General features: G+C 69.2%; 106 protein-coding genes (2 of these 106 running past the window's edge). 45 read left to right on the top strand and 61 right to left on the bottom strand.

Annotated features, from left to right (window positions below):
• On the bottom strand, positions 1–736 hold the 5' portion of the coding sequence (locus ACFVJ5_RS03365) for an SDR family NAD(P)-dependent oxidoreductase (RefSeq protein WP_379218282.1). 125 nt of this gene lie to the left of the window's left edge; the window shows 736 of its 861 coding nt (coding positions 1–736); it begins with the start codon at positions 734–736; the stop codon falls past the left edge of the window.
• A gap of 117 nt (positions 737–853) precedes the next feature.
• On the opposite strand from ACFVJ5_RS03365, the gene ACFVJ5_RS03360 reads away from it, so the two are divergent.
• Positions 854–1,465 carry a TetR/AcrR family transcriptional regulator gene (locus ACFVJ5_RS03360; RefSeq protein WP_379218281.1) on the top strand — a complete coding sequence of 204 codons (612 nt, stop codon included), beginning with the start codon at positions 854–856 and terminating at the stop codon, positions 1,463–1,465.
• A gap of 82 nt (positions 1,466–1,547) precedes the next feature.
• Here the strand turns inward: ACFVJ5_RS03360 and ACFVJ5_RS03355 are convergent, their stop codons facing one another.
• On the bottom strand, positions 1,548–2,030 hold the full coding sequence (locus tag ACFVJ5_RS03355; RefSeq protein WP_379218280.1) for a winged helix-turn-helix transcriptional regulator: 483 nt from the start codon (positions 2,028–2,030) through the stop codon (positions 1,548–1,550).
• 53 nt (positions 2,031–2,083) lie between these two features.
• Between ACFVJ5_RS03355 and ACFVJ5_RS03350 the strand changes: the two genes are divergently transcribed.
• Entirely contained in the window at positions 2,084–2,887 is an 804-nt protein-coding gene (locus tag ACFVJ5_RS03350) for a thioesterase family protein (RefSeq protein WP_379218279.1), read from the top strand.
• A gap of 14 nt (positions 2,888–2,901) precedes the next feature.
• The gene (locus ACFVJ5_RS03345) at positions 2,902–4,353 is read left to right on the top strand and encodes an MFS transporter (RefSeq protein WP_379218278.1); all 1,452 of its coding nucleotides are present in this window, start codon (positions 2,902–2,904) and stop codon (positions 4,351–4,353) included.
• Between the two features lie 50 nt (positions 4,354–4,403).
• Here the strand turns inward: ACFVJ5_RS03345 and ACFVJ5_RS03340 are convergent, their stop codons facing one another.
• Positions 4,404–4,748, bottom strand: coding sequence for a hypothetical protein (locus tag ACFVJ5_RS03340; protein ID WP_379218277.1), 345 nt, complete (start codon positions 4,746–4,748; stop codon positions 4,404–4,406).
• Between the two features lie 162 nt (positions 4,749–4,910).
• Between ACFVJ5_RS03340 and ACFVJ5_RS03335 the strand changes: the two genes are divergently transcribed.
• Positions 4,911–7,106 (top strand): molybdopterin oxidoreductase family protein, encoded by a 2,196-nt coding sequence (locus ACFVJ5_RS03335; protein WP_379218276.1) that lies wholly within the window; start codon positions 4,911–4,913, stop codon positions 7,104–7,106.
• Between the two features lie 34 nt (positions 7,107–7,140).
• Here ACFVJ5_RS03335 and ACFVJ5_RS03330 read toward each other — a convergent pair whose 3' ends face one another.
• Complete coding sequence (locus ACFVJ5_RS03330) at positions 7,141–8,187, bottom strand: fused (3R)-hydroxyacyl-ACP dehydratase subunits HadA/HadB (RefSeq protein ID WP_379218275.1); 1,047 nt, start codon at positions 8,185–8,187, stop codon at positions 7,141–7,143.
• 107 nt (positions 8,188–8,294) lie between these two features.
• Complete coding sequence (locus ACFVJ5_RS03325) at positions 8,295–8,813, bottom strand: hypothetical protein (RefSeq protein ID WP_379218274.1); 519 nt, start codon at positions 8,811–8,813, stop codon at positions 8,295–8,297.
• A 140-nt stretch (positions 8,814–8,953) separates the two neighbouring features.
• Between ACFVJ5_RS03325 and ACFVJ5_RS03320 the strand changes: the two genes are divergently transcribed.
• Positions 8,954–9,388, top strand: coding sequence for a Fur family transcriptional regulator (locus tag ACFVJ5_RS03320; RefSeq protein ID WP_379218273.1), 435 nt, complete (start codon positions 8,954–8,956; stop codon positions 9,386–9,388).
• An 11-nt stretch (positions 9,389–9,399) separates the two neighbouring features.
• Positions 9,400–11,628, top strand: a complete 2,229-nt coding sequence (gene katG / locus ACFVJ5_RS03315; protein WP_379218272.1) for a catalase/peroxidase HPI — start codon at positions 9,400–9,402, stop codon at positions 11,626–11,628.
• Positions 11,629–11,684: 56 nt separating this feature from the next.
• Here katG and ACFVJ5_RS03310 read toward each other — a convergent pair whose 3' ends face one another.
• Positions 11,685–12,140, bottom strand: a complete 456-nt coding sequence (locus ACFVJ5_RS03310; RefSeq protein WP_379218271.1) for an SRPBCC family protein — start codon at positions 12,138–12,140, stop codon at positions 11,685–11,687.
• A gap of 57 nt (positions 12,141–12,197) precedes the next feature.
• The gene (locus ACFVJ5_RS03305) at positions 12,198–12,611 is read right to left on the bottom strand and encodes a nitroreductase family deazaflavin-dependent oxidoreductase (RefSeq protein ID WP_379218270.1); all 414 of its coding nucleotides are present in this window, start codon (positions 12,609–12,611) and stop codon (positions 12,198–12,200) included.
• A gap of 110 nt (positions 12,612–12,721) precedes the next feature.
• Here ACFVJ5_RS03305 and ACFVJ5_RS03300 point away from each other — a divergent pair, with 110 nt between their 5' ends.
• The 3 genes from ACFVJ5_RS03300 (at position 12,722) to ACFVJ5_RS03290 (ending at position 15,707) form a co-directional block, all read left to right on the top strand.
• Entirely contained in the window at positions 12,722–13,438 is a 717-nt protein-coding gene (locus ACFVJ5_RS03300; RefSeq protein ID WP_379218269.1) for a metal-dependent hydrolase, read from the top strand.
• Positions 13,439–13,653: 215 nt separating this feature from the next.
• Positions 13,654–14,910 (top strand): lipase family alpha/beta hydrolase, encoded by a 1,257-nt coding sequence (locus ACFVJ5_RS03295; protein ID WP_379218268.1) that lies wholly within the window; start codon positions 13,654–13,656, stop codon positions 14,908–14,910.
• On the top strand, positions 14,907–15,707 hold the full coding sequence (locus ACFVJ5_RS03290; protein ID WP_379218267.1) for a HugZ family protein: 801 nt from the start codon (positions 14,907–14,909) through the stop codon (positions 15,705–15,707). Before ACFVJ5_RS03295 ends, ACFVJ5_RS03290 begins: the two co-directional genes overlap by 4 nt.
• On the opposite strand, the gene ACFVJ5_RS03285 is transcribed toward ACFVJ5_RS03290, so the two are convergent.
• From ACFVJ5_RS03285 to ACFVJ5_RS03275, 3 genes are all read right to left on the bottom strand, one after another.
• Positions 15,708–16,094 (bottom strand): VOC family protein, encoded by a 387-nt coding sequence (locus ACFVJ5_RS03285; RefSeq protein ID WP_379218266.1) that lies wholly within the window; start codon positions 16,092–16,094, stop codon positions 15,708–15,710. It abuts the gene before it with no gap.
• A gap of 126 nt (positions 16,095–16,220) precedes the next feature.
• Positions 16,221–16,571 (bottom strand): hypothetical protein, encoded by a 351-nt coding sequence (locus tag ACFVJ5_RS03280; RefSeq protein ID WP_379218265.1) that lies wholly within the window; start codon positions 16,569–16,571, stop codon positions 16,221–16,223.
• Between the two features lie 81 nt (positions 16,572–16,652).
• Positions 16,653–17,237: an HdeD family acid-resistance protein gene (locus tag ACFVJ5_RS03275; protein ID WP_379218264.1), complete on the bottom strand. Its 585-nt coding sequence runs from the start codon at positions 17,235–17,237 to the stop codon at positions 16,653–16,655.
• A 161-nt stretch (positions 17,238–17,398) separates the two neighbouring features.
• On the opposite strand from ACFVJ5_RS03275, the gene ACFVJ5_RS03270 reads away from it, so the two are divergent.
• Complete coding sequence (locus ACFVJ5_RS03270) at positions 17,399–18,373, top strand: glycosyltransferase family 9 protein (protein ID WP_379219757.1); 975 nt, start codon at positions 17,399–17,401, stop codon at positions 18,371–18,373.
• On the opposite strand, the gene ACFVJ5_RS03265 is transcribed toward ACFVJ5_RS03270, so the two are convergent.
• Positions 18,355–18,693, bottom strand: a complete 339-nt coding sequence (locus ACFVJ5_RS03265) for an ArsR/SmtB family transcription factor (RefSeq protein ID WP_378987898.1) — start codon at positions 18,691–18,693, stop codon at positions 18,355–18,357. The two genes, ACFVJ5_RS03270 and ACFVJ5_RS03265, sit on opposite strands and share 19 nt — an antisense overlap.
• 184 nt (positions 18,694–18,877) lie before the next feature.
• Between ACFVJ5_RS03265 and ACFVJ5_RS03260 the strand changes: the two genes are divergently transcribed.
• Complete coding sequence (locus tag ACFVJ5_RS03260; RefSeq protein WP_379218263.1) at positions 18,878–19,639, top strand: M23 family metallopeptidase; 762 nt, start codon at positions 18,878–18,880, stop codon at positions 19,637–19,639.
• A 6-nt stretch (positions 19,640–19,645) separates the two neighbouring features.
• On the opposite strand, the gene ACFVJ5_RS03255 is transcribed toward ACFVJ5_RS03260, so the two are convergent.
• Entirely contained in the window at positions 19,646–20,548 is a 903-nt protein-coding gene (locus tag ACFVJ5_RS03255; protein WP_379218262.1) for a LysR family transcriptional regulator, read from the bottom strand.
• A gap of 90 nt (positions 20,549–20,638) precedes the next feature.
• Here ACFVJ5_RS03255 and mqo point away from each other — a divergent pair, with 90 nt between their 5' ends.
• A complete protein-coding gene (gene mqo / locus ACFVJ5_RS03250; RefSeq protein ID WP_379218261.1) occupies positions 20,639–22,081 on the top strand; it encodes a malate dehydrogenase (quinone) in 1,443 nt (480 codons plus the stop codon).
• Between the two features lie 51 nt (positions 22,082–22,132).
• Here the strand turns inward: mqo and ACFVJ5_RS03245 are convergent, their stop codons facing one another.
• Positions 22,133–22,735: a TetR/AcrR family transcriptional regulator gene (locus ACFVJ5_RS03245; RefSeq protein ID WP_379218260.1), complete on the bottom strand. Its 603-nt coding sequence runs from the start codon at positions 22,733–22,735 to the stop codon at positions 22,133–22,135.
• Between the two features lie 114 nt (positions 22,736–22,849).
• Between ACFVJ5_RS03245 and ACFVJ5_RS03240 the strand changes: the two genes are divergently transcribed.
• The gene (locus tag ACFVJ5_RS03240; protein ID WP_379218259.1) at positions 22,850–23,701 is read left to right on the top strand and encodes an SDR family oxidoreductase; all 852 of its coding nucleotides are present in this window, start codon (positions 22,850–22,852) and stop codon (positions 23,699–23,701) included.
• A 104-nt stretch (positions 23,702–23,805) separates the two neighbouring features.
• Entirely contained in the window at positions 23,806–24,816 is a 1,011-nt protein-coding gene (locus ACFVJ5_RS03235; protein ID WP_379218258.1) for a hypothetical protein, read from the top strand.
• Positions 24,817–24,889: 73 nt separating this feature from the next.
• Here ACFVJ5_RS03235 and ACFVJ5_RS03230 read toward each other — a convergent pair whose 3' ends face one another.
• Positions 24,890–25,216: a hypothetical protein gene (locus ACFVJ5_RS03230; protein WP_378627566.1), complete on the bottom strand. Its 327-nt coding sequence runs from the start codon at positions 25,214–25,216 to the stop codon at positions 24,890–24,892.
• A gap of 206 nt (positions 25,217–25,422) precedes the next feature.
• Between ACFVJ5_RS03230 and ACFVJ5_RS03225 the strand changes: the two genes are divergently transcribed.
• Positions 25,423–25,758 (top strand): RNA polymerase-binding protein RbpA, encoded by a 336-nt coding sequence (locus ACFVJ5_RS03225; protein ID WP_067453486.1) that lies wholly within the window; start codon positions 25,423–25,425, stop codon positions 25,756–25,758.
• A 66-nt stretch (positions 25,759–25,824) separates the two neighbouring features.
• Here ACFVJ5_RS03225 and ACFVJ5_RS03220 read toward each other — a convergent pair whose 3' ends face one another.
• The 9 genes from ACFVJ5_RS03220 to ACFVJ5_RS03180 form a co-directional block, all read right to left on the bottom strand.
• Positions 25,825–26,625 carry an ABC transporter permease gene (locus ACFVJ5_RS03220; RefSeq protein WP_358110415.1) on the bottom strand — a complete coding sequence of 267 codons (801 nt, stop codon included), beginning with the start codon at positions 26,623–26,625 and terminating at the stop codon, positions 25,825–25,827.
• Between the two features lie 86 nt (positions 26,626–26,711).
• Positions 26,712–27,701, bottom strand: a complete 990-nt coding sequence (locus tag ACFVJ5_RS03215) for an ATP-binding cassette domain-containing protein (RefSeq protein ID WP_379218257.1) — start codon at positions 27,699–27,701, stop codon at positions 26,712–26,714.
• Positions 27,698–41,365 (bottom strand): amino acid adenylation domain-containing protein, encoded by a 13,668-nt coding sequence (locus ACFVJ5_RS03210; RefSeq protein ID WP_379218256.1) that lies wholly within the window; start codon positions 41,363–41,365, stop codon positions 27,698–27,700. The genes ACFVJ5_RS03215 and ACFVJ5_RS03210 overlap by 4 nt, the downstream gene beginning before the upstream one ends.
• Before the next feature lie 203 nt (positions 41,366–41,568).
• Positions 41,569–43,248 carry an apolipoprotein N-acyltransferase gene (gene lnt / locus ACFVJ5_RS03205; protein ID WP_379218255.1) on the bottom strand — a complete coding sequence of 560 codons (1,680 nt, stop codon included), beginning with the start codon at positions 43,246–43,248 and terminating at the stop codon, positions 41,569–41,571.
• Between the two features lie 35 nt (positions 43,249–43,283).
• Positions 43,284–44,876, bottom strand: a complete 1,593-nt coding sequence (locus tag ACFVJ5_RS03200) for an amidohydrolase (RefSeq protein ID WP_379218254.1) — start codon at positions 44,874–44,876, stop codon at positions 43,284–43,286.
• A 70-nt stretch (positions 44,877–44,946) separates the two neighbouring features.
• A complete protein-coding gene (locus ACFVJ5_RS03195; RefSeq protein WP_056809780.1) occupies positions 44,947–45,150 on the bottom strand; it encodes a hypothetical protein in 204 nt (67 codons plus the stop codon).
• Between the two features lie 59 nt (positions 45,151–45,209).
• Positions 45,210–45,701 (bottom strand): FxsA family protein, encoded by a 492-nt coding sequence (locus ACFVJ5_RS03190; RefSeq protein ID WP_379218253.1) that lies wholly within the window; start codon positions 45,699–45,701, stop codon positions 45,210–45,212.
• A gap of 68 nt (positions 45,702–45,769) precedes the next feature.
• Complete coding sequence (locus ACFVJ5_RS03185; RefSeq protein WP_379218252.1) at positions 45,770–46,429, bottom strand: response regulator; 660 nt, start codon at positions 46,427–46,429, stop codon at positions 45,770–45,772.
• Between the two features lie 74 nt (positions 46,430–46,503).
• Positions 46,504–47,679 (bottom strand): sensor histidine kinase, encoded by a 1,176-nt coding sequence (locus tag ACFVJ5_RS03180; protein ID WP_379218251.1) that lies wholly within the window; start codon positions 47,677–47,679, stop codon positions 46,504–46,506.
• Between the two features lie 55 nt (positions 47,680–47,734).
• Between ACFVJ5_RS03180 and ACFVJ5_RS03175 the strand changes: the two genes are divergently transcribed.
• Positions 47,735–48,502: a sulfite exporter TauE/SafE family protein gene (locus tag ACFVJ5_RS03175; RefSeq protein ID WP_379218250.1), complete on the top strand. Its 768-nt coding sequence runs from the start codon at positions 47,735–47,737 to the stop codon at positions 48,500–48,502.
• Positions 48,503–48,515: 13 nt separating this feature from the next.
• Here the strand turns inward: ACFVJ5_RS03175 and ACFVJ5_RS03170 are convergent, their stop codons facing one another.
• Entirely contained in the window at positions 48,516–49,109 is a 594-nt protein-coding gene (locus ACFVJ5_RS03170; protein ID WP_379218249.1) for a helix-turn-helix domain-containing protein, read from the bottom strand.
• A gap of 194 nt (positions 49,110–49,303) precedes the next feature.
• Between ACFVJ5_RS03170 and ACFVJ5_RS03165 the strand changes: the two genes are divergently transcribed.
• The 3 genes from ACFVJ5_RS03165 to ACFVJ5_RS03155 all read left to right on the top strand — a co-directional run bounded on the left by ACFVJ5_RS03165 (position 49,304) and on the right by ACFVJ5_RS03155 (position 53,124).
• Positions 49,304–50,836, top strand: coding sequence for a TldD/PmbA family protein (locus ACFVJ5_RS03165; protein WP_379218248.1), 1,533 nt, complete (start codon positions 49,304–49,306; stop codon positions 50,834–50,836).
• 8 nt (positions 50,837–50,844) lie between these two features.
• Positions 50,845–52,224 carry a metallopeptidase TldD-related protein gene (locus ACFVJ5_RS03160; protein WP_379219756.1) on the top strand — a complete coding sequence of 460 codons (1,380 nt, stop codon included), beginning with the start codon at positions 50,845–50,847 and terminating at the stop codon, positions 52,222–52,224.
• A gap of 63 nt (positions 52,225–52,287) precedes the next feature.
• Positions 52,288–53,124, top strand: a complete 837-nt coding sequence (locus ACFVJ5_RS03155) for an HAD family hydrolase (RefSeq protein ID WP_379218247.1) — start codon at positions 52,288–52,290, stop codon at positions 53,122–53,124.
• On the opposite strand, the gene ACFVJ5_RS03150 is transcribed toward ACFVJ5_RS03155, so the two are convergent.
• Positions 53,117–54,268 carry an erythromycin esterase family protein gene (locus ACFVJ5_RS03150; RefSeq protein WP_379218246.1) on the bottom strand — a complete coding sequence of 384 codons (1,152 nt, stop codon included), beginning with the start codon at positions 54,266–54,268 and terminating at the stop codon, positions 53,117–53,119. The two genes, ACFVJ5_RS03155 and ACFVJ5_RS03150, sit on opposite strands and share 8 nt — an antisense overlap.
• A gap of 81 nt (positions 54,269–54,349) precedes the next feature.
• Between ACFVJ5_RS03150 and ACFVJ5_RS03145 the strand changes: the two genes are divergently transcribed.
• Complete coding sequence (locus tag ACFVJ5_RS03145) at positions 54,350–55,057, top strand: TioE family transcriptional regulator (RefSeq protein WP_379218245.1); 708 nt, start codon at positions 54,350–54,352, stop codon at positions 55,055–55,057.
• Positions 55,058–55,069: 12 nt separating this feature from the next.
• Complete coding sequence (locus tag ACFVJ5_RS03140; protein ID WP_379218244.1) at positions 55,070–55,480, top strand: VOC family protein; 411 nt, start codon at positions 55,070–55,072, stop codon at positions 55,478–55,480.
• A 5-nt stretch (positions 55,481–55,485) separates the two neighbouring features.
• Here the strand turns inward: ACFVJ5_RS03140 and ACFVJ5_RS03135 are convergent, their stop codons facing one another.
• Positions 55,486–56,775, bottom strand: a complete 1,290-nt coding sequence (locus tag ACFVJ5_RS03135; protein ID WP_379218243.1) for an acetyl-CoA C-acyltransferase — start codon at positions 56,773–56,775, stop codon at positions 55,486–55,488.
• A 76-nt stretch (positions 56,776–56,851) separates the two neighbouring features.
• Positions 56,852–57,232 (bottom strand): PPOX class F420-dependent oxidoreductase, encoded by a 381-nt coding sequence (locus ACFVJ5_RS03130; protein WP_378627531.1) that lies wholly within the window; start codon positions 57,230–57,232, stop codon positions 56,852–56,854.
• Positions 57,233–57,349: 117 nt separating this feature from the next.
• On the opposite strand from ACFVJ5_RS03130, the gene ACFVJ5_RS03125 reads away from it, so the two are divergent.
• A complete protein-coding gene (locus ACFVJ5_RS03125; protein WP_379218242.1) occupies positions 57,350–58,063 on the top strand; it encodes a glyoxalase in 714 nt (237 codons plus the stop codon).
• 38 nt (positions 58,064–58,101) lie between these two features.
• Positions 58,102–59,100, top strand: a complete 999-nt coding sequence (locus tag ACFVJ5_RS03120) for a hypothetical protein (RefSeq protein ID WP_379218241.1) — start codon at positions 58,102–58,104, stop codon at positions 59,098–59,100.
• A gap of 30 nt (positions 59,101–59,130) precedes the next feature.
• Here the strand turns inward: ACFVJ5_RS03120 and ACFVJ5_RS03115 are convergent, their stop codons facing one another.
• Positions 59,131–59,700 (bottom strand): class I SAM-dependent methyltransferase, encoded by a 570-nt coding sequence (locus ACFVJ5_RS03115; protein ID WP_379218240.1) that lies wholly within the window; start codon positions 59,698–59,700, stop codon positions 59,131–59,133.
• A gap of 55 nt (positions 59,701–59,755) precedes the next feature.
• Here ACFVJ5_RS03115 and ACFVJ5_RS03110 point away from each other — a divergent pair, with 55 nt between their 5' ends.
• The gene (locus tag ACFVJ5_RS03110; protein WP_379218239.1) at positions 59,756–60,544 is read left to right on the top strand and encodes an AraC family transcriptional regulator; all 789 of its coding nucleotides are present in this window, start codon (positions 59,756–59,758) and stop codon (positions 60,542–60,544) included.
• A gap of 89 nt (positions 60,545–60,633) precedes the next feature.
• The gene (locus ACFVJ5_RS03105; protein ID WP_379218238.1) at positions 60,634–61,398 is read left to right on the top strand and encodes a 2-phosphosulfolactate phosphatase; all 765 of its coding nucleotides are present in this window, start codon (positions 60,634–60,636) and stop codon (positions 61,396–61,398) included.
• Between the two features lie 47 nt (positions 61,399–61,445).
• Here the strand turns inward: ACFVJ5_RS03105 and map are convergent, their stop codons facing one another.
• Together map and ACFVJ5_RS03095 are read right to left on the bottom strand one after the other, a co-directional pair.
• Positions 61,446–62,213, bottom strand: coding sequence for a type I methionyl aminopeptidase (gene map / locus ACFVJ5_RS03100; RefSeq protein WP_379218237.1), 768 nt, complete (start codon positions 62,211–62,213; stop codon positions 61,446–61,448).
• A 60-nt stretch (positions 62,214–62,273) separates the two neighbouring features.
• Positions 62,274–63,089, bottom strand: a complete 816-nt coding sequence (locus ACFVJ5_RS03095) for a mycofactocin-coupled SDR family oxidoreductase (RefSeq protein WP_379218236.1) — start codon at positions 63,087–63,089, stop codon at positions 62,274–62,276.
• 120 nt (positions 63,090–63,209) lie between these two features.
• Here ACFVJ5_RS03095 and ACFVJ5_RS03090 point away from each other — a divergent pair, with 120 nt between their 5' ends.
• Entirely contained in the window at positions 63,210–63,473 is a 264-nt protein-coding gene (locus tag ACFVJ5_RS03090) for a helix-turn-helix transcriptional regulator (protein WP_358109673.1), read from the top strand.
• Positions 63,474–63,525: 52 nt separating this feature from the next.
• On the opposite strand, the gene ACFVJ5_RS03085 is transcribed toward ACFVJ5_RS03090, so the two are convergent.
• Both ACFVJ5_RS03085 and ACFVJ5_RS03080 read right to left on the bottom strand, forming a co-directional pair.
• Positions 63,526–65,934, bottom strand: coding sequence for an MFS transporter (locus tag ACFVJ5_RS03085; protein WP_379218235.1), 2,409 nt, complete (start codon positions 65,932–65,934; stop codon positions 63,526–63,528).
• A 237-nt stretch (positions 65,935–66,171) separates the two neighbouring features.
• Positions 66,172–67,014 carry an NAD-dependent protein deacetylase gene (locus ACFVJ5_RS03080; protein ID WP_379218234.1) on the bottom strand — a complete coding sequence of 281 codons (843 nt, stop codon included), beginning with the start codon at positions 67,012–67,014 and terminating at the stop codon, positions 66,172–66,174.
• A 132-nt stretch (positions 67,015–67,146) separates the two neighbouring features.
• On the opposite strand from ACFVJ5_RS03080, the gene ACFVJ5_RS03075 reads away from it, so the two are divergent.
• The gene (locus tag ACFVJ5_RS03075; protein WP_379218233.1) at positions 67,147–67,602 is read left to right on the top strand and encodes a hypothetical protein; all 456 of its coding nucleotides are present in this window, start codon (positions 67,147–67,149) and stop codon (positions 67,600–67,602) included.
• Between the two features lie 29 nt (positions 67,603–67,631).
• On the opposite strand, the gene ACFVJ5_RS03070 is transcribed toward ACFVJ5_RS03075, so the two are convergent.
• The 5 genes from ACFVJ5_RS03070 to ACFVJ5_RS03050 all read right to left on the bottom strand — a co-directional run bounded on the left by ACFVJ5_RS03070 (position 67,632) and on the right by ACFVJ5_RS03050 (position 75,040).
• Positions 67,632–68,486, bottom strand: a complete 855-nt coding sequence (locus ACFVJ5_RS03070) for an acyl-CoA thioesterase domain-containing protein (RefSeq protein WP_379218232.1) — start codon at positions 68,484–68,486, stop codon at positions 67,632–67,634.
• A gap of 91 nt (positions 68,487–68,577) precedes the next feature.
• The gene (cobN, locus tag ACFVJ5_RS03065) at positions 68,578–72,240 is read right to left on the bottom strand and encodes a cobaltochelatase subunit CobN (RefSeq protein ID WP_379218231.1); all 3,663 of its coding nucleotides are present in this window, start codon (positions 72,238–72,240) and stop codon (positions 68,578–68,580) included.
• Between the two features lie 284 nt (positions 72,241–72,524).
• Positions 72,525–73,007 carry a hypothetical protein gene (locus ACFVJ5_RS03060; protein ID WP_379218230.1) on the bottom strand — a complete coding sequence of 161 codons (483 nt, stop codon included), beginning with the start codon at positions 73,005–73,007 and terminating at the stop codon, positions 72,525–72,527.
• Entirely contained in the window at positions 73,004–74,332 is a 1,329-nt protein-coding gene (locus tag ACFVJ5_RS03055) for a MerR family transcriptional regulator (RefSeq protein ID WP_379218229.1), read from the bottom strand. Before ACFVJ5_RS03055 ends, ACFVJ5_RS03060 begins: the two co-directional genes overlap by 4 nt.
• A 33-nt stretch (positions 74,333–74,365) precedes the next feature.
• Positions 74,366–75,040 carry a hypothetical protein gene (locus tag ACFVJ5_RS03050; protein WP_379218228.1) on the bottom strand — a complete coding sequence of 225 codons (675 nt, stop codon included), beginning with the start codon at positions 75,038–75,040 and terminating at the stop codon, positions 74,366–74,368.
• Between the two features lie 205 nt (positions 75,041–75,245).
• On the opposite strand from ACFVJ5_RS03050, the gene cobG reads away from it, so the two are divergent.
• Both cobG and ACFVJ5_RS03040 read left to right on the top strand, forming a co-directional pair.
• Positions 75,246–76,529 carry a precorrin-3B synthase gene (gene cobG, locus ACFVJ5_RS03045; RefSeq protein WP_379218227.1) on the top strand — a complete coding sequence of 428 codons (1,284 nt, stop codon included), beginning with the start codon at positions 75,246–75,248 and terminating at the stop codon, positions 76,527–76,529.
• 81 nt (positions 76,530–76,610) lie between these two features.
• Positions 76,611–77,702 (top strand): RNA ligase (ATP), encoded by a 1,092-nt coding sequence (locus ACFVJ5_RS03040; RefSeq protein WP_379218226.1) that lies wholly within the window; start codon positions 76,611–76,613, stop codon positions 77,700–77,702.
• A 246-nt stretch (positions 77,703–77,948) separates the two neighbouring features.
• Here the strand turns inward: ACFVJ5_RS03040 and ddaH are convergent, their stop codons facing one another.
• Positions 77,949–78,812: a dimethylargininase gene (ddaH, locus tag ACFVJ5_RS03035; RefSeq protein WP_379218225.1), complete on the bottom strand. Its 864-nt coding sequence runs from the start codon at positions 78,810–78,812 to the stop codon at positions 77,949–77,951.
• A 95-nt stretch (positions 78,813–78,907) separates the two neighbouring features.
• Between ddaH and ACFVJ5_RS03030 the strand changes: the two genes are divergently transcribed.
• From ACFVJ5_RS03030 to ACFVJ5_RS03010, 5 genes are all read left to right on the top strand, one after another.
• A complete protein-coding gene (locus ACFVJ5_RS03030; protein ID WP_378627501.1) occupies positions 78,908–79,381 on the top strand; it encodes an Lrp/AsnC family transcriptional regulator in 474 nt (157 codons plus the stop codon).
• Between the two features lie 43 nt (positions 79,382–79,424).
• Positions 79,425–80,060, top strand: a complete 636-nt coding sequence (locus ACFVJ5_RS03025) for a precorrin-8X methylmutase (protein ID WP_379218224.1) — start codon at positions 79,425–79,427, stop codon at positions 80,058–80,060.
• 5 nt (positions 80,061–80,065) lie between these two features.
• Positions 80,066–81,658, top strand: coding sequence for a precorrin-3B C(17)-methyltransferase (gene cobJ / locus ACFVJ5_RS03020; protein WP_379219755.1), 1,593 nt, complete (start codon positions 80,066–80,068; stop codon positions 81,656–81,658).
• 278 nt (positions 81,659–81,936) lie between these two features.
• Complete coding sequence (locus ACFVJ5_RS03015) at positions 81,937–82,416, top strand: ubiquitin-like domain-containing protein (RefSeq protein WP_379218223.1); 480 nt, start codon at positions 81,937–81,939, stop codon at positions 82,414–82,416.
• Positions 82,417–82,573: 157 nt separating this feature from the next.
• Positions 82,574–83,116, top strand: a complete 543-nt coding sequence (locus tag ACFVJ5_RS03010; RefSeq protein ID WP_379218222.1) for a PadR family transcriptional regulator — start codon at positions 82,574–82,576, stop codon at positions 83,114–83,116.
• A 21-nt stretch (positions 83,117–83,137) separates the two neighbouring features.
• On the opposite strand, the gene ACFVJ5_RS03005 is transcribed toward ACFVJ5_RS03010, so the two are convergent.
• From ACFVJ5_RS03005 to ACFVJ5_RS02995, 3 genes are all read right to left on the bottom strand, one after another.
• Positions 83,138–83,890, bottom strand: coding sequence for a cobalt-precorrin-6A reductase (locus ACFVJ5_RS03005; RefSeq protein ID WP_379219754.1), 753 nt, complete (start codon positions 83,888–83,890; stop codon positions 83,138–83,140).
• Between the two features lie 215 nt (positions 83,891–84,105).
• On the bottom strand, positions 84,106–85,374 hold the full coding sequence (gene cbiE / locus ACFVJ5_RS03000) for a precorrin-6y C5,15-methyltransferase (decarboxylating) subunit CbiE (RefSeq protein WP_379218221.1): 1,269 nt from the start codon (positions 85,372–85,374) through the stop codon (positions 84,106–84,108).
• Positions 85,371–86,123 (bottom strand): SDR family NAD(P)-dependent oxidoreductase, encoded by a 753-nt coding sequence (locus ACFVJ5_RS02995; protein WP_379218220.1) that lies wholly within the window; start codon positions 86,121–86,123, stop codon positions 85,371–85,373. The genes cbiE and ACFVJ5_RS02995 overlap by 4 nt, the downstream gene beginning before the upstream one ends.
• Before the next feature lie 110 nt (positions 86,124–86,233).
• On the opposite strand from ACFVJ5_RS02995, the gene ACFVJ5_RS02990 reads away from it, so the two are divergent.
• Complete coding sequence (locus ACFVJ5_RS02990; RefSeq protein WP_379218219.1) at positions 86,234–86,632, top strand: TIGR03618 family F420-dependent PPOX class oxidoreductase; 399 nt, start codon at positions 86,234–86,236, stop codon at positions 86,630–86,632.
• A gap of 70 nt (positions 86,633–86,702) precedes the next feature.
• Here ACFVJ5_RS02990 and ACFVJ5_RS02985 read toward each other — a convergent pair whose 3' ends face one another.
• A complete protein-coding gene (locus ACFVJ5_RS02985) occupies positions 86,703–87,830 on the bottom strand; it encodes a M24 family metallopeptidase (RefSeq protein WP_379218218.1) in 1,128 nt (375 codons plus the stop codon).
• Positions 87,831–87,927: 97 nt separating this feature from the next.
• On the opposite strand from ACFVJ5_RS02985, the gene ACFVJ5_RS02980 reads away from it, so the two are divergent.
• Positions 87,928–88,902, top strand: a complete 975-nt coding sequence (locus ACFVJ5_RS02980) for a 5'-3' exonuclease H3TH domain-containing protein (RefSeq protein WP_379218217.1) — start codon at positions 87,928–87,930, stop codon at positions 88,900–88,902.
• Positions 88,903–88,968: 66 nt separating this feature from the next.
• Here the strand turns inward: ACFVJ5_RS02980 and ACFVJ5_RS02975 are convergent, their stop codons facing one another.
• The 7 genes from ACFVJ5_RS02975 to ACFVJ5_RS02945 all read right to left on the bottom strand — a co-directional run bounded on the left by ACFVJ5_RS02975 (position 88,969) and on the right by ACFVJ5_RS02945 (position 96,962).
• Positions 88,969–89,709 carry a DUF4333 domain-containing protein gene (locus ACFVJ5_RS02975; RefSeq protein ID WP_379218216.1) on the bottom strand — a complete coding sequence of 247 codons (741 nt, stop codon included), beginning with the start codon at positions 89,707–89,709 and terminating at the stop codon, positions 88,969–88,971.
• A gap of 120 nt (positions 89,710–89,829) precedes the next feature.
• Positions 89,830–92,529 (bottom strand): DEAD/DEAH box helicase, encoded by a 2,700-nt coding sequence (locus ACFVJ5_RS02970; RefSeq protein ID WP_379218215.1) that lies wholly within the window; start codon positions 92,527–92,529, stop codon positions 89,830–89,832.
• A gap of 3 nt (positions 92,530–92,532) precedes the next feature.
• Complete coding sequence (gene tatC / locus ACFVJ5_RS02965) at positions 92,533–93,486, bottom strand: twin-arginine translocase subunit TatC (RefSeq protein ID WP_379218214.1); 954 nt, start codon at positions 93,484–93,486, stop codon at positions 92,533–92,535.
• Between the two features lie 110 nt (positions 93,487–93,596).
• A complete protein-coding gene (gene tatA, locus ACFVJ5_RS02960; protein ID WP_379218213.1) occupies positions 93,597–93,869 on the bottom strand; it encodes a Sec-independent protein translocase subunit TatA in 273 nt (90 codons plus the stop codon).
• A 92-nt stretch (positions 93,870–93,961) separates the two neighbouring features.
• Positions 93,962–94,990, bottom strand: coding sequence for a 2-dehydropantoate 2-reductase (locus ACFVJ5_RS02955; RefSeq protein ID WP_379218212.1), 1,029 nt, complete (start codon positions 94,988–94,990; stop codon positions 93,962–93,964).
• Positions 94,987–95,970, bottom strand: a complete 984-nt coding sequence (locus ACFVJ5_RS02950; RefSeq protein ID WP_379218211.1) for a helix-turn-helix transcriptional regulator — start codon at positions 95,968–95,970, stop codon at positions 94,987–94,989. The genes ACFVJ5_RS02955 and ACFVJ5_RS02950 overlap by 4 nt, the downstream gene beginning before the upstream one ends.
• Positions 95,967–96,962, bottom strand: coding sequence for a helix-turn-helix transcriptional regulator (locus tag ACFVJ5_RS02945; protein ID WP_379218210.1), 996 nt, complete (start codon positions 96,960–96,962; stop codon positions 95,967–95,969). The genes ACFVJ5_RS02950 and ACFVJ5_RS02945 overlap by 4 nt, the downstream gene beginning before the upstream one ends.
• A 98-nt stretch (positions 96,963–97,060) precedes the next feature.
• Here ACFVJ5_RS02945 and ACFVJ5_RS02940 point away from each other — a divergent pair, with 98 nt between their 5' ends.
• The 3 genes from ACFVJ5_RS02940 to ACFVJ5_RS02930 are packed head-to-tail and all read left to right on the top strand — an operon-like array spanning position 97,061 to position 98,590.
• Positions 97,061–97,366 (top strand): MTH1187 family thiamine-binding protein, encoded by a 306-nt coding sequence (locus ACFVJ5_RS02940; RefSeq protein ID WP_379218209.1) that lies wholly within the window; start codon positions 97,061–97,063, stop codon positions 97,364–97,366.
• A gap of 29 nt (positions 97,367–97,395) precedes the next feature.
• Positions 97,396–98,202: a helix-turn-helix domain-containing protein gene (locus tag ACFVJ5_RS02935; protein WP_379218208.1), complete on the top strand. Its 807-nt coding sequence runs from the start codon at positions 97,396–97,398 to the stop codon at positions 98,200–98,202.
• 4 nt (positions 98,203–98,206) lie between these two features.
• Positions 98,207–98,590, top strand: coding sequence for a VOC family protein (locus ACFVJ5_RS02930; protein WP_379218207.1), 384 nt, complete (start codon positions 98,207–98,209; stop codon positions 98,588–98,590).
• 51 nt (positions 98,591–98,641) lie between these two features.
• Here the strand turns inward: ACFVJ5_RS02930 and ACFVJ5_RS02925 are convergent, their stop codons facing one another.
• From ACFVJ5_RS02925 to ACFVJ5_RS02900, 6 genes are all read right to left on the bottom strand, one after another.
• Positions 98,642–99,097 (bottom strand): MaoC family dehydratase, encoded by a 456-nt coding sequence (locus tag ACFVJ5_RS02925; RefSeq protein ID WP_379218206.1) that lies wholly within the window; start codon positions 99,095–99,097, stop codon positions 98,642–98,644.
• Entirely contained in the window at positions 99,094–100,587 is a 1,494-nt protein-coding gene (locus tag ACFVJ5_RS02920) for a long-chain fatty acid--CoA ligase (RefSeq protein WP_379218205.1), read from the bottom strand. The genes ACFVJ5_RS02925 and ACFVJ5_RS02920 overlap by 4 nt, the downstream gene beginning before the upstream one ends.
• A gap of 94 nt (positions 100,588–100,681) precedes the next feature.
• Positions 100,682–101,881: a 3-oxoadipyl-CoA thiolase gene (gene pcaF, locus ACFVJ5_RS02915; protein ID WP_379218204.1), complete on the bottom strand. Its 1,200-nt coding sequence runs from the start codon at positions 101,879–101,881 to the stop codon at positions 100,682–100,684.
• Complete coding sequence (locus ACFVJ5_RS02910; RefSeq protein WP_379218203.1) at positions 101,878–103,035, bottom strand: acyl-CoA dehydrogenase family protein; 1,158 nt, start codon at positions 103,033–103,035, stop codon at positions 101,878–101,880. Before ACFVJ5_RS02910 ends, pcaF begins: the two co-directional genes overlap by 4 nt.
• A 16-nt stretch (positions 103,036–103,051) precedes the next feature.
• A complete protein-coding gene (gene fabG / locus ACFVJ5_RS02905) occupies positions 103,052–103,804 on the bottom strand; it encodes a 3-oxoacyl-ACP reductase FabG (protein WP_379218202.1) in 753 nt (250 codons plus the stop codon).
• Between the two features lie 16 nt (positions 103,805–103,820).
• Positions 103,821–104,972: an acyl-CoA dehydrogenase family protein gene (locus tag ACFVJ5_RS02900; RefSeq protein ID WP_379218201.1), complete on the bottom strand. Its 1,152-nt coding sequence runs from the start codon at positions 104,970–104,972 to the stop codon at positions 103,821–103,823.
• 128 nt (positions 104,973–105,100) lie between these two features.
• Between ACFVJ5_RS02900 and ACFVJ5_RS02895 the strand changes: the two genes are divergently transcribed.
• Positions 105,101–105,736, top strand: coding sequence for a TetR/AcrR family transcriptional regulator (locus tag ACFVJ5_RS02895; protein WP_379218200.1), 636 nt, complete (start codon positions 105,101–105,103; stop codon positions 105,734–105,736).
• A gap of 93 nt (positions 105,737–105,829) precedes the next feature.
• Here ACFVJ5_RS02895 and pafA read toward each other — a convergent pair whose 3' ends face one another.
• The 5 genes from pafA to dop form a co-directional block, all read right to left on the bottom strand.
• Positions 105,830–107,188 (bottom strand): Pup--protein ligase, encoded by a 1,359-nt coding sequence (gene pafA, locus ACFVJ5_RS02890; protein ID WP_194824832.1) that lies wholly within the window; start codon positions 107,186–107,188, stop codon positions 105,830–105,832.
• A gap of 165 nt (positions 107,189–107,353) precedes the next feature.
• Positions 107,354–108,121, bottom strand: a complete 768-nt coding sequence (gene prcA / locus ACFVJ5_RS02885; protein ID WP_379218199.1) for a proteasome subunit alpha — start codon at positions 108,119–108,121, stop codon at positions 107,354–107,356.
• The gene (gene prcB / locus ACFVJ5_RS02880; protein WP_378627456.1) at positions 108,118–108,963 is read right to left on the bottom strand and encodes a proteasome subunit beta; all 846 of its coding nucleotides are present in this window, start codon (positions 108,961–108,963) and stop codon (positions 108,118–108,120) included. Before prcB ends, prcA begins: the two co-directional genes overlap by 4 nt.
• A complete protein-coding gene (locus ACFVJ5_RS02875; RefSeq protein WP_019047503.1) occupies positions 108,960–109,154 on the bottom strand; it encodes a ubiquitin-like protein Pup in 195 nt (64 codons plus the stop codon). Before ACFVJ5_RS02875 ends, prcB begins: the two co-directional genes overlap by 4 nt.
• Before the next feature lie 120 nt (positions 109,155–109,274).
• Positions 109,275–110,774, bottom strand: a complete 1,500-nt coding sequence (dop, locus tag ACFVJ5_RS02870; RefSeq protein WP_378988087.1) for a depupylase/deamidase Dop — start codon at positions 110,772–110,774, stop codon at positions 109,275–109,277.
• A gap of 147 nt (positions 110,775–110,921) precedes the next feature.
• Here dop and ACFVJ5_RS02865 point away from each other — a divergent pair, with 147 nt between their 5' ends.
• Positions 110,922–112,103, top strand: coding sequence for a DUF418 domain-containing protein (locus ACFVJ5_RS02865; RefSeq protein WP_379218198.1), 1,182 nt, complete (start codon positions 110,922–110,924; stop codon positions 112,101–112,103).
• Between the two features lies 1 nt (position 112,104).
• Here ACFVJ5_RS02865 and ACFVJ5_RS02860 read toward each other — a convergent pair whose 3' ends face one another.
• Positions 112,105–112,830, bottom strand: a complete 726-nt coding sequence (locus ACFVJ5_RS02860; RefSeq protein ID WP_378627451.1) for a TetR/AcrR family transcriptional regulator — start codon at positions 112,828–112,830, stop codon at positions 112,105–112,107.
• A 110-nt stretch (positions 112,831–112,940) separates the two neighbouring features.
• On the opposite strand from ACFVJ5_RS02860, the gene ACFVJ5_RS02855 reads away from it, so the two are divergent.
• The 4 genes from ACFVJ5_RS02855 to yidC all read left to right on the top strand — a co-directional run.
• On the top strand, positions 112,941–113,834 hold the full coding sequence (locus ACFVJ5_RS02855) for a diiron oxygenase (protein ID WP_379218197.1): 894 nt from the start codon (positions 112,941–112,943) through the stop codon (positions 113,832–113,834).
• A complete protein-coding gene (locus tag ACFVJ5_RS02850) occupies positions 113,831–114,835 on the top strand; it encodes a DUF4873 domain-containing protein (protein WP_379218196.1) in 1,005 nt (334 codons plus the stop codon). Before ACFVJ5_RS02855 ends, ACFVJ5_RS02850 begins: the two co-directional genes overlap by 4 nt.
• A 54-nt stretch (positions 114,836–114,889) precedes the next feature.
• Positions 114,890–115,189 (top strand): DUF6412 domain-containing protein, encoded by a 300-nt coding sequence (locus ACFVJ5_RS02845; protein WP_379218195.1) that lies wholly within the window; start codon positions 114,890–114,892, stop codon positions 115,187–115,189.
• Between the two features lie 94 nt (positions 115,190–115,283).
• A protein-coding gene (yidC, locus tag ACFVJ5_RS02840) for a membrane protein insertase YidC (protein ID WP_379218194.1) crosses the window boundary here: on the top strand, positions 115,284–115,343 show its 5' end (the start). The gene runs 825 nt beyond the window's last position; 60 of the gene's 885 nt are visible here — the first part of the coding sequence; it begins with the start codon at positions 115,284–115,286; its stop codon lies off the right edge, out of view.

Genomic DNA, 115,343 nt, shown 5'->3' with positions numbered 1-115,343 from the left:
GCAGGCGCAGCGGCGGTTCCTCGGCACCGACAAGCGCGAGCAGCGCCTCGGCGGCGAGGGCGGGCTCGCTGTCGACCGATCCCTCGGCCCACTGGGCCTCGAGCTGGGCGCGCAGCGGGGCGTAGGCCTCGATCGGGGTGGTGTTCACCATCGCCGAATACAGGTCGGTCCAGTATCCGCCCGGCTGCAGAATACTCACGCGCACACCGAATTCCGCGGCTTCCATCGCCAGGGCCTCGCTCATGCCCTCGAGCGCGAACTTGCTCGCGGCGTACATTCCCGACAGCGGGAACCCGGCGAGTCCGCCGATGCTCGACACCTGCACGATGTGCCCGCCGCGCTGTGCGCGCAGGTGCCCGAGCACGGCCTGGCTCACCCAGAGCGCGCCGAAGAAGTTCACCTCCATCTGCGCGCGGGCCTCGGCTTCGGTGAACTCCTCGATCATGCCCATCGACAGGGTGCCCGCGTTGTTGACCACGAGGTCGAGGCGACCGAAGTGGGCGACGGCGGCATCCACCGCCGCGTGCACCGCGGCGCGGTCGGTGACATCGAGAGTCAACGGCAGCACCCGGCCCGGATGGGCGGCGGCGAGTTCGTCCAGGGCGGATCCGGTGCGCGCGGCGGCGGCGACCCGGTCCCCCGCCGCCAGCGCCGCTTCGGCGAAGGCACGGCCGAGGCCGCGGCTCGCTCCGGTGATGAACCAGACGCGGGATGCGGTGGTGCCGGCGGTGGTCATGGCATTCCTCCTTGACTAGACAAGACGTTGCGTCTCGTCTGATGATTCGAGGATGCCAGTGCCGCACCACCCTGTCAAGACGCAACGTCTCGTCTCCTCGCTTGCTAGGATGGCGGCATGAGCCAGCAGGTGAACCCCCGGCCGTCGGCCGACGCGACCCGGCGCAACGAAGGATCCCGGCGCGCGATCCTGTCGGCCGCCTTCGAGCTGGCGGGCGAGATCGGCTACGACAAGCTGACCATCGAGGCGATCGCCGCCAGGGCAGGCGTCGGCAAGCAGACGATCTACCGGTGGTGGCCGTCCAAGGGCGCCGTCCTGCTCGACGCCTTCCTGATGCTCAGCGAGACCGGCGACGACGCGACACCGGGCCTGCCCGACACCGGCGACCTGGAAGCCGACCTGAAACTGGTCCTGCGCGCCACCGTCGCCGAACTCGCCGACCCCCGCTTCGACCTGCCCCTGCGCGGCCTGACCAGCGCCATCATGCACGACACCGCCCTGGCCGCCACCTACGTCGAACGCCTACAGGGCCCCGTGGACGACCTGAAACGCCGCAGACTCGCCGCCGCGCGAACCGCGGGCCAGATCGCCCCCGATATCGACCTCGACGTGGCCATCGCGATGATCTGGGGCCCATTGATGGACCGCTGGCTCCTGCGCACCGGCACCCTCACCACCGAATTCGCCGATCGCGTGGTCGAGACCGCGCTGCGCGGACTACGCGGCTGACCCGACCGAAAGCACGTCATACCAACGGTATTCGGCCTGCGAGGTGCCGCCGCCCGCATGACCGACGCATGGTGTGGCGACTTCACCGGCGTAGCGACTCCGGCAGTGGGGAACGGTCGCCCGCGCCGGGGCCGTCCATCAGTTTCAGGTCGCGGCCGTGGACTCGCTCGCCGCAGTGCGAGCAGGTGGGCTCGATGGTGGCGAGGTGGGCGCAGGTGCGGTGCAGGACCTCCACCGGTGGTCCGTTCGGGGCGGCCCATTCGTCGCCCCACTGACGCATCGCGGTGATCACCTGCCACAGGGAGCGACCCTTGGCGGTCAGGCGGTAGTCGTAGCGGACGGGGTTGTCCTGGTAGGGCTCTCTCGTCATGATCTCGTGCTCGACCAGGCCTTCGAGGCGTTGGGTGAGGACGTTGCGGGCGATGCCCAGGCGGTCGCGGAAGTCGTCGAAGCGGGTGACGCCGAAGAGGGCGTCGCGCACGATCAGCAACGTCCACCACTCCCCGACCACTTCCAGGCACTGGGCCAGGGAGCAGTTCATGTCTTCGAAGCTGGTGCGCCGCATGCCCCGAGTCTAGTCGGTTGCATGAAAGAACTCACCCATCTACGGTGAGTTGCATGATGAAACTCACTGGGCGGTTCGGCGCGCGATTCGCCCTCGCCGCCACGGACTCCGGGCGGTGGCAAGCCGTGGTCGACGACTCCTGGCGCGGCTGGACCGGCCCACACGGCGGCACGCTCGCCGGGCTCCTGATCGACGTCGCACAGCGGGCGAGCTCGCGCGAGCACCCCGTGCGCGCCGCCGATGTCCGATTCCTCGGCCGACCGGCGACCGGCGCGTTCACCCTGCACGCCACCGAACACACCGTCGGGCGCAGCACGACGATGCTGGACGTGGTCGCCGAACAGGACGGTGCGCCGGTCGCCGCGGCCACTGTCACCCTGGGCGCACCCGGTGCGACCGCGATCCCCGCCCACAGCGCCCGGCCCGCACCCGTCGTCGCGGCCGCACCGGACTGCGCGCTGTTCCGGCTGCCCCCGGAGATCGTCCCCGTCGGCGCGCATTTCGTCATCCGTCCCGCCGCGGGCCCGTTGCCCCTCAGCGGCGCGGACGAGGCGATGATGTGCGCCTGGATCGCACTCGACCCCGCGCTGCCCCTCGACGCGCCGAGCCTGGCCATCCTCGCCGACGCACTCCCACCGGGACTGTTCCCGCTGCTCACCGCGCCGGTCGCCGTCCCCACCGTCACCCTGTCGCTGCAACTGCACGCCGATCTCACCCACCTCGGCGACACACCGCTGCTGGTCCGCGCCGCGAACGTCAGTTCCGGTGACGGCTGGTCGGTCGACGACACCGATATCTGGGACGGCGACGGCGTGCTGCTCGCCACCGCCCGGCAAACCCGCCGCGTCCTCGGCTGAACGAGAGCTGGAACATGCAATCCACTACCCCGCCCCGGGAAACGAATCCCCGGTTGGTGCTCGCCATCGTCTCCATCGGCGTGCTGTTGTCGAGCCTGGACCTGTTCATCGTCAATGTCGCCATGCCCGCCATGGCAGACGACTTCGGCGCCGGACTGACCGAACTGTCCTGGGTGCTCAACCTCTATGCCATCGTCTTCGCCGCCCTGCTCGTTCCGGCCGGCCGGCTCGGCGACCGCGGCGGCAACCGCGCCACCTTCCTCACCGGCCTGGCGATCTTCGTGATCGGGTCGGCACTGTGCTCGGCGGCCTGGAACGTGGAGTCGCTCATCGCTTTCCGTGTTCTGCAGGCGGTGGGATGCGCACTCCTCACCCCGTCCTCACTCGCACTGGTGCTCGCCGCGACACCGCCGCAGCGGCGCGCGGGTGCGGTGCGGCTGTGGGTCGCGTTCGGTGGTCTCGGCGCCGCGCTGGGCCCGGTGCTCGGCGGCTTGCTGGTCGAAATCGATTGGCGCTGGGTGTTTCTCGTGAACGTGCCGATCGGGTTGGCGGCGTTCGCGATCGGTGTCCGTAAACTGCCGTGCCCGCCCGCCGCGGGCGGCCCGCTGCCCGATCTGCTGGGTGCAGGCGCGCTGATCGGGGCGGTCGGGTCACTGATCCTGGCCGTCGTCCAGGGTCCCGACTGGGGCTGGACCTCCACCGGAGTCCTCGCCGCGTTCGGTATCGCGATCGTGCTCGGGGTCGTCTTCGCCGTGAGCTCGGCTCGTCATCACAGCCCGATCGTCGACCCAGCCCTGCTCCGGGTCCCGAATTTCGTGCTCGCGGGGGCGAATTCGCTCGTGTTCCAGATCGCGTTCGCGGGCATGCTGCTCTCGGTCACGCTCTGGGCCCAGAACGTGTGGGGATGGTCGGCCTTGCAGACCGGACTCGCGATCGCGCCCGGCCCACTGGTGGTGCCGTTCGTCGCCATCGCCGCGGGCAAACTCATCGCCCGAATCGGTGCGGGACCGGTGATCGCGGCAGGCGGACTCGCCTTCGGCGGCGGACTCCTGTGGTGGGCGCGCGCAGCCGAACTGTCACCGGACTATGTGGGTGGTCTGCTCGGCGGCATGCTGCTGACCGGTCTCGGCGTCGGGCTCACCCTGCCGACCGCGTTCGCCGTCGGCGCGGGAACCCTGCCCCCACAGCGTTTCGCGACCGGATCGGGCGTCCTGAGCATGGCCCGCCAACTCGGCCTCGCCCTCGGCGTCGCACTTCTCGTCGCGCTGCTCGGTACGCCCGACACCCCCGCTGCCACGCTCGACGCCTTCCAGCGCGCCTGGTACGTGACCGCCGCGATCGCGGTCCTCGCCGGACTCATCGGCTTCGCCGTGCGGACCCGATCGCAAGCCGGACCACCGATCGAATCGCCCGGCCACACGCCGGAGGCGACCGAAAGATCCGGGGGCGCAGCAGTATCCGCGTGACCCCGAGCGGTCGGCGACGACGATGTCGCCGGCCGCGTCCTCCGGTCCACTCAGCCCCAGGTCGCCTGATCGGGGACCGAGGAATCGAAGATCACGTAGAAGAAGTGACCGGGAGTCAGTTCGTTCATGTCGTGCCAGCGACCCCAGGGGTCTCGCTGGTAGTAGTTCTCCATCCCGGTGCCGTCGTCGTAGCAGACGATGTTCGACGTGCCGAACGGACTCCAGTACACCTGCGTGCCGGAGCGTGGCATCTCGAGCGGGGTGCGGAACAGGTGACCGCACGGCGTGATGACCGGGTCGTAATAGCTGGGCTGGGCGGCCACGGTGGCCTGCCCGGCGATCCCGGCGACCGTCACAGCGGCGGCCGCGAGGCCGAGACGAACGGTGGAACGCATCGAATCTGCTCCTGACCTGAGCGGACATGAAGGCTCTTCGTATCGCGAACGATATTACGCCCGGTCCTCGATCGGCACCGAAATCCGACCACAGACGGATCTGCCGAGCCGGTCGGTCGCGCTACCGTGGCAGGAGCCGGTCGGCGGAGGGTAGGAACAGCTGTGGACAGCACGACAATCGCACGGCAGTGCACACTGTGTGAAGCGCACTGCGGGATTCTGGTCACGGTCGAGGATTCGCGGGTCACCCGTGTCGAAGGCAACCCCGACGACGTGCTGTCGAAGGGCTACATCTGCCCGAAGGCGACAGCCATGGGCGGTCTGCACCACGACCCCGACCGGCTGCGCACACCGATGCGCCGTGTCGGCGACAGCTTCGAACCCGTCGGCTGGGACGTGGCATTGCGCGAGATCGGACAGCGTTTGCGCGCGGTGCGGTCCGCGCACGGTCCCAGCGCGATCGGGATGTACATCGGCAACCCGGCCGCGCACAGCTCCTCGGTGATGTACGGAGCCCTGCTGCGGGCCGTCCTGCTGACCCGCAACTTCTTCTCCGCGTCCTCGATCGATCAGTTCCCACAGGAGTTCGTCGCGTGGCGGATGTTCGGCTCGAACGTTCTCATGCCGATCACCGATATCGACCGCACCGACCGGCTGGTGGTGCTCGGCGCCAATCCGGCGGTGTCCAACGGATCGATCACCACCATGCCCGGCGCCAAATCACGCATCAAGGCGGTCCGCGCCCGGGGCGGCACCGTGGTGGTGATCGACCCGCGCCGCACCGAAACCGCCCGGCTGGCAGACGAACACGTGGCGGTCCGTCCCGGCGGCGACGTGTACCTGCTGCTCGCGATGCTGCATGTGCTGGTCACCGAGCACCTGTGCGACGAACGGGCGGTCCGCGCGCTGTGCACCGGCTGGGACGAGCTCGCCGAACTGGTCGCCGACACCACCGCCGAACGCATGGCGCCACTGGCGGGCGTCGACGCCGACACCATCAGACGGCTGGCCCGTGACCACGCGGCGGCGCCGTCGGCGGTGCTGTACGCGCGAATCGGGGTGTGCCAGCAGGTGACGGGCACGCTCACCCACTGGCTGGTCAACACGATCAACGCGGTCACCGGCAATCTCGATCGCGCGGGCGGTCAGATGTTCGCGACTCCCGTCGTCGACGCCGCCCGCTACGCGAAGTACCTGCCCATGGGACACGGCGCGTGGACCGACCGCTCCGGCGCGCACAAGTCGTTCCGCAGCGAACTGCCTGTCGCGGTCCTCGCCGAGGAGATCCGCGCCGAAGGACCGGGCCAGATCAAAGCGATGATCACCTACGCGGGCAATCCGGTGCTCTCGACCCCCCAGGCCGACAAGCTCGACACGGCGCTGGAATCCCTGGATTTCTACGTGGCCGTCGACATGTACGTCACCGAGACGACGCGGCACGCCGACTTCATCCTGCCGCCGGTCTCGGCGCTGGAACGCGAGGAACTGAGCCTGCTGTTCCCGATCTTCAGCGTTCGCAACAACGCCCGCTACGACGCCAAGGTGTTCGATCCGCCGTCCGATGGTCTGGAGGACTGGCAGATCCTGGCCCGGTTGGTGACCGAGATGGTCCCGCTGCCGGTACGACGGTTCACCGGACGCGCGCTCAACGCCGCGTTCGAACAGTTCAGCCCCTTGCGACTGACAGCGGCCGCCGTCGCGACAGGTCCCTACGGAGTCCTACGTCGTGGACGAAACGGGTTGACGCTGAAAAAGATTCGGGACGCGGCGGGCGGTGTCGACCTCGGCCCGTTGCAGCCACGGCTGCCCGAACTGATCGGCACCAGCGACGGCAAGACACACTTGGCGCCCGCGGATTTCCTGGCGGCGGTGCGCACAGTCCTCGACGACGCGACCGCGGCGGCCGAACCCGGCTACGACCTCCAGCTCATCGGACGACGTCACCTGCGCAGCAACAACTCCTGGCTGCACAACATGCCGTCGCTGGTGAAGGGCCGTGACCGCTGCACCGTGCTCATCCACCCCGACGACGCCGCCGCCCGCGGTCTCGCCGACGGTGATCCGGCGACGATCGAATCCCCCGTCGGTTCGATCGTGGTTCCGGTGGAGATCAGTGCCGACATTCGCGCCGGGGTGGTGGCGATCCCGCACGGATGGGGGCATGGCGAACCCGGGGTCGGCTGGTCCGTCGCGGCGGCGCTGCCGGGCGCCAATGTCAACCTGCTGCACGACCCGGCCCGCACCGACCCGCTCTCCGGCACGTCGGCGGTCAACAGCACCTGGGTGCGGGTGAACCCCGTGGCGGCCGAAACCCCGGACGCCACACCGCGATCCGAGGTCGCCGCCGCGCCGCGGTGAACCCGGCTACGAGGTCGGGTCCACCGCGCCGGGGTCAGCGAAAGCGCAGGTTCGCGGTGGCGAGGCCGAAGATCTTGCGGCCGCCGGACTTGGCGACGATGGCGATCACCGCGCTGCGGGTCTCCGGGTCGAGGGACTTCACACGGCCGGTGTACTCGACCTGGCCGCCCTCCCTGCCGACGATGGTGTAGGTCGACAGCCGGACGCCGTAGCGGGTGACGGCGCCGGGGTCGCCGGACCACGTGGAGAGGAAGCCCGCGCCCAGCCCCATGGTGAGCATGCCGTGGGCGATGATGTCGGGCAGGCCCGCCAGCTCGGCGATCTTCTCGTCCCAGTGGATGGGGTTACCGTCGCCGGAGACACCGGCGTAGTTGACGAGATCACCGCGCGAGACGCGGGCGTCGCGCAGCGGGAGTTCGTCGCCGACGGTGAGCTCGTCGAACGACATCGTGGTGTTGGGAACGCGCGCGGCCCCCTCGACGGACAGCGGAACCTCGCCCTCGGGACGCAGGGTGGTCTCCACCACGGCGCTCTTGTCGGCGCTGTAGATGCTCACGCCGTGGAGCATGATGTTCTCCACCGCGGCGGTGATCGCGGGATCGACCCCGTCGTCCCCGGTGATGCCGACGACCGTGGTGTGCATGATGTGCACGGTCTCGCCGAGCTCGTCGACGAAGGTGTTGGTGACGGTGATCAGGTCCTTGCCCGCGATCGTGCGCACCGAGGTCAGCTCCACGTCGACCACGAGACGGTCACCGGCCACGATCGGCTTGTGCTGTTCGAAGACCTGCTCGGTCTGCACGAACATGTCGTAGCCGACGACCACCGTCTCGAACAACAGTTTGTTCGCCGCCATAGCCGGGATGGAGACGAACGTCAGCGGCGCGACCAGACCCGGGTAGCCGAGCGCGGCGGCGGCCTCGTCCTCCCAGTGGGCGGGGTGGAAGTCCTGGACGGCGCGCGCGTATTCGCGGATCTTCTCGCGACCGACCTCGTAGACGCCCTCGACCCGGTAGTAGTGCCCTACCTTCGACGCGGTGTCAGGGCCATCGACGGGCGGGGCATCGACTACGGAAGTCACTATGAATCACCTTCGTTCGGGGAACGGACACCCGGCAGGCTAGTCGACGCGCAGGCGGACCGGGCATTCCTTGGCACAGTTCACAGATCCGTGCCCTTCCACCGCGGTCAGAAGGAGGGTACGTCGCTGGTGCTGGCGTTGCCACCGATCGACGGCTGCAGCGTGATCTCCCAATCGGAGTCACCGTCGAACGGGTCGTCGAACTTCTGGAATTCGCGCTCGCGGGTGAAGGCGAGCGTCGCCTCGTCCCAATCCTTGCCGGTCTTCAGATAGACGTAGTACGTGCCGTCGATACCGGTGAGGGTGGCGTTGGAATTGCCCTGCACGTAGATGGTGGCCTGTGGCTTCTTGGGATCGCCGTTGGTGACCACGACCGCGAAGTCGTCGCTGTTGCCGTTGACGATGTCGAGCTTGCCCGCACCGACCAGCCCGTCCTGCTGGACCACCGCGCCGTTCTCGCCCCGACGATTCAGCACCGGCGCCGCGGGAGTGGTCGTCGGCACGGTGGTGGTCGCCTTCGACGAGTTGCTCGCCGGTCCGGCGTCGACGGACCGCCCCGACTCGCATCCACCTACCAGAAGAGCCACCGCGATCGCGGACACCGCATACCACTGACGATTCGACATCGTTCCCACCCCATGCTCGTGAACCGGACTCCCCGATCCGGCCTTCCCCGCCAGTATTGCGTGAATTGCCCGATATGTCATCACGACACATCCCCGAAAACCCTTCCCCTCATCATCTGGAATGAGTCATAATCTGGAATGTGTCCACCACATCGGACTTCGAACAGATGCTGCGCGCAGCCTCACTGCGCGTCACCGCGCCACGCCTGGCGGTGCTCACCGCAGTGCACCAGCATCCGCATGCCGACACGGACACCATTCTGAGCCGAGTCAGAGCCACCCTCGGGACCGTCAGCCAGCAGGCCGTTTACGACGTACTGCGGGCACTCACCAGCGCCGGATTGCTCCGGCGGATCCAGCCGATGGGCACCGTCGCACGCTACGAGACGCGCGTCGGTGACAACCATCATCACCTGGTGTGCCGATCCTGTGGGGTGATCGTCGATGTCGAGTGCGCTGTCGGCGACGCGCCCTGTCTGACTCCCCTCGATGACCGCGGTTTCGTCGTCGACGAGGCCGAGGTCATCTACTGGGGCCGGTGCCCCGACTGCACGACATCACCATCACTCTCCTGAAAGGATTCACCGTGCCCGAGGAACACCCACCTATCGCGGAAGCCAACACGGAACCCGGTGACAGTGGTTGCCCCGTCATGCATCGTCCGTTCGCCTCCACCGACGCGCGCGGAGCGAACGCCGAGTGGTGGCCGAACCAGCTCAATCTCACACTGCTGCAGAAGAATCCGCCCTCGGTGAACCCGATGGGCGAAGACTTCGACTACGCGGCCGAATTCGCCACTCTCGACCTGGCCGCGGTGAAGGCCGATATCGAGCAGGTCATGACGACCTCGCAGTCCTGGTGGCCCGCCGACTTCGGCCACTACGGCCCGTTCTTCATCCGGATGGCCTGGCACTCCGCCGGCACCTACCGGGTCGGCGACGGCCGCGGCGGCGCGGGCGCGGGCCTGCAGCGCTTCGCCCCGCTCAACAGCTGGCCCGACAACGCCAGCCTCGACAAGGCGCGCCGGCTGCTGTGGCCGGTGAAGAAGAAGTACGGCCGCAAGCTGTCGTGGGCCGACCTCATCGTCTACACCGGCAATGTCGCGCTCGAGTCGATGGGCTTCGAGACCTTCGGTTTCGGTGGCGGCCGCGTCGACGCGTGGGAGCCCGAGGAGGACGTGTTCTGGGGCCCCGAGCGCACCTGGCTCGGCGACGAACGCTACACCGGTGACCGCAACCTCGAGCGTCCGCTCGCCGCGGTCCAGATGGGCCTGATCTACGTCAATCCCGAAGGCCCCAACGGCAATCCGGATCCCATCGCGGCCGCCGTGGACATCCGCGAGACCTTCGCGCGGATGGCGATGAACGACGAGGAGACCGCCGCGTTGATCGCCGGCGGCCACACCTTCGGCAAGACCCACGGTGCGGGCGACGCCGATCTGGTCGGCGTCGAACCGGAAGCCGCACCGCTGGAACAGCAAGGGCTGGGCTGGAAGAGCAGCTTCGGCAGCGGAGTCGGTGAGGATGCCATCACCAGCGGCCTGGAAGGCATCTGGAACAGCACCCCCATCACCTGGGACAACAACTTCCTCGAAACCCTCTACGGGTACGAATGGGAGCTGACCAAGAGTCCGGCGGGCGCGCATCAGTGGACCCCGAAGGACGGCGCGGGCGCCGACACTGTGCCCGACCCGTTCGTCCCCGGCAAGAAGCGCGCACCGGTCATGCTGACCACCGACCTGTCGCTGCGGCTCGACCCCATCTACGGGCCGATCACCCGCCGCTGGCTGGACAACCCCGCGGAGTTCGCCGACGCGTTCGCCCGCGCCTGGTACAAGCTCACCCACCGCGATATGGGACCGATCGCCCGCTACCTCGGCCCGCTGGTTCCGTCCGAGGAACTGCTGTGGCAGGACCCGGTGCCGGCCCAGAACGGCCCGGTCATCGGCGACTCCGAGATCGCCACGCTCAAGGGCCAGATCCAGGCCTCCGGCCTGTCCATCGCCCAGCTGGTGACGACGGCGTGGGCGGCGGCCTCGTCGTTCCGCGGCAGCGACAAGCGTGGCGGCGCCAACGGCGGCCGGATCCGGCTGCAGCCGCAGGCGGGCTGGGCGGTCAACCAGCCCGACGAGCTCGCCCAGGTGGTGCGCGTCTACGAGGGCATCCAGGACACGTTCAACACCGCCGGCGGTACGCAGGTGTCGTTCGCCGATCTGGTCGTCCTCGGCGGCGCGGTCGGCGTCGAGCAGGCCGCCCAGAGTGCCGGTTTCCCGGTGACGGTGCCGTTCACTCCGGGCCGCACCGACGCCACGCAGGCCCAGACCGACGTCGAGTCGTTCGACGCGCTCGAGACCCCGGCCGACGGGTTCCGCAACTACGTGTCCAAGGACGCGCAGATCCCCGCGGAGTTCCTGCTGATCGACAAGGCGAACCTGCTCACGCTCAGCGCACCGGAGATGACCGTGCTGATCGGTGGTCTGCGTGTACTCGGCGCGAACTACCAGTCCTCGTCGCTGGGCGTGTTCACCGATACCCCGGGTGCGCTGACGAACGATTTCTTCGTCAACCTCCTGGACATGGGTACCGAGTGGGCGCCCTCGGCCGCCGACGAGAACATCTACGAAGGCCGTGACCGCTCCTCCGGTGCGGTCACGTGGACCGGCAGCCGCGTCGACCTGGTGTTCGGCTCCAACTCGCAGCTGCGGGCCGTGGCCGAGGCCTACGCGACCGACGACGCGAAGGAGAAGTTCGTGCACGACTTCGTCGCCGCGTGGACCAAGGTGAGCAACCTGGACCGGTTCGACGTCACAGCCTGATCCGAACAACGAAACACCCTGCGGCTCAGTCTGAGTCGCAGGGTGTTTCGCTGTGGCTAGGACTCGGCGAGGGTGGCCAGCCGGTCCACCGATGCCTGCAGCTTATCGCCGGTGGTGGCCTTGGCCCGCACCTGACGCAGCTCGTCGTGCAGTTCGGTCCAGTCGTAGGTGTGGGTCACCCGGGTGTGGGTGTCGTCGATCGGCTCGAGCTCCCAGCGCCACAGGTGTCCCGGCGGGGTCTTGTCCCGCTCCGACGGGTTCCACGCGATGCGGCGACCCTCCTCGAACTCGACGATGTGGTTGTCGCGGTCGGCGCCGTTGGTCAGCGTCGTGGTGAACACGTCACCGACCGCGCGGACCCGCTGGCCCTCGACGGCCTGCGCGAGGTTGTCGTTGCCGTCCCAGCGCGGCTGCTGCGCGGGATCGGCGATCAGGTCGAAGATCACGGCGGGGGTCGCCGCGATGTCGCGGGAGGCGTGGACGATGCGTGGCACGTCGATGGTTTCGGTCACCGGGCGATAGAACCAGCAGCTCACCCACCCCGGCAACCATTCCGCTCGAGCGCGCGACTAACTCGTTCGATACACCGCGAACACCGGGATCTCCCGATCGGTCTTGTCGCGGTACTCGGCGAAGCCGGGCAGCCGCTCGACCATCCGGTCGTAGAGGGCGGTGCGCTCGGGGTCGGCGACCAGTTCTGCCTTGCCCCGGTAGGTTTCGGTCCCCACCTCCACGGTGAGTTCGGGGTCGGCAAGCAGATTGTGGTACCAGGCCGGGTGTTTGTCGGCGCCGCCGTTGGAGGCGATCAGCACGATCCGGTCGCCGTCGGGCAGGAACACCAGCGGATTGGTGATCGCACGCCCGGACTTCGCGCCGGTGGTGGTGATGATCACCATGGCGTCGTTGCCTTCGAACATGCCACCGACGCGGCCGCCGTTGGCACGGAACTCGGCGATCACCTGGTCGTTGAAAGCGTTCATCATGGTCCTCTCGTCGGGTAGCTCCCCATGCCCCAACGATCCAGGCGCGCCCCGCATTCCGGCGCCGTCCACGGCATGTGCGCCGAAGTAGTGACTTACTCTAACGTTGCGGGGTGCTAGGACATTCTCATGCGACGAGTGGGGCGCTGGCCTGGGCCGGTACGGCCGCCGCGCTACCGCTCACCGTCGCCGCTTTCCCTCTGTTCGACAGCGACACAACGCGATTCGGCATCGCCGAACTCATCATGGGCACGCTGCTCACCGCGGGTGCGGCGCTGCTGCCGGACGCGGATCATCCCAGCGGCACCATCTCCCACGTACTCGGGCCGGTGTCACATCACCTGTGCCGGTTGATCTCCTGGGCATCGGGCGGACATCGTCACGGCACGCACTCGCTGCTGTTCGTCGTCGCCGCGGTCGCGGCCACCTGGGCCGGGGAGCACTACCTCGGCAGGCCGTTCACCCTCGGCCTCGCGTTCTTCCTGCTCGCCCTCGCGGTGCGCTCGCTGCACCTGTGCCCGCCGGGTAAGAGTGTCCGGACCTACGGAACGGTGATCGTGCTGGCGACGGCGGGGACATTCGCGGTCGACCACTGGATCGTCGACCGACCGGCGTGGCTGCCGATCTGCGTGGGCCTGGGATGCCTGGCCCACCTGCTCGGCGACTGCCTCACCGATCGGGGCTGCCGGTTGCTGTGGCCGTTTCCGTTGCGCACCCGGGTGCCGTTGATCGAGCGGACCGGGAATCGGGTCGAGACCTGGGTCATCTCTCCCCTGTTCGTGCTCGGCACGATGGGCGCGCTCTGGTACGCGATCATGCACCGGCCGTGATCGCTGGGACGGCGGGGCTCCCGCCGTCCTGAGCCGGCCGGCGTAGCCGGTCCCTTTCCTTGTCACACTGTGCCCAATACATCTATTAATGCGCATATCGCAGTATCGGTATGTGAATTGTGAGGCGTCCCAACCTGGACGGGGGGGCATCGTCGCAGGTCTCGAAGCCGCCCCAACTCCAGCATCTTTCAGTGCACAGTTGTACTCTCAACTCTGTGACGGAGCAGCTCCCCCAATCCCAGGCCGAAGTACAGGCGCTCACACGGCTCGCCGGTGACGAGTTCGTCGGCGCAGTCGATGGGATCGCGGCCATCCACCGAGCCATTTCCGACCGGGTGTTCGCGGCGATACGGCTGGGTGTCGGCCCCGCGGCGGCGCCGGTGAAGATCGTGCACGACGCCATCACCGATGGCGTGTACGCCGCCGTCAGCGGCACCGGCTTCGTCGTCGGCGAGGTCGCGAGCGCGGTCCAGCTGCCCGGCGTCACCGCCCCCTCGCGCACCGTGTGGGGTGCGGGCATCCTCGCCGCGATCCAGGGGCTGATCGGTGACACGCTCGAGGACGAGACCCCGATCCTCGCCTCCCCCATGACCTTTCGCATCGACGGCGTCCCCGTCCCACCCGAAGAGTTCGCCGCCCACGTCCCGGTGCCGACAACCCGGCTGGTCGTGCTCCTGCACGGACTCGTGGAGACCGAACACTCCTGGCGGCTCGGCAACCGCCCCACCTACGGCGCGCGCCTCGAAGACGATCTCGGCTACACCCCGATCTTCGTCCGCTTCAATACCGGGCTGCACATCTCCGAGAACGCCGCCCAGCTCAGCGCCCTGCTGACCCGCCTGGTCGACAGCTGGCCGATGCCGGTGCACGAGATCTGCCTGATCGGGCACTCGATGGGCGGACTGGTCATGCGCAGCGCCTGCCATCAGGCCGAGGAGTCGGGCCAGGAGTGGGTGCGGTCGGTGCGACAGGTGGTGTGCCTGGGCTCACCACACCTCGGGGCGCCGCTCGAACAGTTCGTGCACTACGCGTCGGCCGCGCTCGATCTGCTGCCCGAGACCCGGCCGCTGAGCACCCTGCTGCGCAGGCGCAGCGCGGGCATCCGCGATCTGCGGCAGGGTTCACTGGTCGACGAGGACTGGCGCGACCTCGACGTGGACACCCTGCGCGCGCGAGCGGTGAGGGAAGTGCCGCTGCTGCGCGGCGTCGATCACTACTTCGTCACCACCACCATCACCCACAGCCCGAAGCATCCGCTCGGCGTGATCATCGGCGACGGCATGGTTCTCACCGGCAGCGGGACGGGGCGCGGGCGGACCCGGCGCCTGGATTTCGACGCGGTCAACAGCCTGCACATCCCCGCGGCAAACCATTTCAGCCTGCTCAATCACGACGCTGTCTACGAAGCGCTGCACGGCTGGTTGACGAGCGCACCCCGCCGCGCCCGTCAGGTGGATACGCTGTGGCCATGACTCTCGACCACGGCGACCCGGGCGACGCACCTGCCATTCCGCTGCCGACCGCTCCCCTGGCCAACGAGGCCCGCCCCTCGCCGGCCGAAGAAGCCAGAACGATCGCGGCGGGCACCAATACCGGCACGCTGGCCAGCCTCACCGCCGACGGCGCGCCGTGGGCGTCGTTCATCACCTACGGATTGCTCGACGGCGCACCGGTACTCAGCGTGTCGCGCCTGGCCGAACACGGCCGCAACCTGGCCGCCGACCCGCGCGCCAGCATCGCGATCGTCACCCCCGACATCCCGGCCGACCCGCTCGCGGGCACCCGGATCACCCTCGCCGGTTTCGTGGAACGCCCGACCGGCGCCGAGGCCGAAGCGGCCCACGCGGCCCATCTGGCGGCGATCCCGGCGGCCAAGTACTACATCGACTACAGCGACTTCACGCTGTGGGTGCTGCGCATCGAGCGGGTGCGCTGGGTCGGCGGATACGGCCGGATGGATTCGGCCTCGGCCGCGGAATACCTTGCCGCACAGCCGGACCCGATCGTCGCGCACGCCGCGCCCGGTGTCGCGCACCTCAACGCCGACCATGCCGAAGCGCTGCTGGCGATGGCCCAGCAGCTCGGCGGCTTTCCCGACGCCATTGCCGCCACCTGCGAGAAGGCCGACCGCTACGGCCTCGACCTGCGGGTGGAATCACCACGCGGCGTGGCGCTCACCCGAGTCGGCTACGCCACACCCCTGTCCGAGATCAGCGAATTGCGCGCGGCGACAGTCGAACTCGCGCGTCGGGCCCGCGCGACCCCCTGATCACGCCTCGTACAGCTCGAGCGGCAGGTCGTCCGGATCGAAGAAGAAGGCCATCTGCTTACCGGTGTGCTCATCGGTGCGCAGTTCCTCGGTCCGGACACCGCGTGCCCGCAGCTCATCGAGAGCAGCGGGCACGCTCGCGACCGCCAGAGCCAGGTGCCGCAACCCCGCCGCTTCCGGCCTGCTCGGACGTGCGGGCGGGTCGGGGAACGAGAACAGTTCGATGCGAACCCCGCCGGACAGCTCCACGTCGAGCTTCCACGAATCGCGATCGGCCCGGTAGTTCTCGTCGAGGACGGTGCCGCCGAGGGTTTCGGTATAGAAACGCTTGGAGCGGGCGTAGTCCGTCGCGATGATCGCGATGTGGTGGATGCCGAGAAATTGCACGTCGCCACGCTAGCGGATTCCGTATCGAACCGGCGCTCGCCGCCGCAGTCCTCGCCGCGCGCGGAACAACCCGGGCTCACGTCGCGGCCTACTGCTCGCGCGCACCCCTGATCCTCCCCCGTCGACTCAGGTCCAGAGCACCGCGACCAGCACGTTCACGATCGCGAGCCCACCGGCGGCGTCGGTCATCCAATCGATCTGCTTACCCCGCTTCGCGTCACCGCGACCCATTTCGGCGAACGCGGCCACCGCGACCGAGACGACCAGCTTCACAGCCAGCTTCGACGTATCCGGATCCTTGTCGAGGGAGTCGATCCCCGAAGCCAGCCCGGCCAGGATCACCCCGGTGATCAGCTGGGCGCGCGCGCCCCACACCATCAGCTCGGACACCGCCGGACGCGATGCGACATACCCGCCGACCACCGCGGCCATGCCGAGCAGGTGGGTGACAACCACCAGGTTGAAAACGAATTCCATGGGTGCGAAGCGTAGTTCACACGAAAACGGCCGGTGCCCGAAGGCACCGGCCGGTTCAGACGAACTTTTCCGTGGGGAGGCTCAGCCCAGCTGCTCGTCCAGCAGATGCGAGTCCTTGCGGATACCGAAGGCGGTGATGACTTCCATGACACCGATGACGATCAGGAAGATGCCGACGACCCAGACCAGCGTGGTGAGGGAGCTGATCGGCCACACGATCAGGACGACACCGGCCAGCGCGCTGATGATGCCGTAGAAGATCTGCCAGCCCCGGCCGGGCACGCCCGACTCCGAGATGGCGGCGAACAGGACGGCGACGCCACGGAACAGCCAGCTGATGCCGATGAACAAGCCGAGCAACACAATCGAGGTGAGGTCGTCGCGGAAGCAGAACACACCGATGATCAGCGACAGCACACCACTGATGAACGACAGCACCCGAAAGCTGGTGCTCGGCAGGTGGGTGAAGGCGGCGATCAGCTGGAAGATGCCGCTGACAACCATGTAGATACCGAACAGAATGCCCGCCACGAGCAGCGACGGACCGGGCCACACGAGCACGATGATGCCGAGGACCACCGCGAGGAGGCCGGTGACCAGAACTGTTTGCCAGGTTTTCTTGGCAAGAGCCGTGAACGGGCTCCCAATCACGGTATTTGTCGTCATGACGAGATGTTATGCCCGCGTGGTCTGGTTTTCCGGAAATTAGCTGGAGCTGTGATCGTGTCGCGATCGGGCGCGACGCTGTGAGCGGGCGCGCACGCGAGCCGTCACATCGTTGCCCTCGCGAAAGTTTGGTCGGCGACAGTCTCGGGTAGATGAAGAATGTGTCGGTTGTACTCGTGCTGCAAGCTCGGGGCCTCGGTGAGCTTCTCTCCGCGGTCCCGGCTCTGCGTGCCCTGCGCCGGGCCGAACCACAGAGCCGGATCGTCCTCGCGGCGCCGCATCGGTTGGAGCAGATCGTCGACCTGATCTCCTCGGTCGATGAACTCGTCGCCACCGCCGACCCGGCCGCCTTGATCTGGGATGGTCCCGCGCCCGAATTAGCGGTGAACCTGCACGGCCCCGACGGCGCCAGCGCACGAGCACTGGCCGATACCGGGGCCGCGCGGATCATCGGTCATCGCACCCCCGCCCTGCCCAAGCTCGCCGGTCCACGCTGGGATCCCGAAGCCCATGTGGTCGATCGGTGGTGCCGCCTGCTCGAGGGCGAGGGCATCGACGCGGATCGGCGCAACCTCGGATTGGTGCCGCCGGTGGCCTCGATCAGCCGCCGCGACAGCATTGTCGTCCACATCGGCGCGGGTGCGCCCGCGCGCCGGTGGCCGCCGGAGCGGTTCGCCGCGGTGGTGCGCCACCTGCTGGTACTCGGCCGCGACGTGGTGCTCACCGGCGATCCGTTCGAGCACGATATCGCTCGACAGGTGGCCGCGCAGGCAGGCTTGCCCGACGACCGGGTCCTCGCCGGGAGGCAGAACCTCACCGATCTCGCGGCGACCGTGGCCGAGGCCGCCCTCGTGATCAGCGGCGATACCGGTGTCGCGCACCTGGCAACGGCGTTCGGTACCCGCACGGTGCTGCTGTTCGGTCCGAGGCCACCGCGCCGCGGCGGCCCGCCGGCGCACCTGCTGGGCAGGCACGCGGTGCTGTGGGCCGGACAGATCGGCGATCCGGACGGCCTGTCCCCCGACCCCGGTCTGCTGCGGATCGGCGTGCCGGAAGTGATCGCGGCGGTCGATATGCAGCTGGACAAGCAGGCATGGGCCGAATCCGGCAGGTCGCGTTACCGCCGGGTGGGCTGAGCCGGGTCGGCGTCGGCGGCTTCCCGCAGCGCGGCGGCATGAGCCGCCAGGGCGCTGGGCCAGTACTTGTCGAGGTAGTCGCGGGCGTCGTTGAGGCCGCGGGGGTCGAGGGAGTAGAGGTGCCGGTTCCCGTCGCGGCGCATGCGGACCAGATGGGCCTCACGCAGCACGCGCAGGTGTTGCGACGCGGCTGAACTGGTGATTCCGGTGGCGGCGGCGAGGTCGGCCACCGAGCGGGGACCCTGCGGCAACAACTCGAAGATCGCGCGCCGGGTCGGATCGGATAACGCCGTGATCGCACGGACTCCGTTAGCGTCCACTGAATCAGTGTCCCCGGGATGCGGAATTTCGGCAACGATCTTGACCAGGGACATTTCACCCGGTGAGTAACAGGATGTTGGCTATTCGTTAGAGTATCGTTATAGATCAACTGGGGTTATAGCGCTTCGTGATCGCAGCCACATGATTCGCCGCGAAGGTTACGGTTTAGCTACGTTCATAACCATGTTCGTGACCAACCCGTTATCTGCTCGAGTTTCCGACGCCTTCGCAGGTCGTTGGGGAGGCGTGGTCGCGGGTGCGGTGGCTTTGTCCGCACTCGTGGGTACCTCCGTCGCCACTTTCAGTGAGCCCGAGAGCCCTGTCCCCACTACCACGATCGCCGCGGAAGCCACCGAGGCCATCAACTCCGGCCAGTCGCCGTACCGCTTCACCGCGTACACCCCCGCCGAGGCCCAGGGCCCGCAGGGCGAGACCCCCGCGTCCGCCCCGATCCCGTGGGAGGAGCACCGCGAAGCAGTCGGCCTGGAGCTGCCGCCGCTGCCGTTCATCGCTCCCCCGCCGCCGCCGCGCCCGCAGACCGTTCGCCCGGTCTCCGGCAGGCTGACCTCCTACTACGGCGCCCGCTGGGGCACCGCGCACAACGGCATCGACTTCGGTGACCCGATCGGCGCACCGATCTTCGCCGTCACCGACGGTACCGTGATCGAGGCCGGGCCGGCTTCGGGCTTCGGCCTGTGGGTCCGCGTCCAGCAGGATGACGGCACCATCGGTGTGTTCGGCCACGTGAACGACATCCTGGTTCAGGTCGGTCAGCACGTCAACGCCGGTGACACCATCGCCACCGTCGGTAACCGTGGCAACTCCACCGGCCCCCACCTGCACTACGAGGTGCACGTGCCGGACGGCTCGCTGTACGGCGCCCCGATCGACCCGCACCCGTGGCTCGCCGCGCGTGGCGTCGATGCCGGCGTCGCCCAGGACTGATCCCGCTCACCCACTGATCGCCGCCCGGCGCGCGATCAGGAATTCCCGAAGCCGCGCGACCGCGAGCGTCGAGTCATGGTCTCCCGAGACCAGGCCGACCTCGCGGTCGCGTTCGCCATCGATGGGTATCACCGCCAGGTCGGGGTTCGCGACCTCGGCGGCGGGCAGTAGCGCCACGCCCTGCCCGAGTGCGACCAGTGCGCGCAAGGTTTCGAACTCGGTGATCTCGAATACCACTCTCGGCGTGAAACCCGCTGCGGCACACCAACTGTCGAGCAGGGTGCGCAATTGGTAGCTGGGCGGGTTCGCGATGAACGCCTCGTCGGCCAGTTCGGCTAGGTCGATGCGGGCGCGCCGGGCCAGTGGATGCGTGCGCGACACGTGCAGGTCGATGCGCTGACGTCCGAGATCGACGGTCGGCAGGTCGGGCGGGGGCGGGATCATCACCGCGAGGTCGAGCCTGCCGTCGCGCACCTGCTCGGCCAGCGCCTCGCCGTGCGCCTGCACCAGGTGCAACCGGATCCGCGGCGCGCGGGTGTGGAACTGCGCGAGCAGCGACGGAACACTCACCGGGCCGAGCGTGAGCGGGAACCCGAAACGCACCAGACCGCTCTCGGGGTCGGCGTCGGCGCGCACCCGCCGCACCGCGTCGTCGAGTGCGCGCACCAGTCCCCGGGTGTTCTCGTAGAGGTCGCGGCCCTGCGGAGTGAGGGCGACCCCGCGCCCGACCGGCTGGAACAAGGCCACGCCCAGGAGCTGCTCCATCGCTTTGACGCGACGGCTGAGGGAGGACTGCGGTACACCGAGTCGTTGCGCCGCCCGCGTGAAGTGCCCTTCTTCGGCCGCCGCGTCGAAGGCGGCCAGTAGCGGCGCCAGCGCCTGCGCTCCCGTCTCCACTGAATCATCCATATTCGGATCATATCTTCGGCGATTCCGTGTTGGACGGATCGCTGCTCCCGGCGCGACGATGGCGGTACACAGCTCACGGGAGGTTCGACCATGAACGACACCACACCCACACGGCCCCGCACCGGCAGCGGCGACGACATCCTCGACGCGGTACTGATCGGCGGCGGCATCATGTCGGCCACGCTCGGCGCACTGTTGAGCACCCTCGCGCCCGACTGGTCGATCGCGCTGTTCGAGCGGCTCGGCGAACCGGCGGCCGAGAGCAGCCATCCGTGGAACAACGCGGGCACCGGGCACTCCGGGATGTGCGAGCTCAACTACATGCCCGACGCGGGCGACGGCACCAAGGCGGCGGGTATCGCCGATCAGTTCGCGCTCTCGCGCCGGTTCTGGTCGGCGCTGGCCCACCGTGGCGAGCTGGAGCCCGACACGTTCCTCACCCCGACACCGCACGTCACGGTGGTCTTCGGCGAGCGTGACATCGCCTACCTGCGCCGGCGCTACGCGACGCTGCGCGAACTGCCCGCGTTCGCGGAACTCGAGTACACCGAGGACCGTGCGGTGATCGCCGACTGGGCGCCGCTGCTCGTGCGCGGCCGGGCCGACGGCGAGGCGATGGCGGCCACCCGGCACACCGCGGGTACCGATGTCGACTTCGGGGCGCTGACCAGGTCGTTGTTGTCGACGATGAGCGCGGCGGGCAACGCGGTCCGGATGCATCGCGAGATCACCGGGCTCACCCGCGGCGCGGACGGGCTGTGGACCGTGCGCGGCCGCGATCTCGACAGTGGGCGGCGGTTCCGGGTGCGTTCCCGGTTCGTGTTCGTCGGCGCGGGCGGGTACGCGCTGCGGCTGTTGCAGCGGGCCGGACTGCCCGAGGTGCGTGGCTACGGGGTGTTCCCGCTGGGCGCGCAGTTCCTGCGCACCGACAACCCCGAGGTCGTCGCCGAGCATCACGCCAAGGTCTACAGCCAGGCCGCGCTGGGCGCGCCGCCGATGTCGGTACCGCACCTGGATCGTCGCGAGGTCGACGGCGCGGGCGCGCTGCTGTTCGGCCCCTATGCCACTTTCAGCACCCGCCTGCTGCGCCACGGCAAGCTCACCGATCTGTTCACCACGCTGCGCCCGCACAATATCGTTCCGCTGGTCGCGGTCGGTCTGCGCAACTTCGATCTGGTCCGCTACCTCGTCACCGAACTGCTGGCCTCACCCCGTCGCAAGTTCGCCCAGCTGCAACGCTTCTACCCCACCGCCGACCCCGCCGATTGGACCTTGGTCCAGGCCGGGCAACGCGCCCAATTGGTCAAACCCGATCGCGAGCGCGGTGGCGTCCTCGAATTCGGCACCGAGCTGGTCACCGGCGCGGACGGCACCATCGCCGGGCTTCTCGGCGCCTCGCCCGGCGCCTCCATCGCACCGTCGATCATGGGCGACCTGCTCGAGCGCTGCTTCCCCGAACGCCGATACGAGTGGGCCTCGCTGCTCGCCGCGTTGCTGCCGCCTGCCCGATCAACCACCGAAGTCACCTCGTAGAACACCTGTCGGACGAGCAGATCCGCACCCCGGCCGGGGTGCGGATCGTGTTCACCGCGGGGCGGCGAGGAGTGCGCCGATGAGGCGGTGGCTGCGAGCCGACATCTGGGCGGCGGTCTCGTCGGGGTGGCGCAACCACCACAGGACCAGCGAGGTCACCGCGCCCATCCAGACGTCGGTCAGCGCCGACAGGTCGCTGGGGTCGGTGAGCTCGACGGCGCCGATGGCGTCGGCGACACCGCGCGCGGCTTGGGCGGCGATCCGGCGTCGGGCGGCGCGGACGGCGTCGGCGGCGGGGCCGTCGTCGGGGTGGGAGCGGTCGAACAGCACGGTCCAGTCGTGCGGACGCGGTTCCAGCGCGACGAAGATCGCGTCGAGGGTCCGTTCCGCTTTGCTGAGACCACCCGCCCCGGCGATGGCGGATTCGATCGCGTCGAACAGGACGGTGGCCGCCCGGTCCACGCAGGTGATGTAGAGCCCGTCCTTGGACTGGAAGTAGGTGTAGACCAGCGGCTTGGACACGCCGGCGCGCTGGGCGACGTCGGCGAGGGACAGACCCGCGTACCCCACGCGGCCGATCTCGGCGACGGCGGCGTCGAGGATCTGCTGTTCGCGCTCGGGACGCGGGACACCTTTGGTACCGGCTGTGCTCACCGTTCCATCCAACCATCGACCTCCGTGCCGGTTGACACCCAATTGCTCCCTTTGTAATTTACTATTCAGTAAATTACCTGTTCGCCCCCGCCGTACGCCACGACAGGAGTTCCCGTGTTCGCCGAAGTCGCACAATCGGTACTGCTCAACCCACCCGCACTCCCCCGCGTGCTCGCGCGGCTGGTCCGTGGTGCGCAGCAGGAGATCGCGGGGAAGACCGTGGTGCTGACCGGCGCCTCGTCGGGCGTCGGCAAAGCCGCGGCACACGCGCTCGGCCGGGAAGGGGCGCGGGTGGTGCTCGTCGCCAGGAATGCCGAGCCGCTGGCCGAGGTGCGCGACGCGGTCCGCGCCGAGGGCGGGGATGCCGAGATGATCACCTGCGACCTCGCCGACGCCGAGCAGACCGACGCGCTGGCGAAGACCCTGCTCGAGCAGTTCGGCACCGTCGACGTGCTGGTGAACAACGCGGGCCGTTCGATCCGCCGCGGCGCCGCCGACACCACCGACCGGTTCCACGACTACGAACGCACCATGGCGCTGAACTACTTCGGGGCGACCCGGCTCACGATGGGGCTGCTGCCGTCGATGCTCGACGCGGGCACCGGGCACGTCGTCAATGTCGCGACGTGGGGTGTGGCCGCCGGGTCGATGCCGCTGTTCACCGCCTACCACGCGTCCAAGGCGGCGCTCGGCGCGTTCGGGCGCAGTCTGGGCGCGGAGACCCGGCGCCGTGGCGTGCACGTCACCACGATCGGCTATCCGCTGGTGCGCACCGAGATGATCGCGCCCACCGGCAAGTACGCCGACGCGGCGGCGCTGTCGGCCGAGGACGCCGCCGACTGGATCACCACCGCGATCCGGACCCGCCCGGTCGAGCTGTACCCGACCTACACCCGGGTCCTGCAGGCCCTCGCGCTCGTCTCACCCCGCGCGGTCGACGCCGTGATCTGGCGCTCGGGAATCTGAGACAACCCCTAGAACTCGAGTAGGCCGACCCGTACCCCGGTATCGGAGTCGAACCGTTCCGCAGCGGGACGTGGTGTGGCGCACCGGATTTCTACCTTCGGTACATGGCGACGATCGACCTCACCCACACGCTGTCCCGCATCACGTCCCCCACCGCGCGCGACGGCACCGACCGCGCTCCCTGGCACGGCCCGCTGCTGGTGAATTCCGCGCTCATGGCCATGCTGGTCGTGGTGTCGATGGTCGGGATGGTGGTCGATGATCGGCTGCTACTCGGCGAGTCGGTGTGGCTCAAACCGGCCAAGTTCGGCCTCGCCTTCGCCCTCTACGGCGTGACCCTGGCCTGGATTCTGCGACTGCCGCATCGCGGACGGCGTGCCACCTGGTGGCTGGGCACCGTCTTCGCGATCACCGGGGTCGCCGATGTGGGATTCATCGCGGTGCAGGCGGCACGCGGGACGTTCAGTCACTTCAACAACGCCACCGACCCGGTCAACGAGATCGGGCAGCAGGTCTTCGCTTCCGGTGTGCCCGGGTTGTTCGTCGCGAATCTCGTCCTGGCGGTGATCATCTCCTGGCAGAAGCTGGCCGACCGGCCGACCAGGATCGCGTTGAAGGCCGGGCTGTGGCTGGCGGTGACCGGGATGGCGCTCGGGTACCTGATGGGGTTCACCGGGCCGCAGCTCGTGCGCAAGGCCGACGGCACCGTCGTGGGGTTGATGGCCGGGCACACGGTGCGGCCCGGCGATACAGCACGTGACGCTGCCGCGGGCATGCCGATCACCCACTGGAGCACCATCGGCGGCGACCTGCGCATCCCGCACTTCGTCGGGCTGCACGGTATCCAGGCGCTGCTGCTGCTGGCCGTCGCACTGGTGGCCCTCGCGCCTCGTTACCGCTGGTTGCGCACCGAAACGACCCGCGCGGCCCTGCTCGTGGTCGCGGTCCTCGGCTACTTCGGACTGCTCACGCTGGTGGCCTGGCAGGCGCTGCGCGGACAGTCGCTCACGAGTCCCGATCTCGCGACCGCCGGTGCCGCCGCGGCCCTTGCGCTGTTCGTCGCGGGGGGCGTCACCGCGGTGTACCTGCGCGCCCGGGAGTCACTGTCGAGCTAGCGCGGTAGTCGCCCACCGGTGCCGCTCCGTGTGCCCCATCGACGTACGGTGGGGCACACGGGGTTTCGCACATTCAGCGGAGTCGTTCCGCCTCCCGGGCCAGCTGCAGCAACGTCGCGCTCAGCTCCGCCAACTCCGCCGGGGAGGCTCCCTCACCCACCGCCGTCGCCACGTCCTCGGCCGCACACCGCGCCGCGAACCACCGATCGGCGAGATCGGCGGCCTCCTGTGCGGTCAGCACCACCGCGTCCTCGGGAATCCCGGTCCCCTTGAGGCTGCTGCGGTGCTCATAGGCACGTTGGCGACACGACTGGCGGCAATAGCGGCGACGCCGACCCGACTCCGAATCCACGATCTCCCGCCCGCACCACAGGCAGGACAGCAGGCGACTGCGCGACATGATCGGAAACCCTATCGGCCCGCGAAACAATTCGCCGGTTCAGGTCTCGCTGAGCGGGCACCCTCCCGATACCGACCTACCGCCGACGCCGATTCGGGGGTCGCTCGGCTGATGTGGCCGGGCGACTACAATGGAACAGTTCAGACTTCCCGTGCGTTGAGGTAGTACGAGTTGCGGCACCAGCCGCCGAAATTACAGGAGCACACATGGCAGATCGCGTACTCCGGGGCAGCCGGCTCGGAGCGGTGAGCTACGAGACCGATCGCGACCACGACCTGGCCCCGCGCCGGATCGCCCGCTACCGCACCGACAACGGTGAGGAATTCGACGTCCCGTTCGCCGACGACGCGGAGATCCCGCCCACCTGGCTGTGCCGGAACGGCCAGGAGGGTCAGCTCATGGAGGGCACCTCCGTGGAGACCAAGAAGGTCAAGCCGCCGCGCACCCACTGGGACATGCTGCTGGAACGTCGCAGCAAGGAGGAGCTCGAGGAGCTGCTCAAGGAGCGCCTCGACCTCCTGAAGACCCGTCGCCGCGGGTAAAGACAGAAGGTGTGAACGCCGAAGGCCGCCTCCCCTCGGGGAAGGCGGCCTTCGGCGTTCGGTGACTCAGTGGCTGGCGACCTTGCGGTACTGCAGTAGTGCCGCCGGCATCGCGATGGCGAGGATGACCAGCGAGCAGATGATCGCGTAGAGGATGCAGTTCTCCGCGGCCCAGCCTGTCGCGGGGACGAAGGTCGGGGGCGAGTCGTTCTCGAAGAGCTTGCGACCCGCCGCCGACACCGCCGTGATCGGATTCCATTCGGCGATCGCGCGCAGGGGCCCGGGCAGGGTTTCGGCGGAGATGAACGCCGAGGAGATGAACGTCAGCGGGAACAGCCAGATCAGACCCGCGCTCTGCGCCACCTCCACCGTCGGGGAGACCAGACCGGTCAGGGCGCCGACCCACGACATCGCGAACGCGAACAACAAGATGATGGCGAAGGCGATCACGGCGTCACCGAAGCTGCCGTGGATGCGCCAGCCCACGATGTACCCGCAGATCGACATCACACCCAGGCTCACGATGTTGACGACCAGGTCGGACAGGGTGCGCCCCATCAGGACCGCCAGGCGCGACATCGGCAGCGTCCGCATCCGGTCGATGATGCCCTTCTGCAGGTCACCGGCCAGGCCGACGGTGGTGAACGCGGCGTTGAACGCCACGGTCTGGGTGAAGATGCCGGCCAGGAGGAACTCCCGGTACTGGTCGCCGCCGAGCGAGGCGCCGAAAATGTAGGCGAACAGGAACACGAACATCAGCGGCTGGATGGTGGCGGTGACCAGCAGCGTCGGCACCCGCAGGATGGTCAGCAGGTTGCGGTAGGCCACGATCGCGCTGTCGCGCACGAACCGCGCCTTCGGTTCCATCTCCTCGGCAGCGGGCGGCCGCGGGCTGGCCGGCTGGATGGGCAGATCGCGGGTCTCGTACTCGTCCACCGTGACGTCGGGGGCACTCACGACAGGACCTCCTCTTGCACGTCGTCGGTTTCGGGTTCGGGGATGGGCTCGGCAGGGGTGCCGGTGAGGGAAAGGAACACGTCGTCGAGAGTGGGGCGCACGACGTTCGCGTCGAGCACGCAGACGCCGGCGTCGTCGAGGCGGCGCAGCGCTTCGACCATCGTGCGTGACCCGTTGCCGACCACCACCGACACCTCGTCGCTGCCGGGTTCGTGAATGGGTTCGCCGACTCCGACCTGCTGCAGGACCTGCACCGCGGGCCACGGGCTCTGCCCCGCGGCGAGGGTGACCGTGAGCCGGTCGCCGCCGATGGAGGTCTTGAGTTCGTCGGCCGAACCACGGGCGATGACCGTGCCCTTGTCGATGACGGTGATCCGGTCGGCGAGCAGGTCGGCCTCTTCGAGGTACTGGGTGGTGAGCAGGACGGTGGTGCCGTCGTCGACGAGATCACCGATCACTCGCCACATGTCCAGGCGCCCGCGCGGGTCGAGGCCGGTGGTCGGTTCGTCGAGCACCACCACCGGCGGCCGCGCCACCAGCGCACCGGCCAGGTCGAGGCGACGGGCCATGCCACCGGAGTAGGTGCCTGCGCGCCTGCCCGCCGCGTGGTCGAGTCCGAACGCGGTGAGCAGTTCCTCCACGCGGGCGACGGACTGCTTGCGCCCCATGCCGTACAGGCGCGCCACCATGCGCAGGTTCTCGTAGCCGGTCAGGTTCGCGTCGACGGCCGCGTACTGCCCGGACAACCCGATCCTGGTGCGCGCGGTGGCCGGGTCGCCCAGCACGTCGATACCAGCGACCCGCACCGAACCGGCATCGGGTCGCAACAGCGTGGTGACGATCCGCACGGTGGTGGTCTTGCCCGCGCCGTTGGGGCCGAGCAGGCCGAGTACGGTCCCCGCCGGGATCTCCAGGTCGATCTCTTTCAGTACGCGCACCTTGCCGTAACTCTTGGCCAAGCCGTGCACTTCTACCGCGAGGCTCACGGTCGCATCTCCTTCTGGCCGCTGCCGCACACAGTGATGTCCGGGACGGCGTCGAGGTGGCGATGCAGCACGGGGCCGATCGCCGCCAGCGATTCCGGTGTGGTCATCGCCGCGTGCCTGCAGGGCAGGTCGTGGTTGTGGATGTTGCCGGTGACGAACGGCTGCCAGGCGTCGGCACAGCGGCTCGGATCGGCGGCGTTGATCTCGTCCGCCGCAGCGGTGAAGAACACGAGATCGCCGTCGAAGGTGCGCGGCCGGAACCGGTTGGCCATGACGGTGCCGTCGGCGTACCCGGTGTAGAGGCGTTGCAGGTGGTCCACCGAGAGCGCGGCGAACGGGCCCGCGTGGGCCCGTAGCAGATCCGCCGCGTCGTTCAGGTCGAGGTCGGCGGGCAACGGTGCGCCGTCGACCAGGTCGGCCCCGAACTCGCCGAGGATGTCGGCGACGCTGGGCATCGAGGTGTCGAGCCAGCGGTCGCCGAGCTGGTAGCTGTCCATCATCGCCAGCAACGCGACGTCTTCGCCCGCGTCCTGCAGCTGCACGGCGACCTCCTGCGCGATCAGGCCGCCGAGCGACCAGCCGAGTAGGTGATAGGGGCCGTGCGGCTGGATCGACTTGATATGGGCGACATAGTGTCCGGCGGCTTCGGGGATCGAGGTGAAGCTGTCGTCGCCGGACACGTGCGGGGCCTGCAGGCCGTACACCGGGCGCTGCGGGGCGAGATGAGCAAGCAGTCCCGCGTAGCACCAGGCCAGACCGATCGCCGGGTGCACGCAGAACAGCGGGGTGTCGTGCGGGCTGGTGGACGGGCGGATGGCCAGCACCGGGCTGGTGGCCGCCTCGATCACCGCGTCCGGGTCGACGTCGTCGAGCTTGGCCGCGATTCCCGCGGGGGTGGCGTCGCCGAACATCATCTGGACGGGCATGTCGTAGCCCTGCTCACGCAGTGCCGCGACAACTTTGGTGGCCAGCAGGGAGTTGCCGCCGAGTTCGAAGAACCCGTCGTCCGCGCCGACCCGCTCGACCCCGAGCACCTCGGTGAACACCGCGCACAGCGCCATCTCGGCGGCGGTCACCGGCGCGCGGTACCCACCGGAGGCGGTGAACACCGGCTCGGGCAGCCGGGACCGATCGAGCTTGCCGACCGGACTCAGCGGCACCTCGTCGAGCAGCATGATCGCCTGCGGGACCATGTAGTTCGGCACGTGGCCCGCGACGTGCTCGAGCAGTTCGGGCACGCTCGGCGCACTCCCGTTGCGCGCCTTCACATACGAGACCAGCGCGGTGACGCCGGCCTGCGTGGTGTGACCGATGGTGAGCGCGAGCTCGACATCGGCGTGCCGGGCGAACGCGACGTCGATCTCGCCGAGTTCGATCCGGAATCCGCGGACCTTCACCTGATGGTCGGTGCGGCCGACGTACTCCACATCCAGCGCCGACTTGGCGCCGTCACGCCAGCGCACCAGGTCGCCCGTGCGGTACATCCGTTCGCCCGGCGCGCCGTAGGGATCGGCCACGAACCGTTGGGCGGTGAGACCCGGCCGGTTGAGGTAACCGCGCGCCAGGGCCGAGCCCGCCAGCTGCAGTTCGCCGGTGACACCGACGGGGGTCGGGTGCAGTCGCCGGTCGAGCACGCTGGCCGCGACGCCACGAATCGGCCCGCCGATGGTGATCGGGCCCCGCGGACTCATCGGCTGCGGCATCAACGTGACGATGGTCGTCTCGGTGGGGCCGTACACGTTGTAGAAGTTGCGCCCCGGCGCCCAGCGGGCCAGCAGTTCCGGCGGGAGCGCCTCACCACCGGTGAGCACGTGGGCGAGGGAGTTCACGCCGGCCGGGTCGACGGTGCCCAGCGCGGCGGTGGTGATGAACGCGTGGGTGATCCGTTCCCGGATGAACACCTGCCGCAGGTCCTCGCCGCCGACCACCCCGGCCGGGGAGATCACCAGCGTCGCCGCACCACCGAGCGCGAACAGGATGTCGAGCATGGCGGCGTCGAAGCTCGGAGTCGCGAAGTGCAGCACCCGGCTGCCGGGCCGCACATCGAACCGGTCGGCGGTCTCGGCGGCGAAGTTCGACAGACCGCCGTGAGTGACCACCACGCCCTTCGGGGTCCCGGTGGAGCCCGACGTGTAGATCACGTACGCCGGATTGTGCAGGCGCAGTGGACGAATCCGTTCGGCGTCGGTGACCGGCGAGTCATCGGCGCCCAGCACGGTGGCCCGGGTCTGCGGGTCGTCCAGGATCAGCCAGCGGGTGTCGGTGGGCAGCCGATCGCGGTGCTCGAGCAGCGTCAGACCCAGTGCCGCATCGGAATCGGTGAGCATGTGACTGATCCGCTGCGGCGGGTAGTTCGGGTCGACCGGCACGAACGCGGCGCCCGCCTTGGCGACGGCCAACATGGTCGCCACCGATTCCACCGAACGCGGAATACCCAGGGCCACCAGGGTTTCCGGCCCCACACCCTGCGCGATCAGCACACGTGCGAGCCGGTTGGTCCACCGGTCGAGCGCGTCGTAGGTGACCACTGTGTCCCCGGCACACAGCGCGACACCGTCACGGGAACGAGCCACGGCGGCACCGAAGACCGCGGGCAGCGTGACGGCCTGCTCGGCACGGGTGCCGTGCACCGGTGCCAGCGCGGTCCACTCGACCGCGTCGAGCAGCGCCAGATCGCCCACCGCGGTGTTCGGGTCGGCGGCCACGGCGGTGAGCAGCCGGACCAGGCGGTCGCCGAGCCTGCGCGCGGTGACCTCGTCGAACAGGTCCGCCGCGTAGTTCACCGACAGGCTGATGCCGTCGCCCACCCGGTCGGCCGTCTGGGTCTCGGTGAAGGTGAACTGCAGGTCGAACTTGGCGATACCGGCGTCGGCGTCGACGGCTTCGATCCGCAGGCCGGGCAGTTCCAGCATCCGCACCGGGGTGTTGCGCACCGACAGCATCACCTGGAACAGCGGGTGATGTGCCTGGGAGCGCGCCGGATTGACGACCTCGACGAGCCGTTCGAAGGGCAGGTCGGCATGGGCGAACGCGTCGAGATCGCCGTCGCGGACGGTCCGCAGCAGGTCGACGAACGCGCGCTCGTCGGACACCTCGGTGCGCAGCACCAGGGTGTTGACGAACATGCCGATCATCGCGTCGAGCGCCGGATGCCCACGGCCGGCGCTGGCGGTGCCGACGGCGATGTCCTCGGTGCCGGTGACCCGGTGCAGCAGGACCGCCAGCGCCGCGTGCAACACCATGAACATGCTGACGTTGTTCGCCGTGGCGATGCCGCGCAGCGCCCGGTGGATCGCCGCGTCGACCGCGCAGTCGACGGTGCCGCCCTGGTAGGAGGGCACCGGCGGGCGCGACCGGTCGGCGGGCACGGTGAGCAGTTCGGGCAGGCCGTCGAGCACACCGCGCCAGTGGTCGAGCTGCTTGCTGATCAGCGAGTCCGGATCGTCCTCGGTGCCGAGGAGTTCCTGCTGCCACAGGGTGTAGTCGGCGTACTGGACCTGCGGGATCAGTTCACCGAACGGTTCACCGGTCTGGATGCCACGGTAGGCGGCGGCCACTTCGGCAGCGAGCGGTTCCAGCGACCAGCCGTCCATGGCGATGTGGTGCACGACCAGCACCAGCACATGTTCGGTCGAGCGCGCGACAGCGAACTTGGCCTTGGCCGGTGCCGCCTGCCCGGTGTGGTCGACGCTGATCAGCGCCGCCCGCATCGGCACCGAGGCCGACAGGTCGAATCCCGGGGTGACGAAACGGGTCACGGCGGTGTCGACCTCGCGCGCGGTGGCCGTCGCGTGGAACAGCGTGACGGCGGCGATCGCCGGGTCGAGTACCAGCTGCTCGGGCTCCCCCGCGGTCTCCGGGAACACCGTGCGCAGCGTCTCGTGCCGGCGTTGCACCGTGTGCAAAGCGGCAATGAGCGCATCGAGGTCGACCGTGCCGTGCAGGCGCAGCACGACCGGGATGTTGTAGGCGCCCGACGACTGACTGTCACCGTCGGCGCCCGCGTTGAAGCGGTTGAGGAACCACAGCCTGCGCTGCGCCGCCGACAGCGGAATCCGCTCCGGGCGGGGCCGGGGCACCAGGGACGGCCGGTGTTCGTCGCCGGACGGTCCGGATTCGATGAGCGCGGCGAGTTCGGCGACGGTCGGCGCCGCGAACACGGTGCGCACTTCCAGCCGCACATTGCTGGCCGCGGCCAGCCGGGCCACCAGCTGGGTGGCCAGCAGCGAGTTGCCGCCGATGTCGAAGAAGCTGTCGGTGGCGCGGACCTCGCCCGCCCCGACCAGCTCTTCGAACACCCGCGCGACGGTCCGCTCGGCCTCGGTCTGTGGTGCCCGGCCCGCGGTGGCGGTGAACTCCGGTTCCGGCAACGCCGTGCGATCGAGCTTGCCGACCGGAGTGAGCGGCACCCGGTCGATCAGGTTCAGCGACGCGGGCACCATGTGCCCGGCCAGCCGGACCATCGCGTGCCGCTTCACCCCGGCCATCTCGGCCGGGTCGACGCCCTCGTTCAGCTGGATCCAAGCGACGATCCGGTCGTCGCCCGCGATCCGGCGGACCTCGGTGTGCGCGAAGCGGACCTCGGGATGACTGCCGAGCACGGCGCTGATCTCGCCGAGTTCGATCCGGAAACCGCGCACCTTCACCTGATGGTCGCTGCGACCCAGGTAGTCGATCTCACCGTTCGCGGTCCAGCGCACCACGTCGCCGGTGCGGTACATCCGGCTGCCCGCCGGGCCGAACGGGTCGGCGATGAAGCGTCCCGCGGTGAGGCCGTAGCGCTCGTGATAACCCTGGGCGATGCCGGCGCCGCCGATGTAGAGCTCACCCGGCACCCCGGTGACGACCGGCCGCAGCCGCTCGTCGAGTACGAGGGCCCGTGAGCCGCGCACGGGCGTGCCGATGGCGACCGGGACACCCACCCGCAGCTCCGACATCGCGGCGATGACGGTGAACTCGGTGGGCCCGTAGGCGTTGACGAACCGTCTGCCCGGCGCCCAGTTCTCCACCAGGTCCGGCGGCACCGCCTCGCCACCGGCCATCAGACCGCGCAGCATCGGCAGCGGCCAGCGGGTGGCGTCGATCGAGGCCAGCACCGCGGGCGTCAGGAAGGTGTGGGTGATCTGCTCGCGTTCCAGCAGCGTCCCGAGTTCGTCACCGCCGTAGATGTCGATCGGGCCGATCACCATCTCGGCGCCCGAGTAGACGGCGAGGAGCATGTCCAGCACCGAGACGTCGAAACTGGGTGTGGAGAAGAAGAACGTGCGGGAGAACCGGTCGAGGCCCATCCGTTCGCGCAGGTCGAGCGCGAGACTCGTGAGACCGCTGTGGGTGACGGTGACGCCCTTGGGCAGGCCGGTCGAACCGGAGGTGTAGATCTGATAGGCCAGGTCGGCGGTGCGCACCGGACGGACCCGCTCGGCGTTGCTGATCCGGACCCCGTCGTAGCCGGCCAATTCGGCGTTCAGCTCGTCGCTGTCCATCAGCAACCACTGGGTGTCGATCGGGCCCGCGGCCTCGCGCAACGAGTCCGCGTCGGCACGCGCGGTGACGACCGCGCTGGCACCGGAGTCGGTGAGCATGTGCCGCACCCGGTCGGCCGGGTAGCGCGGGTCGACGGGCACGAACGCGGCACCGCTGGCCGCGACGCCGAAGATGGCGAGTGCGCAGTCCAGTGACCGGGTCAGCCCGACGGCCACCCGGTCGCCGGTGCCGATGCCGCGCGCGATCAGCGCCCGGCCGAGCCGGTGCGCCCGGCTCGCGACCTCGGCGTAGTCGAGCTCACCCACTTCCCCGGCGACGCTGCCGTCGGCGAACCAGCGCAGCGCGGGCCGCTGCGGATACCTCGTGGCGGCGCCGTCGAGGATGTCGGCCAGGATGACCGGCGTGACCGCGGCGGGTCCCTGCGCGGGGACGTGGTCGCGGTGCTCGGGCACGGTGAGCGGATCCAGATCGCACACCAGCTGCCGCGGGTCGGCGGTCACCTGGGTGAGAATCTGCACGAACCGGTCGGCGAGGGTGTCGATGGTGGCGGCGTCGAACAGTTCGGTGGCGTAGACGAAGTCGAACCGCAGCCCGCTGTCCTCGGCCGGCGCGACCCGCAGTTCCAGGTCGAACTTGGCCAGGGCGATGTCGAGCTCTTCCGCGGCCAGTCGCAGTCCGGGCAGTTCCAGCGCGGGTGTGCGGTTGTCCTGCATGCTCAGCGCGACCTGGAACAGCGGGTGCCGGTTGCTCGCCCTGCTCTCCCGGCCCAGCGCGTCGACGACGCGCTCGAACGGCACGTCGGCGTGGGCGAGGGCGGCGAGCTCGGCGTCGCGATCGGCGTGCAGCAACTCGGTGAAGCTGCGGCCGGGATCGACATCGGAGCGCAGGACCAGGGTGTTGACGAACATGCCGACGAGGTCGTCGAGCTGGATATCGGTGCGCCCGGCGACCGGGGTACCGATGGGGATGTCGCGGCCGCCGGTGATGCTGCGCAGCAGCACCGACAGGGCCGAGCGCACGACCATGAACAGGCTGACACCGGTGTCGCCGGCCAGCTGGTCGAGTGCGTGCTGCAGCGGTGCCGAGACCTCGCAGGTCACGGTGCCCGCGGACCCGGTGGGTTCGGCGGGGCGTGGCCGGTCGAACGGCAGCGGCAGCTCGTCGGGCAGTTCGGACAATGTCTCGCGCCAGAACGCGAGCTGGGTGGCGGTGATGCTGTCCGGATCGTCCTCGCTGCCGAGCACGGCCCGCTGCCACAGGCTGAAGTCGGCGTACTGCACGGGCAGCGGCGTGCGCTCGGGGACGGCGCCCCCGGTGCGGGCCACGTACGCCAGTGCGAGATCACGCGTCAGCGGGCCCAGCGACCAGCCGTCGGCGGCGATGTGGTGCACGACGACGCCGAGCAGGTGTTCGTCGGATGCGGTGCGCAGCAACGACACTCGCAGCGGCGTCTGCCGGGTGAGGTCGAAGCCCTGGCGGGCCAGCGCGGTCAGCGCCGCGTTCGCCCGATCGGGTGCGGTGTCGACGGCGTCGATCATCGGCATCGACCGGTCGAGCGGCAGGATCACCTGCTGGGCGCCGGAGAGGTCTTCGGGGAAGATCGTGCGCAGTACTTCGTGGCGCCGCACCAGGTCGGTGAGCGCGCCCCGCAACGCTTCGACGTCCAGATCTCCGCCGATTCGCAAGACGAATGCGATGTTGTAGGCGCTCGATTCGGGGGACAATCGGTTCAGGAACCACAGCCGTTGCTGCGGCAACGACAGTGGTATGCGTCCCGGGCGCGGGGTGTGTACCGCCAGCGCCACCCGCTGCGTCCGGGGCGCTTCCGTGATCAGCCCGGCGATGCCCGCCACCGTCGGCGCCTCGAAGATCTGCCGGACCGGCAGGTCCACCTCGAAATCGGCGTGCAGTGCGGCGGCGAGCCGGGTGGCCAGCAGCGAGTTGCCGCCGATGTCGAAGAAGCTGTCCTCCGCGCCGGGAATCGGGCGACCGAGAATCTCGGTGAACACCGCGGCCACCCGCATCTCGAGGTGCGTGCGTGGCGCGCGCGACCCACCGCTGACCACGAATTCCGGTGCGGGCAGCGCCTTTCGGTCGAGTTTGCCCGCCGGGGTGACCGGCATCGCGTCGAGCACCGCCAGCGCGGCGGGCACCATGTAGCCGGGCAACCTGCCGCGGGCCGTGTCGAGCACCGCGGCCGGATCGATCGGGCCGTCGGCGGTGACGTAGGACGCGAGCCGCTGCTGCCCCTGCTCGTCGACGTGGACAACGGTCAGCGCGGACCGAACACCCCGGTGTTCGCGCAGCACATGGTCGATTTCGCGCAGTTCGATGCGGAAACCACGGATCTTGATCTGATCGTCGGCGCGCCCGAGGAAACGCAGCAGGCCGCTCATGTCGGCGACGACGAGATCGCCGGTGCGATACATCCTTTCGCCGACTCGCCCGTGCGGGTTGGCGACGAACCGCTGCGCGGTGAGTGCCGACTTGCCGAGGTACCCGCGGGCCAGGCCCGGCCCGGAGACGTAGAGCTCACCCGGTGTTCCGGGCGGCACCGGGTTCATCCGGCCGTCGAGCACGAACAGCCGCATGCCGCGCACCGGTGTGCCCAGCGGGACGGGCTCGCCCGGCACCATGGCCGCGCTCGCGGTGACCGCGACAGTCGCCTCGGACGGGCCGTACATGTTGTGCATCCGGTACTTCGTGGCCCAGGCCTCGACGAGCTCGTCCGAGCACGCCTCGCCGCCGACGATCACGGTGTTGAGAGCCGGGAAGTCGCCGGCGGGCACCGTGGCCAGCGCGGCGGGAGTGATGAACGCGTGGGTGATGCGTTCCGAGCGCAGGAAACCGGCCAGTTCCGCACCGCCGTACAGGTCGGCGGGGGCGACCACGATCGTGGCACCCGCGGCGAACCCGAGCAGCAGTTCCAGCACCGAGGCGTCGAAGCTGGGTGAGGAGAAGTGCATGGTCCGCGCGTGGTCGGTCACCTTGAACAGCTGGGTCTGCTCGCTGGCCAGCGAGGCGATGCCCGCGTGGGTGACCACGACGGCCTTGGGTGTGCCGGTCGAGCCCGAGGTGTAGATGAGGTAGGCGGGCTGACCGGCTCGCATCGGGTGCCTGCGGTCGGCGTCGGACAGCGGGGTGGCCGAGCGGACCGCGCAGTCGGCCTCGAAGTCGGCTGTTCCGAAGACCATCCACTCCGGTGCCGACCGATGCTTGCCGGTGGCGGTGGGCAGCCCGGCGAGATGTTCGGGCAGGGTGAGCCCGAGCGTGGCGCCGGAGTCGCCGATCATGTGCGCGATGCGATCGGCCGGGTAGGCGGGGTCGACGGGGACATACGCGGCGCCGGTCTTGGCGACCGCCCAGATGGCGATGATCGACTCGAGGCTGCGCGGCAGCGCGACGGCGACCACCGTTTCGGGCGCGGCACCGTGCGCGATGAGACTGCGCGCCAACCGGTTCGAGCGTTCGTCGAGTTCGCGGTAGGTGGTGTCGAAACCGAGATAGCGCACCGCGACCGAGTCGGGCAGGTGTTGCGCGGTGTCGCTGAGCAGCCGGGCCAGGGTGCCCGCCGGTTCGGCAGGCGCACCGGCCACGGGGACCAGTCGGGCGATCTCGCGACGGTCGAGCACGTCGAGGTCGCCGATCGCCGTGGTGGGGGTGGCGACGGCGGCGGCCAGCAGCGTGGTGAACCGCCGGGCGATGGCCTGCACCGTGGCACGATCGAAAACGTCGGTGGCGAAACCGAATTCGGCGTGCAGCGGTCCGTCGTCGTGGTTGTCGCGGACCTCGAGCTGCAGGTCGAACTTGGCGACGCCGATCTCGATCGGCACCAGTTCCGCGGTGACACCGGGCAATTCGACGCACAGTTCCGGGGTGCGGTCGTAGGACAGCATCACCTGGAACAGCGGATGCCGGGTGGTCGAGCGATCGGGATTGACCAGCTCCACCAGCCGTTCGAACGGCACGTCGGGATTGGCGAAGGCATCGAGGTCGGTCTCGCGGACCAGGTCGAGCATGCGCTCGAACCCGGCGCCGAGGTCCACCTCGGTGCGCAACACCAGGGTGTTGACGAACATGCCGACCAGCTCGTCCAGGGCCGGATCGGAGCGCCCCGCGATGGGCGTGCCGATGGTGACGTCGGTGCTCGCGCACAGCCGGGCCAGCAGGGTGGCCAGCGCCGCGTGCAACACCATGAACATGCTCACGCCGCGACCGGTGGCGAGTTCGGCTGCCGCGCGCCGGGTTTCGGCGTCGATGACGAATTCGACGGTGTCCCCGCCGGTGCCACGCTGTTGCGGCCGCGGCCGGTCCAGGGGCAGGTCGAGCTGATCGGGCAGCCCGGCCAGCGCACCGCGCCAGTGCCCGAGCTGGCGCGCGATGGGTGCCTCGGGGTCGGTTTCCTCACCGAGCAGTTCCCGCTGCCACATCGCGAAATCGGCGTACTGCACCGGCAGCGCCGCCCATCGGGGTGCGGCACCGCCCGCGCGCGCCGACACCGCGATCATCAGATCCCGGGCCAGCGGAGCGACCGACCAGCCGTCACCGCTGATGTGGTGCAGCACCACGAGCAGCAGATGATCCTCGGCGCCCACCCGGTAGAGCGCGACCCGCAGCGGTGTCTCGGTCCGCAGATCGAAACCGCGCCCCGCCACCTGCGCGGCCAGCGCGGGAATCTCGTCGGCGGCCACCTCGATCGGCGTGAGTTCGGGTTCCACCCCGGCCGCCGGGTGGATGAACTGATACGGACCCTCGGGGCCTTCGGGGAAACTGGTGCGCAGGCTCTCGTGGCGATCGAGCACGTCGCGCAGACCCGCGCGCAACGCGTCGAGGTCGAGCTGTCCGGTGAGCCGCAGGGCCAAGGGCATGTTGTAGGCGGCGGCGTGTTCGGCGAACCGGTTGAGGATCCACAGCCGCTGCTGGGCCAGCGACAGCGGCACCCGCTCGGGCCTGCGCGCCGGAACCAGTTTCGGTGTCGAGGTTTCGGGCCGGTGGGTGCTGATGTAGCCGGCCAGTGCGGCGATGGTCGGCGACTCGAACATCTCCCGGATGGTGAGGTTCGCGTCGAGGGTGGTGTTGATCCGGGCGACCACGCGGGCGGCGACCAGGGAGTTGCCGCCGAGGTCGAAGAAGCTGTCCTCGACCCCGATCGTGGTGCCGTCCAAGGCGAGAACCTCGGTGAAGATCTCCGCGAGCGCGCATTCCAGCTCGGTCTGCGGTGCGGCGGCGCCGGTGGTGACCCGCACACCCACCTCCGGCGCGGGCAGCGCTTTGCGATCGACCTTGCCGTTGGCGCTCAACGGCAGTTCGTCGAGCACCACCAGTGCCGAGGGCACCATGTAGGACGGCAGGCCGCGGCGCAGTGCCGAGAGCAGAGCGGTGGGATCGGGTGCCGACGCCCCGGGCGCGGCGACGACGTAGGCGACGAGTTCGTCCTCACCGATGCGGCCGGTGCGGGCCACGCAGACCGCGCGGGCGATATCGTCCTGCGCGAGCAACGCGGATTCGATCTCGCCGAGTTCGATGCGCAGTCCACGAATCTTCACCTGGAAGTCGGTGCGGCCCAGGTACTCCAGGACGCCGCCGGCGATCTGCCAGCGCGCCAGGTCACCGGTGCGGTACATCCGCTGCCCCGGAGTGAAGGGGTTGGCGACGAACCGGTCGGCGCTCAGGTCGGGACGACCCAGGTAGCCGCGGGCCAGCTGCGCGCCCGCCAGGTACAGCTCGCCGACGACACCGGGCGGCACCGGGCGCAGATGCGGGTCGAGCACATAGGTCTGGGTGTTCCACACCGGCGAGCCGATCGGCACCGTGGTGGCCTCGGCCGGGCACGGCCAGTAGGTGACGTCGACCGCGGCCTCGGTGGGCCCGTAGAGATTGTGCAGCTCCGGTCCGCCGCCGGGGCCGTGCAGCGCGGCGTGGAAATCGGCGACCGTCGCGCCGGGCAGCGCCTCACCACTGCAGAACACCCGGCGCAGCCCCGCCCCGCCGCGCACCCGCGGGTCGGTGACGAACAGCGACAGCATCGACGGCACGAAATGGGCTGTGGTGATGGCCCTTTCGGTGATGATCCGAGCGAGGTAGGCCGGGTCGCGATGCCCTTCGGGAGCGGCGACGACCAGGCGCGCACCGACCTGCAGCGGCCAGAAGAACTCCCAGACCGACACGTCGAAGGTGGCCGGGGTCTTCTGCAGGACCGCGTCGGTGTGGTCGAGCGGGTATTCGGCCTGCATCCAGCGCAACCGGTTCACGATCGCGGCGTGCGTGACACCCACGCCCTTGGGTTTACCGGTGGAGCCGGACGTGAAGATGACGTAGGCGAGGTGATCGGGGCGCAGCGGGGCGGTGCGGTCGGCGTCGGTGATCGGCGCGACGTCGTTCCCGCTCACGTCGAGCGTGTCCAGATCGACCCGCACGGTGCCCTCGGGCAGCCGGACCCCGTCGCGGTCCGCGGTGAGCACGCACACCGGATGTGCCTGTGCCACCACAGCTTCGATGCGATCGACCGGGTGCTCGGGATCCAGCGGCAGGTAGGCCGCGCCGGTCGCGAGTACCGCGTAGATCCCGACGACCAGATCGACACTGCGGTGCAGGCACACGCCCACGGTGGTCTCCGGGCCCGCGCCGCGGGCGATGAGTTCGCGTGCCAGCTGGTTCACCCGGTCACCGAGTTCGGTGTATCCGAGTGTGCGGTCACCGAATTCGAGACCGATGGCGTGCGGGCTGCGGCACACCTGATCCTCGAACAGCGAGACCAGCGTGGCGGCCTGCATCGGCATCTCGGTGGCGTTCCACTCGCGCAGCACCCGCTCGTTCTCGGCGGTGGTGATCGCGGTGAGCGTGTAGGTGGGGGTGGTCGGCTCGGCGGCCAGGAAGCGCGCGAGGAAATCGAGGTAGCGCGCGTGGTGGGCGGCGTTCTCGGACTCGCCGTAGAGCTTCGGATTGGCCTCGAAGTCGAGCTGGATGCGGCCGCCGTCGCCGTTGTAGATATTGATCGAAAGGTCTTCGACGGGTCCGGTGGCGAGCACGTTGAGCTGACCGGCGATGTCGTCGAACTTCAGCTCGTCGTGGAACAGCATGATGTTGACCATCGGCCCGAAGAAGCCGCGCGCGTCGCGGGAGTACCCGCAGTCTCGCCGGATGTCGTCGGAGCGGTAGCGCTGGTGGCGCAGGGCGCCGGTGATCTGCAGTTCGGTCTGGCGCACGACGTCGGCGACGGTGGTGGTCTCGTCGAACCGCAGGCGCAGCGGCACCACGTTCGACACCACACCCGCCGAACGGCGCAGCGCGACGGTGGTGCGAGCCGAAACCGGAAGGCTCAGTACGACATCCGGGTCGCCGGTGACCGAACGGACGTAGGCGGCGAGTGCGGCGACGATCAGCGCGGAGTTGGCCGAACCGTGCGTGGTGATCGCGTCGGTGAGCAGCGTGTCCAGGTCGGTGTCGAGTACGGCGGTGGCACGGTGGCGCCCCGCGTCGTGGGTATCGCCCGCGGCGGTGACCGACGACAGCGTCATCGGTTCACCCACGCCGGCGAGCTGTTCCATCCAGTACTCGCGGTCGGCACGGAACCGGCTGGACTCGCGGTAGCGGGATTCGTCGGCGTAGAGGTCGACGAGCGCGGCGGCGCGGGAAACGGACGGCTCGCGCTGCTCGCCGACGGCCGTGTAGATCTCGGCGGTGCGCGAGAGCGCGTTCATCGCACCGTAACCGTCGATGACGATGTGGTGTCCGCGCTCGTACCAGAACCAGTCCCGGTCGCCGATCCGCAACACCACATTGATGGTGAGGGGCTCGTGCTCCATGTCGATCGGGGTGCTGGCGTGGGCGTTCATCCAGGCCAGTGCGGCGGCCCGGGGGTCGGATTCGCCGCGGAGGTCGATCCGAGCCCAGCCGGGCCGCCACGTGGGGTCCACTCGCTGGTGGGGCACGCCGTCGATCTCGAGTAGGCGGACGTGTCCCACCTGGGATTCCGCGCCGTAGCGCTCGACCGCGTACAGCAACCGGCCGACATCGAGATCACCGTGCAGTTCGACGTAATGAGCGATGGTGAGCGGAATATCGGGCCGAATCCGTTGCGCGTACCACAGTGCTGTCTGACCGGGCGAGAGGGCGAACGGTTGGCCCGGGTCCTCGTCGGTGATGCTCGAGCTGACGTGGTCGGTGGCCAAAGAACTCATCAAGCACTCCGTTTCTGCCTTGTGTCACAACTCCCCGAGCAGCGCCCGGGCACACGACGGCCCAGGGCGTGGCTTTTCCACGCCCATGATTCGGAGTACTACGGCAGCCGGATGGCTACCAATGTGAATTTATTTCGAGCTCAACGAATTACGCCCCTGAAGCAGCAACTTTGTGCCGCTTCCCCCCGGTTGAAACAAACCGCTTATTCAGAATTGTCCGAACTTCGCGCAAGATGCGTCGGATTCGCGCGGCGGCGTCGAAGTAATAGCAATCCGACACCGATCGCGGTCAGGATAACGGACGCGAGTTCCGGCCACGCACCGATTCGGGTAGCGACTGTTGTTGTGTCGCGCAACGGTAGCTGGGCCACCAACGCGGCGGGGATGACCTGCTCGGTGTGCTGCCTGAGCACGCCGTCAGCAGTGATGATCCCGCTGACACCCGTGGTTGCTGACACCACGAGCGCACGCCCGTGTTCGACCGCCCGCACCCGCGACATCGCCAGTTGCTGGTAGGTCATCTCGCTCTCACCGAAGGTGGCGTTGTTGGTGGGCACCGTCAGCAATTGGGCGCCCGCGGCGAGGGAATCCCGAAATGCCCGATCGAACGCGACCTCGTAACAGGTCGCCACGCCGACCGGCACACCGGCGGCCGTCACCGTTCCGTCACCGTTACCCGGCACGAAATAGCCCGCACGGTCGGCATAGGAGGAGAACAAACGGAAGAAACCGCGCATCGGCAGGTATTCGCCGAACGGCTGGATGATCTTCTTGTCGTGGCGCTCCCCCGGGCCCGCCGTGCCGTTCCACACGATCACCGAGTTGGTGGTCGTGCGGTCACCGTTCACCAGGACTGCGCCGACCAGGATCGGGGCGCCGATCTTCACCGAAGCTTCGGTGATCTCGGCGGCGGCGTCGGCATTGCGCAGTGGGTCGATATCGGAGGAGTTCTCGGGCCAGATCACGATGTCGGGCCGTGCGGCCTGTCCGCGGGTGACGGCGTCGGCCAACTCCTCGGTGCGCCGGACGTGGTTGTCCAGCACCGCGCGGCGCTGGGCGTTGAAGTCGAGCCCGAGCCGCGGCACACTGCCCTGGATGGCGGCGACCGTGATCGTTCTGGTCCCGGCGTCCGGGGCGGGCAATGTCGGCCGCAGGATCACTCCGGCCAGGGGCATGATAGCCACGGCCACCACGGCGGTGGCAAATCCGGTCCGCACGGCGCGAGTGTTCGGGCGCGGCGCGGGCGTGCGGGCCCAGGCGATGACGCGCAGCGCGAGTGCGGCGAGCGCGGTGCCGGTCAGCGCGACCGCGAAGCCGACCAGCGGCGCACCACCGTAGGCGGCCAGCGGCAGATACCAACCATCGGCTTGACCGAAAGCGACACGACCCCACGGGAATCCGCCGAACGGGAAGCTCGATCGCACCCATTCACTCGCGGTCCACGCCAGGGCGAGCCAGATCGGCCAGCCCGGCAGCGCGCTCAACCATCGCGCGAGCACACCCCACAGGCCGAAGTACAGCGCGCACACCGTGGACAGCGCCAGCCACGGCACCGGACCCACGTAGATCCCGGTCCACGGCAGCAACGGCACGAAGAACGCCAGCCCACCGAGCATCCCGTACCCGAACCCGCCGCGCAGCGTGCCCGGCCCGCGCACCGCGAGGGTGAGCAAGCCGATGGCCACGGGCGCGAGGAACCAGAACGGGCGGGGCGGGAAGCTACCGAACAGCAGCAGCCCGCCCACGACGGCCGCGAGCAGCCGCAGCACGGTCCGGTGCGGTGTTCTCGCGGCGGATCGGCTCGCACCGGGCTCCACCTCGCGCGCTGCTGATGCCGGCTCGGCTGCGGAGTCGGGGTGGTTACCCGTCGCGGGGTCGATCATGGTGTGTCGCTCCGTGCTTCGTTGCTGGCGGCGGGTCAGGCGGCGTAGATCGTGATGCCGTCGCGCACGGTGCGCAGGCAGGTCGGCAGGTCGACGCCCGGATCGAGGCGCGGCAGGCCGGGTACGCGGGAGCGGGGGTCGGTGGACCAGCGCTGCACGGTGTCGGCGGCCGCCGCGACGACGAGGTCGCCCGCGTCCCACACGGCGTAGGAGGCGGGTGCGCCGGGCACCAGCGTGCCCGCCATACCGTCGCGCACGCCGCCCGCGCGCCAGGCGCCGCGAGTGGCGGCGGCGAAGGCGGCGCGCGGAGACAATCCATGGCCGGGAGTACGGTGGTGGACCGCCGCGCGCACCTGCTCCCACGGGTTCATGACGGTGACGGGTGCGTCGGAACCGATGGCCAGGGAGATGCCCGCCGCCGCCATCGCCGAGAACGGGTTGAGGCCGGCGGCGCGCTCGGCGCCCAGGCGGGTCGCGTACATCCCGTCGGGTCCACCCCACGCGGCGTCGAAGCCGGGCTGCACGGACGCGATCACGCCGAGCTCGGCGAGTTGTGCGATCGCGGCGGCGTCGGTCATCTCCGCGTGTTCCACCCGGTGCCCACGCGACGCGATCGCCGGACCACCGAGTTCGGCTGCGACACGGGCGAATCCGGCGACGACGATATCCATGGCGGCGTCGCCGATGGCGTGGAAGCCCGCCTGGATCCCGGCCTCGGTGCACGCGCGGATATGCGCGGTGACCGTGTCCTCGTCGAGGAAGCTCTTGCCGCAGCCCGCCGCGTCGGCGTAAGGCGCGCGCAGCAGTGCCGTGTGCGAGCCGAGCGAACCGTCGACGAACAGGTCGCCACCGAGCGCGTGCACCCCGAGCTCGTCGAGCAGGGCGCGCGCTTGCTCCGCGGTGCGCACGGCCTGACCCCAGTAGGCCCGCACGGCCACACCGTGGTCGAAAGCGAGCAGTTCGCGGATGTCGTCGCGGCCGGAGATCTCGGGGCCCGCGCATTCGTGGACCGCGACGATGCCGTGCGCGGCCGCCGCGTCGAGGGCCGCACGGCGGGCCGAATCACGCTGGGCGCGAGTGAGTTCCGCGAGCGCGACTGCTCGCACCCGGTGGTGGGCGTCGGCGCGCAGCAGTTCGCCACGCCGATACCCGTCGCCGAGATCACCGGCCGCGTCGAGCAGCGCCGAGGAGGCCACGGCCGAATGCGCGTCGACCCGGGCCAGGTAGACGAGCCTGCCCGCACCGGCGGCCGCGTCGAGTTCGGCGACCGTCGGCGGACGTTGTTCGGGCCAGCCGGTGTCGTCCCAGCCTTCGCCGATGATCACCCCGTCCGGCTGGTTCGCGGCGTGCGCCCGCACCGTCTCGAGCAGGTCGGACAGGGATCCGGCGCCACTCACGTCGAGCCCGGTCAGCTGGAGCCCCAGCGCGGTGACGTGGACATGGGGATCGACGAACGCGGGCGCCACGAACGCACCGTCGAGGTCGATGATCTCCGCGTCGGGGTGCATGGCGCGCCCGGGCGCCTCGGCGCCCAGCCACACCACGGTGCCGTCGGTGACCGCCATCGCGGTCGCGTCCGGGGAGCTCGAACTGTAGAAACGACCGCCGATCAGCAACTGGGTACTCACGGTGTCCCAGTCTGCCGTATCGCCGGATCGTCACCTCGGCAGGGACAGTCTCCGCTCGGCGGCGCGAACGTCAGGTCGGCAGCGACAGCGCGGCGCGCACTTCGGCATCGCCGAACCCGGCGGGACAATGCCCGCCCGCCTCCACGGCGATCAGTTCCAACCGCCATGCGGCGGTGGTGAAGTCCGACATCGACTGTCCGGCAGCGGCGCTCGCTCTGCGCACCGCGTCGGCCAGTTCCTCGCTCACCGTGACGGTGATCTGCTCGGTGGCCATGTCGGTACTGTAGACCCTTCGCCGCCGCGCGCGGGCGTGTCGGTGGAGGCCTTCTCGGATCAGGCGGGGCCGAGCGCGCGCGGACCCGCGGTGTGACCATCGTCGTACCACTGCCCGACCACGGTGCCGTCGACCACGTCACCGTCGGCGTCGACGACCATCCCGCGATACGGCGAGGGCGCGAACGAGGGCAGCGGGCCGAAGCGCCGGGTGCCGAGCTTCTCCAGCGCCGGTCGCAGCAGCGCCCTGGTCGGCGGGAACAGCGCGAGCAGGCCGACGAGTCCGGTGACCAGGCCGGGCACGAACAGCAGCACCGAGCCGGTGGCGACGATCACCCCGTCGGCGACCGCGCTCTCGGCGGTCACCTCACCGCGTGAGGCCCGCCGGAATCGGTCGAACACCCGCCTGCCCTGCCGTCCCAGCAGCACCAATCCCACGCCCGACACCGCGACGAGCACGACCAGCGCCCAGCCGATGCCGATCAACTGGGCGAGACCGACGAGGGCGGCGATCTCGACGACGAGGTAGAGGACGAACAGCACAGCGGTCATGGCGATCCTTTCGGACGATCTACCCCTTCAACGCACGAGCGCCCGATTTTTCTCCCGAGCCGACGAACTCAGCCACCCGGCCGCACGAGCCCGGTCTCGTAGGCCAGCACCACCGCCTGCACCCGGTCGCGCAGGCCGAGTTTGGTGAGCACCCGGCCGACATGCGTCTTCACCGTCGCCTCCGACAGGAACAGTGCTCCGGCGATCTCGGCGTTGGAGCGGCCGACCGCGATCTGTTCGAGCACCTCGCGTTCGCGGGCGGTGAGGACGTCGAGGATCCTCGGGTCGCGCAGACTCGTCGGGTCCTCGGCCACGAGCCGGTCCAGCAGCCGCTTGGTGACCTTGGGCGAGACCACCGCGTCACCGGCGGCGACGCTGCGGATGGCCGAGACGAGATCCTCGGGCGGGGTGTCCTTGAGCAGGAATCCGCTGGCGCCCGCACGCAGGGCACCGAGCGCGTGTTCGTCCAGGTCGAAGGTGGTCATCACGAGCACCCGCACGCCCTCCCCCGCGGCCACGATCTGCGCGGTGGCGGTCACTCCGTCGACGACCGGCATCCGCACGTCCATCAGCACCACATCGGGGCGCAGCTCGCTCGCGCGCCGCACGGCTTCGTCGCCGTTGCCCGCTTCACCGATCACGTCGATGTCGGGGTGCGCGCCGAGCACCATTTTCAGGCCCATCCGCATGAGTTCCTGATCGTCCACCACGAGCACGCTGATCGGCATTGCCCCACCCTAATAGTCACTGCCGCGCAGCGTTCCCCCGTGTTTTCCCGCACCCGGCCGCGGGCGAGCAGAGTTCAGTCCGTTTCGGTACGCAGCGGAAGGTCGGCGCGCACCTGCCAGCGGCCGTCGTCGAGTCTGCCCGCGTACAGAGTGCCGCCGAGGACCGCGACCCGTTCACGCATGCCGACCAGTCCCATCCCCGCGCCGGGAATCTCGGCGCCCGGGCTCACCTGGGCGGGAACGCCGCCACTGTCGACGACTTCGACGAGGATGTCCTCCTCGCGCCGATGCACCCGGACCACCGCCTTGGGCTCCGCTCCCGCGTGGCGCAGGGTGTTGGTGAGCGATTCCTGCACGATGCGGTGCACGCCGAGGCTCACCTCGGGAGCGATGTGGTCGAGTTCGCCGGTCAGCTCGAGGTCGACGGCCAGGCCGGCCTCGCGCATCATCTGGGCCAGCTTCGCGATCCCCGCGCTCCCGTGCTGGGGCAGCAGTTCCGGTGCGTGCTCGGTGCGCAGCAGGGCGACGGTGCGGCGCAGCTCGCGTAGCGCGTCGCGACCGGTACCCGCGATGGTGGCCAGCGCGCGTTCGGCGGTGTCGGGGTCCTGGCGCAGGGCGTACTTGGCGCCGTCGGCCTGCACGATGATGACGCTGACGGCGTGTGCCACCACATCGTGGAGTTCGCGGGCGATACGGGTGCGTTCGGCGGCGACCGCGTCGTGCGCGCGCCGTTCCTTGTCGTAGTCGGCGACCGCCAGCCGGGCCGCCACCTCGGAGTCGTACGCGTGCCGGGCACCGTTGAACTCGGCCAGTGTCCAGCACAGCGCGTAGATGAGCGCGGCCATCGCCAGATCACCACCGCGCGGCTCGTCGAGCAACAGGACCGACAGCGCCATGTCGAGCGCGAGGAACGCGAGGAAGATGAGCCCGTCGCGCCGACCGACATAGGCGACGAGCGTGTAGAGCATCACCCCGAGCCCGATCAGCGCGACATGGTCGGTGGCCTTCACGTCGATCAGGTAGCCGATCAGGGTGTTCAGCAGCGACAGCACCAGCATCGCCGCCGCCACCGCCCGCGGATACACCCGCCGCAGGATCAGCGGCAACGGCAGGATCACCGAGAAGATCAGGTAGACGACCTTGTTGTGTTCGTCGCCCACCCCGAGGGCATCGAGGAACAGCAGCAATCCCGCGAGAATCGAGTCGGCGACGATGGGTCGTCCGCGTAGCCACAGGCTGAACCGGCGCACGGGCCCAGCGTAGCCCCGGCTGGCTTTCCGGCCGTGATCTTGATTGCCTGGACGCGTGCAACTCGGAGACTGGACGGTCCTATTGGTGGCCGCCGCGGCGGCGGGCTGGGTCGATGCCGTGGTCGGCGGCGGTGGGCTGATCATTCTGCCGACCCTGTTTCTCGTCGTTCCCGGCATCGCACCGCAGACCGCGCTGGGCACCAATAAGCTCGCTGCCCTGGCAGGCACCGCGACCGCAGTGGCGACCTTCGCGCGCAAGGTGCCGATGCAGTGGAAGGTGCTGCTGCCCGGCGCGGTGATCGCCGCGATCACCGCCGCGTGCGGCGCGGCCGCGGTGTCGCTGATCGACCGCGACCTGTTCATCCCGCTGGTGATGGTGGTGCTCGTCGGGGTGGCGGTGTTCGTGACCGCGCGCCCCTCGGTCGGCCTGACGATGGCCACCCATCCGCCGACGCGGCGCAAGGTGATCCTGGTGGTCGGCCTCGCGTCCGGTCTGATCGGCCTCTACGACGGGCTGCTCGGACCGGGCACCGGCACCTTCCTGATCATCACCTTCGCGACGCTGCTCGGCACCGAGTTCGTGCGGGCGGCCGCGATGGCCAAGGTGATCAACTGCGGGTCGAACGTGGGTGCGCTGCTGTTCCTCGGCTCGACCGGCCACATCCTGTGGGGTCTCGGCGCGGGCATGGCGGTGGCGAATGTTCTCGGCGCACTGATCGGTTCACGGATGGCGCTGGCCAGGGGCGCGGGGTTCGTCCGGATCGTGTTGCTCGTCGTCGTGGTGGTGATGGTGATCCGGTTGGGGTGGCAGCAGTTCGGTTAGCGCGGCGATTCGGTCAGGGCACCGGTTCGGCAGCCGCGGAGGCGGCGAGCCAGGGTTGCAGGACCCGCGAGGTGGTCTCGTGAATCTTGCGATGGAGGCGTTCACCGTCGTCGATGCTGTGCTGTGGCTGCTGGAACAGCACGGTCAGCGCGCCCGACACCGCACCGACCACAGCGCCGACCAGCGCCGCGGCGCCGACCTCGTCGAGTTCGTGTGGGAACGCGAGGTGCAACTGGTGGGCGATCTCGCGCTGCGCCACCAATTGCGCGTGCGCCGCGCGACCGCTCACCGAGGGGACAGTCCGCGAGACCCGCGCCCGCAGGGCGGCCACCCGCGAACCGACGTCGTCGACGAGGTGTTCGCCGGGGTTGTCGCCCGCCGCCCGCAAGGCCCGCAGCAACACCTCCACCGGTTGCTCGCCGGGCCGACGGGTGGCGATGGCGGCGACCGCCGCGCGCACCCGTTCGTCGGGCTCGGGGAAGAGCAGTTCCTCTTTGCTCGCGAAGTAGTTGAAGAAGGTCCGGGTGCCGACCTCGGCCTCGGCCGCGATGTCGGCGACGGTCGTCTCCTCGTAGCCTCTGGCCTCGAACAATTCGACAGCGGCCACGAGGATCGCACGTCGGGTTCGTTCCCTTTTTCGATCGCGCAGGGCAGATGGCGGCACGGCGGGCACCCTACGGCATTTTCGGCGCCGCTCGCGGGATGACCGGAGTCCGCGCGTCACGGCGACAACCGACATGACGGTGCGCCGGAAGCGGTTCCGGCGCACATGTGTCGGTGGCACCGGTTAGCGTAGGTGCGGTGAGGGATACCACGACTTCCAGAGATGTGGACGAGGAGTTCCGCGCGCTCGGGCTCGCCACCCTGGCCGAGGCCGCGCTGTCGGCGGCCCGCGCGGCCGGCGCCGAGCATGCCGACCTGCGCGTGCAACGGCTGGTGACCCAGTCCATCCGGTTACGGGACGGCCGCGTCGAAGCGGTCACCGACGCGACCGAGCTGGGGCTGGCGGTGCGCGTGATCGTCGACGGCACCTGGGGTTTCGCCTCGCACGCCGCACTCACGCCCGAGATCGCCGCCGAGGTGGCGCGTCGCGCGGTGACCGTGGCGAAGGCGCTGCGCGCACTGAACCGGGAGCGCGTCGAACTGGCCGACGAGCCACGCTATGACGATGTCTCGTGGGTCTCGGCCTACGACCTCGACCCGTTCACGGTACCGACGGCCGACAAAGTGGCGCTGCTGCAGGACTATTCGGAACGCCTGTCGGCGGCCGACGGTGTCGACCACGTCACCGCCTCGGTCCTGCAGGTCAAGGAGCAGACGTTCTACGCCGACACCGCGGGTTCGTCGATCACCCAGCAGCGGGTGCGGCTGCACCCCCAATTGGAGGCTGTCACCGTCGATTCCGCGTCGGGGGTGTTCGAGACGATGCGCACCCTCGCCGCGCCCGCGGGCCGCGGCTGGGAGTACGTCACCGGCGCCGACCGAACATGGGACTGGACAGGCGAACTCGCCCAGATCCCGGGCTGGCTGGCCGAGAAAGTGAAGGCGCCCAGCGTGGTCGCCGGCCCCACCGATCTGGTGATCGACCCGACGAACCTGTGGCTGACGATCCACGAATCCATCGGCCACGCCACCGAATACGACCGCGCGATCGGCTACGAATCCGCGTACGCGGGCACCTCGTTCGCGACTCCCGATCAGCTCGGCACGCTGCGGTACGGCACGCCGATCATGCACGTCACCGGTGACCGCACCCAGGTCAACGGTTTGAGCACCGTCGGGTACGACGACGAGGGCGTGGCGGGCCAGCAGTGGGATCTGGTGCGCGAGGGCATCCTGGTCGGCTATCAGCTCGACCGCGTGTTCGCCCCGCGTCTCGGGCTCGATCGCTCCAACGGGTGCTCGTATGCCGATTCGCCGCACCATGTTCCGATCCAGCGGATGGCGAACGTGTCGTTGCAGCCGGACCCCTCGCGTGACACGACGACCGCCGAGCTGATCTCCCGGGTCGAGGACGGCATCTACATCATGGGTGACAAGAGCTGGTCGATCGATATGCAGCGATACAACTTCCAGTTCACCGGTCAGCGGTTCTTCCGGATTCGCAACGGCGAGCTCGACGGGCAATTGCGCGATGTCGCCTACCAGGCGACGACCACCGATTTCTGGGGGTCGATGGAAGCGGTCGGCGGGCCGAGCACCTGGCAGCTCGGCGGCGCCTTCAACTGCGGTAAGGCACAGCCCGGTCAGGTGGCGGCGGTGAGCCACGGCTGCCCGTCGGTGCTGGTGCGCGGGGTCAACATTCTCAATACCCGGACGGAGGGCGGTCAGTGAACGAGGGTCTGTTCCCGGCGGGCACGGTGGTCGAGCGGGCGCTGGCGGCGTCGAAGGCCGACGAGGCGATCGTGATCGTCACCGACGCGCACGAGGCGTCGCTGCGGTGGGCGGGCAACTCGATGACCACCAACGGCTCGTCGATTTCGCGGGAGTGGGCGGTGATCTCGGTGTTCCGTGACGGCCCGAACACCGCGCGGGTCGGTTCCATCAGCTCCACCAGCGTCGATCCCACCGAGATCGACGCCGTGGTGCGGGCCAGCGAGGAGGCGGCGCGCACGGCCGCCCCGGCCCGCGACGCGATGCCGCTGCTCGAACCCACCGACGACGACACCGCCGCGTGGGATCAGGCGCCCGGCGCCACCGAGATCGACGTGTTCGCCGGGCTGGCGCGCGAGCTGTCCATCGGTTTCGACGGCACCGACCGCCTCTACGGTTTCGCCCACCACCAGGTGCACACCACCTGGCTCGGTACCTCGACCGGTGTTCGCCGCCGATTCAGTCAGCCGACGGGTTCGGTGGAGATCAACGGCAAGCGCGGCGAGGGCAAGGATCTGGCCAGCGCGTGGGTGGGGGTCGGCACCGCCGATTTCACCGACGTCGACACCCCGGGCCTGCTCGCCGAGTTGTCGCGGCGCCTGGACTGGTCCACGCGCCGCGTCGAGCTGCCCGCCGGCCGCTACGAGACCCTGTTGCCGCCCTCGTCGGTGGCCGATCTGATGATCTATCTGGCGTGGAGCATGGAGGGCCGCGGCGCGCACGAAGGCCACACCGCGTTCTCCCGCGCCGGTGGCACGCGAATCGGTGAGCGGCTCAGCGACATTCCGCTGACCCTGTACTCCGACCCGAACGCGAGCGGTCTGGAATACCGGCCGTTCGTGGCGACTCCGTCGTCGTCGGAGTCGCTGTCGGTGTTCGACAACGGTCTGTCCGCGCGGCGGGTCGACTGGATCGGCGAGGGCGTCATCGAATCGCTGGTCTATCCGCGCGCGACGGCGGCCGAATTCTCCGCCCCCGCCACGGTTCCCGGCGAGAACCTTCTCCTCACCGGCGGTGGCGAGGCGTCGCTGGACGACATGATCGCCCGCACCGAACGCGGTCTGCTCCTCACCTGCCTGTGGTACATCCGTGAGGTCGACCCCGCCACCCTGCTGCTCACCGGTCTCACCCGCGACGGCGTCTACCTCGTCGAGGACGGCAAGGTGACCGGCGCGGTCAACAACTTCCGTTTCAACGAAAGCCCCCTCGATCTGTTGCGGCGGGTTTCGGAGGCGGGTGCCACCGAGATCACCCTGCCCCGCGAATGGAAGGACTGGTTCACCCGAACCGCCATGCCGCCGCTGCGCATCCCCGACTTCCACATGTCGTCGGTGAGCCAGGCCACCTGACCACCCACTTGACCGAGGTGAATCCCCTCCGTTCGACGGCCCCGCGCGTGAAAGCATGATCGGGTGACTGGTATCCGGATGTTCGCCACCGACCTCGACGGCACGCTGCTGCGTTCCGATCGCACGATCTCGTCGCGTACCGCCGAAGCGATGGCCGGTGCGCAAGCCGCGGGCATCGAGGTGGTGTGGGCGACGGCCCGGGCCCGCCATTCGGTCCACGAGCTGGCGCGATCATGCGGTTTCCGCGGTAAGGCGGTGTGCGCCAACGGCGCGGTGCTGCTCGACCTGGCCGACGGCACCCCGGAGATCATCGACACGGTCTCGATCGACACCGGCGCGGCGGGTGCGGTGATGGCGCAGATCCGCGACCTGATCCCCGGTGTCGTCTTCGCCAATGTCGGCGCCACCCGGTTCATCGCCGAGCCCGCTTATGCCGCCCTGTGCACGTTCGCCGACCATCACCGGAACCCGCACGAGATGGAATTGTCCGACACGTTGCCGACGGGCGTCGAGGTGATGGTGAAGATCGTCGCCCGCCATCCCGAGCTACCGGGCGCCCAGCTGTACCGCATGGCGGTGGCGGTCGGGATCACCGGCGTGGAGCTGACCCACTCCGGTGCCGCGTACATGGAGATGGCCGCGGAGGGTGTGTCGAAGGCCAGCGCCCTGGCCCGATTGTGCGCACTCGACGGCATCCATCTGTCGGAGGTCGCGGCCGCGGGCGATGCGCTCAACGATGTCGCCATGCTGACCTGGGCGGGTACCGCGCTGGTTCCGGCCAACGCGGTACCCGAGGTCATCGCACTCGCCGACCGGGTGCTCCCGACCAACGACGAGGACGGGGTCGCCTCCTACCTGGAGGAATTGGTCGGCTCGGCACCGCGGCCCTCGGCTAGCTGACCGATGTCGGCGCCCGACCCGCGCCGAGGTGCAGGATCGTATCCGTCACGCTCACGGTGTCCGCGTCCAGCGGGAAGTATCCCTGCTCCTGGGTGACATCGGTGCGGGTCTGTCCGGGTCCGAGTTCTGCCGCCGGGATCAAACCCCAGGTGCCGATGCGGTTCTGCAGCGTGTGTTCGAAGGTGCCCGGCTCGGGTTCGGCGAGTTCGAGGCCGTTGCTGCGTCCCAAACTGCCGAGGATCACCCCGTAGTGCTCCCCCAGGAGCGATCCGACGATCGCCCCCGCGCCGGACCAGACGAGCTCCATCGGCCCCATCCGCATGACGCTGGTGTTGCGCCGCAAGTGCAGGTTGTGCGAGTACACCAGGGTCGGACCACGCCGCGCTTCGACGGACCGGATGTCGAGCAGGTTCTGGGCCATCAGCGCGTCACGGGCGGCGGCCAGGCTGTTCCAGCGCACGCCGTCCTCCGTCGGCTGGGCCGCCTGCCGGTGATACCGGAGCAGGCCGAGTCCGGCGGTGAGATGAATTGCCGCCCTTCGCCACTCGGCCAGTGACGTGGCCGCGATCCGTTCCGGTGCGCGGGTGTAGAGCAGGGCGAGCATGTCGTCGGCCATCACCCGCAACCGCTCGGCCTCGGGGGTGGCACCGGGCGAGTCGCCGGCATCCAGGACTGCTTCGGTGCGGCTCCATCGCTCGTCGCTGCCGGCAGGCCCGCTGATGTCGAAGTCGAGGTCCAGATAGTCGCGGGCGAATTCGAGGTAGGACCGAGGGCTCGGCGCACTCATCGTCTCCATCGCGGCGTCGAATCCGTGGAACCGGATCTGATCCGCGGCCGGCCTGCCCGCGTTGTAGTCGCGCAGCCAGGCGACCAGTTGCCGGTTGCCGTCGAGTTCGCCGAAGTCGTGCGAGAAGCCTGTCCGCATCACCTCGTCGAAGGCGCCGTGGCCGCCTCGGACGAATTCATCCACGGCGAGCGCGGCGACCCGATCCGTTTCGAGAGCGATCGACCGGAAACCACTCGCCACCAACTCGACGAACAGTTCATTGCGGACCGACGCGAAGCCGGGTTCTTTGTGCGTCGGTTCCCCGAGCGCAAGCAGTTCACAGGACGAACGGACGAAGTCGGTGATTTTCTGGCTCATACCTATCAACCGTATCGTTGAAGGAACGGTTGAGACTCGAGCAGCGGACATTCACGAAATATGTCGTAAAGTCTCAAATCAGTGAGAACCCTACGCCCGTCCGACCTGGCCCGCGAGCACGCGATTTCGACCCAGGCGGTCCGCAATTACGAGCAGGACGGTTGCCTGCCGCCGGCCGAGCGCACCCCTGCCGGCTACCGGATCTACACCGACCTGCACGCGGCCGCGCTGCGCACCTACCTGACCCTGATCCCTGCCCACGGCCATGCGAAGGCGGGCGACATCATGCGCGCGCTACACGCGGACGACCTCGACAAAGCCCTCACGGTCATCGACCGCGGACACAGCCAGCTCCTGCGCGACCGCGAGACGCTCGCCACGGTGCGCCGCGCCGTCGACCACCTGATCACCGAATCGAGCTCTGCTGCAACGGTTCCGACGGCGACGAGAACCATCGGCGAGCTCGCCCACCACCTGCGAGTCACCCCGGCCACCCTCCGGGCCTGGGAAGCGGCCGACATCCTGTCCCCCGACCGAGACCCGGCCACCGGCTACCGCCGCTACGGCCCCGCCGACCTCCGCGACGCCGAACTCGCCCATATCCTGCGCCGAGGCCACTACCGCCTCGACCACATCGCCACCGTCATCGGGCAGATCCGCGCCGCGGGCAGCACCGAGGCGCTGGCGAACGCCCTCACCGACTGGCAGGCCACCATCACCGCCCGTGGCGTCTGCATGCTCGACGCCGCCGCCGCACTGAGCCGATATTTCGCCGTGCTACGCCGCTAGGCTGGCACGACCATGCCTGATCTCCTCGGAATCAATCATCTGACGCTCACCACCGCCGACCTCGATCAGCTCGTGCGGTACTACACCGAATTCCTCGGCGCGACATTGTCTTTCGAGCGAGCGGCTACCGCGACCGAGCCGCGGATCGCGATCGTCGACGTAGGCGGCGCCGACCACCTCGTGCTCGTGGAGACCACCACCGCGCCACGCACCGATCGCGATCCGCTCGGCCACGCGGGATGGGGTCTGCGCCTGGGCACGCTGGACCGATTGCGTGCGGTGCACGATCGCCTCGCGGACGCGGGCTTGCCGGTCGGCCCGATCGAGACCCTGCCCACGCAGTGGACGATGACGGCCGAGGACCCCGATGGACGTCCGGTGGACATCCGGGCGCACCGTCCCCGACCCGGTGCGCCCGCCTGACCCGATCAGACGCGTTCGAGAACCGCCGACGCACCGATTCCGCCCGCCGCGCAGATCCCCAGCAGCGCGGTCTGTTTCCCGGTACGGGCCAGCTCGTTGGCCATGGTCGTGACCATGCGGGCGCCGGTGGCGCCGAACGGGTGACCCAGCGAGATGGAGCCGCCGTGCACGTTCAATTTCTCGAGGTCGACGGTGCCCACCGGCTCGTCGCGGTCGAGACGGGCCTTGGCCCACTCGGTACTCTCCAGCACGCGCAGCACCGACAGTGTCTGCGCGGCGAAGGCTTCGTGGATGTCGACGAGGTCGATATCGGCCAGCGTCATGCCCGCCTTGTCGAGGGCGCGCGGCATCGAGATCGCCGGGCCGATGAGTACCTGGTCGGCGGGGTCGACGCTGACGAAACTCCAGGAGCGCAAGGCCGCCTGCGGGGTGAACCCGAGAACGCGCGCCTTCTCCTCGCTCATCAGCAGCACCGCCGACGCGCCGTCGGTGAGCGGGCTGGCATTGCCCGCGGTGACCGTGCCGTTCTTCTCGAACACCGGTTTCAGGGTGGCGAGTTTCTCGACGCTGGTGTCGGCGCGAACGAGTCCGTCGACGTCGATCAGCGTGCCCGACGGCGTGATGACCGGCACGACCTCGTCATCGAAACGTCCCGAGGCGATCGCGGCCGCGGCCCGCCGGTGCGAGCGGGCGGCGAACGCGTCTTGATCAGCGCGGGAGATCCCGTTGATGCGGGCCATCTTCTCCGCGGACTCACCCATCACCTCGCCGGTGGTGCGCTCGGCTATCTTGGGCTGGCGCGGCAGGATGTCGGTGAACGGAGCGAGCCGGCGGACCACATCGAGGTAGTCCATCGCCTTGGGCTTGCCCAGCGCGACCGGCGCGACCGCGTGCACGACCTTCTGCGGCAGCTTGATCTCGGCATTACTGGTGGAATCGCTGCCACCGGCGATCATGATGTCGTACTCGCCGCGTTCGATCGCGGCGGCCGCCGAGGTCACCGCCTGCAATCCGGACGCGCACGCGCGGGTGACCGTGTACCCCTCACACCCGAAGTCCAGGTTCAGGTCGAGAGCGATCTCCCGCGCGATATTGGGCGCGTGACTGGGCAGGACCACGCCGCCCCAGACGATGGACTGGATTTCGCCGGGCGCGATCCCGGTCCGCTCGATCAGCCCGCGGACGGCCGCGCCGGCCAGGGCGATGCTGTCGAGGCGGGTGAAGTCGGTGAACGCACGCACGAACGGCGTCCGCGCGCCCCCGACGACGACGGCTCGGTTGCGTTTCTCGGCCATGTGAGTCCCTTCGGAAGTGCTGCCGAAGACTCACAGTATCCGATACCGGCGGTTCTACATATCGGATCGACGCAAATCAGGAGGGCGTGATCTCGATGCCGATCGTGCCCGCCTTGCCCCGGCGCAGGTTGCTGCCGAGAATCACGAGCGGGCCGGTCAGCCAGTATTTCTTGCGCAGCACCGAGCGGAGTTCGTCGGTCTCGGCCGCGTCGAGCAGCCGTGCGGTGCCGGTCACGATGTCACCGTGCGCATCCCCGCGCACGTTGCAGGGTTGCACCGTCACCTCGGGGTTGCGCCGGACGCGCTTGACCTTCCAGCTGTCGGTGACCGTCCAGACGAACAGCTTGTCGTCACGGGCCACCGCCCAGACAGGCGTTCCCACGGGCGTGCCGTCTTTGCGGAAGGTGGTGAGCAGTACGTAATTCGCGGTCGCCAGTTCGCCGAGGCGGTTCGTCATGGCGACAGCCTAGTGGGCGCGGCGATCCGCGGCCGAGCGGCGAAAAGAGTACGGGCGCTTTCGCGAAACTCTTCGTAACCTCTGGGGCGAAATCGACTCTCTGGCGAAAGGCCGACGATGACCGATACCGCGGTGCCCCTGCTCTGGAGCGGCGACCTGCCGAGCACCCTCGAGTTCTACCGGGCGCTCGGCTACACCGTCACCCATGAGCAAACCCGCCCCTACGTGTACGGCGCGATCGAACAACACGGCTGCGCCCTGCATTTCGCACCCGCGCCGCCGGGCATCGAGCTGCCGGTGGAGCATGCGGGCGCGCTGGTGATGGTCGACGACGTCGCCGCCCGCCATGCGGAGTACACCGCCGCACTGCGCGCGCACTACGGCAAGATCCCGAGCAAGGGCTGTCCGCGGATTACCCGATTCCGTCCGGGCCAGTCCCGGTTCTCCCTGGTCGACCCGGTCGGCAACACCGTCCTGGTGATCCAGCGCGACGAGCCAAGGGAACTCGAGTACGGTGGCTCGCGCGAGCTGGAGGGGCTGGCCCGGGTGCTCGACAATGCCCGCATCCTGCGCGATTTCAAGAACGACGACCGCGCGGCGACCCGTGCCCTGGAGGTCGGCTTGCGCCGTTTCGGCGCTGCCGCGAGCGCGCTCGAGCGGGCCCGCGCGTACGCGGCCCTCGCCGAGCTCGCCGTCGTCGCCGCGGACACCGACCGGGTCGCGCACTGGAAATCCGAACTCGACGCGGTCGAGTTGACCACCGAGGAACGCACGGCGATCGCCGCCGATGCCTCCGATCTCCTCACCGCCTTGCTCACCGCGACCGACTGAACCGGGCCGTCGGGGCGATCGGCCAGTAGGCTTCGGCTATGCGAGGTCGATGGTACGAACGCACCACCCGTGGGCGGCTGACCCGTTGTCTGGCAACAGCAGTCGCGGTGGCCGCCGCCCTCGGGGTGGGCCCGGTCGGTACGGCGCAGGCCGGTGCGCCGTCGTGCGCCGACGGCTGGCACATCGACGTGCTGGCGGCCGATCTGGGTGGCTTGGAGAACCTCGAGTACGACGGGCGCGGCGGCTTCTACGTCAGCGGCATCGTTCGCGGGGAGATCCTGCACGTCGCCGCCGACGGCCGGGTCACCACGATCAGCACCGGCCTCGACAACCCCGCCGGACTGCGGCTGATCGGCGACGATCTCTACTTCGTCACCGGTGACGGCACCACGCCGAACGGCGGCGGCACTCTGAGCCGACTCGACACGGCCACCGGAGACGTCACCGTCGTGCTCCCGAACCTGGTGCAGCCCAACGGATTACTGCTGCTCCCCGACGGCGACCTGCTCATCTCCCAGCTCTCCGTCCCCTGGCCCCCGGTCGGCATCAGCCGCTACCGCCCCGCCACCGGCGAATTCACTCTCGCCTGGTCCTCTGTCCCCCGCCCCAACGGCCTCGCTCTCGCCCCCGACCACCGGGCGGTCATCACCGAGGACGTCCTCACCTCCCAGCTCGTGCGGGTCCCTCTCGACGCCCCGGACCGGCCCACTCCCCTCGCCACGGTGAACGACGGCCTCCTGCCCGGACTGGACGACCTCGATGTCACCGCCACCGGCCTCGCCTTCGTCACCGGTGACTACTCCGGCAGCGTCTACCAGGTCGACCCGACCACGGGCGCCTGGTGCACGCTCGCCACCGGCTGGACCACTCCTCGAGGCTCGCTCCCCAGCCCACCGCCCATCGGCCCCACCTCGGCCCGCCTGGCCCCCGACCTCACCACCGGAGCGTGGTCGCTCTACGTCACCAGCATCGACGGCACGCTCCGCCGCCTGCGCCCACCGCCCGGTATCGACCTCACCCCCTCCTTCCTGCGCTGATCACCGGGACCAGGAGAGACCGGGCGAGGGTCAGTGAGGCCGCTCGGCCCGGAACCGGAACATTCCGAGGCCGGTTTCCACGTCGATGCCCGTGAACCCCGCGACTGCCAGTCGGTCGGCGAGCGTGTCCGCCGGCACCGGTACGCACGTGTCACCCACATGCTGGAGCCGAAACAGCGGACTGTCGAGTCCGTCCGAGCCGGCGAACACCCCGCCGGGTCGCAACACCCGCAGCGCTTCGGCGAACAGGTCGTCCTGCTGCGCGGGTGAGGGTACGTGGTGCAGCATCGTGAAGCAGACCACGGAGTCGAACTCCTTGTCCGGCAACGGCATCGCGGTGGCGTCACCGTCGATCACCCGCAGATCCCGCGCGAACCGGGTGCGCAGACGCGCGGCCAGCACGGCGTCGATTTCCAGACCGGTGAGCGAGGCCGCGCGCTCCCGCAGTGGCGCTACGTTCGCGCCGAAACCCGGGCCGATCTCCAACGCGGACGCCCCGAGGTCGATGTCGCGCATCACCCACGGCACGATCTTCGTCGCCGTCACCCATTCCCACGCCGTGGACCTGCACAACAGCCTGTGCCAGTAATTCATCGCCATAGCTACGACGGTAGGAGCCGGGAGCCGTGGCTGACAGTCACTACGCTGACAGACTATGTCGCAGAACGGACATGACCTGCTGCTGGCCGCGGACACCGGTCCGACAGCCATGGTGCTCGGCGCGGGAATCCTGCCCGCCGGATACTGGTTCGATGAGCACCGCCACCCCCAGCATCAGATCGCCTGGGCGGGCAGAGGAGTCATCGGGATCGACATCGGCGCCAACCACTGGGTGCTACCGCCGACCAGAGCCTTGTGGATCCCCGGCGGCGTGGCGCATCGCACCGGAACGACGGCCGGGGCCGATATGCGCGGCATCTTCGTCGAACCCGACCGGTGCCCGGCACTGTTTCCCGGGCCCACGCTGCTGAGCGTCTCCCCGCTCCTCCGAGAACTCTTCGACCACATGACATCACGGCAGTTGACAGACGACGGACGGACGCGGGCCGAAGCGATGGTGTTCGATCTGCTCGAGCCGGTCGAGGTCATTCCGATCGGCGCGCCACTGCCGACCGACCCGCGAGCACGCGTGGTCGCCGAGGTCCTGCTCGACAATCCCGCCGACGACCGCACCCTCGCCGAACTGGGTAGGCACGCCGCGGCCAGCTCGCGCACCCTGGCTCGCGCCTTCCGCGCCGAGACCGGCCTGACCTTCGCGCAATGGCGGACCCAGATCCGCCTGGCGGCTTCGCTGACCCCACTGGCCGACGGTGTACCGGTGACCCGCATCGCCGCCCGGGTCGGCTATCGCAGCGCGAGCGCGTATGTGGCGGCGTTCCGGCGGGCCGTCGGCACGTCGCCGGGACAGTACTTCGCCGGCTCCGGTGGCAATCGGTCGTCCTGATCGGTCGGGTTTCACGCGTGGTGAGGGCAGGGGTGGCGCGTCGCCGGTCGCCGTGGTGGACTGGCGGATTCGGCTATCGGGAGGTCAGCGTGCGAGCGGCACCGCAGTGGGCACGGCAGGACGGGTTCGGGATTCGGGTGGAGTGGGGGCGAACCGGAGCGGCGGTCCTCGGGCCGGGGGCCGGGTGTCTGGTGGTGATCGACGTGTTGTCGTTCACCACATCGGTATCGGTGGCTACCGCCGCGGGTACCTCGGTGTTCCCGTACCGGTGGCGTGACGCTTCGGCGCGGGCTTTCGCCGCGGAGAATGCCGCCGAATTGGCCGTCGGACGGCGGGAGGCCGGTCCGTGGTCGTTGTCTCCGGCGGCGATCCGGCGCGCGCCGTTCACGCCACGCCTGGTGCTGCCCTCGCCCAACGGTTCCACCATCGCCGCCGCTGTCGAGGGCACGCCCGTCGTCGCCGCCTGCCTGCGCAATGTCAGCGCGGTCGCCGACTGGCTCGTCGCCCAGCACTGGGGCACTCCCGATCGACCGATCGCGATCATTGCGGCGGGCGAGCACTGGCCGGGCACCGACACCGTGCGGCCCGCGCTCGAGGACTGGCTCGGCGCCGGTGCGCTCGCCGCCGCGCTGATCGATCGCGGAATCAGTACTCCCTCCCCCGAAACACGCACGGCTGCCACCGCATTCGCTGCCACAGCCGACGTAGGCGCGCTGATCACGGAGTGTGCGTCCGGCCGCGAACTCGCCGCGATCGGCTTCGCCGAGGATGTGGCCATCGCGATCGAACGCGACGCCGACGCCACCGTTCCGGTTCTCACCGGCAGCGCCTTCGTCGACCGCGGATCTCGCTAGCGCGGACCCGAAAGCTGCCTCCCCGCAACACTTGCGGGGTCGATCGATCAGTCTTGGGAGGTGAGGATCCGTGGGCCGTCGGCGGTGACGGCGATGGTGTGCTCGCTGTGCGCGCACCGGGAGCCGTCGGCCGAGCGGATGGTCCATCCGTCGGCGTCGGTGTAGACCTTCGCCGTGCTCGCCGCGAACCACGGCTCGATGGCCACCGTGAGACCCGGCCGCAGCCGGAACCCGCGCCCGGCCCTGCCGTCGTTGGCGATATGGGGATCCTCGTGCATCGTCCGCCCGAGCCCGTGCCCGCCGAACTCGGTATTGACCGGATATCCGTACCCGCGAGCGACCTGCGCGATCGCGGCGGAGATATCGCCGATCCGGTTGTCGGGTTGCGCGGCCGCGATTCCGGCGGTCAGGGCCTCTTCGGTGGCCCTGACCAGTCGCTCGTCCGCAGGCGACGGGGTGCCGACGATGAACGAGATCGCCGAGTCGGCGACCCAGCCGTCGATCGACACGGCCAGATCCGCCGTCAGCAAATCACCGTCGCGCAAGACGTAGTCGTGCGGAAGCCCGTGTAGCACGGCATCGTTCACCGCCAGACACACCGTATTGCGGAACGGCCCGCGCCCGAACGACGGCGAGTAGTCCCAGTAGCACGACACCGCCCCGCGCTCGCGAATCCGTTCCCGCACATACGCTTCCAGTTCGAGCAGGTTCACCCCGACCGCCGCGCGGTCGCGCACCCCGGCCAGCACGTCGGCGACGAACCGGCCGGTCACCCGCATGCGCTCGATCTCCGCGGGTGATTTCAACTCCACCATCACGCCTCCAATTGGTATTTTCATACCGACACTAGCCGCGCCGGTATAAAAATACCAAAATCAGCGGTTCAGGTTGCCCATGTCCACGGGAATCTGCGCACCGGTGATCTGACTCGCCTCGTACGAGCACAACCAGGCCACGGTCGCCGCGATCTCCTCGGGCTGACAGATGTGACTCGGCAGCGCGTTCATGAAGATGGGCGCGAGCGTGGCACCGTACTCCTCGAACAGCGGTCCCATCTCGTTGATCTGCATGCCGCTCGCCACACCCGCCGGGTGGACGGTGTTCACCCTGATCCGGTGCGCGCCGAGCTCGTTCGCCATCGTCTTGGCCAGACCTGTGATCGCGTGCTTGGTCGCGACATAGTGGCCGGTGAACGGCGTGCCCTTCAGCCCCGCCACCGAACTGATGAACACCATCGCACCACCCTCGCCCTGCGCGATCAGGTGCGGCACCGCGGCTTTCGCGGTGTGGAAAACGCCCGTCAGGTTGACGTCGATGGTCTCCTGCCACTGCTCGGCGGTGATCTCCCACGACATCGCCGCCGAACAGATGCCCGCGTTGGCCACCACCACATCGAGTCTGCCCAGCTGCTCGATGCCCGCCGCCAGCGCCGCGGAGAGCCCGTCGAAGTCGCGCACATCGACCTTGCTCGCGACGATCTTGCCGCCCGCCGCTTCGACGAGCTTCACGGTCTCGGCCAGATCCGCCTCCGTCGCGCCCGCGTAGCTGGTGCTGGCGAACTCCGCGCACGCGTCGATCGCGATCACGTCGGCGCCCTCCTCGGCGAAACGCACCGCCTCGGCCCTGCCCTGCCCGCGCGCCGCTCCCGTCACGAAAACGACCTTGCCCTCGAACCGCCGTGTCATACCCATACCTTTCGAAACTTCGATGTCCTCCCCTGACACCTACCACCGCCACCGCCCGGGCGAGGCGAAAACGGAGATCCCTACTCAGCTTGGCCATCGCGTTCACGAGGACATACCATCGGTCGCATGGTCCGTCTCCCGCTCAGCCCCGCGCAGGTCGAAGCAGGCCGCCGTCTCGGCCGCCGCCTTCGCACCGCTCGCGGCGACCGCGACCTCGCCGAGGTGGCCCTGCGAGCGGGCATTTCCCCGGAGACGCTGCGCAAGATCGAGTCGGGACGGCTGCCCTCACCGGCCTTCGGCACCGTCGTCGGCCTGGCCGAGGCCCTTGCCATTCCGCTGACCGAGCTGGCCGAGTCCTACCGCGCCGAACAGGTCGCCGAGTCCGCCTGATCCACGATCGTCGGCGTGGCAGGCAGCGCGCACTGCCCGCCGCTCGACCCGCCTACCGCCGGTTCATCGACTCCTCGTTCTCGTATCCCAGCGTCACATCGTGGGTGATCTCGCCGCGGGTCACCGATACCTGACTCGCTACGGGTGGGTAGCCGCGGGCGACCACCGTGTACTCCCCCTCCGGCAGGTCCGGCACCAGGTACCGGCCCTTCTCGTCGGTGCGCGCCGTCGCCGCCGGATCGCCCCCCGAGTCCAGGACGGTGATCTGCACATCGGCGACCGGGCGGTCGCCGTCCACCCACGCCGAGCCGAGGAGAATGGCCATCGGTTCGAGGTTGATATCGCGATGCAGCGAGCCCGTCTCCGGCACGGTCAGCGCGACGGCCGCCGGCCGCATGTGATCGGCGACCGCGACCAGGGTGTAAGTGCCGCTCACGACGTCGCGGCATACGTAGGTGCCGTCTTCGCCGGTGATCGCCGCGCCCACCACCTCGCCCTCGGGGTCGGTCAAGGTGATCGTGGCACCCCAGAGCGGTTCGCCGCGCCGCGCCGATCGCACGATCCCGGTGAGTTCACCCGCGCCGGTGAGCATCAGGTCGACGTGCTGGGCGCGCTCCCCGATCGACACGCTCACCGCTTCGGGCTGATGACCGGCCGCCGCGGCGATGAGCACGTAGTTGCCCGGCCGGGGCGCCTGGATCACGTACGCGCCGTCGGCGTCGCCGTTGCCGCGGGCCACCTGATGCCCGTGCTGATCGATCAGGGTGAGCGTCGCGGCGGGCACCGGGCGCGCGTCGTCACGTCGCAACAGCCCCGCGATCACCCGACCGGTGGCGACGGGGTGCAGTTCGCCCGCCATCTCGTGCGCGTCGTGCAGGCTCACATCGCGCAGCGCGGTGGCATCGGACTGCTCCTCCGACGTCGGATCCTCCTGCAGCGGAATCTCTTTCATGAATACCAGTACCAAGCAGGCCACCACGGCGAGGTCGGCGGCGAGCAGGAACACGCTGTGCATCGAGTCGGCGAATCCCTCGAGGATCGGGATCCGCAACTCGTCGGGCAGCGTGGCGATGCCACTGGTATCGCTCAGCAGGCCTTCGAGCCGCGCGTCGTCGAAACCGGGCGGCAGGCTCCCGCCGAAGGCTTCCAGGATCGAACCGGGCAGCCGGTCGAACAGCACGGTCAGGAACACCGCGACCCCGAGGGTCCCGCCGAGCTGGCGGAAGAACGTCGCCGCCGCGGTCGACACACCCATCTCGGTGCGCCCGACCGCGTTCTGCGCGGCGATGACCAGCGTCTGCATGCAGCCGCCGAGTCCGAAACCCATGATCGCGCTGAAGGCGAGCGGCTGCCACAGCGGACCGTCGTAGGTGATCCTGGCGAACAGCGCGCACCCGATCGCCAGGATCAGCGCACCGAGCACCGGCAGCACTTTGTAGCGGCCGGTGGCCTTGGTGATCAGCCCCGAGATCTGCGCGCCTACCATGATCCCGAGTACCAGCGGCAACATCAACAGCCCCGCCTCGGTCGGCGAGAAACCACGCACGACCTGCAGATACTGCGGCACCATCGTGATCGCGCCGAACATCGCGACACCCACGAGGAACCCACCGAGGATCGCGATGCTGAACGTGGAGCTGCGGAACAGCCGCAGCGGGATCAGCGCCGAGTCCTTCATCAGGAATTCGACCAGGACGAACAGCAGCAGACCACCCGCGCAGATGCCGTAGCAGAGTAGCGATTTCGGCTCGGTCCATCCCCAGATCCGCCCCTGCTCGGCGACGATCAGCAGCGGCACCACACCCACGATGAGGGTGATCGCGCCGAACCAGTCGATCCGGCTGCGTTGACGGGTGTGCCCCACATTCAGCACCTTCGCGACCACGAGGAACGCCAGCACCCCGACGGGCACGTTCACCAGGAACACCCAGCGCCAGCCCTCGATGCCACCGAGGCTCTCGTAGTCGGACAGGAATCCACCGACCACCGGGCCGAGCACGGTCGCGATGCCGAACACCATGAGGAAATACCCCTGGTAGCGCACCCTTTCGCGCGGCGGCACGATGTCGCCGACGATGGTGAACGCCAGCGACATCAACCCGCCCGCGCCCAGCCCCTGGAAGGCCCGGCACCCGGCCAGCTGGTACATGGTGGTCGCGAAGCAGCAGGCCGCCGAGCCGATCACGAACAGGGCTATCGCCAGCAGATAGAACGGTTTGCGCCCGTAGATGTCGGCGAGCTTGCCGTAGAGCGGCGTGGTGACGGTGGCGGTGATCAGGTATGCCGTTGTCGCCCATGCCTGTTCGTCGAACCCGTCGAGACTGTTCGCGATCCGGACGATCGCGACGCTGACGATGTTCTGGTCGAGCGCGGCGAGGAACACCCCCAATAGCAGGCCGGACAGAATCGTGAGTGTCTGGCGGTGCGTGAGGCGTGATTCGGCAACGACGGTATCGGTCATGGAAAAGCCCTGGTTCTGATCGGCTGGCAAGTGGGGGTCGATCATTCGGCCCACACGAGGGCCGACAACCCCGCTGCGAGGAAAACTTTGCGCCGCGGGTGGAACTCTTCATGCACTGGTGCGCAGAGCTTACCCACGTCGGATTCGCCGCCTTCACCGAGGGATCAAGTGACCGTTCATTTCACACGGAAACGATAGGTAGCAGCACTACGAACTGTCAGTTCGGGGCGCGTGAACTCAGCAGCCGAGTTCGGCCAGCGCGCACAGAGTTTCCGAGCAGCCCGCGTCGATTCGGAGGGTGGCGAGGTCGTCGCCGCGGGTACGTCCGCGATTCACGATCACCACTGGCACACCGTTTTTCGCCGCTCTGCGCACGAATCGCAGGCCCGACATCACCGTCAGCGAGGAACCGGCCACCAGTAGCGCCTGCGCGCGTTCGACCATGCCGAAAGCGGCTGCCACCCGGTCCGGCGGCACATTCTCGCCGAAATACACGATGTCGGGTTTGAGCATTCCGCCGCACGCCAGGCAGTCGACCATCCGGAATCGGTCGGTATCGATCACCACGGCGTCCGCGTCGGGCGCCACTTCGATACCGGTGGCGCCCGCCGAAACATTTTCCGCGAAACCGGGATTGGCTGCTTCCAGGTGTTGGGCGAGGGTCATTCGGGAGATCAGATTCTCGCACCGCAGGCAACGCACTCGCGCGTAAGTTCCGTGCAGATCGATCACCTGACGCGCCCCCGCTTTCATATGCAGCAGGTCCACGTTCTGGGTGATCACTCCCGACACCACACCCGCCCGCTCCAGCTGGGCGACAGCGCGATGACCGGGGTTGGGCCGGGCGGCATCCATCCGCCGCCAGCCGATGTGATTGCGCGCCCAATACCGTTGCCGGAACACCGGGTCACCGACGAACTGCTGATAGGTCATCGGCGTACGCGGCGGCGAACCGGGACCGCGGTAGTCGGGAATCCCGCTGTCGGTACTCAGCCCGGCGCCGGAGATCACCACGGTGCGGCGCCCGCTCAGCAGCTCGGCCGCGCGCGCCACCGCGTCGGTGGTGTTGTCGTCCACCATGGGTTCCACTCTACGAGCGGGGCGGCGCCGCGTTGTGCGCGGGACGAACACGCCGGGCCGAGTTGCGTGCGGTGGGCGTGCGGCGACATGATGTTTCATCCGCCCGGCATCGACCGCTGCAGAGGAAAACCTATGTCCGACACCGATGAGTACGGCCGCACCGCGCTCAATGCCGCGGTCGACGGGACCATCGTCGCCGTCCGCCGGATGTTCTATGTCCTGGGCGACGAGATCGACCGCACCGAGGGCCCGATCGAATTCACCTTCCACAACGGTTCGACCCTGCTCCTCGACGCCGGCGTCGACGGTGCGGAACTGCGCATCGGCGGCGCACCGTGGCGCGATCCGTTCGAGCCGCTGGTCGACCCGGTGAACATCGAATACGTCGCCAACTCCGGCAAGTACACCGCCTTCGACGTCACCGACGAGTCACCCTACGACGAACTCGCGGGCCGCCGCGTCGACGCGGTCTCGATCGTCCCCCTGGCCGACGGCCGCCCCCGCGCGGCAACCCTCTACCTGGGCACTGGCATGGTGAAGGCCGAGTCGATCGCCGACGAACTCATCGTGACCCTGATCTCCGCGTAGCCGGCACGCCGTCGGCCCAGCGCTGGTGTTCACCGGACTTGCGGCTGCCCGATCGCGTCCGCCACGAACGACTCCGACAGCTCATCGATGACGTCGCCGCGGATCTGCCTGCGTTCGTTGGCCAGCGCGGTGGTCGTGCAGATGCCGAACGCGCCCTGCTCGTCGTAGAGCACCGCCGCGCCCGCCGCGATCCCGTCGTCGCTGAGGTGGCTCTCCGCTTCGAGGCCCATCTCGTCGCCGACGGGCATGCGCGAGAACGTGATCGACACATCGGTGTTGATGAAACCGATGCCCTCGGTGCCCCAGTTGGTGACCAGGCTGGTCTGCTCGCCGGTCATCGCCGCGTAGCAGAACGGCGACGACGGCTCCCCCGCGACGACCGGGATATTGCGCACCCACTTGCGTTTGCGGGCGTCGTTCTGATGTTCGGTCATATTCATCGACCAGCCCTGCCCGTCACTGCCGAACAGGTGCATCGTCTGGTCGATGGTGGCCAGCACGCTCGGCGGCGGCAGCGGCCGATCCCGGTCCGGGCGCCAGACCTCGCCCGGCGGCTGGGTCGAACGCTTCAGCAGCAGCGCGCTGCCGCGGGCCACGATCTCGCCGTCGGCGCGCACGACGATCGTCACCGAGCGGACCCGGTTTCCGTCGCGCACCAGTTCGCTGGCGATCGTCAACGGCACGGCGGGCACCGGACGGTGCAGGTCGACGGTCAATCGCGCGGGGACGAACCCGTCGGCGCAGTAGCCCGCCTCCACCTCGCGCGCCATCAACCCGCACACCGGCGGTCCGGACAGCGTGCTGGGCGCCCACAGGCTCAGCGAGTACCGCATCGGCGTGTAGACGCCGTCCGCGTGCGTGAAATAGCCAGGGGAGGTACTCATCGTGCCCCTTTCCTCCGCGGGTGCCGGGCGGGATCGCCGCGGCACACCATGCCTCACACTAGAACGTGTTGCAGTTTTGCGGCAAGTGCGGTCACTCCAGCTCACCCTCGGTTTCCAGATAGACCTGCCGCAGTTTGTCCAGGGTCTCCTGCTCGGGGTGCTCCCACAGCTTGCGCTCGGCGGCTTCCAGGAGCCGTTCGGCGATGCCGTGCAGGGCCCACGGGTTGGACTGCTCCATGAACTTGCGGTTCACGTCGTCGAACACGTAACTCTCGGAGAGCTTCTCGTACATCCAGTCGGCGACGACATTGGTGGTGGCGTCGTAGCCGAACAGGTAGTCGACGGTGGCGGCCATTTCGAAGGCGCCCTTGTACCCGTGGCGGCGCATCGCCTCGAGCCAGCGCGGGTTCACCACCCTGGCGCGGAAGACACGGGCGGTCTCCTCCGAGAGCGTGCGGGTGCGCACGGCATCGGGGCGGGTGGAGTCACCGATGTAGGCCTCGGGATTCTTGCCGGTCAGCGCGCGAACGGTCGCGACCATTCCGCCGTGGTACTGGAAGTAGTCGTCGGAGTCGGCGATGTCGTGTTCACGGGTGTCGGTGTTCTTGGCGGCGACCGCGATGCGCTTGTAGGCGGTGCGCATGTCGTCGGCGGCGGGGGCGCCGTCGAGGTCGCGGCCGTAGGCGTAGCCACCCCAGGTGGTGTAGACCTGCGCGAGGTCGTCATCGGTGCGCCAGCTCTTGGAGTCGATGAGCTGCAGCAGGCCCGCACCGTAGGTACCCGGCTTGGAGCCGAAGATGCGGGTGGTGGCACGGCGGGTGTCGCCGTGTTCAGCGAGATCGGACTGGGCGTGCGCGCGAACGTAATTGGACTCGGCGGGCTCATCGAGGTCGGCGACGAGGCGAACCGCGTCGTCGAGCAGCGCCAGCACGTGCGGGAAAGCGTCGCGGAAGAACCCGGAGATGCGGACCGTGACGTCGACGCGCGGGCGCCCGAGTTCTTCGAGATCGATCACCGCGAGCGAGGTGACGCGGCGGCTCGCCTCGTCCCACACCGGCCGGACACCGAGCAGCGCGAACACTTCGGCGATGTCGTCGCCGGAGGTGCGCATGGCCGAGGTGCCCCACACCGACAACCCGACCGACTTCGGGTACTCGCCGTGGTCAGCAAGGTAGCGGGCCAGCAGCGATTCCGCCATCGCCTGACCGGTTTCCCAGGCCAACCGCGACGGGACAGCCTTGGGGTCGACCGAGTAGAAGTTGCGACCGGTCGGCAGCACATTGATCAGACCACGCAGCGGGGAACCGCTGGGGCCCGCCGGAACGAACCCGCCGTTGAGCGCATGCAGCACACGCGGGATCTCGATGCTGGTCTCACGCAGGCGCGGCACGACCTCGGTGGCGGCGAACCGCAAGATGGTGGCGATCTGGTCCAGCCGCTCGGCGTCGGCGACCACCACGGCGAGGTCGGTACTCGACGTTGCGGCGCGGTGCCCGTCCAGGATCGCGGTCTCGAAGTCCGCGACCAGCTGCTCGACCGCGTCGACCGACCAGTCCGTCGCCTGCAACGCACCGAGCAGTTCGCGAGCACGCGCCTCGACCACATCCACGCGAACACGGGCCTCGTCGCCGGATTCACTGAGCCCCAACGCCTCTCGCAGGCCGGGCACATTCTGCTCGCCGCCCCACAGCTGACGGGCACGCAGCATGGCCAGCACCAGGTCGAGTTCCATCTCCCCCTCGGGAGCCTGACTCAGGATGTGCAGGCCGTCGCGGATCTGGACGTCCTTGATCTCGCACAGCCAGCCGTCGACGTGCAGGAGCATGTCGTCGAAGACGTCTTCTTCGGGGCGTTCGGCGAGCCCGAGGTCGTGGTCCATCTTGGCCGCGCGCATCAGGGTCCAGATCTGCTGGCGAATGGCGGGCAGTTTGGCCGGATCCAGGGCGGAGATGTTGGCGTGCTCGTCGAGCAACTGCTCCAGACGGGAGATGTCGCCGTAGGTTTCGGCCCGTGCCATCGGCGGGATCAGGTGGTCGACGAGGGTGGCGTGCGCACGGCGCTTGGCCTGGGTGCCCTCACCGGGGTCGTTGACCAGGAACGGATAGATCAGCGGCAGATCGCCCAGCGCCGCGTCGGTACCGCAGGAGGCGGACATGCCGAGGGTCTTGCCGGGCAGCCATTCGAGGTTGCCGTGCTTGCCCAGGTGCACCATCGCGTCGGCGCCGAAACCGTCGGGTGCGGACAGCCAGCGGTAGGCGGCGAGATAGTGGTGACTCGGCGGCAGATCGGGATCGTGGTAGATCGCGACCGGGTTCTCGCCGAACCCGCGAGGCGGCTGCACCATCAGCACCACATTGCCGAAACGCAGTGCGGCGATGACGATCTCGCCCTTGGGGTCGGCAGACCGGTCGACGTAGAGTTCGCCCGGCGGCGGCCCCCACGCCTCGACGACGGCCTCGCGCAGGTCCTCGGGCAGTGACTCGAACCAGCGGGTGTAGGTGGCGGCGCCGATGCGAATCGGGTTGCCCTCCAGCTGTTCCGCGCTCAACCACTCCGGATCCTGACCGCCCGCGGCGATCAGAGCGTGGATCAGCGCGTCGCCGTCTCGTTCCACCAGGCCGGGGATCTCGTCGATATCACCGAGATCGTAACCGGCGGCACGCAATTCGGTGAGCAGGCGGATCGCGCTGGCCGGGGTGTCGAGGCCGACGGCATTGCCGATGCGGGCGTGCTTGGTGGGATACGCCGAGAGCATAATCGCGATCCGCTTGTCCGCGGCCGGGATGTGGCGCAGGCGGGCGTGGCGCACGGCGATCCCCGCCACGCGGGCGCACCGTTCGGCGTCGGGAACATAGGCGGACAGACCGTCGGCGTCGAACTCCTTGAAGGAGAACGGCACCGTGATGATGCGACCGTCGAATTCGGGCACCGCGACCTGGGTCGCGACGTCGAGGGGCGACAGGCCGTCGTCGTTGGCTTCCCACTGCGCGCGGCCGCTGGTCAGGCACAGGCCCTGCAGGATCGGCACGTCCAGCGCGGCGAGCGCGGCCACGTCCCAGGCTTCGTCGTCACCGCCGGCCGAGGCGGTCGCGGGCTTGCTGCCACCTGCCGCGAGGACGGTCACCACGAGGGCGTCGGCGCTGCCGAGCAGGGTGAGGAGCTCGGGTTCGGCGGTGCGCAGCGAGGCGGCGTAGACCGGGAGCGGGCGGGCGCCCTTGGCCTCGATCGCCTTGCACAGCGCCTCGATGTAGGCGGTGTTGCCCGCGAGATGCTGGGCGCGGTAGTACACCACGGCGACGGTCGGGGCGTGCGGTTCGAGGATCCGCGAGGACCGGTCGAGCTCGCCCCAGGTGGGCAGCTGCGCGGGCGGTTCGAAACCGTGACCGGTCAGCAACACCGTGTCGGACAGGAAGTTGTGCAGCTGCCGCAGGTTCTCGGCACCGCCCGCGGCGAGGTAGTTGTGCGCGTCGGCCGCGACGCCGACCGGGACCGTCGAGCATTCCATCAGCTCGGCGTCGGGTGCGATCTCGCCACCGAGGGCGACCATCGGCACCCCGGCGGCCCGGATCGCGTCGAGGCCCTCTTCCCAGGCGCGCTTGCCACCGAGGATTCGCACGATCACCAGATCAGCGCCGTCGAGCAGTTCCGGCAGATCCTCCACGAGCAGCCGCGCGGGATTGCCCCAGCGGTACTCGGCGCCGCTCGCGCGGGCGCTCAGCAGGTCGGTGTCGGAGGTGGACAGCAGCAGGATCACAGGGTGAGACCTTCCTCGGGTTACGCGCCCATCGGGGTATGCGGTGCTCGCCGGGGAGGGTCTGGCTGTTCACAGTGGCGCGACCGCACCGGATTTCCACCGGTTTCCTCGACGCCCGCCGAGCAAGACGATGCTACTGGGCCCTCGCCGCCCGCAACTTTCCAGCCCGCTCCCGCCGCTGGACGATTGATCAGCAGGCGATGGGGCGAGCAGCGCCCGAGAGCGCTTCCGCGCCACTGCCCGATGATCTCGATCCGCGAGGTGGTCTCAGCCGGTCGCTGTCGTCAATGGGTGGGTCGCCGGGTGGTGTCTTCGGCCGCGATGGACACGGCGAGCTCGGTGACGACGCCGCGGATCAGGGCGCCGTAGTCGTCGTCCGGGAGGATGTCGAGGCGTTCGCGGGCGGCGTCGAGGTGGCGGGTGGCGGCGGGGAACGCCCCGAGGCGGCGGAAGTTGTCGGCGAGATTCAGGTACAGCGAGGGGTAGAAGCCGGCGACCTGGAGGCCCGCGTGGTGGTCGTTCAGGCGGGTGTCGGTGAGGGCGTCGGCGGCGTCGAGGGCGCGAACGTCCCAGACCAGGGCTTCGGCCGGGTCGTCGTAGACGTCGGCCAGGTAGTGGGCGAGGGTGCAGCGGTGCAGCGGGTCACCGGCGGGGCCTACCTCGGCCCAGACCTCGAGCAGAGTCGTGCGGGCCCGTTCGGCGTCGCCGGTGCGGAAGTCGGTGACCCCCTGGGTGATTCGGGTCATGATCGGGTCGGCGGTGGTCATCGGGAGGTCTCCTCGGTGGGTTCGGGTCTGCGCGGCATGGCCAGGGTCGACAGGTCGCCGTCGTCGGCCGAGCGGATCAGAACGGGCTGGTCGGGGGCGATGAGGTCGAGCATCACGTCGGGTCCGACGGCGGTGGCGACGGCCGGGTAGAGGGTGGTGACGGCGAAATGGATCGTCATGGCAGGGCCGGTGACTGTCGCCTGCGGGATGTGCCGCGCCGCACCCGGTTGCGGTGCCTCGCACGCAGCGGCCGTGGCGCTCGACCTCTCCTGCGTCACGGATACGGTGCCGGTGGAGGTCGTGCGCAGGACCACGGTGGGCGAGTCGGCGTGTTCCATGGCGTCGAGCAGCGCCGCACGGGTGAGCACGACTCGGGTCCGCACCGGGGCGAGCGCGGCCAGCATCGCTCGGTAGTCGGGGAAGTCGTGGGTCGATCGGCGGCAGCGGCGCCGGGTGTCGTCCGGCTGGGCGGCGTGGCGCGTCGTCGGCTCACCGCCTCCGTCGGTGCGGTCTCGATCGACTGAATCCGGTGTGGCCATGCGGAATTCGACGCTGTCGCGATGGGGGCGGATCGCGACAGCGTGTCGGCGACGCAACCAGGACACGGCCGCACGGAGGTCGTCGGCGTCCACCGTCGCGTCCCAGACCGCCGCGGCACCGACGCGGGTGGGGCGCACGGTGCGGGTGGCCAGGCGGTAGCGGTCCGTCGCGGTGAGGATCAGCTGCTGCCCGTCGGTCTCGAACAGAATCGTGTCGAGGACCGCCCGATCCGGATCGGCGACCGTGGCCGTCGCGACCTGGTCGATCGCCGCCGCCAGCACCGGTCCACTCACCCACACGTCCTCGCGCGACCCCGGCAAACCTCGCTCCGACTCCGGGTTTCGCCCGAGTGCGAGCGGCGATCGAGCACTGCCTCGATCAGCGGTCGGCACCGAGACCTGGTCGCGATGCCCGTTCCCGCCGAATCCGGACGCCGATCCGTGGGTGGCCAGGAGGGCGCCGAGGGCGGCCGCGGCGGCGGCGCGGACCTCGCCCTGGTGCCGGTCCAGGTCGGCGAGGTGCTCGTCGAGCAGGACGAGCGCGCGGGCGGGGTCGGGTTCGGCGAGCAGGGCGGTGACCGCGGGCAGCGGCATGTCCACAGCGCGCAGGTGACGCAGGAGGCGGGCGGGAGCGGACTGCTCCGGGGCGTAGTAGCGGTAGCCGGTGACCGCGTCGACGACGGCGGGGGCGAGGATGCCGGCGTCCGCGTAGAAGCGCAGGGCGCTGGCGCTCAGGCCGCAGGCGCGGGCGAAGGCTCCGATGGTGATCAGCTCGGTGTCGGGCACCGGTTCATGATCGGGGTTCGAGTGAGTCGAAGGTCAAGTCGTCGATCGGTCGGTGCCCGCGGCGACCATCTCCGGGGACCCCGTGCCGAGATTGCGGTACACGTTCGCGACCACCAGCTGGCCGAGGGCGTTGTTGCCGACGCCACCGATCACCGCACCGATACCCGCCGGAATCAGGGTGCCGAACAGCAGCAGTGCACGTTTGACCAGGTAGTTGACGATGAACCGTTTGGCCGGGGAATCGGGCATGCTCGCCAGGCCGGGGATGTGGTCGGTGACGACCGAGAGCCACTGGCCCGTCTTGTGGCCCGCGGTCTCGTCGAGGACCTTGGTACCCGCGTCGCCGAGCACGACCTTCGACACCAGGCGCGCTTGCCGCGAGTCGTCGGGATCGAGGCCGTACGCCGCGGCGGCGCCGACGGACAGCACCGACGACGCCTCGAGGAACACGAGGGTGTCCACACCGGTCGCGGCCAGACCGAGCACTGTGCCCACGCCGGGCACCGCGGCGGTGAGCCCCACCGTGACGCCGCTGGCGGTGACGACCACCAGGTACTGGCGCGACAGCCGCTGCACGATCTCCACCGGCGCGTCCTGCGGGTGCCTGCGGCCCAACCAGTCGACGTAGCGGTGCACCACCGGCGCCTGGGCTTGCGCGACCCTGTCGAGCGCGGGAACGACACGCTTGTCCACGAATTCACGCAGCATGCGGCGACTCTCCTGTCAATACTCGGCTGGCGAGGGATCCGCCACTCACCCTAGCGACTACCCGCGAATCGCCGCGTCACGCGAGACGGCCTCGTCACATCCGTGGGGCCGCGCGGTTGGTCGACCGCTGCGCTGGGTGGAGTGAGCGGCCGGCCCGTCACGGTGCGGTACGGCCCGCAGCGGGTGCGTCGTAGGCTTGAGCATCATGACCAGGAGCGCGCCCGATTCTTGCCCAGGGGTTCTGCGGTTGCATCAAGCTGCCGACGGGCCGTTGGCGCGGATCCGCGTGCCGGGCGGGCGGTTGGCGTCGGCGCAGCTGCAGGCATTGGCCGACGCGGCGCGTGATCTGGGCAACGGGAACCTCGAGCTGACCTCGCGGGGAAACATCCAGCTGCGGCAGGTCCGTGACGCCTCCGAACTCGCGCAACGGCTGGGCGCGGCGGGTCTGCTGCCCAGCGAGACCCACGAGCGGGTGCGCAATATCGTGGCCTCACCGCTGTCGGGGCGAGTCGGCGGGTTCGCGGACGTGCACGGGCTCGCGGTCGACCTCGACGCCGGATTGCGCGGCGATCCGCAGCTGGCGCAGCTGCCGGGGCGCGTGCTGTTCACCCTCGACGACGGGCGCGGTGATGTGAGCACGCTGCACGGTGACATCGGCGTTCAGGCGGTGGGCGCCGACGAGTTCGCACTGCTGCTGGCGGGTGCCGACACCGGGCTTCGGGTCACCGCGGGCGAAGCGGTCGACGTGATGCTCGACGCGGCGCGCGGCTTTCTCGATCTGCGGGGAACCAGCGAGTCGGGGCAGTGGCGGCTGCACGAGATTCCGGGCGGGGTCGAATCGGTGGTCGAGACGCTCGACCGCTCCCCCGCCGGAGAGCCTCTCGAACTCGGTGCGACACACGCTGTTCCGATCGGCTGGCTCGAGCAGGAGGACGGCCTCGTCACGCTCGGCGCCGGGGTACCGCTGGGCACTGTGTCCGCCAGGACGACCGAATTCCTCGCCGCTGTGGAACGGCCCGTCTTCGTCACACCCTGGCGCAGCCTGGTGATCACCGACCTCGACGAGGGGCCCGCCGAAACGGTGGTGCGCGTGCTCGCGCCGATGGGTCTGATCTTCGACGCGAATTCCCCGTGGCTACAGGTCAGCGCCTGCGCCGGACGCCCCGGCTGCGCGAAATCGCGCACCGATGTTCGCGCCGACCTGGCCGCCGCCATCGAATCCGATCGCGTCCTCCCCGAGGCGGCCGGACTCGAGCGGTCGACCACCGCCGCATCAGCCGGTCCCGAGAACGGCACCGCCACCGAGACTTCCGAGCAGCGGCAGCCCACGAAGGAACTCGTACCGGCCGAATCCGTCACCGTGGCGGGTCGCCAGCACTGGTCCGGGTGCGATCGGCGCTGCGGTCGCCCACGCGGTCCCGTGACCGATGTCGTGGCCACCGATCACGGCTATCGCGTCGACACCGACGACGCGACCACCACGTCCTGACCCCACCGCGGCCGAGCGAAACTCGATCGACGGTCGCGGAATCGTTTCGTACCCTTGCCTTCTCACTACGAGGGGGTTCTCATGTCCACACTGCAGGTGACGGCCGAGCGGCTCGTTGTCGTACCACATCCGAATGCCGATCGGCTCGAGCTGGCCCAGGTGGGGCTGTACCGGGCCGTGGTCGCCAAGGGCCAGTTCACGACCGGGGATCACGCAATCTACATTCCGGAACAGTCGGCGCTGCCCGACGAGCTGATCGCCGAGCTCGGCCTGACCGGGAAACTCGCGGGCTCGCTGCGTAATCGGGTGAAGGCGGTCCGGTTGCGTGGTGAGGTGTCGCAGGGCATCGTGTGCACCCCGGCCGCGCTGGACGGAGCGGATCTCGCGGCGGCCGCGTTCGAGCGGACCGACTTCGCCGAGTCGCTGGGGATCGTGAAATGGGTTCCGCCGGTACCGGTCTCGATGTCGGGACAGGTCGAGTCGGCGCCGGATCTGCTGCGGTGGGTCGACGTCGAGAACATCAAGCGGTTTCCCGACATCTTCACCGCCGGGGAGCCGGTGGTGGCGACCGAGAAGATCCACGGCACCGCCTGCCTGCTCACCCATGTGCGTGACGGCGACCGAATTCTGGTGTCGTCCAAGGGCGTCGGTGGTCGGTCGCTGTCGCTGACCGAGGCCGACGGCAACCTGTACTGGCGCGCCATCCGCGCCCACGGGCTCGACGAAGCCGCTCGCAAACTCGCCGCCGCGCTCGACGCGGACCGCATCGGCCTGTTCGGTGAGGTGTACGGCGCGGGCGTGCAGGACCTGCACTACGGCGCGTCCGCCGCGCACGACGAGTCGCTCGGCTTCGGGCTGTTCGACATCGCGGTGGACGCGGGCGCGGCGCCGATCCGCTGGCTCGACCATCACGAGATCAGCGCCCTGCTCGACGATCTCGGCCTCACCGTCTCGCGCGTGCCGGTCCTCTACGAGGGCGCCTACGACGCCGAGTTGCTCATGGAGTTGGCCGAGGGCACCGAAACCGTCAGCGGCGCGGGTGCCAACATCCGTGAGGGCCTGGTGGTGCGGCCTGCCGCCGAACGCCCGTCGCCGATTCTCGGTGGCCGGGCGATCGGCAAGATCGTCTCCGAGGCGTACCTGTTGCGCGACGGCGGCACCGAGTACGAGTGAACCACGAGGCACGGCACCGGCCACCGTCGCGATCGCGCCGCTGATCGCGCAGTGCACGGGCCATCACCCGCTGATAGGCCATCCCGACGCCTCTCCCATCAGGCGGCGCGGCACGAACCCGTAGCGCAAGCCCGTAGCGCAAGCCCGTAGCGCAAGGTCGGCGCTCACATCGCGATCAGACACCCGCACCAGCTGTGCTCGGGTGTGCCATCGGCCCAGTATCCGGGCGGTGGCGGTGCGGTCCGGCTAGCCCACGGTCGTGTCGCGGCGGGTGTGCAGCTCGAGCACGCAGCACTTCACGCCGCCGCCGCCCTTACGCAGTTCGGACAGATCCAGCGGAACGGGGACGAAACCCCGCCCGCGCAGCTGCGCGATGAGGCCGGTGGCGCCGGGGTCGAGGAAGACGTGTTCGCCGTCGCTGAGTCCGTTCAAGCCGAAGCAGAGCGCGTCGTTGTCGTCGGCGAGGATCGCGTCGGGATACAGGGTGGTCAGCACTTCGCGAGCGGCGGGGCTGAACGCGGCCGGGTAGTAGGCAACGGTGGTGTCGTCGAGGACCATCAGCGCGGTGTCGAGGTGATAGAAGCGCGGGTCGACCAGCTCGAGCGACACCACCGGCACGTCGAAGTACCGTTCCACCTCCGCGTGCGCGGACAGCGAACAGCGGAACCCGACACCGGCCAGAATCCGCTGCCCGGCGAACGCGAAATCGCCCTCCCCCTCGTTGGTTTCGGCCGCGGCGGCCAGCTCACGCAGTTCCCGTGCGGCGAACCACTGATGGAACGCGGGCCCCTCGGCGGCGCGTTCGGGGTGGGCGAACCGGGCGGAGAGCGCGTGTCCACCGATCACGATGCCGCTGTTGGCGGCGAAGACCATATCCGGCAGACCGGGTTCGCCGGGCACCGTTTCCACGGTGTGCCCGTGTGCTTCCAGGGTCGCGCGCAGGATCTCCCACTGGGCGAGCGCACGCGCCCGGTCGACCGGGGCGGCCGGATCCATCCACGGGTTGATCGCGTAGGTGACCTCGAAATGGTCGGGGCGGCACAACACATAGCGGCGCGGGGAGGCGGTCCGCGCGGGTGCCGATACACGAAGAGGGCTAGCGGCGGTCATCAGGACTCCTGGTGGCTGCGCGGACGGTTTCACCGACCGTAATCGCCGCTCCATTGCGCGCGGAACACCGATTCGTTGTGCATTTCAATGTAAGAATGGGCAATCATTGCGTGACGAAGCGAAGGAGCGACGTGGACGATATCGATCGGCGCATTCTCGCGGAGCTGCTCGTCCACGCCCGTGCCTCGTTCCAGGAGATCGGTTCGGTGGTCGGGCTGTCCGCGCCCGCGGTGAAGCGGCGGGTGGACAAGATGGTCGCCAGCGGGCAGATCACCGGGTTCACCGCGCAGGTCAACCCGGCCGCGCTGGGCTGGAAAACCGAGGCGTACGTCGAGGTCTACTACCGCGACAACATCTCCCCGGCCGAGCTGCGCCGCACCCTCGAACCGATTCCGCAGGTCGTCGGAGTGTGGACGATCGCGGGCGAGGCCGACGCGCTCGTGCACGTGATGGCCACCGACATGGCCGAGATCGAGGTGACAGTCGAACGGATCAGGGAGAACGCGCGCGTCGGGCGCACCCGCAGCTCGCTGGTGATGTCGCGCATTCTCGAACGCCCCCGCACCTGAGCCGCCGGACGCCACGTCAGACCCAGGTTCTAGGGTTGTCGCCATGTCCGACGTGCGTGCCAGCTACCTCACCGACGGGGCCGAGATCTATCGGCGCTCGTTCGCGACGATCCGCGACGAGGCGGATCTCGCCGGTTTCCCCGCCGATGTGGAACGGGTGGCGGTGCGGATGATCCACGGCTGCGGGCAGGTCGACCTGGCCCCCGACATCGCCTTCTCCCCCGGTGTGGTCGCCGCCGCGCGCGCCGCGCTGCACGCAGGCAAGCCGATCATCTGCGATGCCAATATGGTCGCCTCGGGGGTGACCCGCAAGCGACTGCCCGCCGACAACGCGGTGCTGTGCAACCTCACCGACCCGCGCGTGCCCGAACTCGCCGCGCGACTGGGCAATACGCGCTCGGTGGCGGCACTGGAGCTGCTGCGCGACCAGTTCGACGGCGCGGTGGTGGCCATCGGCAACGCACCGACCGCGCTGTTCCACCTGCTCGACATGCTCGATGCCGGTGCGCCGCGACCCGCGGCGATCATCGGCATCCCGGTCGGGTTCATCGGTGCCGCCGAATCCAAGCAGGCGCTGATCGACTTCGGCGGAATCGAGTATCTGACCGTCCGCGGCAGGCGCGGCGGCAGCGCGATCACCGCGTCGGCACTGAATGCGATTGCGAGCGAACAGGAGTGAGCGAGATCAGCACCGGCAAACTGTGGGGCATCGGCCTCGGTCCCGGCGATCCGGAACTGGTGACGGTGAAAGCCGCGCGGCTCATCGCCGAAGCCGATGTGGTCGCGTTCCACAGCGCCAAGCACGGCCGCAGCATCTCCCGCGCCATCGCGGAGCCATATCTGCGCGCGGGGCAGATCGAGGAGCACCTCGTCTACCCGGTGACCGTGGAGACCACCGATCATCCCGGTGGATACCAGGGCGCGATCGACGAGTTCTACGAACAGGCGGCCGCGCGGCTGGCCACCCACCTGGCCGCGGGGCGCACCGTCGCGCTGCTCGCCGCCGGTGATCCGCTGTTCTACTCCTCCTACATGCACATGCACCGGCGGCTGGCCGATCGATTCGACGCCGAGATCGTCCCCGGCATCACCTCGGTGAGCGCGGCCTCCGCGGCCCTGGGGACTCCCCTGGTAGAGGGTGAGCAGGTACTCACGGTGCTGCCCGGCACCATGCCCGTGGAGGAGCTGACCGAGCGCCTGCGCGAGACCGACGCCGCCGCGATCATGAAACTGGGACGCACGTTTCCCGGTGTGCGCCGGGCACTCGCCGATTCCGGTCGACTGAACGACGCCTACTACGTCGAACGCGCGAGCAGCACCCGTCAGCGGGTGCTCGCCGCGGCCGATGTCGACGAGGCGGACGTGCCGTACTTCTCGATCACCCTGGTGCCCGGTCCGACCCCCACCACACCGATCCCCGCTCGCGGCGCCGCGGGCTCCGCGGCGACCCCGACGCACTCGGCGCCCGCTGTCGGCGACAGCGCGCCGCACGCCGCGAGCGGTGCCGAATCGGTGGAACTGCCGGGCGAAGTCGTCGTCGTCGGTCTCGGCCCCGGTGATGCGGACTGGACCACCCCGCAGGTCACCGCCGCGCTGGCCGAGGCGACGGACCTCGTCGGCTACACCACCTACATCGACCGCGTCCCCGAGCGGGCCGGTCAGCGACGGCACGCCAGCGACAACAAGGTCGAATCCGAGCGCGCCGCGATGGCACTGGACCTGGCCAAGCGGGGCGCGCGCGTCGCGGTGGTGTCCTCGGGCGATCCGGGCGTTTTCGCGATGGCGGCCGCCGTCCTCGAGGTGTCGGCCGAACCGCAGTTCAAGGACGTCCCGGTGCGGGTGCTGCCCGGGCTGACCGCCGCCAACGCGGTGGCGAGCCGGGTCGGCGCGCCGCTCGGGCACGACTACGCGATGATCTCGCTGTCCGATCGGCTCAAGCCGTGGGATGTCGTCGCACAACGCCTTTCGGCGGTCGCGGCGGCCGACATGGCCATCGCGATCTACAACCCGGCCTCCTCGCAGCGCCGCTGGCAGGTCGGCGCCATGCGCGAGGTCCTGCTCGAGCACCGCCCGCCGCACACGCCGGTGGTGCTCGGCCGCGATGTCGGCGGACCGACCGAATCCGTCCGGGTGATCACGCTCGGCGAGCTCGATCCCGACGAGGTCGACATGCGCACCCTGCTGATCATCGGATCCTCGACCACCACCACCTTCGACACGCCGGAAGGCACCCGCGTTTTTACTTCGCGTAGGTACGGGTCGGTAGCGAGCCGGTAGTCCGCGCCGGACAGTCCACAAACCGCACGGTCGGTACCCCGCATCACCCGCGCCGAGCGGGCGCCGAATCCGCACCGCGGGTGACCCCGGCGACCCCCGCGGCCGACCGGAACCTGCGCGGTCCTCGGCAAGCCGCGCGGCCGGCGAGGCCCGGCGACACTCCCGTGCGATGGCACACTTGTTCCGCGGGCATGCCCGCAGGCACAACAGCGTGACAGCTCGTTTCCTGGTTCGATTCCCCAACGCGTCCCACGAGGACGATGAAAGGATTCACCACGATGAGAGTTCAGCACCACGCACAGCACACTCTCGGTACCCGATTACGACGCGGTGTGACGGTCGGCCTGATAGCCGCCGCCATGGCGGTTCCCCTCGCGGGGATCGCGTCGGCCCAGCCGCCGGCGCCGCCCGCGCCCACGGCACCGGACGCGCCCGCGGCGCCCGCCGCACCGATCGCCCCTGCCGCGCCCGAGCTGCCCGGCTTGCCGGGTCTGCCCGGCCTGCCCGGGGCACCTCTCGCCGAGAGCGCCACCAGCATCACGCTGACGGTGAACGGCTTGGACGGCGACCCCATCCCGGTCAGCATCGACAGCACGGCCACGGTCAAGGATCTCAAGGGCCTGATTCAGGAACAGACCGGTGTTCCGGCGGCCGAGCAGCAGCTCATCACCGAGAGCGAGGTCAAGCTCGAGGACTCCAAAACGCTGGCGTCCTACGAACTGGCCGACGGTGACGTCGTGAATCTCGCGTTGGCCTGAGCCTGACGGGTCGATCACCGCGGCGGTGGCGCTCAGCGTGTGAGCGTCACCGCCGCACCCCGGTCCGGCGAACGCGCCGCAACACCGGCACTATTGGTGGACCGCGCACCCAGGCGTAACATTCCACTTAGGAATGTAGTTCGAAGGGAGTTGACCGTTGACCGACACCGCGACTCGACGCCGCCCACTGAACTCCACCGCGGCCTCGCTACTCGGGTTCCTGCACGAGGGCCCGAAGTCGGGCTGGGATCTCGCCACGCAGGCCCAGCAACGCATCGGCGACTTCTGGACCATCACGCAGAGCCAGGTCTATCGCGAACTGTCCACGATGGACGCCGCGGGTCTGGTGACCAAGGGCGAACGCGGCGCCAGGGAGCGCACGCCGTACCGGATCACCGATTTCGGGCGCGAGGCCTTCGCCGAGTGGATCGGGCGCGATCCCGGCGCCGAGACCATCCGCGTGCCACTGCTGCTCACACTGTCCTTCGGCGAGCACCTGGATCCCGCGCACCGCGATCGGATCATCGCCGCCAACAAGAACATTCATCAGGATCGTCTCGACCGCTACCTCGACGAAGACGAGACCGCCCTGGCACCCCACCAGCGCGCGACCCTCGAATTCGGCATCGCCTACGAGCGCGCGGTCCTGCACTGGTTCGACCAGCTGCCGACGATCTTCACGCCGCCGACCCCGCGCTGACAGCGTTCGGCCCCACCCGGTTCAGCGCACTCGATGCGGCGCGGACTCGCGCAACCACTCGACAGCGTCGCCGACCTCGGGCACAGTCACCGCACCCGCGGGCAGCGGTGGCCGGTCGATCATGATCACCGGCAGACCCGCGGTACGGGCGGCGAAGATCTTCGCCTCGGTCTGCTCACCGCCGCTGTTCTTGGTGACCAGCACGTCGATGCGATGACGCGACATCAACACCAGTTCTTCATCGAAGGTGAACGGCCCGCGCGCCAGCAACAGTTTGGAGCGCGGCGGCAGCGGGACCTCGGGCGCGTCGATGGAGCGGATGACGAAGCCGTGCCCCGTGCAGCCGACGAACGCGCCGACGCCCTGGCGCCCGATGGTCAGCAGGACTTGTTCGTCACGCGCGGTCAGGGCCGCGGCCGCCGCAGCGAGATCGGGAACCCTGGTCCACAGGTCGCCGCGTCGCTGCACCCACTCCGGGCGGCGCAGATGCAGCGCGGGGATGTCCAGATCGGCCGCGGCAGTGGCCGCGTGCGTACTCACCTTCGCGGCGAAGGGATGGGTCGCATCCACGACAGCGTCGATCGCGTTCTCCCGTAGCCAGGTTCGGAGGCCCTCGACGCCACCGAACCCACCGACACGGACCGCACCGACCGGCAGCCGCGGATTGGCGACTCGACCGGCAAGGGAGGACACGATGTCGAGTCCACGCTCGCTGGAGGCTCTGCGCGCCAACTCCCTGGCTTCACCGGTGCCACCGAGGATCAGAACTCTCAGGACAGCCCTCCGCAATCATCGGCATCGCCATCGAACTTCGAGTACTTCATGTAACTCTCCATCGTGGAAAACGAACCGGGGGGATTACCCGGAACGGCAACGACCCTACCCCCGGGCCGTGGGTTCTACACGTTCGGTCCCGAAACTTTTACGGCGCGCGGACCCTGCGGGAACGGATTCACCGTGATCTGCGCGTGATCTGATCGTGATCGGGACTAGGGTTCCCCACTCCGGCGACCAGCGGGTTTTCGGACAATCCACTGAGCGACCGGCAAGTGCGGTCGCCAGGCCGTGAAGCCGCCGAGCGGTTCCCCTCGATAGATCTGAAATTTGCGCAGGGTTCCACCGAACCTCGCAGACCAGTCGAGCAGCAGCGCTTCCGATTCCGCGGTGACCGCGTTGGCGACCAGCCGGCCGCCGGGGCGCAGGCGCTGCCAGCACTGCTCGAACATGCCGTCCTGAGTGAGGCCGCCGCCGAGAAATACGGCGTCCGGCGCCGAGATCTTTTCCTCGGCTAACTCTGAGCGCACCTCACCGCGGATCGTTATTCCCGGCACCCCGAGGGCGGTGGTATTGGTCGCGATTTGTTCTCGGCGGGCGGGCAGCCGTTCGAACGTGACGGCGCGGCACAGCGGATGGGTGCGGCACCATTCGATGGCGATACTGCCCGAGCCGCCGCCGATATCCCACAGCATTTCCCCCGGTGCGGGGGCGAGCGCGGTGACGGTGAGGGCGCGAACCTCGGCTTTGGTGAGCTGGCCGTCGCCCGCGAAGGCGGTGTCGGCCAGGCCGGGCAATCGGGTGTCGCGGCGCGTATCGGGATCGGCGCGGCAGTCGATGGCGACGATGTTGAGCGGGTCGCCGGGCGGGTGCGACCAGGTGGCGGCGGAGCCGGTGCACCGGTGTTCGGCGGGGCCGCCGAGTTGCTCGAGGACCGTCAGCGAGGAGGCGCCGAATCCCTTGTCGCGCAGCATTTCCGCGATCCGGCTCGGCGTCGTCTCGTCCTCGCTGAGGACGAGAATCCGCCGACCTTCGGACAATTCGGGCAAGACGGTGGGCAATGGCCGGGCAACCACACTCACCACCGGGGTTTCGGCCAGCGGCCACCCGAGCCGGGCGCACGCCAGTGACGCCGAGGACGGCTGCGGGAACACGCGCAGCGCCGCCGGGCCGAACCGGCGCGCCAGGGTGACGCCGATGCCGTAGAACATGGGATCACCGCTGGCCAGGACGCCGACGCGTCGACCGGCGTTGCGCCCGAACAACTCCGCCAGGGCGGGCAGCAGCGGCGTCGGCCACGGCACCCGTTCGATATCGCTCGCCGGGAGCAGCGCCAGTTGGCGCGAGGAGCCGAAGACCACGTCGCAATCCCCGATCGCCCGACGGACGTTCTCCCCCAGGCCGGACCAACCGTCGGCCCCGATTCCGGCCACCACGATCGGGTGGCCGGTCCAGTCCGTCACCGCGTCGCCGGACGCGGTCACCGTGGCATCCGACGCCAGACGGATTGCGGGAGCAGGCGCATCACGAAGAAGGCAAGGGCAAGGCGGCCGGGGATGGCGACCCGGGTGGCGCCCTTGCCGAGGCTGCGGACCACGGCGTCGGCGACCTGGTCGGGGGTACTGGCCATGGGAGCGGGGTCCATGCCGGTGGTCATGCGGCCGATCACGAAGCCCGAGCGCACCAGCAACAGCTGCACGCCGGTGCCGTGCAGGGCGTCACCGAGGCCGCTGGCGAAGCCGTCCAGGCCCGCTTTGGCCGAACCGTAGACATAGTTCGCCCGACGCACGCGCACGCCCGCGATGGAGCTGAAGACGACGATCTGGCCGGAACCCTGCGCCCGCATGACGGTCGCCAGGGTGGTGAGGACACTGACCTGGGCGACGAAATCGGTGTGCACGACGGCGACGGCGTGCGCCGGGTCGTGTTCGGCACGATCCTGATCGCCGAGGACACCGAAGGCGAGCACCGCTGTCGCGATGCCGCCGTGCTCGGCGGCGAGCTTCTCCAGCAGCGGCGCGTGCGTGGCGGTCTCGTCGGCGTCGAATTCCACGGTGTGCACGGCGGTGGCGCCCGCCGCGCGCACCTGCTCGACCTCGGCCGCCAACGCGTCGGCGCGGCGAGCGGCCAGGATCACCACCCGTCCGGGTGCCAGCCTGCGCGCCACTTCGAGGCCGATCTCACTGCGCCCACCCAGGACCAGCACCGGCCCGTCGATCTGCTGCATTCCCATAGCGCCAGTCTGTCATCCGGCCGGTCCGGCCGGTCCCGGCCTGCCCCTGTTCCGGGCACGGCGCAAACCCGCGCAGCCGCGCGCCGGCCGGCCCGGCTACCGTTTCGGGCATGCCGACCGCCACCGCACAGCTGTCCCCCGCTGCCCTCGAGTTCGTCACCGAGCGGCATCTGGCCACCCTCACCACGCTGCGCGCCGACGGCACCCCGCACGTGGTCGCCGTGGGATTCACCTGGGATCCGGAGAGCGGAATCGCTCGCGTGATCACCGACGGCGCGTCGGTGAAGGCACACAATGCCGGACGTGGCGGCTACGCGGCGGTGAGCCAGGTCGAGGGGCCGCGCTGGCTGACCCTCGAAGGACCGGCGACGGTGCTCGACGACAGCGCCGACGTCGCCGAGGCCGTGCGCCGCTACACCGAGCGCTACCGGGTGCCCCGCGAGAATCCGACGCGGGTGGTCGTCGCGATCCAGGTGCGCCGGGTGCTGTCGTCGGGCACCCTCAAATAGCGGCGGCCGAAAACTACTCGGCGCAGCGCGGGCGCTTGCCGCTACCGACCTCGGTCCGTAGCCGAACCGCTTACAGCACCGTCAGGCCGTGCGGCCGGTTGTTCATCGACTCCACACCGTTGTCGGTGACGACCACGATGTCTTCGATCCGCGCGCCCCATTCGCCGCGCAAGTAGATTCCCGGCTCGATACTGAACGCCATGCCCGATTGGAGAACCAGGTCGTTGCCCGCCACGATGTAGGGCTCCTCGTGCACCGACAGGCCGATGCCGTGGCCGGTGCGGTGGATGAAGGCGTCGCCGAGGCCCGCGTCGGCGAGCACGGTGCGGGCGGCGGCATCGATGGATTCCGCGCTCACCCCCGGTCGCACCGCCGCCACCGCGGCGGCCTGGGCGGCCTCGAGGACCGCCACCTGTTCGACGATCTCCGGGCTCGGGGTGCCGAGCACATAGGTGCGGGTCGAGTCCGAGTAGTAGCCGGGTTCGACGGGGCCACCGATATCGATGACGACCACATCGCCCTGCTCGATGACGCGGTCGGAGACCTCGTGGTGCGGATCGGCGCCGTGCGGGCCACTGCCGACGATGACGAACGCCGCCTCGGTATGACCTTCCTCGACGATCGCGGCGGTGATATCGGCGCTCACCTCGGCCTCGGTGCGACCGGCCCGCAGGAATTCGCCCATCCGCGCGTGCACGCGGTCGATGGCCGCGCCCGCCCGGCGCAGCGCGTCGATCTCGGCCTCGTCCTTGATCATTCGCGACTCGCGCAGCACCGGCGTCGCCGAGGCGGGCAGACCGGTGGTCGATTCCGCGAGCGGGATCAGGTGCAGTGCGGGCATGGCGTCGGCGACCGCGATGCGGGAACCGGCGTGCAGGATCGAGCGAACCAGCTGGTACGGATCGACACCGTCGACCCAGTCGAGCACCTGCAGGCCGAGTTCGCCCGCCGCGGAATCGGCGAGGGAGGCCAGCTCGAGTTTCGGGATGACCACCGAGGGCGTCGATCCGTCGGCCGGGATCACCAGGCAGGTGAGCCGCTCGAAGGATTCCGCGGCCGAACCGATCAGGTACCGCAGGTCGGGGCCCGGCGTGATCAGCAGGGCGTCCAGATGCGCCGCGCGCATCAACTCGACCGCCCGCTCCAGCCGCTGACCGTAGACCTTCGCCGCGAACCTGGCATCCGTGTGCGCGCTCATAGGATCCGACGTTACCCGCCCCGCGCCGAGGGCAGCCACCGAAGCCCATCGGCACGGCCGCGGCCACGGTGTCGGTGGTTCGGGGCACAATCACCGGGTGACCGCTGACGAGAGCACCCGTGGACCCCTGTTGATCCTCGACGGCGCCAGCCTCTGGTTCCGCGCCTACTACGCCATTCCCGACAAGCTCAGGGGCGCGGACGGCCGCTCGGTGAACGCGCTGCGCGGCTTCACCGACATGGTGGCCTCGCTGGTCACCAAACATCGCCCGAGCAGGCTCGTGGTCGGGCTCGACCTCGATTGGCGGCCCCCGTTCCGGGTGGCGCTGGTGCCCTCGTACAAAGCGCACCGACTCGACACCAGCACCAGCGCGGCGCCCGGCGCGGAAGAAGTGCCCGACACGCTCACCCCGCAGGTCGAGATGATCCTCGAGGTGCTCGAGGCGGCGGGCATCGCCACCGGCGGCGCGGAAGGCCTCGAGGCCGACGATGTGCTCGGCACCCTCGCGAGCCGGGAACGCACCGACCCGGTCGTCGTCGTCAGCGGCGACCGCGACCTGCTGCAGCTGGTGCGCGACGAGCCCGCCCCACCGGTCCGCGTGCTCTACGTCGGTCGCGGTCTGGCCAAGGCCGAACTGTTCGGCCCCGCGGAGCTCTCGGCGAAATACGGTGTGCCCGAACAGAACGCGGGACCGGCCTACGCCGACATGGCGACCCTGCGCGGCGACGCCTCCGACGGCCTGCCCGGTGTGGCGGGCATCGGCGACAAGTCCGCCGCCCAGCTGATCACGAAGTTCGGCTCGCTCGACGCGCTCATGGACGCTGTCGCTGATCCCGGTTCCGATATCGCCAAGGGTGTGCGCGCGAAACTCGTTGCCGCGCAGGACTATCTGAAGGTCGCCGCACCGGTCGTGCGGGTGGTCCGCGACGCCGAGGTGATCCTGTCGCGGCCGGATGTCCTGCCCGCCACCCCCACCGACCCCGACCGGCTGCTCGCGCTGGCCACCGCGTACAACGCCGAGAGCCCGATCACCCGCCTCGTCACCGCACTGACCGCGGCACACGCCGGCTGACCGGGACGAACGACACCGGGCCGCCCGCAGACTGCGCGGACGGCCCGGAAAACGTCGTGCGAGCGCCTAGTTGGGGCGGCCGACCTCGTAGGTGCCGTCTTCCTTGGTGATCTTGACGGTGACCTTCTTCGCCTCGCCACTGACCTTCAGGTCGCAGGTGAAGGTCGCGTCGACCTCCACCGCCTGACCGGAGGGGCAGCTGACATCGGAGACGTCGGCGATGCCGTAGGAGTCCTTCAGCACGCGCGAGACACCGTCCTGCACGGCCGCGTTGTCGAGTTCGTCCGAGGACAACACGACCAGGAGCAGGCCGATCACGGCGGCGACCACGAGCACGCCCGCGGCGATGAGACCGATGATCAGGCCCTTGCTCTTACCACCGGAAGACGGCTGCTGTCCCCACTGCTGTTGCGGAGCGGGCTGCTGCCCCCACTGCTGCTGCGGCGCGGGCTGACCCCACTGCTGCTGCGCGTTGGCGGCCTGGTTGTTCCAGTCCTGCGGCGGCGGCTGGGTCTGGCCCCACTGCTGCTGCGGCCCGGTCGGCTGCTGCGGCACGCCACCCTGCTGCGGCTGCTGGCCCCACGGCTGCTGCGGTTGCTGGGGCTGCTGTCCCCACGGCTGCTGCGGCTGCTGGGCGTTCGGATCATTCCACTGCTGGGTGGGCTGGGCGCCCTGTTGTGGCGGCTGCTGCGCGCCACCCCAGTGCTGGGTGGGACCGGCGCCACCGGCCCCCTGCTGACCCCCCCAGTGCTGGGTGGGATCGTTGTTCCCCTCCCCGGGGTTGTTCGGTCCGTAAGGGCCGCTCATCCACTCGCCTCCACTCGCATCATTAGTCCATACGGTAGCCCCCCGCGCCGGGCCTGCCGCATTCGCACGACATCCGCCTCACGGTCGGTACGCGAAGAAATCAAATCACAGACGCCCCGACTACGCGGCGTCCACCGCGACGACACCCCGCCGTACGGCACGCACCGCCTTGGCGGCGGTGGACGCGATCTCGGGGTCGTCGGCGGTGTTGTGGATCTGATCGAGCAGGTCGATCACCTGCCTGCACCACCGCACGAAATCGCCCGCCGACATCGTCGTCCCCTGGTCGCCGCTGGCCAGCAACGCCTCGGCCAACGCGTCGCCGCGCGCCCATTTGTAGACCCCGGTGACAAACCCCAGATCGGGTTCGCGAGTGGGCGGAAGTTTGTGTCGCGCCTCGTCGGAGCGCAGTTCCGACCACACCTCGATGGTGGCCGCGACCGCCCGGCGGATCGGATCGGTCGGTCCCGCCGGCGTCAGCAGACCGGTTTCCTGCCGCGATTCGTAGACCAGCGTCGACACCACCGCGGCGAGTTCGGCCGGGCCGAGTCCGCGCCACAGGCCCTGGCGCAGGGCCTCGGCGACCACGAGATCGCTCTCGGCGTAGATCCGGGCCAGGCGCCTGCCGTCGGCGGTCACCTCACCGTGGGCGACGAACCCGCGTTCCTCGAGCAGCCCGACGATCCGATCGAAAGTGCGCGCCAGCGAATTCGTGGTGGCGGCAACTTTCTGGCGCATCGTCTCGGTCTCGCGGGCGAGGCGCGAATACCGCTCGCCGGTGCGGCTCAGCTGCTCCCGATCGGGACGATTGTGCGCGGGATGGGACCGCAGACTGCGCCGCAGTGTCGAGAGCTGACGATCTTCGCCGCCTCGAACACGATCGTTGCGCTTGCCCCGGCGCGGAGCCGAGATTCCGGTGCCGCGCAACGCCGAGGCCAGGTCGCGGCGGATGCGCGCGGTCCGGTGATCGACCCGACGCGGCAGATCCATGCGCCCGAGCGCTTCGGCGGGCTCCGGAAAATCGGCCGCCGACACCCGACCGGCCCAGTGGTCCTCGGTCAATACCAGTGGACGCGGGTCGCCGGGCGTCTGGTCGGGTTCGAGGATCACCGCGAGCCCGGAACGCTTGCCCACGGGGATGGACACCACGTCGCCACGACGCAACCCGATCAGCGCTTTCACCGCGGCGCCGCGCCGGTCGGCCCGGCCCTGCTGCTGGATATCGCGCTCGCGCTGCTTGATCCGGTCACGCAGCGACAGGTACTCCATGAAATCGCCGTCGACCCCGCCGAGCTGACTCTCCAGCTTGCGCAGCGCGCCCTCGTTGCGTTCGATGCCACGGACGAGCCCCACGACCGACCGGTCGGCCTGGAACTGGGCGAACGACCGCTCGAGCAGGGTTCGGGCCTCCTGGGCGCCCATCCGGTCGATCAGGTTGATCGACATGTTGTAGCCGGGCCGGAACGAGCTGCGCAGCGGATAGGTGCGGGTGGAGGCGAGGCCGGCCACCGCACTGGTGTCGACCTCGGGCTGCCACAGCACCACCGCGTGGCCCTCGACGTCGATACCGCGCCTGCCCGCGCGGCCGGTGAGCTGGGTGTACTCGCCGGGGGTGAGCTCGGCATGGGTCTCGCCGTTGAACTTCACCAGCCGCTCGAGGACCACCGTGCGGGCGGGCATGTTGATGCCCAGTGCCAGAGTCTCGGTGGCGAACACCGCGCGCACCAGACCCTTGACGAACAGTTCCTCGACGGTGTGCCGGAACGCGGGCAGCATGCCGGCGTGGTGGGCGGCCAGGCCGCGCTGCAGCGCCTCGCGCCACTCCCAGTAACCGAGCACCTCCAGATCACCCTTGGGCAGGTCACCGGTGTGCTTCTCGATGATCTCGTCGATCTGCGCGGCCTCGCCCGGACGACTCAGATCGAGGCGGGCCCGCAGGCACTGGGCCAGCGCGCCGTCGCAGCCCGCCCGGCTGAAGATGAACGTGATCGCGGGGAGCAGGTTTTCCTCGTCGAGACGCGCCAGGACATCCGGTCGCGGCAACGGGCGGAAGTTGCCGCCGCGCCCACCACGTCCGCGCGGACCGCCGTACCCGTGCATCCGGTCGGCGCTCTCGCGCTGGCGGATGAACCGCACGAGATCTTCGTCGACCACGACCTTGCGGTCGCTGGACTTGGTGTCGAACAGGTCGAACATCCGCCGGCCGACCATCACGTGCTGCCACAGCGGCACCGGCCTGGTCTCGTCGACCACCACCGCGGTGTCGCCGCGCACGGTTTCCATCCAGGCGCCGAACTCCTCGGCGTTGGACACCGTCGCCGACAGGCTCACCAGCCGCACGTCCGGCGGCAGGTGCAGGATCACTTCCTCCCACACCGCGCCGCGGAACCGGTCGGCCAGGTAGTGCACCTCGTCCATCACCACATAGGACAGGCCGTGCAGCGAGTCCGAGGACGCGTAGAGCATGTTGCGCAGCACCTCGGTGGTCATCACGACCACCGGCGCGCCGGGGTTGATCGACTGGTCACCGGTGAGCAGGCCGACGCTGTCGCGGCCGTGGCGGGCGGTGAGATCGGCGAACTTCTGATTCGACAGCGCCTTGATCGGCGTGGTGTAGAAGCACTTTCCGCCCGAGGCGAGCGCCATGTGCACGGCGAACTCACCGACGATCGTCTTGCCCGCACCGGTCGGTGCGCACACGAGCACGCTGTGCCCGTCTTCCAACGCCGCGCACGCGGTGCTCTGGAAGGGGTCCAGATCGAACGAGATTTCACCGGCGAATTTCGCCAGTTCGCTGGGCAGCCCCGGAGTGTCGGTCACCCCTCAGAGCGTATCGGAGTAGTCCGACACCGGGCGCGCGGTTTTCTCCGGCTCGCTCACCGGATCGGCGGACGCCACCGGCTCGGGGGTCTCCAGCGGAGAGGCCTGTTCGTCGTCGAGCGTGCCCCAGCCCGCCTTCGCCTCCAGGCGGGCCTTGCGCGCGTCACTGAACCGCGCGAACTGCACGGCGAACTCGAACAGCACGGTCAGCGCGATCGCCAGCGCCAGCATCGAGAACGGGTCCTGCGGTGTGACGATCGCGGCGAAGACGAACAGGCCGAAGATCATCCCGCGCCGCCACGCCTTGAGCTTGGTATAGGGCAGCACCCCGACCAGGTTCAGCCCGATGATGATCAACGGCGTCTCGAAACTGACGCCGAAGATGATCAGCAACTGGATGATGAAACCGAAGTACTGATTGCCGCTGAGCGCGGTGATCTGGACGTTGTCGCCGATGGTCATCAGGAACGACAACGCGTGTGAGACCACCACATACGCCAGCACGGCGCCCGTCACGAACAGCACCGAGCCGGTCACCACGAACCCGACCGCGAGCTTGCGTTCCTTCGCGTACAAGCCCGGGGTGATGAACGCCCACAGCTGATACAGCCAGAACGGCGTCGCGATCACCACACCTGCGGTGAACCCGACCTTCAATCGGAGCATGAACTGGTCGAAGGGTCCGGTGGCGAGCAATCGGCAGGCGCCGTCAGGAGTCAGGCTGGCCCGCGCCGATGCGGGCAACGCGCAGTAGGGGCCACGCAGGATCTCGCCCAGGCTCTCCATCCCGAACAGGGTGTGCGCGTACCAGAAGAAGCCGATCAGGGTGGTCACCGCGATCGCGGCCAGTGCCAGCAGCAGCCGGGTGCGCAGTTCCTGCAGGTGCTCGACCAACGACATGGTGCCGTCGGGATTCGTCCTGCGCTTGGTGCGCCGGGGATCGAACGGAATGCGCATAGTGGGTGGTGGCCTCTAACCCTCGGTTCGGCGGATGCTCGGCGACAACTTCTGACGAGACAGCACTTCGCCCCGGAGCGGTGACTACCACTCCGGGGTGATGGCCGAGGTCAGAGGGTTTTGTGGCCCTGCTGCGGTTCGACGATCGGGGTCTGCGCCTGCGTCGCCGACGCGGACAGCTGCTGCTGCGGCGCGGGGGTGGCCGCGGTGGCCGCCGGTGCGTCGGACGCCGACGACTCGGCCTGCATCTGCCCGACCTCGCTCTTGAAGATGCGCAGCGAGCGGCCGAGACCGCGTGCCGCGTCGGGAAGCCGCTTCGCGCCGAAGAGCAGAACGAACAGCAACGCGATGATCAGCAGGTGCGTCCAGCTGAACGTGCCCATTATCAGATACCTCCAAAGACTGTGGTGATTACCGATGCTACCTGTGTTCGGACCGTGGTGGACGCCGAGCCGCAGCGGTGTTCGCCACGCGTTCAATCCGCGACAGCGGCCGCCGCCCCGGTCAGCTCGGCGAACAGCCGGCTTCCGGTGAACCGGGCGGTGTCGCCGGACTCGGCGATCCTGATCAGCTCCGTCAGCCGCCGGTTGACCGGCGTCGGGTGCCCGACCATGTCGCCGAGGCGCACGATTTCCCCGCACAACCACGCGATTTCGGTACGCCGACCGAGCGCGAGGTCATCGGCCATCGACGAGCGGGCGAGCGGATCGATGGCGAGCACCCGCCCGAACACCCGCCGGAAGACCGCGTCGGGAACACGCAGCAGATGCACCATCAACTCGGGCGGCACGGGGGTGAGCTGCGCGGGCCGAATTCGCGCAGTGTTCATCACGGCGAGGGCTTCGGATTGGGTCAGCGCGAGGCAGCGGCGGTAGTCACGCTCGGCGAGTTCCTCACGCAGCGGCCTGCCCGACAGCGCGTTGATCGGGTTGTTCAGATTGAGCAGCAGTTTCGCCCATTGCACCGGACGCAGGTCGCGGTGACGGCGCAGCGGCAGGCCGGCCGCGCGGAAACGGTCGGCGAAGCGGTCGACGACCGGGTCGTCCTGGATCGCGAGGTCACCGTCGCTGGCGCGGTGGAAACACCCGCGACCGCTGTGCACCACGTTGAACATCACCATCCCGGCCAGGGCGATGCTGGTCGGCAGGATCTCTCTGATCACACTGGCGTTGCCGATGCCGTTCTGCAGGCTCACGACCGGCGTGCCGGGGCGTAATCGGCCCGCGACGGCACGGACCGCGGCGGCGGTGTCGGCCGATTTCACGGTCACCAGGACCAGGTCGGCCAACTCCGGTTCGTCGGGTTCGAGCGCGAGGCCGAACCGGTCGGGCGTCACCTCGGTCGAGCCGCCGTCCAGATCGGTCAGGCGCAGGCCGTGTTCGGCGATGTCGTCGAGGATCCGCTGACGGCCGACGAAGATCACTTCCATGCCCGCGGCGGCCAGGTGACCGCCGATGAAAACCCCGACACTGCCCGCACCGAGGACCAGTACTCGCTGACTCACGCGGGTTCGGTCTCCCCCACCAGTCCGGCGGCCGCGTAGGCGGCCAGGGCGGCGTCGGCGCGCGTGCGCACCGCGGCCACCAACTGGGGCGGCCCGAGCACGGTGACGCCGGTGCCGAAGCCGAGCAGCAGTCGAGCCATCCAGTCCGGCGAGGCGAAGCGCATGCCCGCCTCGATGCTGCCGTCGGCGCGCGATTCGATGCGGTGCATGGGGTACTGGTCGAGCACCCACACGTAGTCGGCGCGGATCCGCAGCCGGGCCAGCGGCACGTCGGGGTCGTCCTGGAACAGGTCGAGTGCCGCGGCGTCGTTGGCGGCGTGGCTCGGCGCGCGGGCGGGTTCGTCGAGTTCGGTGGCGTCCTCGATCCGATCGAACCGGAACAGGCGAACGCCCTCTGCCTGCCTGCACCAGGCCTGCAGGTAGCTGTTGTTGTCGACCAGCACCACCCGAATCGGGTCGACGATGCGTTCGGACACCTCGTCGCGGCTGGCGGAGTAGTAGACCAGGCGCAGGGCTCGCGCGTCGGCGAGCGCGGCGCGCACGGTCGCGACCACCGGCTTCTCGACGGGGACATCGACCGGTTTGCCGGTGACGACGGCGTCGGTGCTGGCGATCGCCGATTCGATCTTGGCGATGGCGGCGTGCGCGGCGGTCGGGTCGACCATGCCGGGCATCTCCACGATCGAGCGCAGCGCCACCAGCAGCGCGGTGGCCTCGGTGGAGGTCAGCCGTAGCGGCCGTTCGATGCCGGCCGAGAAGGTGACCTCGATGCTCTCCTCGGAGAACGACAGGTCGATCAGATCGCCGGGACCGTAGCCCGGTAATCCGCACATCCACAGCTGGTTGAGGTCGCTCATCAGCTGTTTGGTGGTGACACCCAGTTCGGCGGCGGCCTCGGCCGCGCTGATACCCGGGTGCGCGAGTAAGTACGGCACCATGTTCAGCAGGCGCGAAAGGCGTAGGGACAGACGCGAACTCACGACGTGACCTCCGTGTGGTCGAGTACCGACCGTAGCCGGTTCATCACGTCGGCGCGCAGTTCCGGTGGTTCCAGGACGAGAACGTCGGGACCGAGGCCGGTGATCAGCCGGGCCACCCAGTCGCGGGAGCGGACCGGCACCTCGAGCACCGAGCCGGGGCGTCCGCCCAGGTCACGGGTGTCGACTTCGGTGCCGATGCGGCGCAATTCGCGACCGCGCCCCTTGGCGACCCACACGGTGGCCGACCCGGTGACGGGAGCGTCGCCGGTGACCCGGTCGACGATCGCGCGCAGATCGGTGTGCGCGGGCTTGTGGACCGCGTCGACCGGACCGTACGGCCGCACCTGTCCACCGATCCGCGACAGCCGGAACGTGCGAACGGCATCGCGTTCACGGTCGTGCCCGACCAGGTACCAGCGACCGTGCCGGGTCACCACGCCCCACGGTTCGACATCGCGGGTCACGAACGGGTCGGTGACCGCGCTGTGGTGGCCGAATCGCACCGCCTGCCCCGCGTCGATCGCCGCGAGGAGTTCCCGCAACACCGGCTCCGACCCTCGGGTGCGTGCGGGCACCGCGGGCACCGACACCCCGACGTTGTCGGTCTCGACGGTGACCCCGGCCGCGCGCAGCTTCAACAGCGCGCCCTCGGCCGCGCCCGCCAATTCCGGTGAGGCCCACATCTGCACCGCGACGGCGACCGCCGCGGCTTCCTCGCTGGACAGGTCGATATCGGGCAGCTCGTAGGCGTCCCGGTTGATCCGGTACCCCTCGAGTGTCGAGAACCGTCCCACCGGACCGACTTCCAAGGGAATGCCCAGATCGCGCAATTCGTTCTTGTCGCGCTCGAACATCCGGCTGAACGCCTCGTCGGTCGCGGAGTCCTCGTAACCGGCCACGCTGGCGCGAATACGTTCCGCGCTCAGGAACTGCCTGGTCGACAGCAGCGCGATGACCAGATTCATCAGCCGCTCGACCTTGGATATCGCCACTCGATAGAGGGTAATGGTCGCGCCCGCACCCCCGCGCGTCGGCGCACACTTGGGCCACGCCCCCGGGGACCATGGACCCACCCGTCGAAAGGATCACGATGCTCGTCGCCTTCTCCGTTGCTCCCAGCGGTTCCGCCCACCACGACGGCTCGGTCGGCGAAGCGGTCGCCGCGGCCATCCGGGTGGTCCGCGCTTCCGGCCTGCCGAACCGCACCGACGCGATGTTCACCACCATCGAGGGTGAATGGGACGAGGTGATGGCGGTGATCAAGGCCGCCACCGACGCCGTCCTCGTCACTGCGCCCCGGTGCAGCCTGGTCCTCAAGGCCGACATCCGCCCCGGCGTCTCCGACGCGCTGAACAGCAAGGTCGACACGGTCGAGCGCTACCTCGCCGACGGATAGCCGGCGCACACGGATGCGAGAATGCGAGGGTGGAACTCCGTCCGGCATGCCGTGCCGCGGGCATCGGCGTGGTGTCGATCAGCGAGCACATCGGTCCAGCTCGGGCACATCGGGCTGTCCCCACCTTGTCGGCTCGACTCGTTGTCGGTCTCGGGGCTCCGCTCCAGATCGACTACGACGGACAGACCCTGCGCACACAGGCGGTCGTGGCCGGATTGATGCGGCCGGGGGTCGCGACGCCGGTCACCACCCTGCTGCCGCGGCAGCCGACGGCGTATGTGGAGTTGTCACCGGCGGCATTGCGCCGCCTGATCGGCATGCCGCTGAGTGAGGTGGACGCGGGCGGGGTGATCGCCGACGCCGTACTGCCGTGGGTGAACTCGCTGTCCGAGGAGTTGGCGGAGCACCCGGCCGGGCGACGCGAAGCGGTCCTGCGGGTCCGGCTCCTCGAACAGCTGTACCGGGCCGGGTACGACACCGCAACCGACCACGCCCTGCGGGCGCTGGACCTGATCAGAGCCGGTAGCGGGACGGTGTCGGTCGACGATCTCGCCGACGACGTGCACCTGAGCGCCCGGCGTTTGCGCGAGCTGATGCGACGCTCGCTGGGGATCACCCCGAAGTTCGCCTCCCGCGTGGCCCGCCTGGAGTGCGCCGTACACCGCGTCGGCACGGGCGCGACGTCCTGGGCCCAGGTGGCAGCCGAGTCGGGCTACCACGACCAGAGCCACCTCGTCCACGAGTTCCGCGACCTCATGAACACCACGCCGACCGACTGGCTCGCGGAAGAGGGCCGAAATCTACAAGCCCGGCAACCCCGCGGTCCACGACCATAGGGACATGAACAGCCAATTGATCCCGAAGCTGCTGGTCTCCGACGCGGACGCCGCGATCACCTTCTACACCCAGGCGCTCGGCGCCGAGGTGAGTCTGCGCGTCGCCGAGGACGCGGTGGTGCAGCACGCCGAACTCACGCTCGGCTCCGTCGTGTTCGCGCTGGCACAGAGTGTCGAGGAGTGGGGGTGGGCCGATCCCGGATCGGCGGGTGGCTCGCCCGTGCTGCTCGTGCTCACCGTCGCCGACCCCGACGCGACAGCGCAGCGGATGGCGCAGCTCGGCGCCGAGGTCGTGATCCCCGTCGACAACCGTCCCTACGGCAAGCGGCAAGGCAGGGTGAAGGACCCTTTCGGGCACCTCTGGGTCCTCAGCGGCGAACTGCGATAGGTCACCGAACCCGCCGTGGCGAGTGCGGGATGCGCTCGCCACCCCCGGATCTCACAGCATGCAGCGGGCGATGGAGTCGGCCACACACGCTGGGCGGTCGGCGTTTTCGAGCTCGACGGTGACGTGCCGGTGGACTTGGACGCCGCCGGGAACCTCGGTGACCTCGGTGAGCGTGAGGTGAGCGCGAATACGGCTGTCGACCGGGACGGGGGTGAGGAAGCGGACTCGGTCGAGGCCGTAGTTGATGCCCGCCTTCGCCGCGCTGACGGTCATGATCTGCTGGGTCATCGGCACGATCAGCGACAGGGTGAGGAAGCCGTGGGCGATGGTGGTGCCGTAGGGGCCCGCGGCGGCGCGTTCGGCGTCGACGTGGATCCACTGGTGGTCGTCGGTGGCCTCGGCGAACAGGTCGATGCGCCGCTGGTCGACGGTGATCCAGTCGCTGGGGCCGAGTTCTGTACCGACCGCCGCCCGCAGGGCGTCGAAATCAGCGAAATCCGTGGTCATGCCGCTCCTCCGAAACGTTGGCGCAGTGCGCGTTTGAGAACTTTATGGGTGGGGCCGAGGGGTAGCTCGGTGACGAACTCGACGCGGCGCGGGTACTTGTACTTCGCCACCTGCTGCTTGGCGAAGTCGATCACTTCCCGCTCGGTCAGCGCACCCTCGGGCACAACGACCGCCACGATCTCCTCACCGTAGTGCGGGTCGGGCACCCCGATCACCGCCACCTGCGCGATCCGCGGGTGCCGCATCAGGGCGGCTTCGACTTCGGTCGGATACACGTTGAACCCGCCGCGCAGGATCATCTCCTTGATCCGGTCCACGATGCGCACCCGGCCGGTGTCGTCCCTCGTGCCGAGGTCACCGGTCCGGAACCAGCCGTCCACCACGGCCGCGGCGGTCGCCTCCGGCCTGCCGGTGTAGCCGCTGAACACGTTGTGCCCGCGCACCACCACCTCGCCCACGTCGCCGACGGGCAGCAGTTCGATGCGGTCGGTGATCGCGGGATCGGCGATCTCCACGTCGACGCCCCACACCGGATGTCCGACGGTGCCCGCCTCGGTGCCGAAGCACGGCTGGTTCACCGCCGCGGTCGGCGAGGTCTCCGACAGGCCGTAGCCCTCGAGCACCGGCGCGTGGAAGATCCGCTCGAATTCCTCGAGCACGGCGACGGGCAGGGCGGCGCCACCACTGATGCACAGTTTCAGCGCGGGCAGTACCGGCGCCGAGCCCGCCGCCTCGATCAGCGACAGATACATGGTGGGCACGCCGTGGAACAAGTTGACCCGCTCGGCCGCCATCAGCGACACCGCCGCGGCCGCATCGAATCTCGGCATCAGCACCAGGGTGCCGCCGACCCGCCAGTGCGAATTCATCGACACCGTCTGCCCGAAGACGTGGAACAGCGGCAGCGCGCCGAGAGCGATGTCGTCGCGGTGGATCTCGTTGGCGTCGAAGGTGTTCACCGTCGCGCACATCACCATGTTGAGATGGCTGAGCTCGGCGCCCTTGGGCGTGCCGGTGGTGCCGCTGGTGTAGAAGACGACCGCCGTATCCAGCGGACCACGCGAGACGAAGTTCGAGATCGGCGCGCCGACAAGCTCTTCGGGCGCCACGACATCGATGCCCACGTTCCTCGCCGCTTCGGTCCCCGTCGCCGCGACCAACGGATGACAGATCAGCAGCGAGGCGCCGCTGTCGCGCAGCACATACTCCATCTCCGGCGCGGTGAGCAGCAGATGGACGGGCACCACCGTCGCGCCCGCGGCGAGGATGGCGAAGTAGGCGCGCGGGAAGTCGGCGGTGTTGGGACACAACAGCGCTACCCGGTCACCCGGTCGCACACCGCGCGCGATCAGGGCGCTCGCCTGTTCGCGCGCTTCGCGCCACAACTCGTCGAAGGTGATGCGGTGCTCGCCCTCGATCAGCGCAAGGTGATTCGGTCGGCGGCGGGCGGGTTCGGCGAGAATGCTCGCCAGGGAAAGTGTGGCGTTCACGGGTGGTTCCTTACGACAACGTTGGCGGAGAGCAGCGGCCACCGCGTGCAGCGGGGCCTGGAGGCGGCGGTGACCGGGGCGATCACCGCACCGGTCAGCGGTGCAGGTGCACGGCGAGTCCCTGACCGACGCCGACACACAGGGTCGCGATGGCGTGGCGGGCATCGCGTTCGACGAGTTCGAGTGCGGCGGTGAGCGCGAGCCGGGCACCGCTGGCCCCGAGCGGATGCCCCAGCGCGATCGCGCCGCCGTGGGGATTGACGTGCTCGGCGTCATCGGGCAGGCCGAGCCCACGCAACACCGCCAGCGCCTGCGCGGCGAAGGCTTCGTTGAGTTCGACCACGTCGATCTCGTCGATACCCAGACCTGTTCGGGCGAGCAGCTTTTCGACCGCGGGCACCGGACCGATGCCCATCGTCCGCGGCGGCACACCCGCCGCCGCGACCGCCCCGACCCGCGCGAGCGGGACGAGACCGTACCGGCGCACAGCGTCTTCGGAGGCGATCAGCAGCGCGGCGGCACCGTCGTTGATCCCGGAGGAGTTGCCCGCGGTGATCGACCCACCGGGCACGACAGCGCGCAGCGCCGCGAGCGCCTCGGCGCTGGTCTCGCGCGGATGCTCGTCGCGATCGACGACAACCGGTTCGCCGCGACGTTGCGGCACCGGCACCGCGGTGATCTCGCGTGCCGACCTGCCCCGGGCGATCGCCGCCGAGGCCCGCTGCTGCGAACGCAGGGCGAACGCGTCCTGATCGGCGCGCGAGATCCCGTATTCGTCGGCGACATTCTGCGCCGTCTCGGGCATGGTGTCGGTGCCGTAGCGCTCGCGCATCCGGGGATTCACGAACCGCCAGCCCAAGGTGGTGTCGGCCAATTCCGCCGATCGGTCCCACGCCGCACCACTTTTCGGCAGCACATAGGGCGATCTGGTCATCGACTCCACACCACCGGCGATCACCAGATCGGCGTCACCGGCCCGGATCGCCCTGGCCGCGTATCCCACGGCGTCCAGACCCGAGGCGCACAGCCGGTTGACGGTGACGCCCGGCACGGTCACCGGCAACCCGGCCAGCAGCGCCGCCATCCGCGCGACATTGCGATTGTCCTCGCCCGCCTGGTTGACGCACCCGAGCACCACGTCGTCGAGTGCGCCGAAGTCCACGCTCGGCAGTCGCTGCACCAGGGCCGTGATCGCGTGCGCGGCGAGGTCGTCGGGTCGCACCCCGGCCAGCGCGCCCCCGTACCGGCCGAACGGGGTCCGCACGCCGTCGACCAGGTACGCGGTGCCGGTCACAAGCCCATGTCCTTGGCGATGATCATCTTCATCACCTCGCTGGTGCCGCCGTAGATCCGGTTGACCCGGTTGTCGGCGTAGAGGCGGGCCACCGGGTACTCGTTGATGTAGCCGTAGCCGCCGTGCAGTTGCAGGCAACGGTCGATCACCCGCGAGGCCACCTCGGAGCAGAAGAGTTTGGCCGAGGCCGCGTCGGCGGCGGTGAGTTCCTCACGATCGAGGGCCTCGAGCGCCCGGTCCACGACCGCCTCGGCGGCGTCGACCTCGGCCTGGCAGGCGGCCAGTTCGAACTTGGTGTTCTGGAACTGCGCGACCGGCTGGCCGAAAACATGACGGCCCCTGGTGTATTCGAGAGTGAACCGGATCGCCGCCTTGGCCTGGGCGTAGGCGCCGAGCGCGATCGAGAGCCGCTCCTGCGGCAGATTCTGGCCCAGGTAGCTGAACCCCTTGTTCGCCTCCCCCAGCAGGTCCGAGACCGGAACCCGCACGTCGGTGAAGGACAGCTCGGCGGTGTCGGAGACCTTCAGACCCAGCTTGTCCAGCTTGCGTCCCACCGCGTATCCCGGCGACGTCGTATCGACGACGAGCAGCGAGATCCCGTGGCGGCGATCTGTTTCCGACGGCGCAGCGGTGCGCGCGCAGACGATCACCCGGTCGGCGTGCACACCGCCGGTGATGAAGGTCTTGGAACCGTTGAGCACATAGTGTGTGCCGTCCTCGGACAGCTGTGCGGTGGTCCGCATTCCGGCGAGGTCGGAGCCGGTGCCGGGCTCGGTCATCGCGATCGCGAACATGATCTCGCCCGAGACGAACCCCGGCAGCCAGCGCTGCTTCTGTTCTTCGGTCGCGAGGTTCTTCAGGTACGGCAGACACAGGCCCACGTGCACGCCGGAGCCGCCGAAGGACACACCGGCGCGGGTGGTTTCCTCCAGCAGGATCGCCTGGAACTTGAACGATTCGATGCCGGCGCCACCGTATTCCTCGGGCACCTCGATCCCGAACACCCCGAGGTCGGCCAGCTCGGCGTAGAACTCGCGCGGCACGATGCCCGCCTCGTACCACTGGTCGTAGACCGGTGCGACCTTCGCTTCGATGAACGCCCGCACGGTCTTGCGGAATGCTTCGTGCTCGTCGGTGAAAACTGTTCTCTGCATGAGGTTTCTCCGCAATCTAGAGACGGCGTCCGCCGTCGACGTACACGGTCTGTCCGGTGACGAAACCGGCATCCGCGGAGGCGAGGAACGCCACCACGTTCGCGATGTCGGCGGGCACGCCGACTCGCCGCAGCGGAGTGATCTCCGCGGTCTCGGCCTGCAGATCCTCGGCGCTCACACCCATTCGCGCCGCGGTGGCCGCGGTCATCTCGGTGGCGATGAACCCGGGGGCGACGGCGTTGACACGGATCCCGAACGGGCCCAGTTCCATGGCGAGCGTGCGGGTCAGGCCCTGGATGCCCGCCTTGGCCGCCGCGTAGTTGGCCTGGCCGCGATTGCCGAGCGCCGAGACGCTCGACGTGTTGACGATGGCGCCGCCACCGTTGTCCACCATGTGCTTCTGCGCGGCCTTGCTGCACAGGAACGCGCCGCGCAGGTGCACCGCCATGACGGTGTCCCAGTCCTCGACCGACATCTTGAACAGCAGGTTGTCGCGCAGCACGCCCGCGTTGTTCACGAGCACGTCGAGCGAGCCGAGGTCGGCCACGGTGCGCGCGACGGCATCGGCCACCTGCGTCTCGTCGGCGACGTCGCAGCCGAGGCCGATCGCGGTGCCGCCTGCCGCGTTGATCTTCCCGGCGGCCAGCACCGCGGCGTCGGCGTCGAGATCGACGACGGCCACGGCGAATCCGTCGTCGGCCAGGCGGGCGGCGGTCGCCGCGCCGATGCCACGGGCCGCTCCCGTGACGAAGGCAGTTCTGTGGGTCATGGGTGGTACTCCTGTGTCAGACAATGGCGTTCACGCCGGTGAGGGCGCGTCCGATGAGCAGCTTCTGGATCTGGGTGGTGCCCTCGTACAGGGTCAGCACGCGGGCGTCGCGCAGGTACTTGGCGACGGGGTATTCGTCGATGTAGCCGTAGCCACCGAACACCTGGATCGCGTTGTTGGCGGCCGAGACCGCGGCTTCGGAGGCGAACAGCTTCGCCATCGACGCGGCGGTGCCGAAGGCCTGCCCGCGGTCGGCGAGATCGGCCGCACGCCACGCGAGCAGCCGGGCGGCGTCGGTCGCGACGGCGATATCGGACAGCAGCTCCTGGACCAGCTGATAGCCGGCGATCGGCTTGCCGAACTGTTCGCGCTCACCGGCATAACGCACCGCGGCTTCGAGGCAGGCACGGGCCACACCGACGCACCCGGACGCGACCCCGATGCGGCCCTTGTCGAGCGCGGACATCGCGATCCGGAAGCCCTGCCCCTCCTCGCCGAGGCGCAGCGCGTCGGGCACCCGGACGCGATCGAGGACGAATTCGGCGGTGGCCTGGCCGCGCAGCCCGAGCTTGCCCTTGATCTCGGTCCGGCCGAAGCCCGGCGCGGCCGTCGGCACCACGAACGCGGTGACGCCCTTGGGGCCGGGCCCGCCGGTCCGCGCGAACACCAGCGCGTGATCGGCCCAGGTCCCGTTGGTGATGAAGATCTTGGCGCCGGACAGCACCCAGTCCGCCCCGTCGCGGACGGCGCGGGTGTCCAGGTTCGCCGCGTCGGAGCCGGTGCCGGGCTCGGTCAGCGCGAAGCAGCCGAGCTGTTCGCCCGCGCAGATCCCCGGCAGGAATCGCCGCTTCTGCTCCTCGGTGCCGTAGGCGGCGATCGACTTGCCGAACAGCCCGAGCGAGACCGACACGATGCCGCGCACCGCGCTGTCACCGCGTCCGAGCTCCTCGAGCAGCAGGCAGTAGTCGAAGGTGTCGCCGCCGCAGCCACCGTATTCCTCGGCGATCCCGATGCCGAGGAAACCGAGAGCGCCGAGTTTGCCGACGATCGCCGGGTCCACCGATTCGTCGCGATCCCACTGCGCGGCGTTGGGCACGACTTCCTTGTCCACCCACGTACGGGCGAGTTCACACAGGTCGGACTGCGCGGGGGTGAGCTGGAAATCCACGGAACCACTCCTGAACCAAACGGCGTTAGGTTTACTCGGGCACCGTATCCTAACGCTGTTCGGTTAATCAAGAGTCGTTTTCGGCATCGGTGATACCGTTCGATTCCCGACGAGAGAGGGAGTACCGCATGGCTAGGCCGCGCGTTCCGCTGTTGAGTCGCGAGCGCATTCGCGACGCCGCGCTGGTCCTGATCGACCGCGACGGACTCGCCGAAGTCTCCATGCGCAAATTGGGCGCCGAACTCGGCGTGCAGGCCGCCTCGCTCTACGGCCACTACCCGAACAAGGACGACCTGTTCGACGACATCGCCACCGGCATCATGAGCCTGGTCGACACCTCGGCCTTCGACACCATGAGCTGGGATCGCGCACTCGCGGACTGGGCGCGCAGCTATCGCGGCGCACTGGCCACCCACCCGAACTTCGTGCCGTACCTGGCCACCGGCCCGGGCCGCCGAGCCGAGAACCTGCGCGCCGCCGACGCCGTCCACGGCGGTCTGGTCGGCGCGGGCTGGCCACCGCGTTACGCCACCATGATCGGCGCGGCCACCCGCTACCTGGTCATGGGTTCGACAGTGGGCTCGTTCGCCGGCGGCTTCGCCGATGACGTGCAGGTCTACCGCGACCGCTACCCGCACCTGAATCAGGCACACCTGCTGCGGGCGATCGCCGACGAAATCGACGACGACAGTTTCGAATTGGCGCTCACCGCGTTCATCGCCGGCCTCGCCGCCACCTACGCGACAGTCGTCACCGCGGACTGAGCGTGCCCACACACAACAAAACCGGTGGCGCCTACGCGATCGCTCCCATGCGCCACCGGTTCTGTTGTCGGTCCCCCCGTCTGAGGGGTTCGCCTACATCGAGGCGATCAGCCGGTCGACGCGCTCGTCGACCGATCGGAACGGATCCTTGCACAGCACCGTGCGCTGCGCCTGATCGTTCAGCTTGAGGTGCACCCAGTCGACAGTGAAGTCACGGCCGGCTTCCTGCGCGGCGGTGATGAAGTCACCGCGCAGCTTGGCGCGCGTCGTCTGCGGCGGGGTGTCCACGGCGGCGTCGACGGCGTCGTCCTCAGTGATCCGCTTGGCCAGACCCTTGCGCTGGAGCAGGTCGAAGACCCCGCGTCCGCGCTTGATGTCGTGGTAGGCCAGATCCAGCTGGGCGATCTTGGGATCCGACATCTCCATGCTGTAGCGGTCCTGGTAGCGCTGGAACAGCTTGCGCTTGATCACCCAGTCGATCTCGGTGTCGACCTTGGCGAAGTCCTGCGCCTCGACCGCGTCGAGGGTACGACCCCACAGGTCCACCACCGCGTCGACCTGCGGATCGCGATCGCGGTTGCGCAGGTGCTCGACGGCGCGGGCGTAGTACTCGCGCTGGATTTCCAGGGCACTGGCCTGGCGGCCGCCCGCCAGGCGCACGGGACGGCGACCGGTGAGATCGTGGCTGACCTCGCGAATGGCCCGTATCGGGTTGTCGAGCGCGAAATCGCGGAACGACACCCCTGCCTCGATCATCTCCAGCACCAGCGAGGCGGTACCGACCTTGAGCATCGTGGTCGGTTCGGCCATATTGGAGTCGCCGACGATCACGTGCAGGCGCCGGTACTTCTCGGCGTCGGCGTGCGGCTCGTCGCGGGTGTTGATGATCGGGCGCGAGCGGGTGGTCGCCGAGGAGACGCCCTCCCAGATGTGCTCGGCGCGCTGCGACAGGCAGAACGTGGCCGCCTTCGGCGTCTGCAGCACCTTGCCCGCGCCACAGATGAGCTGGCGGGTGACCAGGAACGGGAGCAGCACATCCGAGATCCGGGAGAACTCGCCCGCCCGGACCACGAGGAAGTTCTCGTGGCAGCCGTAGGAGTTGCCCGCGGAGTCGGTGTTGTTCTTGAACAGGTAGATGTCGCCGCCGATGCCTTCCTCGGCGAGGCGCTGTTCGGCGTCTATGAGCAGGTCCTCCAGCACCCGCTCGCCGGCCCGGTCGTGGGTGACCAACTGCACCAGGCTGTCGCATTCGGCGGTGGCGTACTCGGGATGCGATCCGACGTCGAGGTACAACCTGGCACCGTTGCGAAGGAAGACATTGGAGCTACGGCCCCAGGACACCACCCGGCGGAACAAGTACCGGGCTACCTCGTCGGGGGACAGCCGACGGTGACCGTGGAAGGTGCATGTCACACCGAACTCGGTCTCGATCCCCATGATTCGTCGCTGCACACTATCGACACTACAGCCATGACCAGTGCCCGCGCGGCGCTCCTGACATCCCATTCGCATACGTGTTCACAACGATTCGGACAGCGAACGACCGCCGCGCACACGACGAGATCGGGCCTGCGAACCGGTGTGATTCGCAGGCCCGATCATGATCGTGACGGTGGGTTACTTCCCCGCGTCGTCGTCGGGTTCGGGCAGCTTCGCCTCTTTCACGGCTTTCGGCTTCGACGCGGCGAGCGCCGACTCCAAGGCGGGGCCCTGCAGCCTGCGGAACGCCCGGCGGGGCCGCTGCTGCTCGAGCGTGGCCACCTCGAGGGAGGCCTCGCCGAGCGACCGCTTGTCCTTGTCGGCCTCGGGCTGACCGGCCAGCAGTGCGCCGATCGCCACCTTCAACGCGTCGTCCAGGGACAGACCCGGCTTGTAGGTGGCTTTGAGCTGGGTCAGGATCGGCTCGGTGGTGCCGCCCATGACGACGTACTCGCGTTCGTCGACGATGGACCCGTCGAAGGTGATCCGATACAGCACCGAGGTCGGTGACTGTTCCGGATAGCCCACCTCGGCGACGCAGATCTCCACCTCGTAGGGCTTGAGCTGATCGGTGAAGATCGACCCGAGGGTCTGCGCGTACAGGTTGGCCAGCCCACGCCCGGTGACATCGCGCCGGTCGTACTGGTAACCCTTGAGGTCGGCCTGCAGGATGCCGCCGCGGCGCAGTGCCTCGAACTCGTTGTACTTGCCGACCGCCGAGAATCCGATGCGGTCGTAGAGCTCGCTGACCTTGTGCAACGTCGCCGAGGGGTTCTCGGCGACGAACAGCACACCGTCGGCGTAGACCAGCACGATCACGCTGCGACCGCGGCCGATGCCCTTGCGGGCGAGCTCGGTCTTGTCGCGCATGATCTGCTCGGCCGAGGCGTAATACGGCAGCGTCATAGGACGGCGCCCCCTTCTTCCGCGGCTTCCCGGTCGGCGATCACACCGCGGGCGATCTCGGCGAGACGATCCTCACCGATCTCGTCCGCACCGTCGGCGTCGATCACCACCGCTGTCGGGTAGATCCCGCGCAGCATGTCGGGACCGCCGGTGGCGGTGTCGTCGTCGGCGGCGTCGAACAGTGATTCCACCGCGATCCGCAGCGCCCGGTCCTGGTCGATGCCGCGCTGGTAGAGCTTCTTCAGCGACGACTTCGCGAACGTCGAACCGGAGCCGACGGCGGTGTAGCCGAACCGCTCCTCGCTACGCCCGCCGACCACGTCGTAGGACACGATGCGGCCGGACCGGTCGAGGTCGAGGATCTGGTCGTCGAACCCGACCAGCAGCGGGATCGCGGCCAGGCCCTGCATGGCGGCAGGCAGGTTGTCGCGAACCATCTTCGACAGCTTGTTGGCTTTACCGTCGAAGGTGAGCGGCACGCCTTCGATCTTCTCGTAGTACTCCAGCTCCACGGCGAACAGCCGCACCATCTCGATCGCGATGCCCGCGGTACCGGCGATACCCGCGGCCGAGAAGGTGTCGGTGATGTACACCTTCTCCGTGTCGCGGCTGGCGAGCAGGTTGCCCATGGTGGCCCTGCGGTCGCCCGCGATCAGCACACCGCCACGGTAGGTGACCGCGACGATGGTGGTGCCGTGCGGCGCCAGATCCTTCGTCGCGGTCAGATCCGAGACCGGAAACCTGTTGGCGGGCAACAGGTCCGGGGCATGCATGCGGAGATGTTCGGTGAACGAGGAGAGAGCCCGCCCCGCGTGGAGGCGCAAGGGGTCACCTGGGGTCACTGGCCGCCCTTCTGCACATATGCCCGCACGAAGTCTTCGGCGTTCTCTTCGAGCACGTCATCGATTTCATCGAGCAAGTCGTCGGTTTCCTCCGCGAGCTTCTCGCGGCGTTCCTGCCCTGCCGCGTCTACGCCCTCGGGGCCCTCGTCCTCGTCGCCACCCCCGGCGCGCTTGGTCTGCTCTTGTGCCATGGCAGCCGACCTCCTCTTCCTCATCACGATGATCGTGTGTGTCCCACAACCCTACCGAGCGGATCCGACAAGGTGGTCGATAGCGATCGGATTGTCGCGCAGTCGACCCCTTCGATCGCGTCAGTGGGTGAGCTGCTCGACCAGTTCCGCGGCCGTGCGCGAGGCATCGAGCAGCCTGCCGACGTGCGCTTTCGTGCCCCGGCGCGGTTCCAGCGTCGGAATCCGGACCAGCGAATCGCCACCGAGATCGAAGATCACCGAATCCCAACTGGCGGCGGCGATATCGGCCCCGAAGCGACGCAGGCACTCACCGCGGAAGTAGGCGCGGGTGTCGGTGGGCGGGTTGGTCATCGCGTCGAGCACCTGCTGTTCGCTGACGAGCCGCTGCATCGACCCGCGGGCCACCAGGCGGTTGTAGAGCCCCTTGTCCAGGCGAACGTCGGAGTACTGCAGGTCCATCAGGTGCAGTTTGGGCGCGGCCCAGCCCAGGCCTTCTCGGGTGCGCATGCCCTCGAGCAGCCGCAGTTTGGCCGGCCAGTCGAGCAGGTGCGCAGCGTCCATCGGATCGCGCTCGAGCAGGTCGAGGACCATCGCCCACTTGTCGATGATGTCGAGCACGCGCGGGTCCTCGTTGGCTTCGCGCTGGACGAACTTGGCGACGCGCTCGTGGTAGAGCCGTTGCAGCGCAAGGCCGGTCAGCTCGCGCCCGTCGGCCAGCGCGACGGTGGCGCGCAGCGTCGGGTCGTGGCTGATCTGGTGCACGGCGGTGACCGGGCGGGCCAGCTGGAACTCCGAGAGGTCCTCGCCCGCCTCGATCATGTCGAGCACCAGCGCGGTGGTGCCGACCTTGAGGTAGGTCGACATCTCGGCGAGGTTGGCGTCACCGATGATCACGTGCAGCCGCCGGTACTTGTCGGCGTCGGCGTGCGGCTCGTCGCGGGTGTTGATGATGCCGCGCTTGAGCGTGGTCTCGAGGCCGACCTCGACCTCGATGTAGTCGGCACGCTGGGACAGCTGGAAACCGGCGTGGTCACCCGATTGACCGATGCCGACCCGGCCCGCGCCACAGATCACCTGGCGGGAGACGAAGAACGGGGTCAGGCCGGCGATGATGTGACTGAACGGGGTGTCGCGGCTCATCAGGTAGTTCTCGTGGGTGCCGTAGGACGCGCCCTTGCCGTCGACATTGTTCTTGTACAGCTGCAGCCGGGGCGCCCCTGGCACGCTCGACGCGTGCCGGGCGGCCGCCTCCATCACCCGCTCGCCCGCTTTGTCCCAGATCACCGCGTCGAGCGGATCGACGACCTCGGGGGCGGAGTACTCCGGGTGGGCGTGGTCGACGTAGAGCCGGGCGCCGTTGGTGAGGATCATGTTGGCCGCGCCGACCTCGTCGGCGTCGATGACCGGGGCGGGCCCACTCATCCGGCTGAGATCGAAACCACGCGCGTCACGCAGCGGGGATTCCACCTCGTAGTCCCAGCGGGTGCGCTTGGCTCGCGGCACTCCCGCGGCGGCGGCATAGGCGAGAACGGCCTGCGTGGAGGTGAGGATCGGGTTGGCCGTCGGCTCCGTAGGGGTCGAGATGCCGTATTCGACCTCGATTCCGATGATGCGCTGCATACCGTCGAGCCTAGGCGACGCGCTGTACCCGCACCCGCATCTCGGCCCAGCGGGGCTGCTGGAGGCCGGCAACGTCCCCCAAGAGGGGGACCCGGAATCGTTCTCGTGAGCGATCCGCCGGGCCGCTCACGCGCTGATACTCGGTGCATGACCGATGCCGTCGCACCCACCACCGAAGCGCCCGTCGCGCCCCGTCCCGCTCGCATGATCGCGCTGGATGTGCTGCGCGGCATCGCGATCCTGGGCACCCTCGGCACCAATATCTGGATCTTCACCAACCCGGCGGGCATGGTCGGCTACCTCGACGAGCTCGCCACGGCCCCCGAGAACGCCTGGATGTGGTCCGAGCGGGTACTCCAGCAGCTCGCGCAGGGCAAGTTCCTCGGCCTGCTGACGGTGATGTTCGGGATCGGCCTGGCCATCCAGCAGGGTTCGGCGCAGCGGGGAGGTCGGCCATGGCCCGGCAAATACCCGTATCGCGCGGGGCTGCTGTTCCTCGACGGTGTGCTCAACTTCCTGTTCGTCGCGGAGTTCGATGTCCTGATGGGCTACGCGGTGACCGGTCTCGTCGTCGCCTACATACTCGCGACAACCGAACGAGCACAACGCCGTTGGCTGATCATCGCCGCGTCGGTCCACGTGACGATGATGACGTTGATCGCCGCCGCGTTGGCCTTCGCGCCACAGCAGGACAGCGCCGACTCGGCACCACTGGACCCGAATCCCTACGCGGACGGCTCCTTCTGGGATCTGGTGCTGTTCCGCCTCGACCATGCGCTGATCTTCCGGCTGGAGCCGATCTTCGTGTTCCCGATGTCGATCGCCCTGTTCCTGCTCGGCGCGCGACTGTTCCGAGCGGGCGTCTTCCGACCCGAGGGCGCGCGCATGCGACGGCGGCTCATGGTGATCGGGTTCGCGGTCGCCGCGCCGCTGGATCTGACGCTGGGCATCGCGGGCGGCGGCGACTTCATCTTCGTCGCCCGGTACGCGACGGCACCGTTCGTCGCCCTCGGAATCTTGGCCGCGGTCGCGGAGTTCTATCTGCGCAGGCCACGCCTCGGGTTCGCGGGCACACGACTGAGCGAAGTCGGCCGTACCGCGCTCAGCTGCTACATCCTGCAGAACCTGATCGCCGGAATCCTCTGCTATGGCTGGGGTTTCGGCCTGGCGGCGCGGGTATCGGATTCGGCCAGGGTGCCGTTCACGGTGGCGATCTACCTGGCCGTGGCCGTCGCGATCATCATCTTCGCGCACCTGTGGTTGCGGCGTTTCGAGCGCGGTCCCGTGGAGTGGCTGTGGAATCGAACCTATCGCGCGCTGGCCGGGTGAGTCAGCGCAGCCGCTCGTCGGGCGGCGGGGCCGCGTCCGGCGCGATGAGTAGGTCAGCGATGAGCGAATCCCGTTGCAGCGGAACGCCGAGACTACGCGCATTGCCCTCGAACAGCGACAGCACCGACTCGGTCAGAATGCCCTGCACCTGCTCGCTGGTCAGCACCGGCTCCGATTCCGCACGCCAACTCGCCACCACGCCGTCGACGAGGCCGACCATACCGAACGCCATCGGCCGCCCACGCGCCGGATCGATACCGAAGCGGGCCAGGGTGGCCGCGAAGATGTCGGCGAGCTGTCCACCCACCGCGCGGCCGGCGCCGCTCAGGCTCGGCGCACCCTGCGGTGCGGCGTCGCCGAGGAAGCGGTGCAGGTTCGGGTGGCGCTCGATCCAGCCGAGGTAGGTGCCGATAGCGCCGCGCACGGCTTCTTTGAGGGTGCCTTCGGACTGCAGGGCGGGCAGCAACTCCGCGAGCAGCAGTTCCAGGATGCGCTGCCGCGAGAGCGCGTCGAGCTCGGCCCGGCCGCCGACATGGCGGTAGACCACCGGCCGCGGCAGTGCCAGATGCTCGGCGATCAGCTGTACCGAGATCTCGAGACCGTGTTCCTCGATCACCTCGATGGCGGCGTCGATCATCTCCGCGCGACGGCGCTCTTTGTGCCCGTGCCAGCGGGTGGCGCGACCGTCGGCGGCGGTCTGATCGGCGTGCGCGGATGGTGCAGTCACAGTGCTAACGATACCCGGACCGGCATTGACCGTGACACCACGTTCCACTAACCTTGGTGATACACGCTGTAACACCTAGCGTGGCACGTTCCGCCGAGAGTGAGCCCGCGATGCGCAACGCTACCGCCTCCCCGCGCGATTCCTTCGCCCAGCGCCTGCTGATCGGCTCGCTGCGAAGAACCTACGACCCGGTGGTCGACATCGCCTGGGCCGAACCCCTCGACCCGGCGAAGCTGTTCCTGCCACCGCGGGTCATCTCGCTCTACGGGACCGATCTGTGGGAGGCGATGACGCCCGACCAGCAGCGGGAACTCTCGCGCCAGGAACTGGCCAATGTGCTCTCGGTCGGCATCTGGTTCGAGAACCTGCTCAACCGGCTGCTGCTGCGCGAGCTGCTGCGCGGCGACCCCACGTCCGCGACCTCGCACTACACGCTCACCGAGATGGCCGACGAGTGCAGGCACATGATGATGTTCGGCAAACTCATCGAGCGCGTCGAGGCCCGACCGTACTGGCCGCGGCCGGCGGCGCGGCTCGCGATCACCGCGCTCCCCGCCGTGCTGCACGGCCCGATGGTGTGGGTGGCGGCCCTGGTCGGTGAGGAGATCTTCGACGCGCTGCAGCGACGGATGCTCGACGATCCGCAGTTGCAGCCGATCGTCGCGCGCGCCATGCGCATCCACGTCACCGAGGAGGCGCGCCACATCGGCTTCGCCAGGGACGCGCTGGCGCGGCGCGTGCCGGCGATGTCGGCGGGCGAGCGGGCCTATATCCGCCTGTGTGTGGCGGTGGCCGGACCCCTGTTCGTGTCACTGATCACCAACCGGCACATGTACATTCGCGCCGGACTCGACGGTCGACAGGCACGCGGTGCGGCGCTTCGCAATCCGATCGCGCGGGAATCCAGGGCGACCGGGGCCGCGGAGCTGGTGACGTTCCTGGGTCAGCACGGACTGATCGGGTCGGCCGGACGCCGGCGGTGGCGGGCGGTGGGTCTGCTGTGAGCGTCGCTGTCATCGGGACCGAATCCCGGGCGATCGTGCGGCGGCTGCGGGCGGCCGGTATCACCGAAGTGAACGTCTACGAACCGGTTTCAGCAGGCGAACCGTCGCGATCTCGGGTCGGCAGACCGCGCCGGACACCATGGACGACACCGCACAGATGGCTGTCTCGCGAGAGTCGACCGGTCCCCCGGCGCCTGGTCGATGTCAGCGAACTCGTTTTCGACGAGAACGAGGACCACTGGCTGATCCACCTGGTCGGGGACGAGCCCGCCCAGGCGAGGGTCGTGATTCTGACCGCCGACACCACCCGTCGACTCCGCGCGAGCTCCGCAACCGACACCGCAGACCGTCCCTTCGGCGCCGTGCTCGAGGAGGTCCGACTGCCGGTCACGGGACGCGAGGCCCGCACACTCGACGCGGCGTGGTCGCGCACCCCGGTCACCTTTCGCGGGATCGCGACCCATGGCTTCCCGAACCTGTTCTTCGCCGGCGGTACCGAACCCGCGGTCCAGGAACCGACGGTCGCCCAATCGGTCCGAGTCGATCTCATCGCCACCTGGGTCCGCGCTCTGCGGCGGCAATCGGGCACCCGGATCGAAGTGCGGGCCAGCACCCAGCACGAATACCACCGTCGGCTCGACCTGACGCCGAGCACGCGTCGCCCGGGCAGCCCGAAACCCCACCATTTCGATATCACCGTCGCCGCCGACCGGCACTCGGATCACGACTACGCCGGACCGGCCGTCCTGGATCTCCCCGGCGCCGAATATCGCGTCATCGCCACCCTCACCGGCCACACCGACCCGATCGACGGCCGCTACCACTGGTACGGGCGCCTCGATCCCACCGAGACCACCGCACTCCCCGAACCGACGCGAGCATCCGCGTTCCTCGTCTTGCCGGGCCGCGAACCCGCGGCGGCGAACCTCACCGAACGCGACCCGTGGGGCAATCTCCGCGTCACCGGCATCGGCACCCCGCCTTTCGCGCTCCAGGCGTAGCAGCGACGCCCGCGCACAGCACCGCCACTGTCCACCGTCGGTATGCTCGGTGACATGCAGACACGGGCGATGGTGATGGCGTACGCGGTTCTCGCGTGCGTGCTGCCCGCCTTCGTGCTCATCTCCACACCGGGCGGCGAGGCCACACGCATGCTCGCGTTCGGTGCTGTCGCCGCCGCGATGGTGTGTGCGCTGGTCGCGGTCACCAGCCGCAGCCACCTGCCTGTTCGGGTCGCGTGCGCGGGTCCGCCACGGTCGGCACAGCGCCGCTTGCGCGGTTCCTTTCTGCGCCAGAGCAATCCCGATGCCGCCGGTCGTCCACGTCCACGAGCTCCGGGGATCGATCACCGCTGACAGGTGCCGCGCCGTCGGCGCCGCCTGTCGGATTTCGTGATCCCACTCCCCCTTTCGTGCGTTCGCGCACGCTTCACGGACAGGTCGTCCCGTCATGCTCGATTTCGTCTATTTTCCCGTGTCCGCGGTCCTGTGGTGCTGGCACCAGCTCTTC

Source organism: Nocardia sp. NPDC127606, from assembly GCF_042671725.1.
Classification (GTDB): Bacteria; Actinomycetota; Actinomycetes; order Mycobacteriales; family Mycobacteriaceae; genus Nocardia.
Note: the sequence above shows the minus strand (reverse complement) of the source record. Positions and strands in the feature narration are given on the sequence as shown.

Coding starts and splice junctions, on each gene's coding strand:
- ACFVJ5_RS03360 (WP_379218281.1), top strand. CDS start 854: ATGAGCCAGCAGGTGAACCCCCGGCCGTCGGCCGACGCGACCCGGCGC.
- ACFVJ5_RS03060 (WP_379218230.1), bottom strand. CDS start 73,007: ATGACCACCGCCGACCCGATCATGACCCGAATCACCCAGGGGGTCACC.
- ACFVJ5_RS02845 (WP_379218195.1), top strand. CDS start 114,890: ATGCAGACACGGGCGATGGTGATGGCGTACGCGGTTCTCGCGTGCGTG.
- ACFVJ5_RS03305 (WP_379218270.1), bottom strand. CDS start 12,611: ATGATGAACGCTTTCAACGACCAGGTGATCGCCGAGTTCCGTGCCAAC.
- ACFVJ5_RS03340 (WP_379218277.1), bottom strand. CDS start 4,748: ATGCGTTCCACCGTTCGTCTCGGCCTCGCGGCCGCCGCTGTGACGGTC.
- ACFVJ5_RS03235 (WP_379218258.1), top strand. CDS start 23,806: ATGGCGACGATCGACCTCACCCACACGCTGTCCCGCATCACGTCCCCC.
- ACFVJ5_RS02910 (WP_379218203.1), bottom strand. CDS start 103,035: ATGCAGAGAACAGTTTTCACCGACGAGCACGAAGCATTCCGCAAGACC.
- ACFVJ5_RS03190 (WP_379218253.1), bottom strand. CDS start 45,701: ATGACCGCTGTGCTGTTCGTCCTCTACCTCGTCGTCGAGATCGCCGCC.
- ACFVJ5_RS03120 (WP_379218241.1), top strand. CDS start 58,102: ATGCGAGGTCGATGGTACGAACGCACCACCCGTGGGCGGCTGACCCGT.
- ACFVJ5_RS02865 (WP_379218198.1), top strand. CDS start 110,922: ATGACCGATGCCGTCGCACCCACCACCGAAGCGCCCGTCGCGCCCCGT.
- ACFVJ5_RS03220 (WP_358110415.1), bottom strand. CDS start 26,625: ATGGAACCGAAGGCGCGGTTCGTGCGCGACAGCGCGATCGTGGCCTAC.
- ACFVJ5_RS02975 (WP_379218216.1), bottom strand. CDS start 89,709: ATGAGCGGCCCTTACGGACCGAACAACCCCGGGGAGGGGAACAACGAT.
- ACFVJ5_RS03325 (WP_379218274.1), bottom strand. CDS start 8,813: ATGTCGAATCGTCAGTGGTATGCGGTGTCCGCGATCGCGGTGGCTCTT.
- ACFVJ5_RS03110 (WP_379218239.1), top strand. CDS start 59,756: ATGTCGCAGAACGGACATGACCTGCTGCTGGCCGCGGACACCGGTCCG.
- ACFVJ5_RS02930 (WP_379218207.1), top strand. CDS start 98,207: ATGAACAGCCAATTGATCCCGAAGCTGCTGGTCTCCGACGCGGACGCC.
- cobG (WP_379218227.1), top strand. CDS start 75,246: ATGACCAGGAGCGCGCCCGATTCTTGCCCAGGGGTTCTGCGGTTGCAT.
- ACFVJ5_RS03115 (WP_379218240.1), bottom strand. CDS start 59,700: ATGGCGATGAATTACTGGCACAGGCTGTTGTGCAGGTCCACGGCGTGG.
- ACFVJ5_RS03015 (WP_379218223.1), top strand. CDS start 81,937: ATGAGAGTTCAGCACCACGCACAGCACACTCTCGGTACCCGATTACGA.
- ACFVJ5_RS03050 (WP_379218228.1), bottom strand. CDS start 75,040: ATGCTGCGTGAATTCGTGGACAAGCGTGTCGTTCCCGCGCTCGACAGG.
- ACFVJ5_RS03255 (WP_379218262.1), bottom strand. CDS start 20,548: ATGGATGATTCAGTGGAGACGGGAGCGCAGGCGCTGGCGCCGCTACTG.
- ACFVJ5_RS03290 (WP_379218267.1), top strand. CDS start 14,907: ATGACTCTCGACCACGGCGACCCGGGCGACGCACCTGCCATTCCGCTG.
- ACFVJ5_RS02985 (WP_379218218.1), bottom strand. CDS start 87,830: ATGAGCGCGCACACGGATGCCAGGTTCGCGGCGAAGGTCTACGGTCAG.
- map (WP_379218237.1), bottom strand. CDS start 62,213: ATGGTGGAGTTGAAATCACCCGCGGAGATCGAGCGCATGCGGGTGACC.
- ACFVJ5_RS03025 (WP_379218224.1), top strand. CDS start 79,425: ATGTCCGACGTGCGTGCCAGCTACCTCACCGACGGGGCCGAGATCTAT.
- prcA (WP_379218199.1), bottom strand. CDS start 108,121: ATGACGCTGCCGTATTACGCCTCGGCCGAGCAGATCATGCGCGACAAG.
- ACFVJ5_RS03350 (WP_379218279.1), top strand. CDS start 2,084: ATGATGAAACTCACTGGGCGGTTCGGCGCGCGATTCGCCCTCGCCGCC.
- ACFVJ5_RS02940 (WP_379218209.1), top strand. CDS start 97,061: ATGCTCGTCGCCTTCTCCGTTGCTCCCAGCGGTTCCGCCCACCACGAC.
- ACFVJ5_RS03150 (WP_379218246.1), bottom strand. CDS start 54,268: ATGAGCCAGAAAATCACCGACTTCGTCCGTTCGTCCTGTGAACTGCTT.
- ACFVJ5_RS03275 (WP_379218264.1), bottom strand. CDS start 17,237: ATGACGACAAATACCGTGATTGGGAGCCCGTTCACGGCTCTTGCCAAG.
- ACFVJ5_RS02875 (WP_019047503.1), bottom strand. CDS start 109,154: ATGGCACAAGAGCAGACCAAGCGCGCCGGGGGTGGCGACGAGGACGAG.
- ACFVJ5_RS03185 (WP_379218252.1), bottom strand. CDS start 46,429: ATGCCGATCAGCGTGCTCGTGGTGGACGATCAGGAACTCATGCGGATG.
- ACFVJ5_RS03080 (WP_379218234.1), bottom strand. CDS start 67,014: ATGGTGGACGACAACACCACCGACGCGGTGGCGCGCGCGGCCGAGCTG.
- ACFVJ5_RS03085 (WP_379218235.1), bottom strand. CDS start 65,934: ATGACCGATACCGTCGTTGCCGAATCACGCCTCACGCACCGCCAGACA.
- ACFVJ5_RS03345 (WP_379218278.1), top strand. CDS start 2,902: ATGCAATCCACTACCCCGCCCCGGGAAACGAATCCCCGGTTGGTGCTC.
- ACFVJ5_RS03135 (WP_379218243.1), bottom strand. CDS start 56,775: ATGGCCGAGAAACGCAACCGAGCCGTCGTCGTCGGGGGCGCGCGGACG.
- ACFVJ5_RS03070 (WP_379218232.1), bottom strand. CDS start 68,486: ATGAGTACCTCCCCTGGCTATTTCACGCACGCGGACGGCGTCTACACG.
- ACFVJ5_RS03090 (WP_358109673.1), top strand. CDS start 63,210: ATGGTCCGTCTCCCGCTCAGCCCCGCGCAGGTCGAAGCAGGCCGCCGT.
- ACFVJ5_RS03030 (WP_378627501.1), top strand. CDS start 78,908: ATGGGCAATCATTGCGTGACGAAGCGAAGGAGCGACGTGGACGATATC.
- ACFVJ5_RS03130 (WP_378627531.1), bottom strand. CDS start 57,232: ATGACGAACCGCCTCGGCGAACTGGCGACCGCGAATTACGTACTGCTC.
- tatC (WP_379218214.1), bottom strand. CDS start 93,486: ATGCGCATTCCGTTCGATCCCCGGCGCACCAAGCGCAGGACGAATCCC.
- lnt (WP_379218255.1), bottom strand. CDS start 43,248: ATGATCGACCCCGCGACGGGTAACCACCCCGACTCCGCAGCCGAGCCG.
- ACFVJ5_RS03210 (WP_379218256.1), bottom strand. CDS start 41,365: ATGAGTTCTTTGGCCACCGACCACGTCAGCTCGAGCATCACCGACGAG.
- fabG (WP_379218202.1), bottom strand. CDS start 103,804: ATGACCCACAGAACTGCCTTCGTCACGGGAGCGGCCCGTGGCATCGGC.
- ACFVJ5_RS03095 (WP_379218236.1), bottom strand. CDS start 63,089: ATGGGTATGACACGGCGGTTCGAGGGCAAGGTCGTTTTCGTGACGGGA.
- ACFVJ5_RS03225 (WP_067453486.1), top strand. CDS start 25,423: ATGGCAGATCGCGTACTCCGGGGCAGCCGGCTCGGAGCGGTGAGCTAC.
- ACFVJ5_RS03230 (WP_378627566.1), bottom strand. CDS start 25,216: ATGTCGCGCAGTCGCCTGCTGTCCTGCCTGTGGTGCGGGCGGGAGATC.
- ACFVJ5_RS03125 (WP_379218242.1), top strand. CDS start 57,350: ATGACCGATACCGCGGTGCCCCTGCTCTGGAGCGGCGACCTGCCGAGC.
- ACFVJ5_RS02995 (WP_379218220.1), bottom strand. CDS start 86,123: ATGGGAATGCAGCAGATCGACGGGCCGGTGCTGGTCCTGGGTGGGCGC.
- ACFVJ5_RS03075 (WP_379218233.1), top strand. CDS start 67,147: ATGTCCGACACCGATGAGTACGGCCGCACCGCGCTCAATGCCGCGGTC.
- ACFVJ5_RS03260 (WP_379218263.1), top strand. CDS start 18,878: ATGTTCGTGACCAACCCGTTATCTGCTCGAGTTTCCGACGCCTTCGCA.
- ACFVJ5_RS02990 (WP_379218219.1), top strand. CDS start 86,234: ATGCCGACCGCCACCGCACAGCTGTCCCCCGCTGCCCTCGAGTTCGTC.
- tatA (WP_379218213.1), bottom strand. CDS start 93,869: ATGGGCACGTTCAGCTGGACGCACCTGCTGATCATCGCGTTGCTGTTC.
- ACFVJ5_RS02895 (WP_379218200.1), top strand. CDS start 105,101: ATGGCTAGGCCGCGCGTTCCGCTGTTGAGTCGCGAGCGCATTCGCGAC.
- dop (WP_378988087.1), bottom strand. CDS start 110,774: ATGCAGCGCATCATCGGAATCGAGGTCGAATACGGCATCTCGACCCCT.
- ddaH (WP_379218225.1), bottom strand. CDS start 78,812: ATGACCGCCGCTAGCCCTCTTCGTGTATCGGCACCCGCGCGGACCGCC.
- mqo (WP_379218261.1), top strand. CDS start 20,639: ATGAACGACACCACACCCACACGGCCCCGCACCGGCAGCGGCGACGAC.
- ACFVJ5_RS03040 (WP_379218226.1), top strand. CDS start 76,611: ATGTCCACACTGCAGGTGACGGCCGAGCGGCTCGTTGTCGTACCACAT.
- ACFVJ5_RS02925 (WP_379218206.1), bottom strand. CDS start 99,097: ATGACCACGGATTTCGCTGATTTCGACGCCCTGCGGGCGGCGGTCGGT.
- ACFVJ5_RS03280 (WP_379218265.1), bottom strand. CDS start 16,571: ATGGAATTCGTTTTCAACCTGGTGGTTGTCACCCACCTGCTCGGCATG.
- ACFVJ5_RS02855 (WP_379218197.1), top strand. CDS start 112,941: ATGCGCAACGCTACCGCCTCCCCGCGCGATTCCTTCGCCCAGCGCCTG.
- ACFVJ5_RS03355 (WP_379218280.1), bottom strand. CDS start 2,030: ATGCGGCGCACCAGCTTCGAAGACATGAACTGCTCCCTGGCCCAGTGC.
- ACFVJ5_RS03195 (WP_056809780.1), bottom strand. CDS start 45,150: ATGGCCACCGAGCAGATCACCGTCACGGTGAGCGAGGAACTGGCCGAC.
- ACFVJ5_RS03140 (WP_379218244.1), top strand. CDS start 55,070: ATGCCTGATCTCCTCGGAATCAATCATCTGACGCTCACCACCGCCGAC.